At 45.8% G+C, this 115,343-nt stretch carries 114 protein-coding genes, 2 pseudogenes, 1 riboswitch and 1 other annotated feature (2 of these 118 only partly in view); of the genes and pseudogenes, 38 read left to right on the top strand and 78 right to left on the bottom strand.

Translation table 11 applies throughout. The features are described 5' to 3' along the window. From CJU60_RS01805 to spsA, 15 genes are all read right to left on the bottom strand, one after another. Positions 1-1,319: the 5' portion of a M20 family metallopeptidase gene (locus tag CJU60_RS01805; protein ID WP_095712764.1), read on the bottom strand. 382 nt of this gene lie to the left of the window's left edge; the window shows 1,319 of its 1,701 coding nt (coding positions 1-1,319); it begins with the start codon at positions 1,317-1,319; its stop codon lies off the left edge, out of view. 71 nt (positions 1,320-1,390) lie between these two features. Next, positions 1,391-2,938 (bottom strand): L-glutamate gamma-semialdehyde dehydrogenase, encoded by a 1,548-nt coding sequence (gene pruA / locus CJU60_RS01800; protein ID WP_095712763.1) that lies wholly within the window; start codon positions 2,936-2,938, stop codon positions 1,391-1,393. A 230-nt stretch (positions 2,939-3,168) separates the two neighbouring features. Continuing rightward, positions 3,169-4,443: a glutamate dehydrogenase gene (rocG, locus tag CJU60_RS01795; protein ID WP_024123255.1), complete on the bottom strand. Its 1,275-nt coding sequence runs from the start codon at positions 4,441-4,443 to the stop codon at positions 3,169-3,171. Between the two features lie 184 nt (positions 4,444-4,627). Then, entirely contained in the window at positions 4,628-5,092 is a 465-nt protein-coding gene (gene bslB / locus CJU60_RS01790; protein ID WP_095712762.1) for a biofilm surface layer hydrophobin BslB, read from the bottom strand. Positions 5,093-5,419: 327 nt separating this feature from the next. Further along, a complete protein-coding gene (locus CJU60_RS01785; RefSeq protein WP_095712761.1) occupies positions 5,420-5,875 on the bottom strand; it encodes a dTDP-4-dehydrorhamnose 3,5-epimerase family protein in 456 nt (151 codons plus the stop codon). Beyond that, entirely contained in the window at positions 5,868-6,719 is an 852-nt protein-coding gene (gene rfbD / locus CJU60_RS01780) for a dTDP-4-dehydrorhamnose reductase (protein ID WP_095712760.1), read from the bottom strand. Before rfbD ends, CJU60_RS01785 begins: the two co-directional genes overlap by 8 nt. Before the next feature lie 13 nt (positions 6,720-6,732). Continuing rightward, on the bottom strand, positions 6,733-7,680 hold the full coding sequence (rfbB, locus tag CJU60_RS01775; protein ID WP_095712759.1) for a dTDP-glucose 4,6-dehydratase: 948 nt from the start codon (positions 7,678-7,680) through the stop codon (positions 6,733-6,735). 2 nt (positions 7,681-7,682) lie between these two features. After that, positions 7,683-8,420: a sugar phosphate nucleotidyltransferase gene (locus tag CJU60_RS01770; RefSeq protein ID WP_095712758.1), complete on the bottom strand. Its 738-nt coding sequence runs from the start codon at positions 8,418-8,420 to the stop codon at positions 7,683-7,685. Between the two features lie 24 nt (positions 8,421-8,444). Beyond that, positions 8,445-9,464: a PseG/SpsG family protein gene (locus CJU60_RS01765; RefSeq protein ID WP_024123260.1), complete on the bottom strand. Its 1,020-nt coding sequence runs from the start codon at positions 9,462-9,464 to the stop codon at positions 8,445-8,447. 1 nt (position 9,465) lies between these two features. Further along, positions 9,466-10,206, bottom strand: coding sequence for a cytidylyltransferase domain-containing protein (locus tag CJU60_RS01760; RefSeq protein WP_024123261.1), 741 nt, complete (start codon positions 10,204-10,206; stop codon positions 9,466-9,468). Further along, complete coding sequence (locus CJU60_RS01755; protein ID WP_095712757.1) at positions 10,199-11,320, bottom strand: N-acetylneuraminate synthase family protein; 1,122 nt, start codon at positions 11,318-11,320, stop codon at positions 10,199-10,201. Before CJU60_RS01755 ends, CJU60_RS01760 begins: the two co-directional genes overlap by 8 nt. Further along, positions 11,320-12,189 (bottom strand): GNAT family N-acetyltransferase, encoded by an 870-nt coding sequence (locus CJU60_RS01750; RefSeq protein WP_095712756.1) that lies wholly within the window; start codon positions 12,187-12,189, stop codon positions 11,320-11,322. The genes CJU60_RS01755 and CJU60_RS01750 overlap by 1 nt, the downstream gene beginning before the upstream one ends. Continuing rightward, positions 12,190-13,359: a DegT/DnrJ/EryC1/StrS family aminotransferase gene (locus CJU60_RS01745; RefSeq protein ID WP_095712755.1), complete on the bottom strand. Its 1,170-nt coding sequence runs from the start codon at positions 13,357-13,359 to the stop codon at positions 12,190-12,192. A gap of 20 nt (positions 13,360-13,379) precedes the next feature. Then, positions 13,380-14,804, bottom strand: a complete 1,425-nt coding sequence (locus CJU60_RS01740; protein WP_095712754.1) for a CDP-glycerol glycerophosphotransferase family protein — start codon at positions 14,802-14,804, stop codon at positions 13,380-13,382. A gap of 4 nt (positions 14,805-14,808) precedes the next feature. After that, a complete protein-coding gene (gene spsA / locus CJU60_RS01735) occupies positions 14,809-15,579 on the bottom strand; it encodes a spore coat dTDP-glycosyltransferase SpsA (protein WP_095712753.1) in 771 nt (256 codons plus the stop codon). 320 nt (positions 15,580-15,899) lie between these two features. Between spsA and gerQ the strand changes: the two genes are divergently transcribed. Beyond that, positions 15,900-16,445 (top strand): spore coat protein GerQ, encoded by a 546-nt coding sequence (gene gerQ, locus CJU60_RS01730; protein WP_024123267.1) that lies wholly within the window; start codon positions 15,900-15,902, stop codon positions 16,443-16,445. Positions 16,446-16,490: 45 nt separating this feature from the next. Here gerQ and CJU60_RS01725 read toward each other — a convergent pair whose 3' ends face one another. From CJU60_RS01725 to CJU60_RS01715, 3 genes are all read right to left on the bottom strand, one after another. Next, positions 16,491-16,862, bottom strand: coding sequence for a DUF423 domain-containing protein (locus CJU60_RS01725; protein ID WP_095712752.1), 372 nt, complete (start codon positions 16,860-16,862; stop codon positions 16,491-16,493). A 62-nt stretch (positions 16,863-16,924) separates the two neighbouring features. Continuing rightward, positions 16,925-18,247 (bottom strand): purine/pyrimidine permease, encoded by a 1,323-nt coding sequence (locus CJU60_RS01720; protein ID WP_095712751.1) that lies wholly within the window; start codon positions 18,245-18,247, stop codon positions 16,925-16,927. 19 nt (positions 18,248-18,266) lie between these two features. Next, entirely contained in the window at positions 18,267-18,584 is a 318-nt protein-coding gene (locus CJU60_RS01715; protein ID WP_095712750.1) for a YwdI family protein, read from the bottom strand. Between the two features lie 166 nt (positions 18,585-18,750). Between CJU60_RS01715 and CJU60_RS01710 the strand changes: the two genes are divergently transcribed. Then, positions 18,751-20,121, top strand: coding sequence for an aldehyde dehydrogenase (locus CJU60_RS01710; RefSeq protein ID WP_095712749.1), 1,371 nt, complete (start codon positions 18,751-18,753; stop codon positions 20,119-20,121). A 24-nt stretch (positions 20,122-20,145) separates the two neighbouring features. On the opposite strand, the gene CJU60_RS01705 is transcribed toward CJU60_RS01710, so the two are convergent. The 5 genes from CJU60_RS01705 to CJU60_RS01685 form a co-directional block, all read right to left on the bottom strand. Further along, positions 20,146-20,823 (bottom strand): uracil-DNA glycosylase, encoded by a 678-nt coding sequence (locus CJU60_RS01705; RefSeq protein WP_024123272.1) that lies wholly within the window; start codon positions 20,821-20,823, stop codon positions 20,146-20,148. 13 nt (positions 20,824-20,836) lie between these two features. After that, positions 20,837-21,643: a glycosyltransferase family 2 protein gene (locus CJU60_RS01700; RefSeq protein WP_095712748.1), complete on the bottom strand. Its 807-nt coding sequence runs from the start codon at positions 21,641-21,643 to the stop codon at positions 20,837-20,839. Positions 21,644-21,738: 95 nt separating this feature from the next. Beyond that, positions 21,739-22,266 carry a hypothetical protein gene (locus CJU60_RS01695; RefSeq protein WP_095712747.1) on the bottom strand — a complete coding sequence of 176 codons (528 nt, stop codon included), beginning with the start codon at positions 22,264-22,266 and terminating at the stop codon, positions 21,739-21,741. A gap of 47 nt (positions 22,267-22,313) precedes the next feature. After that, complete coding sequence (locus tag CJU60_RS01690) at positions 22,314-22,949, bottom strand: permease prefix domain 1-containing protein (RefSeq protein WP_095712746.1); 636 nt, start codon at positions 22,947-22,949, stop codon at positions 22,314-22,316. After that, positions 22,942-23,280, bottom strand: a complete 339-nt coding sequence (locus CJU60_RS01685; protein WP_095712745.1) for a PadR family transcriptional regulator — start codon at positions 23,278-23,280, stop codon at positions 22,942-22,944. The genes CJU60_RS01690 and CJU60_RS01685 overlap by 8 nt, the downstream gene beginning before the upstream one ends. A gap of 144 nt (positions 23,281-23,424) precedes the next feature. Here CJU60_RS01685 and CJU60_RS01680 point away from each other — a divergent pair, with 144 nt between their 5' ends. Then, on the top strand, positions 23,425-24,240 hold the full coding sequence (locus CJU60_RS01680) for a bifunctional hydroxymethylpyrimidine kinase/phosphomethylpyrimidine kinase (protein ID WP_024123277.1): 816 nt from the start codon (positions 23,425-23,427) through the stop codon (positions 24,238-24,240). A 214-nt stretch (positions 24,241-24,454) separates the two neighbouring features. Here the strand turns inward: CJU60_RS01680 and CJU60_RS01675 are convergent, their stop codons facing one another. The 3 genes from CJU60_RS01675 to scrA form a co-directional block, all read right to left on the bottom strand. Beyond that, complete coding sequence (locus tag CJU60_RS01675; protein ID WP_024123279.1) at positions 24,455-24,703, bottom strand: hypothetical protein; 249 nt, start codon at positions 24,701-24,703, stop codon at positions 24,455-24,457. Between the two features lie 93 nt (positions 24,704-24,796). Next, entirely contained in the window at positions 24,797-26,236 is a 1,440-nt protein-coding gene (gene sacA, locus CJU60_RS01670) for a sucrose-6-phosphate hydrolase (protein WP_095712744.1), read from the bottom strand. Beyond that, entirely contained in the window at positions 26,233-27,618 is a 1,386-nt protein-coding gene (gene scrA, locus CJU60_RS01665; protein ID WP_024123281.1) for a PTS system sucrose transporter subunit IIBC, read from the bottom strand. The genes sacA and scrA overlap by 4 nt, the downstream gene beginning before the upstream one ends. A gap of 300 nt (positions 27,619-27,918) precedes the next feature. On the opposite strand from scrA, the gene CJU60_RS01660 reads away from it, so the two are divergent. Next, positions 27,919-28,686: a formate/nitrite transporter family protein gene (locus CJU60_RS01660; RefSeq protein ID WP_095712743.1), complete on the top strand. Its 768-nt coding sequence runs from the start codon at positions 27,919-27,921 to the stop codon at positions 28,684-28,686. Between the two features lie 38 nt (positions 28,687-28,724). Here the strand turns inward: CJU60_RS01660 and sacT are convergent, their stop codons facing one another. Together sacT and CJU60_RS01650 are read right to left on the bottom strand one after the other, a co-directional pair. Further along, positions 28,725-29,555, bottom strand: a complete 831-nt coding sequence (gene sacT, locus CJU60_RS01655) for a sac operon transcriptional antiterminator SacT (protein ID WP_024123283.1) — start codon at positions 29,553-29,555, stop codon at positions 28,725-28,727. Positions 29,556-29,596: 41 nt separating this feature from the next. Further along, positions 29,597-29,899: a hypothetical protein gene (locus tag CJU60_RS01650; RefSeq protein ID WP_010332348.1), complete on the bottom strand. Its 303-nt coding sequence runs from the start codon at positions 29,897-29,899 to the stop codon at positions 29,597-29,599. 529 nt (positions 29,900-30,428) lie between these two features. On the opposite strand from CJU60_RS01650, the gene CJU60_RS01645 reads away from it, so the two are divergent. After that, complete coding sequence (locus CJU60_RS01645; RefSeq protein ID WP_095712742.1) at positions 30,429-32,849, top strand: S8 family peptidase; 2,421 nt, start codon at positions 30,429-30,431, stop codon at positions 32,847-32,849. 57 nt (positions 32,850-32,906) lie between these two features. Here the strand turns inward: CJU60_RS01645 and CJU60_RS01640 are convergent, their stop codons facing one another. The 4 genes from CJU60_RS01640 to CJU60_RS01625 form a co-directional block, all read right to left on the bottom strand. After that, positions 32,907-33,911 (bottom strand): LLM class flavin-dependent oxidoreductase, encoded by a 1,005-nt coding sequence (locus CJU60_RS01640; RefSeq protein ID WP_095712741.1) that lies wholly within the window; start codon positions 33,909-33,911, stop codon positions 32,907-32,909. Between the two features lie 177 nt (positions 33,912-34,088). Continuing rightward, a complete protein-coding gene (gene nfsA, locus CJU60_RS01635; RefSeq protein WP_095712740.1) occupies positions 34,089-34,838 on the bottom strand; it encodes an oxygen-insensitive NADPH nitroreductase in 750 nt (249 codons plus the stop codon). Positions 34,839-34,941: 103 nt separating this feature from the next. Next, a complete protein-coding gene (locus CJU60_RS01630; RefSeq protein WP_095712739.1) occupies positions 34,942-36,126 on the bottom strand; it encodes an FtsW/RodA/SpoVE family cell cycle protein in 1,185 nt (394 codons plus the stop codon). Positions 36,127-36,337: 211 nt separating this feature from the next. Continuing rightward, positions 36,338-37,483 (bottom strand): GNAT family N-acetyltransferase, encoded by a 1,146-nt coding sequence (locus CJU60_RS01625; RefSeq protein WP_095712738.1) that lies wholly within the window; start codon positions 37,481-37,483, stop codon positions 36,338-36,340. Positions 37,484-37,712: 229 nt separating this feature from the next. Here CJU60_RS01625 and ywcE point away from each other — a divergent pair, with 229 nt between their 5' ends. Further along, entirely contained in the window at positions 37,713-37,979 is a 267-nt protein-coding gene (gene ywcE, locus CJU60_RS01620) for a spore morphogenesis/germination protein YwcE (protein WP_081638379.1), read from the top strand. 40 nt (positions 37,980-38,019) lie between these two features. Here the strand turns inward: ywcE and qoxD are convergent, their stop codons facing one another. From qoxD to qoxA, 4 genes are read right to left on the bottom strand one after another with little or no spacing between them, the layout of a single operon-like run. Next, complete coding sequence (qoxD, locus tag CJU60_RS01615) at positions 38,020-38,394, bottom strand: cytochrome aa3 quinol oxidase subunit IV (RefSeq protein ID WP_095712737.1); 375 nt, start codon at positions 38,392-38,394, stop codon at positions 38,020-38,022. Position 38,395: 1 nt separating this feature from the next. After that, positions 38,396-39,010, bottom strand: coding sequence for a cytochrome aa3 quinol oxidase subunit III (gene qoxC / locus CJU60_RS01610; protein WP_003236031.1), 615 nt, complete (start codon positions 39,008-39,010; stop codon positions 38,396-38,398). A 13-nt stretch (positions 39,011-39,023) separates the two neighbouring features. Next, positions 39,024-40,973, bottom strand: a complete 1,950-nt coding sequence (qoxB, locus tag CJU60_RS01605) for a cytochrome aa3 quinol oxidase subunit I (protein WP_010332354.1) — start codon at positions 40,971-40,973, stop codon at positions 39,024-39,026. A 27-nt stretch (positions 40,974-41,000) separates the two neighbouring features. Continuing rightward, positions 41,001-41,966, bottom strand: a complete 966-nt coding sequence (gene qoxA, locus CJU60_RS01600) for a cytochrome aa3 quinol oxidase subunit II (protein ID WP_081638380.1) — start codon at positions 41,964-41,966, stop codon at positions 41,001-41,003. A 517-nt stretch (positions 41,967-42,483) separates the two neighbouring features. On the opposite strand from qoxA, the gene CJU60_RS01595 reads away from it, so the two are divergent. Beyond that, entirely contained in the window at positions 42,484-42,729 is a 246-nt protein-coding gene (locus CJU60_RS01595; protein WP_010332356.1) for a GlsB/YeaQ/YmgE family stress response membrane protein, read from the top strand. A 62-nt stretch (positions 42,730-42,791) separates the two neighbouring features. Here CJU60_RS01595 and galT read toward each other — a convergent pair whose 3' ends face one another. The 4 genes from galT to CJU60_RS01575 form a co-directional block, all read right to left on the bottom strand. Next, positions 42,792-44,333: a UDP-glucose--hexose-1-phosphate uridylyltransferase gene (gene galT, locus CJU60_RS01590; protein WP_095712736.1), complete on the bottom strand. Its 1,542-nt coding sequence runs from the start codon at positions 44,331-44,333 to the stop codon at positions 42,792-42,794. 3 nt (positions 44,334-44,336) lie between these two features. Beyond that, on the bottom strand, positions 44,337-45,509 hold the full coding sequence (locus CJU60_RS01585) for a galactokinase (RefSeq protein ID WP_095712735.1): 1,173 nt from the start codon (positions 45,507-45,509) through the stop codon (positions 44,337-44,339). An 82-nt stretch (positions 45,510-45,591) separates the two neighbouring features. Further along, positions 45,592-45,975, bottom strand: a complete 384-nt coding sequence (locus CJU60_RS01580) for a GtrA family protein (protein WP_024123295.1) — start codon at positions 45,973-45,975, stop codon at positions 45,592-45,594. A 17-nt stretch (positions 45,976-45,992) separates the two neighbouring features. After that, entirely contained in the window at positions 45,993-46,664 is a 672-nt protein-coding gene (locus tag CJU60_RS01575) for a TetR/AcrR family transcriptional regulator (protein WP_095712734.1), read from the bottom strand. 353 nt (positions 46,665-47,017) lie between these two features. On the opposite strand from CJU60_RS01575, the gene slrA reads away from it, so the two are divergent. From slrA to CJU60_RS01560, 3 genes are all read left to right on the top strand, one after another. After that, complete coding sequence (slrA, locus tag CJU60_RS01570; RefSeq protein WP_024123297.1) at positions 47,018-47,176, top strand: transcriptional regulator SlrA; 159 nt, start codon at positions 47,018-47,020, stop codon at positions 47,174-47,176. A gap of 435 nt (positions 47,177-47,611) precedes the next feature. Then, a complete protein-coding gene (locus CJU60_RS01565; protein WP_024123298.1) occupies positions 47,612-47,926 on the top strand; it encodes a DUF485 domain-containing protein in 315 nt (104 codons plus the stop codon). Next, positions 47,923-49,464, top strand: coding sequence for a solute symporter family protein (locus CJU60_RS01560; protein ID WP_095712733.1), 1,542 nt, complete (start codon positions 47,923-47,925; stop codon positions 49,462-49,464). Before CJU60_RS01565 ends, CJU60_RS01560 begins: the two co-directional genes overlap by 4 nt. A 44-nt stretch (positions 49,465-49,508) precedes the next feature. Here the strand turns inward: CJU60_RS01560 and CJU60_RS01555 are convergent, their stop codons facing one another. The 7 genes from CJU60_RS01555 to cidR all read right to left on the bottom strand — a co-directional run bounded on the left by CJU60_RS01555 (position 49,509) and on the right by cidR (position 56,623). After that, positions 49,509-50,111 carry a DsbA family oxidoreductase gene (locus tag CJU60_RS01555; protein ID WP_095712732.1) on the bottom strand — a complete coding sequence of 201 codons (603 nt, stop codon included), beginning with the start codon at positions 50,109-50,111 and terminating at the stop codon, positions 49,509-49,511. An 89-nt stretch (positions 50,112-50,200) separates the two neighbouring features. After that, positions 50,201-51,451: an iron uptake transporter deferrochelatase/peroxidase subunit gene (gene efeB, locus CJU60_RS01550; RefSeq protein WP_095712731.1), complete on the bottom strand. Its 1,251-nt coding sequence runs from the start codon at positions 51,449-51,451 to the stop codon at positions 50,201-50,203. A gap of 18 nt (positions 51,452-51,469) precedes the next feature. After that, positions 51,470-52,627, bottom strand: a complete 1,158-nt coding sequence (gene efeO / locus CJU60_RS01545) for an iron uptake system protein EfeO (protein WP_095712730.1) — start codon at positions 52,625-52,627, stop codon at positions 51,470-51,472. Next, positions 52,624-54,069: an FTR1 family protein gene (locus tag CJU60_RS01540; RefSeq protein WP_095712729.1), complete on the bottom strand. Its 1,446-nt coding sequence runs from the start codon at positions 54,067-54,069 to the stop codon at positions 52,624-52,626. Before CJU60_RS01540 ends, efeO begins: the two co-directional genes overlap by 4 nt. A gap of 154 nt (positions 54,070-54,223) precedes the next feature. Further along, the gene (gene thiE / locus CJU60_RS01535; protein ID WP_095712728.1) at positions 54,224-54,892 is read right to left on the bottom strand and encodes a thiamine phosphate synthase; all 669 of its coding nucleotides are present in this window, start codon (positions 54,890-54,892) and stop codon (positions 54,224-54,226) included. Next, positions 54,889-55,707 (bottom strand): hydroxyethylthiazole kinase, encoded by an 819-nt coding sequence (gene thiM, locus CJU60_RS01530; RefSeq protein WP_024123305.1) that lies wholly within the window; start codon positions 55,705-55,707, stop codon positions 54,889-54,891. Before thiM ends, thiE begins: the two co-directional genes overlap by 4 nt. 7 nt (positions 55,708-55,714) lie before the next feature. Then, complete coding sequence (gene cidR, locus CJU60_RS01525; RefSeq protein WP_095712727.1) at positions 55,715-56,623, bottom strand: cidABC operon transcriptional activator CidR; 909 nt, start codon at positions 56,621-56,623, stop codon at positions 55,715-55,717. A gap of 105 nt (positions 56,624-56,728) precedes the next feature. On the opposite strand from cidR, the gene CJU60_RS01520 reads away from it, so the two are divergent. The 4 genes from CJU60_RS01520 to CJU60_RS01505 all read left to right on the top strand — a co-directional run bounded on the left by CJU60_RS01520 (position 56,729) and on the right by CJU60_RS01505 (position 59,316). Further along, positions 56,729-57,115: a CidA/LrgA family holin-like protein gene (locus tag CJU60_RS01520; protein ID WP_015714922.1), complete on the top strand. Its 387-nt coding sequence runs from the start codon at positions 56,729-56,731 to the stop codon at positions 57,113-57,115. Then, positions 57,097-57,774, top strand: coding sequence for a CidB/LrgB family autolysis modulator (locus CJU60_RS01515; protein WP_044159947.1), 678 nt, complete (start codon positions 57,097-57,099; stop codon positions 57,772-57,774). Before CJU60_RS01520 ends, CJU60_RS01515 begins: the two co-directional genes overlap by 19 nt. A gap of 107 nt (positions 57,775-57,881) precedes the next feature. Continuing rightward, on the top strand, positions 57,882-59,084 hold the full coding sequence (locus tag CJU60_RS01510; RefSeq protein WP_095712726.1) for an MFS transporter: 1,203 nt from the start codon (positions 57,882-57,884) through the stop codon (positions 59,082-59,084). 34 nt (positions 59,085-59,118) lie between these two features. Next, positions 59,119-59,316, top strand: coding sequence for a YwbE family protein (locus tag CJU60_RS01505; RefSeq protein WP_010332373.1), 198 nt, complete (start codon positions 59,119-59,121; stop codon positions 59,314-59,316). A 32-nt stretch (positions 59,317-59,348) separates the two neighbouring features. On the opposite strand, the gene CJU60_RS01500 is transcribed toward CJU60_RS01505, so the two are convergent. Then, positions 59,349-60,536 carry a class I SAM-dependent rRNA methyltransferase gene (locus CJU60_RS01500; RefSeq protein ID WP_095712725.1) on the bottom strand — a complete coding sequence of 396 codons (1,188 nt, stop codon included), beginning with the start codon at positions 60,534-60,536 and terminating at the stop codon, positions 59,349-59,351. Between the two features lie 121 nt (positions 60,537-60,657). Here CJU60_RS01500 and glxA point away from each other — a divergent pair, with 121 nt between their 5' ends. After that, the gene (gene glxA, locus CJU60_RS01495) at positions 60,658-61,038 is read left to right on the top strand and encodes a glyoxalase GlxA (protein WP_010332375.1); all 381 of its coding nucleotides are present in this window, start codon (positions 60,658-60,660) and stop codon (positions 61,036-61,038) included. A 40-nt stretch (positions 61,039-61,078) separates the two neighbouring features. On the opposite strand, the gene CJU60_RS01490 is transcribed toward glxA, so the two are convergent. Both CJU60_RS01490 and celB read right to left on the bottom strand, forming a co-directional pair. Continuing rightward, the gene (locus CJU60_RS01490) at positions 61,079-61,756 is read right to left on the bottom strand and encodes a DUF2711 family protein (protein ID WP_095712724.1); all 678 of its coding nucleotides are present in this window, start codon (positions 61,754-61,756) and stop codon (positions 61,079-61,081) included. A gap of 89 nt (positions 61,757-61,845) precedes the next feature. Next, complete coding sequence (celB, locus tag CJU60_RS01485) at positions 61,846-63,180, bottom strand: PTS cellobiose transporter subunit IIC (RefSeq protein WP_095712723.1); 1,335 nt, start codon at positions 63,178-63,180, stop codon at positions 61,846-61,848. A 226-nt stretch (positions 63,181-63,406) separates the two neighbouring features. Between celB and CJU60_RS01475 the strand changes: the two genes are divergently transcribed. The 3 genes from CJU60_RS01475 (at position 63,407) to sacY (ending at position 68,064) form a co-directional block, all read left to right on the top strand. Continuing rightward, positions 63,407-65,344 (top strand): minor protease Epr, encoded by a 1,938-nt coding sequence (locus CJU60_RS01475; RefSeq protein ID WP_095712722.1) that lies wholly within the window; start codon positions 63,407-63,409, stop codon positions 65,342-65,344. Positions 65,345-65,789: 445 nt separating this feature from the next. Further along, a complete protein-coding gene (locus CJU60_RS01470; protein ID WP_095712721.1) occupies positions 65,790-67,169 on the top strand; it encodes a sucrose-specific PTS transporter subunit IIBC in 1,380 nt (459 codons plus the stop codon). 52 nt (positions 67,170-67,221) lie between these two features. After that, positions 67,222-68,064, top strand: coding sequence for a transcription antiterminator SacY (sacY, locus tag CJU60_RS01465; RefSeq protein ID WP_044160381.1), 843 nt, complete (start codon positions 67,222-67,224; stop codon positions 68,062-68,064). 51 nt (positions 68,065-68,115) lie between these two features. Here sacY and CJU60_RS01460 read toward each other — a convergent pair whose 3' ends face one another. After that, entirely contained in the window at positions 68,116-68,976 is an 861-nt protein-coding gene (locus tag CJU60_RS01460; protein ID WP_095712720.1) for a glycosyltransferase family 8 protein, read from the bottom strand. A gap of 110 nt (positions 68,977-69,086) precedes the next feature. Then, positions 69,087-69,800: a YwaF family protein gene (locus tag CJU60_RS01455; RefSeq protein WP_095712719.1), complete on the bottom strand. Its 714-nt coding sequence runs from the start codon at positions 69,798-69,800 to the stop codon at positions 69,087-69,089. Positions 69,801-69,949: 149 nt separating this feature from the next. On the opposite strand from CJU60_RS01455, the gene CJU60_RS01450 reads away from it, so the two are divergent. The 3 genes from CJU60_RS01450 to CJU60_RS01440 all read left to right on the top strand — a co-directional run bounded on the left by CJU60_RS01450 (position 69,950) and on the right by CJU60_RS01440 (position 73,476). Beyond that, positions 69,950-70,465, top strand: coding sequence for a MarR family transcriptional regulator (locus CJU60_RS01450; RefSeq protein WP_095712718.1), 516 nt, complete (start codon positions 69,950-69,952; stop codon positions 70,463-70,465). Further along, positions 70,460-70,672 (top strand) — a binding site (T-box leader). (Overlaps the previous gene by 6 nt.) A 44-nt stretch (positions 70,673-70,716) precedes the next feature. Beyond that, positions 70,717-71,955, top strand: coding sequence for a tyrosine--tRNA ligase (tyrS, locus tag CJU60_RS01445; protein ID WP_095712717.1), 1,239 nt, complete (start codon positions 70,717-70,719; stop codon positions 71,953-71,955). 153 nt (positions 71,956-72,108) lie between these two features. Further along, entirely contained in the window at positions 72,109-73,476 is a 1,368-nt protein-coding gene (locus CJU60_RS01440) for a M28 family metallopeptidase (protein WP_095712716.1), read from the top strand. Between the two features lie 29 nt (positions 73,477-73,505). Here CJU60_RS01440 and ywaC read toward each other — a convergent pair whose 3' ends face one another. Both ywaC and CJU60_RS01430 read right to left on the bottom strand, forming a co-directional pair. Further along, a complete protein-coding gene (gene ywaC, locus CJU60_RS01435) occupies positions 73,506-74,138 on the bottom strand; it encodes a GTP pyrophosphokinase YwaC (RefSeq protein WP_010332385.1) in 633 nt (210 codons plus the stop codon). 140 nt (positions 74,139-74,278) lie between these two features. Continuing rightward, the gene (locus CJU60_RS01430) at positions 74,279-75,214 is read right to left on the bottom strand and encodes a 1,4-dihydroxy-2-naphthoate polyprenyltransferase (RefSeq protein WP_059292251.1); all 936 of its coding nucleotides are present in this window, start codon (positions 75,212-75,214) and stop codon (positions 74,279-74,281) included. 444 nt (positions 75,215-75,658) lie between these two features. On the opposite strand from CJU60_RS01430, the gene CJU60_RS01420 reads away from it, so the two are divergent. The 7 genes from CJU60_RS01420 (at position 75,659) to CJU60_RS01390 (ending at position 82,028) form a co-directional block, all read left to right on the top strand. After that, positions 75,659-75,808, top strand: a complete 150-nt coding sequence (locus CJU60_RS01420) for a teichoic acid D-Ala incorporation-associated protein DltX (protein ID WP_010332387.1) — start codon at positions 75,659-75,661, stop codon at positions 75,806-75,808. A 17-nt stretch (positions 75,809-75,825) separates the two neighbouring features. Then, the gene (gene dltA / locus CJU60_RS01415) at positions 75,826-77,334 is read left to right on the top strand and encodes a D-alanine--poly(phosphoribitol) ligase subunit DltA (RefSeq protein ID WP_095712715.1); all 1,509 of its coding nucleotides are present in this window, start codon (positions 75,826-75,828) and stop codon (positions 77,332-77,334) included. Further along, positions 77,331-78,518 (top strand): D-alanyl-lipoteichoic acid biosynthesis protein DltB, encoded by a 1,188-nt coding sequence (gene dltB, locus CJU60_RS01410; RefSeq protein WP_095712714.1) that lies wholly within the window; start codon positions 77,331-77,333, stop codon positions 78,516-78,518. The genes dltA and dltB overlap by 4 nt, the downstream gene beginning before the upstream one ends. Before the next feature lie 16 nt (positions 78,519-78,534). Further along, positions 78,535-78,771 carry a D-alanine--poly(phosphoribitol) ligase subunit DltC gene (gene dltC, locus CJU60_RS01405; RefSeq protein WP_024123329.1) on the top strand — a complete coding sequence of 79 codons (237 nt, stop codon included), beginning with the start codon at positions 78,535-78,537 and terminating at the stop codon, positions 78,769-78,771. Then, positions 78,771-79,949 (top strand): D-alanyl-lipoteichoic acid biosynthesis protein DltD, encoded by a 1,179-nt coding sequence (gene dltD / locus CJU60_RS01400; protein ID WP_095712713.1) that lies wholly within the window; start codon positions 78,771-78,773, stop codon positions 79,947-79,949. Before dltC ends, dltD begins: the two co-directional genes overlap by 1 nt. Positions 79,950-80,037: 88 nt before the next feature. After that, a complete protein-coding gene (locus CJU60_RS01395) occupies positions 80,038-80,796 on the top strand; it encodes an SDR family oxidoreductase (protein WP_095712712.1) in 759 nt (252 codons plus the stop codon). Positions 80,797-80,936: 140 nt separating this feature from the next. Then, positions 80,937-82,028, top strand: a complete 1,092-nt coding sequence (locus tag CJU60_RS01390; protein WP_095712711.1) for a branched-chain amino acid aminotransferase — start codon at positions 80,937-80,939, stop codon at positions 82,026-82,028. A gap of 32 nt (positions 82,029-82,060) precedes the next feature. Here the strand turns inward: CJU60_RS01390 and licH are convergent, their stop codons facing one another. The 7 genes from licH to CJU60_RS01355 form a co-directional block, all read right to left on the bottom strand. Further along, positions 82,061-83,389: a 6-phospho-beta-glucosidase LicH gene (gene licH, locus CJU60_RS01385; RefSeq protein WP_044159985.1), complete on the bottom strand. Its 1,329-nt coding sequence runs from the start codon at positions 83,387-83,389 to the stop codon at positions 82,061-82,063. After that, positions 83,386-83,718 (bottom strand): PTS lichenan transporter subunit IIA, encoded by a 333-nt coding sequence (gene licA, locus CJU60_RS01380; protein ID WP_024123334.1) that lies wholly within the window; start codon positions 83,716-83,718, stop codon positions 83,386-83,388. Before licA ends, licH begins: the two co-directional genes overlap by 4 nt. Positions 83,719-83,735: 17 nt before the next feature. Further along, positions 83,736-85,094 carry a PTS lichenan transporter subunit IIC gene (gene licC, locus CJU60_RS01375; RefSeq protein ID WP_095712710.1) on the bottom strand — a complete coding sequence of 453 codons (1,359 nt, stop codon included), beginning with the start codon at positions 85,092-85,094 and terminating at the stop codon, positions 83,736-83,738. A gap of 15 nt (positions 85,095-85,109) precedes the next feature. After that, on the bottom strand, positions 85,110-85,418 hold the full coding sequence (gene licB / locus CJU60_RS01370) for a PTS lichenan transporter subunit IIB (protein ID WP_024123336.1): 309 nt from the start codon (positions 85,416-85,418) through the stop codon (positions 85,110-85,112). 133 nt (positions 85,419-85,551) lie between these two features. Next, positions 85,552-87,471: a transcriptional regulator LicR gene (licR, locus tag CJU60_RS01365; RefSeq protein WP_095712709.1), complete on the bottom strand. Its 1,920-nt coding sequence runs from the start codon at positions 87,469-87,471 to the stop codon at positions 85,552-85,554. 165 nt (positions 87,472-87,636) lie between these two features. Next, positions 87,637-87,795 (bottom strand): hypothetical protein, encoded by a 159-nt coding sequence (locus tag CJU60_RS01360; RefSeq protein WP_044159993.1) that lies wholly within the window; start codon positions 87,793-87,795, stop codon positions 87,637-87,639. 28 nt (positions 87,796-87,823) lie between these two features. After that, positions 87,824-88,414: a DNA-3-methyladenine glycosylase gene (locus CJU60_RS01355; protein WP_095712708.1), complete on the bottom strand. Its 591-nt coding sequence runs from the start codon at positions 88,412-88,414 to the stop codon at positions 87,824-87,826. A 127-nt stretch (positions 88,415-88,541) separates the two neighbouring features. Here CJU60_RS01355 and katX point away from each other — a divergent pair, with 127 nt between their 5' ends. Together katX and CJU60_RS01345 are read left to right on the top strand one after the other, a co-directional pair. Then, positions 88,542-90,185, top strand: a complete 1,644-nt coding sequence (gene katX / locus CJU60_RS01350; protein ID WP_095712707.1) for a catalase KatX — start codon at positions 88,542-88,544, stop codon at positions 90,183-90,185. Positions 90,186-90,283: 98 nt separating this feature from the next. Continuing rightward, the gene (locus tag CJU60_RS01345; protein WP_095712706.1) at positions 90,284-91,486 is read left to right on the top strand and encodes an MFS transporter; all 1,203 of its coding nucleotides are present in this window, start codon (positions 90,284-90,286) and stop codon (positions 91,484-91,486) included. On the opposite strand, the gene CJU60_RS01340 is transcribed toward CJU60_RS01345, so the two are convergent. From CJU60_RS01340 to sigY, 6 genes are read right to left on the bottom strand one after another with little or no spacing between them, the layout of a single operon-like run. Beyond that, on the bottom strand, positions 91,483-92,259 hold the full coding sequence (locus CJU60_RS01340; protein WP_024123342.1) for an ABC transporter permease: 777 nt from the start codon (positions 92,257-92,259) through the stop codon (positions 91,483-91,485). The two genes, CJU60_RS01345 and CJU60_RS01340, sit on opposite strands and share 4 nt — an antisense overlap. Continuing rightward, complete coding sequence (locus CJU60_RS01335) at positions 92,256-93,143, bottom strand: ABC transporter ATP-binding protein (RefSeq protein ID WP_095712705.1); 888 nt, start codon at positions 93,141-93,143, stop codon at positions 92,256-92,258. Before CJU60_RS01335 ends, CJU60_RS01340 begins: the two co-directional genes overlap by 4 nt. A gap of 6 nt (positions 93,144-93,149) precedes the next feature. Further along, positions 93,150-93,338 (bottom strand): sigma Y negative regulator YxlE, encoded by a 189-nt coding sequence (yxlE, locus tag CJU60_RS01330; RefSeq protein ID WP_024123344.1) that lies wholly within the window; start codon positions 93,336-93,338, stop codon positions 93,150-93,152. Beyond that, positions 93,338-93,541, bottom strand: coding sequence for a transcriptional regulator (locus CJU60_RS01325; RefSeq protein WP_095712704.1), 204 nt, complete (start codon positions 93,539-93,541; stop codon positions 93,338-93,340). The genes yxlE and CJU60_RS01325 overlap by 1 nt, the downstream gene beginning before the upstream one ends. Beyond that, positions 93,541-93,858: a YxlC family protein gene (locus CJU60_RS01320; RefSeq protein WP_095712703.1), complete on the bottom strand. Its 318-nt coding sequence runs from the start codon at positions 93,856-93,858 to the stop codon at positions 93,541-93,543. Before CJU60_RS01320 ends, CJU60_RS01325 begins: the two co-directional genes overlap by 1 nt. Continuing rightward, the gene (gene sigY / locus CJU60_RS01315) at positions 93,851-94,387 is read right to left on the bottom strand and encodes an RNA polymerase sigma factor SigY (protein WP_095712702.1); all 537 of its coding nucleotides are present in this window, start codon (positions 94,385-94,387) and stop codon (positions 93,851-93,853) included. The genes CJU60_RS01320 and sigY overlap by 8 nt, the downstream gene beginning before the upstream one ends. A 213-nt stretch (positions 94,388-94,600) precedes the next feature. Here sigY and CJU60_RS01310 point away from each other — a divergent pair, with 213 nt between their 5' ends. Beyond that, on the top strand, positions 94,601-95,974 hold the full coding sequence (locus CJU60_RS01310; RefSeq protein ID WP_095712701.1) for a purine-cytosine permease family protein: 1,374 nt from the start codon (positions 94,601-94,603) through the stop codon (positions 95,972-95,974). Positions 95,975-95,986: 12 nt separating this feature from the next. On the opposite strand, the gene CJU60_RS01305 is transcribed toward CJU60_RS01310, so the two are convergent. The 5 genes from CJU60_RS01305 to cydA form a co-directional block, all read right to left on the bottom strand. Next, a complete protein-coding gene (locus CJU60_RS01305; protein ID WP_095712700.1) occupies positions 95,987-96,817 on the bottom strand; it encodes an NAD(P)H-hydrate dehydratase in 831 nt (276 codons plus the stop codon). 85 nt (positions 96,818-96,902) lie between these two features. Next, positions 96,903-98,630: a thiol reductant ABC exporter subunit CydC gene (cydC, locus tag CJU60_RS01300; protein WP_095712699.1), complete on the bottom strand. Its 1,728-nt coding sequence runs from the start codon at positions 98,628-98,630 to the stop codon at positions 96,903-96,905. Continuing rightward, entirely contained in the window at positions 98,627-100,330 is a 1,704-nt protein-coding gene (cydD, locus tag CJU60_RS01295; protein ID WP_095712698.1) for a thiol reductant ABC exporter subunit CydD, read from the bottom strand. Before cydD ends, cydC begins: the two co-directional genes overlap by 4 nt. Further along, positions 100,330-101,346 carry a cytochrome d ubiquinol oxidase subunit II gene (gene cydB, locus CJU60_RS01290; RefSeq protein WP_095712697.1) on the bottom strand — a complete coding sequence of 339 codons (1,017 nt, stop codon included), beginning with the start codon at positions 101,344-101,346 and terminating at the stop codon, positions 100,330-100,332. Before cydB ends, cydD begins: the two co-directional genes overlap by 1 nt. Further along, positions 101,330-102,736 (bottom strand): cytochrome ubiquinol oxidase subunit I, encoded by a 1,407-nt coding sequence (cydA, locus tag CJU60_RS01285; RefSeq protein WP_095712696.1) that lies wholly within the window; start codon positions 102,734-102,736, stop codon positions 101,330-101,332. Before cydA ends, cydB begins: the two co-directional genes overlap by 17 nt. Positions 102,737-103,289: 553 nt before the next feature. On the opposite strand from cydA, the gene cimH reads away from it, so the two are divergent. The 3 genes from cimH to CJU60_RS01270 all read left to right on the top strand — a co-directional run bounded on the left by cimH (position 103,290) and on the right by CJU60_RS01270 (position 106,712). Next, positions 103,290-104,639 (top strand): citrate/malate transporter CimH, encoded by a 1,350-nt coding sequence (cimH, locus tag CJU60_RS01280; protein WP_010332414.1) that lies wholly within the window; start codon positions 103,290-103,292, stop codon positions 104,637-104,639. A gap of 123 nt (positions 104,640-104,762) precedes the next feature. After that, positions 104,763-106,451: a M56 family metallopeptidase gene (locus CJU60_RS01275; protein WP_095712695.1), complete on the top strand. Its 1,689-nt coding sequence runs from the start codon at positions 104,763-104,765 to the stop codon at positions 106,449-106,451. Between the two features lie 57 nt (positions 106,452-106,508). Beyond that, positions 106,509-106,712, top strand: a complete 204-nt coding sequence (locus tag CJU60_RS01270; RefSeq protein ID WP_044160384.1) for a hypothetical protein — start codon at positions 106,509-106,511, stop codon at positions 106,710-106,712. 13 nt (positions 106,713-106,725) lie between these two features. Here CJU60_RS01270 and CJU60_RS01265 read toward each other — a convergent pair whose 3' ends face one another. The 5 genes from CJU60_RS01265 to CJU60_RS01245 all read right to left on the bottom strand — a co-directional run bounded on the left by CJU60_RS01265 (position 106,726) and on the right by CJU60_RS01245 (position 111,649). Beyond that, positions 106,726-107,565: a polysaccharide deacetylase family protein gene (locus CJU60_RS01265; protein ID WP_024123355.1), complete on the bottom strand. Its 840-nt coding sequence runs from the start codon at positions 107,563-107,565 to the stop codon at positions 106,726-106,728. Positions 107,566-107,664: 99 nt separating this feature from the next. Beyond that, positions 107,665-108,393, bottom strand: coding sequence for a ZIP family metal transporter (locus CJU60_RS01260; RefSeq protein WP_095712694.1), 729 nt, complete (start codon positions 108,391-108,393; stop codon positions 107,665-107,667). Positions 108,394-108,501: 108 nt separating this feature from the next. Beyond that, the gene (gene msmX / locus CJU60_RS01255; RefSeq protein ID WP_010332420.1) at positions 108,502-109,599 is read right to left on the bottom strand and encodes a maltodextrin ABC transporter ATP-binding protein MsmX; all 1,098 of its coding nucleotides are present in this window, start codon (positions 109,597-109,599) and stop codon (positions 108,502-108,504) included. A gap of 120 nt (positions 109,600-109,719) precedes the next feature. Further along, positions 109,720-110,613, bottom strand: coding sequence for a PucR family transcriptional regulator (locus tag CJU60_RS01250; protein WP_095712693.1), 894 nt, complete (start codon positions 110,611-110,613; stop codon positions 109,720-109,722). A 199-nt stretch (positions 110,614-110,812) separates the two neighbouring features. After that, entirely contained in the window at positions 110,813-111,649 is an 837-nt protein-coding gene (locus CJU60_RS01245; RefSeq protein ID WP_003218811.1) for a YitT family protein, read from the bottom strand. A 69-nt stretch (positions 111,650-111,718) separates the two neighbouring features. Then, positions 111,719-111,821: riboswitch (guanidine-I (ykkC/yxkD leader) on the bottom strand. Positions 111,822-112,098: 277 nt separating this feature from the next. On the opposite strand from CJU60_RS01245, the gene CJU60_RS22115 reads away from it, so the two are divergent. Beyond that, positions 112,099-113,031 (top strand): zinc ribbon domain-containing protein, encoded by a 933-nt coding sequence (locus CJU60_RS22115; protein ID WP_095712692.1) that lies wholly within the window; start codon positions 112,099-112,101, stop codon positions 113,029-113,031. A gap of 34 nt (positions 113,032-113,065) precedes the next feature. Here CJU60_RS22115 and galE read toward each other — a convergent pair whose 3' ends face one another. Then, a complete protein-coding gene (gene galE / locus CJU60_RS01235) occupies positions 113,066-114,088 on the bottom strand; it encodes a UDP-glucose 4-epimerase GalE (protein ID WP_095712691.1) in 1,023 nt (340 codons plus the stop codon). A gap of 188 nt (positions 114,089-114,276) precedes the next feature. On the opposite strand from galE, the pseudogene CJU60_RS22110 reads away from it, so the two are divergent. From CJU60_RS22110 to pepT, 3 genes and pseudogenes are all read left to right on the top strand, one after another. After that, positions 114,277-114,345 (top strand): annotated as a pseudogene (locus tag CJU60_RS22110) (DUF1453 domain-containing protein); the annotation flags it as partial. Next, positions 114,345-114,704, top strand: a pseudogene (locus tag CJU60_RS01230) (response regulator transcription factor); the annotation flags it as partial. The pseudogenes CJU60_RS22110 and CJU60_RS01230, both read left to right, overlap by 1 nt. 49 nt (positions 114,705-114,753) lie before the next feature. Next, positions 114,754-115,343, top strand: partial view of a peptidase T gene (gene pepT, locus CJU60_RS01225; RefSeq protein WP_024123364.1) — the 5' end (the start) only. It continues 643 nt past the right edge of the window; the window shows 590 of its 1,233 coding nt (coding positions 1-590); the start codon lies at positions 114,754-114,756; the stop codon falls past the right edge of the window.

Genomic DNA, 115,343 nt, shown 5'->3' with positions numbered 1-115,343 from the left:
AGCTGGTCTCTTGTGCTTTCTTCTTTTAAATAGTTATGCGGTAAATAAGGAGGAGCATAAAACAGAATGACTTTTGCGCCCTGATCGGGATCAAGCTTTTGGAGTTCTTCAATTGCATGAAAACATCTCATGCGCAGTTCAAGGTGCTCATTGGCTTTGAATGCTTGCTCTATACACTGCTCAGGATCGACGCCGCGGCTTCTTAGCTTTTCCATGTATTGATCCAAACTGAAGACTTGAATATCCCAAGACAAATGTCTCTTCGGAAGATTTGTTCGCTTCAGATATTCTTCATAATACTCTGATAATTTTCGTTCTGTGTCCCGGCACGCTTTCTCAGCGACTTGGGTAAGCTGGTCCATGACTTCCTTTGCTGTTTTTTCATAGATAAAATAATTGAAATACAAATAGCTGCTGACGGCGGTTTGGACGTTATAGGATTCTTTGTTATCACGCTGGTACAAGCAGGATGGGGGCAGAACTAATTCGCCTTCAATCTTTTCTGCTAAATGAATATTGTTGTGGATGCGTCTTGTGATTTCAGAAGAAATGAGATTTGGATCGATGCCAGCAAGCGTGTCTCCGACATGCACTTCCCGGCCGGATATATAAAAGCAAGGCAGCAGCTTTCCCGCGGCTCCGGTATAGATATATCTGGTTGAATCACCATCGTACAGCGGCGTAATAAAATCGGTATTAATGGCAGCCAGATACTGAATCTGTTTCTCCTTTTTTAATCGGTTCAGCTCAGAAATACTGGCGAGAATACCGGCATGCTGACTTTCTTCATCCGGGTTTGCCATAAATAATAGATTTCCCGGCAATGCTTTGGGGTTCTCTGAAAAGTGCAGGAGATTGGACAAATGCACCGCGATGCCGCTTTGCATGTCGACAGAGCCTCTGCCGAACATCCACTCACCCGACTTGGCGTCCCGCTGAACGTCTTCATCAAAGTCATAGTTGGAGAAATACTCAGCCAATTTTCCAGAATCAAAAGCGATATCCTTAAGCGGGCCGAAATCTTCAATTCCCACCGTATCCAAGTGGGCGTGATAAATGACAGTATTCCGGCTTTCCCCGCTGCCTTCCACAAACGCAAAAATATTTTTCCGGTTGTACGGGTCATTAGGAATAGCCTGTTCCCATACATGGCAAGGATGTTCCTGAAAGTAAGGATAGCTCATGATGACTTCTTTGATAAAATCTGCTTTCGTCCCTTCGCCGATGGTGCCGTTTACACTGCTGAGGCTGACCAAAGACTTTGTCAGTGTCTCAACCCGTTCTGCCGGCGGCATGTGACTGATTTTTGTATAGAGCATACATCATCCCCCTCATCCAAACATGTAAATAGTGCGATCTAAAAACAATCGCACTATTTCGGTTTTCTCAATTAATACGCTTCGGACGTTGTTTTCGCCTGCATATGAAGAATTAAATAATCCGGACCTCCTGCTTTTGAGTCTGTTCCGGACATATTAAACCCGCCGAATGGCTGATAGCCGACAATAGCTCCGGTACAGCCTCTGTTAAAGTATAAGTTTCCGACATGAAAATCCTCGCGAGCCCGTTCAATGTGTGCACGGTTGTTCGTCAGCAGAGCGCCTGTCAGTCCGTATTCTGTGTTATTTGCAATCTCAAGCATATGATCGAAATCACGCGCTTTGCAGATGGCAGCAACCGGACCGAAGATTTCTTCCTGCATGAGACGCGCATGTTCATCAACATCTGCAAAGATCGTCGGCTGAATAAAGTAGCCTTTTGAATCATCGCCTTCTCCGCCGGCCAAAAGCTTGCCTTCAGACTTGCCGATTTCAATATAGCTCATGACTTTATTGTAGGAAGCTTCATGAATCACAGGCCCCATATACGTATCAGGATCTTCCGGACTTCCGACTGTCAGCGTTTTGGTCAGCGCAACTGCTTTTTCTACGACTTCATCATAGACATCCTGATGAATCACTGCACGGGAACCCGCTGAACATTTTTGCCCTGAGTACCCGAATGCGGAGTAAACAATAGAAGAGGCAGCAAGATCCAAATCAGCATCTTTGTCGACAAGCACTGTGTCTTTCCCGCCCATTTCAGCAATCACGCGTTTCAGCCATTTTTGGCCCGGCTGCACTTTTGCGGCACGCTCGTAAATCCGGCAGCCGACCGCACGGGAACCTGTAAATGATACAAATCTTGTTTTAGGGTGTTCTACTAAGAAATCACCAATTTCCGCTCCGTCTCCCGGAATGTAATTGAGAACGCCGTTTGGCAAACCCGCTTCCTCCATCACCTCGACAAATTTAGCAGCCACTACTGGCGCAGCATCTGCCGGCTTCAACAGGATCGTATTCCCCGTGACAATCGCAGCCGCAGCAGTCCCTGCCATAATGGCGAGCGGGAAATTAAATGGCGAAATGACAATGCCGACGCCAAGCGCTTTATAATGATATTGATTGTACTCGCCTGCCCGGCTCTTTACCGGAGCCCCGTCCTTCAGTTTTAAGCTTTGGCGCGCGTAGTATTCTAAAAAGTCTATTGCTTCCGCTGTGTCAGCATCTGCTTCCTTCCACGGTTTTCCCGCTTCCTTTACAAGATAGCTTGAAAATTCATGCTTTCTTCTGCGCAAAATAGCCGCAGCTTTAAAAAAGATATTCGCACGGTGCTCCGGTCTTTGTTTTTTCCACGATTCAAATGCCTGTAACGCCGATTGCATCGCTTTTTCAGCAAGCTCTTGATTAGCCGCTGAGGCGTAGCCGATCACTTCTTCCTTATTGGCCGGATTAATCGAAGCAATTTTACGATCCGTTTCGATCTTTTCTCCATTAATGACAAGCGGATAATGCTTGCCGAGCTGAGTATTTACAAAGGCCAGTGATTCTTGAAAGGCTGTTTTATTCTTTGCTTCCTTAAAATCAGTGAATGGTTCGTGCGCATATGAAACGGTCATATGTAATCCCCCTCGTTATGTAATGTGTCTTCATACGAATATAAAAGCAAGATTCGTACCAATATTTCGTCTTTTCACAAAAAAACTTGTAGAATCGCAGAGAACTTTGTCAGAAATCTAAACATTTTCCCTTTTATGAGTATAAAGTGCAAAATCACTTTGCGATTTTTATGTCGTTCGCAAACAAAAATGCAAAATATTTTTGCAGGAGAAAGGGGGGATTATCCCCCCTAAACCCATCCGCGGAATTGAGACGCCTCTGCAGATTTTCTGATTCCCGTCATGTAAGCCGCCAAGCGCATATCGACTTTGTGTGCGGCCGCGGTCTGATAAATCGTTTCAAATGAATTGACCATCACGTTTCTCAGCTTTTCAGCAACCTCTTCTTCTGCCCAATAATATCCTTGGTTGTTTTGAACCCATTCAAAGTAAGAAACCGTTACGCCGCCGGCACTCGCCAGTATATCCGGCACCAGGAGTACGCCTTTTTCATTCAAAATCTTTGTCGCGTCGATTGTCGTCGGCCCGTTAGCCGCTTCGACCACAATTGAGGCCTTAATGTTATGGGCGTTTTTGGCTGTGATTTGATTTGAAATAGCCGCCGGCACTAAAATATCGCATTCTTGTTCGAGCAGCTCTTCATTTGTGATGACATCTGTAAATAAATTGGTGACCATTCCGAAACTGTCCCGCTTATCGAGCAAATAAGGAATATCGAGGCCATCCGGGTTGTACAGACCGCCGTGGGCATCCGAAATCCCGATAACCTTGGCGCCGGCATCATGCATAAATTTAGCCAGAAAACTGCCGGCGTTCCCAAAGCCCTGTATGATGATGCGCGCGTTTTGCAGCTTGATTCCTTTTTTCTTAACCGCTTCTTCTATACAAATGGTTACGCCTTGAGCGGTTGCTGTTTCCCGGCCCTGTGAGCCGCCTAAAACGAGCGGTTTTCCTGTGATAAAACCCGGGGAATCGAATTCCCGAAGCCGGCTGTATTCGTCCATCATCCACGCCATAATTTGCGAATTGGTGTATACATCGGGAGCGGGAATATCCTTTGTCGGGCCGACTAACTGGCTGATGGCGCGGACATACCCCCGGCTCAGCCGTTCCAATTCTCCAAACGACATTGTCCGCGGATCACAAATAATGCCGCCCTTTCCGCCGCCGTACGGCAAATTCGTGATCCCGCATTTGAGCGTCATCCAAATCGATAACGCCTTCACTTCCTCTTCATTCACCTCGGGATGAAAACGCACGCCCCCTTTTGTCGGGCCGACCGCGTCATTGTGCTGTGAACGATAGCCTGTAAACACTTTCACACTGCCGTTATCCATTTTCACCGGAATTCGTACAGTGAGCATTCTCATCGGTTCTTTCATTAATTCATACATTCCGCTCGGATAGCCCAATTTCCGCAGGGCTTCCTTTATGATCGCTTGCGTAGACAGAAATAAATTGAGAGCTTCTTTTTCTTCATCCTTTGTGATTTGTTTTTCTGACATGTTTTTTCACCTCATCATATTTTTATCTCCAGAAAAATGTAAGCGCTTTTAAAAAAAACTGTAATAGATCAATTCCTTTCTTGATTGGGTTCACCCTTATCTACATGCAAGATTCGTACCAGTTTTTTAACCATACAAAAAAAGAGGCTGATATCACACCAGCCCCTGATCATTTCTATTGATATTAACGAGGGTCGATAACCAGCTGTGTTTCAGCATAAAAACTGCCGATTCCCAGACCGTTTACCACATCGCCTTTAATCGTGTATGCGCCTGCACGCGGAAGCGTTTTGCGCACCATGACGAGATCGAATTCAGACGCCCCTAACAAATCAAGCGTAAGCGGCAGCCTGACCGTTTTTCCATCGTTTAAAATCTGTGTTTCTTTCAGTGTTCTCCCATTCACAGAATCTCTTGTTGTCGCGTGGAATCCGTCAGGAAATTGAAACTCGACTGCTCCCAGAGAAAGCACTGCGTTTGGTTTATAAGTCACTTCAATATCTGAAGTCGTCCATTCTTTTGTACTGTTTACGGTTTTTGCCTCAATTGATGCAGACTGTGCATGCGCTTGGCCTGAAGGAAGCAAGATTGATAGCAGGACAGCTGAACTGATGAAAAATGAAGATACGAATGAATTTCTTTTTAACATGACATTTCCTCCTCAAATCACGGTTGGAATTTGGCCAGAGCGTCCTCTGCAGAAAAAGCGTTTTACCGTAACTCGCGAATTACCATTTCTTTTTCTTAAAAGTTAATCTATCACCATTTTCCATGGAAGTAAATGTTTTTTCAGGAATATTAACACTTGGAATGATGTAATAAATTCTTCCTATTTACACAAGATTCTAATAGACTATTTCTGATCCGTATCTAGTAAAATATGAGCCTTGTATCTCTATCTTTTGTCCTGATATCAAAACAGGACAAAAAAAGTCGAAGATGCCTGATGATCTTCGATGGATAACTGCTCTATGATTTATTTAAATTCGGTATTCCAGTTAAAACCGATTGTCTCATCATTCCATGGGACTCTTTTTTCATCGGGCTGATCAGGGTTATACGAGGTTGTCGTAAAATAGATAATTGTCAGCGGCGTTTCGCCCAGCACTCTGTATCCGTGAGCGACGCCTTTTGGAATCAATAACAGCATCGGGTTGTCTTCTCCCATATAATAGACATCGGTTTCTCCCTTTGTTTCTGAATCCTCCCGCAGGTCGTAAAGGACAACCTGAGCGTGGCCTGTCGGGAAGAACCAGAGATCATCCTGCTTCTCGTGATAATGAAACGCTTTAATCACACCCGGATAGCTTTTGGACCAAGACGCCTGCCCAAAATGCTCAAGAAGGTTCTCATCATCGCGAACCAGTTCGGCAAAAAAACCTCTGTCATCACAATGCTTTGTCAGTTTCTTAACCTTGACTCCTTCAATCACGCGCACTGCTCCTTTCCTGCAAAAATTCCCGTAAAGCTTCCCGCCAATGGCGCGGGCGTATGCCGGCTTCTTCAATGGCACGGTGGCTCAGCACAGAGTAAGCCGGCCGGGGTGTCGGATTCCCGTATTCCTCTGTCGTCACGGGCGTAATCGTTGTGTTCAGCCCGCTTTCTTCCATAATGGCCTTTGCGAACTCATACCAGCTGCATATGCCTGAATTGCTGACATGGTAGATGCCCGGCGGATGACTGAACAGCTTGATAACCGCTTCCGCCAAATCCTTCGTATAGGTCGGCGAGCCGATTTGATCATTCACAACCCGCAGCTCTTGTTTTGTTTCTGCGAGCTTCAGCATCGTATGAACAAAATTGCTGCCGCTTTGTCCATACACCCACGATGTTCTGATGATCGTGCTGTCGGTTCTTGCTAACTGGATCAGCTCTTCTCCGAGTTTTTTACTTTTACCGTAGATGGTGTTCGGGTCAAGGTGGCCGTCTTCCCTGTATGGCTGGGTCCCCTTCCCGTCAAATACATAATCCGTGCTGATATGAACATATTGCGCTCCGATGCGGGATGACTCCAGCGCAGTGTAATAAGCGCCAACTCCGTTGATCAAGTAAGCTTTATCCAGCTCCGTCTCGCATTTGTCGACGGACGTAAACGCGGCGGTATTGACCACGATATCCGGCTGATAATGCCCGAACGAATGCCGTACAGAACGCTGATCGGCGATGTTCATCATCTGCTTTGTTAACGCAATGACCTCATATCCGGCTTGCTTCAGCTGGCGGCACAGCTCCAAGCCAAGCTGTCCGCCCGCACCGGTTACCAATACCTTTGTCAATCGGATCACCTTCTCATCGGTCATTGTCTGTATACCAGCGAATCGTGCGCGCAATGCCTTCTTCAAACGGCACTTCCTGCCGCCAGCCAAGCTCATTTTTCAGCTTTGACGCATTGATCGCATAGCGCCGGTCATGCCCTTTTCGGTCTTCGACGTGAGCAAACAATTCCTCACAGCCCAAATGTTTCATGATGATACTCGCCAGCTCTTTATTCGTGCGTTCATTTCCGCCGCCGATATTATACACCTCACCGTCGGTTCCTTTTTCTAAAATAAGCTTGATGGCGCGGCAATGGTCCTCTGCAAAAAGCCAGTCTCTGATCTGAAGCCCGTCACCGTAGAGCGGAACCGGCAAGCCTTGTTTTGCATGGCGGATAATCGTTGGGATCATTTTTTCACTATGCTGATATGGGCCGTAATTGTTGCTGCAGCGTGTAATAATAGCCGGCAGTTTGTGTGTTTTCACATACGATAGAACAAGAAGGTCAGAGCTCGCTTTGCTCGCGGAATAAGGGTTGTTAGGAGAAAGCGGCGTTGCTTCCGTAAATGCGGGATCATTCGCTTCTAAATCCCCGTACACCTCGTCTGTTGAAATATGAATCAGCTTTTTGGCTTTTCCTTGCAAGACTGCCTCCGCCAGACGGTATGTGCCCATGACATTCGTTGTGATAAACGGCTCCGCTTGGGAGATGCTTCTGTCTACATGCGATTCCGCGGCGAAATGAATCACGGCGTCATAGGTCTCGTCAAACGCCCGGTCGATATCCTCCTGAATGCTGATATCCCCTTTTACAAACCGAAACCGGCTGTTTCCCTTTAGTTTTTCGATTTCCTGCGGGTGGCTGGCATACGTTAATTTATCTAGAACAGTAATGCGCGCATCCGTTTCCTTGAGCATGAGCTTTGTAAACGTGAGCCCTATGAATCCGGCCCCGCCTGTAATGAAATATGATTTTGCCATAGCTATTCGTCCTGTCCTTTCTGTAAAGCCTGATGTACCAGCCGGGAGGCGAGATAAAGCGATTCGTGTGTTCCTGCATCGACCCACCAGCCCGATAACACATCATACGTAAGCTTGCTGTTTTCAATGTATAAATTATTTACATCAGTGATTTCCAGCTCGCCGCGCTTTGATGGTGATATTTGTTCAATATATGAAAACACTTCTGCATCATACATGTAAATGCCGGTTACACAAAGGTTGGTCAGCGGATTTGCAGGTTTTTCAATAATGGATCGAATGTGTTTATTTTTCTCATCAATCTCAGCAATCCCAAAACGTTCTGGATCATCCACTTCTTTCAGAAGCACTTTCGCACCTTTTCCCTGCTGTTGAAATCGCTCCGTATAAGGCTTTAATGAATCTTCGAATATATTATCACCTAATAATAAAATAAAAGGCTCCTTTCCGGTAAAGCGTTTTGCATATGATAACCCATCTGAAATTCCCGATGCGGCGGGCTGCACTTGATAAGTGACGGAGACGCCAAGCTCCTCCCCGCTTCCCAGCAGCTTATAAAACTGCGGCATGTGCTCTTTTTGGCTGATGAGTAAAATCTCTTTAATTCCGGCTTCCTCAAGCTTCATTATCGACCAGTAAATCATCGGATAAGGGCCTACAGGAAGCAAATGCTTGTTGACGGCTTTGGTTAAGGGCATAAGGCGTGAGCCGTTTCCTCCGGCTAAAATGACACCTTTCACATTAACACTTCCTTACGTGCATTTTTATATCTTATCATCAAGCAAATCATAAAGAATGGCTGATACCCGTTTCATTCCTTTTCCATCTACGAGCGGCCTTCCTCCCTCGTGCAGAGAAAGACGGAGAGGATAGCTGCTGAATATTTGTGACATATGATAAGCAAGCTTTTCGACGGATACATTCTCTCCCAGGCCAAGATCAAGAACGGCGCCATGTTCCGCAAATTTTGCAGCGGTTGTGGTTTGATGGGCAACCTGAGAAAGTACGAGGCACGGCACGCCGATACAGATCGCTTCATAAAGCGAGATGCCGCCGGCGACAATGGCTGCATCTGCTTGTTTCATAAACACAGCCATGTCATTTGTCTGCTCGATTAGTGCGTATTGGGGTTTGTTTTGAATCAATTTACGGACCGCCTCTTGATGCGGCGAAGCGCTGCCCATGATAAAAATCATTTTCTTGTCTTTCCTGTCCGGGAGCTGATCGGCCGCTGCTATCACTTTAAAAACAAGCTGCTTTGGATCGCTTCCTCCTAATGCAACAAGAATATTGCGGCAGTCTTCCTTAAGTGCGTAATCAGCTCTTGCGGCTTGAAAGGCAGGGTGGAGAATCAGATAATCCGGGCCTTCATAGACACGGGCGTTTCCCTGATCGTAAACCTTGCTTCTGACATCGCCGTAAATTCCGTTAATGACCGCATCACTTTGACCTATCGCTTTCTCATTTTTTTCTTCGAACAGAACGATTTTGGCATCTGTGCCTGCTTTTATTTTTGTTAATAAATCGACAGGTGCACCAAGGATATCGAATAAAAGCAGATCGAGCTTTTTATCGTTTATTTCCCGGAGAATACATTCATTTTGCTGAAGCCCCGGTTTTACGATGACCTGCCAGTACTCTTCTTGAAGAAATTGTTCAGACTCGTCATTTGTGTAAAACGTAATGGAACAGCGGTGTTTGAGTTCTTGCGCAAGCCTTTTCATTCGAACGACGTGCCCCATTCCTTTCTCGAACCCGCCGTCTGCGAATATCCCGATATGCATGCTACTCAACCTCTTTTTGCTTTGTCATACCGTTCATCGCCGCCAGATCAGGGTGCTGGTTCAGCAGGCTGATTAACTCTGCAGCCGAGACATCAGGGCGCTCGCCTGCTTTTTGATAGAGGGCTGAGACCAATTGATAGTCTTCCTCCGTATCGACGGTCAGCCGATATTGAGGAGCGCAGAGCTGTTCCGGAGCCTCTAAAAACTGCAAACGGTAAAGATGGGGATGTTTCCGGACATACAAGGTGACATGCTCTTGGTATTTATCCTCCAGCATTTTGATGCCGCTGATATCGAGCAAAAGCTTGGCGCTCACCGCTTCACCGCAAATGCCTAACGGCGTGTTCAGGATATACGTATAATCCGCACCTTGATCAAGATGAGCTGAAATCATCATATCGAGCAACTCTGGATCGACAAACGGATTATCCCCCGTTAAGCGGATGACGACTTCCGGTTTCGCAGCCTTTATGACTCGCGCAAATCTGTCGAGAACCCGTTCCTCACTGCCGCGGAAAACGCGAATGCCGTTCTTGATGCAGTGTGCCTCTAATACATCGTCGGCTTTTTTGTCAGATGTAGCGATGACAAGATTATCGCGCTCCTTTTGATAGAACGCGCTTTGCCGTACGCGCTGAACGAGAATATCGAGTAAATGCTCCGAACCAAGCGGACGCAGTACTTTTCCAGGAAGGCGTTCCGATCCCATTCTCGCCTGCACGATAAAAAGTATGTCATCCATGGGACGGGCTGTCCTTCGTTAAAATATCTTCCCACGTAATGCCTGTGTCTGCCGGGATGTCCCTTACCGCACGCACGCCGCCGGTCAATAGCTCAAAAAATCTCGGGTGCAGCCCCTGAGGCTTTTGTCCGGGGCGGAGCACGGCAATATTGTTTTCGCTGAAGGCATCCCCTTTTTGAATCGGAGCCGTTGTGAAAATTCCCCTATATGCAAATTTTCTGATCTCACCCTCAATGGCAGTTGTTGTTTTGTATGAACTGCCCAGCAGCTTTTCAGAAACTGGCTTCCTGATGCCTAGTTTCAGCTCGGCTTCCGTTTCCCTGATGGCCTTGACCATTTCCTTTAATTCATCCGGATTTAATGCAAATGAATGATCAGCCCCCGGCAGGTTTTTATCGATAGTAAAATGCTTTTCTATCAGTCTGGCGCCGAGCCGGACCGCGGCACATGGCGCTTCTGTCGGGTGTTCGCTATGATCCGAAAAACCGATGGGCGCATCCGGAAAAGCGGCGGCAAGCATCGGGATCACACTGAGGTTGCTGTATTCAGGCGGTGCAGGGTATTTCGCCACACAATGCATAATGGCAATTTCGTGGTTGCCCTCTGCTCTGATGGTGCGCCAAGCCTCATGAATATCAGCAATTTCCGCTCCGGCTGTCGAAAAAATCATCGGCCTGTTCATGCGGGCGACGTACTTGAGCAGCGGGAGATGGTTAATTTCATAGGATGCGATTTTAAAAGCACTTGGAGAAGTGGAAAGCAGCAGATCAGCTGATCCTTCATCACACACCGTGCTTAAAAAAATCACCTGTTTCTTGCGACAGTAGTCCAAAAGCGGATCAATCCACTCCGCGGGCAATTCCATGGACTGAACAAGAGAAAAAATTGATACATCATTGCCCGCAGCCGTTTTGTATAATCCAGGATCTTTCTGATACATCTTATCAGCCTGGAACATTTGAAATTTAACGGCATCTGCACCCGCTTCCGCCGCGGCATCAATCAGTGCAAAGGCCTGATCCAATTTTCCGTCATGATTAATTCCTGCCTCGGCAATGATAAAAACGGGAGCATCTTTGCCGACAGTTTTGTTTGCGATCTGAAAACCCGCCATTATTTCGCCTCCTTGCCCGGCCAAATGTGGTAATAGTAATATGATTGAACAGCGGTGAAGCCCATTCTTTCATATAGGCGGATCGCTCTTACATTATGAAGCTGCGTCCCCGCTGTTACCGTTTTATGCTTCAGCGTCTCCGGTTGTTCTATGAGATGCGCCAATAAATGAAACGCGATACGCTTGCCTTCATACCCCGGCTTCACAGCCATCAAATCAAGCACATACTCATCACCTTTTGATAAACCTTGCAGGTAGCCGATTATTTCCCCATTATATCTAGCGGCAATATTGATATCCGCTCTCCCCATCAGATTGTTTCGTGTCCACTCTTGAAAGATTTTGTTCGCTGCCTCACGGCTGAGATAAGGATCGTGAAAATATCTGCTTTTCGTAAATGCGTCGCTGGCTAACTGGCAAATCTCTTCGGTGTCTCCAGGCTCAGGCTGAACCAGTTCAAAAAATGGCGGCGTTTTTTCATATATAGACGGGGTCTTCGCCAGTTTAAGCAAACTGCCGACAAAATAAGATGACGGTTGCTGCTGAATGACATGTACTGCTCCGATATCCTCTGCCGGTACACGCACAAACACAAAATCCGTTTCATCCGTTTGCCGAACAGAATAAAAGGCCTGAAATAGCCGTTTCAGCTGTCCTGTGCTGTTAGCCGCGAGAAGCTTTACATTCATGGCTTTTTTCTGGAGCATTTTGCTTTCCCAAAGGGCGTCTTCATACAGCATCACGCCTTGAAGCTGGCTGTTTTCAAATAGGCCGAGCGAAAATTGATACGACCCGTCAAGTGTCATCTGTTTGCTTTGGAGAAATTCCATGATCGCCTCTTTGGAAACATTCTCTTTTATCGTATACACCTAACCAGCCCCTTTTGCGATGTCCCGCACGGCCTCTATCACGTCGTTGACATCTTCGTCAGACATTGATGGATACAGCGGGAGTGACAGGGTGCGTTTGTAATACTTCATGGCGAGCGGGTAGTCTGTTTCCTTAAATCCGAATTCCTTTTGATAATACGGATGAATATGCACTGGGATAAAATGAACACTGGTCCCGATATTGTATTCATCCTTTAGAGCCGTAATCATTTCATCCCGAGTGACGCCGGCCTGTTTTTCATCAACTTGCAGTACATATAAATGCCAGGCATGCCGTCCTTCGTTGTGAACAAACGGCGTGATCAGCCCCGGGATTTGCTGAAAAGCGGCTTGATACTGACCTGCAATCTCTTCTCTCCGTTTTTGCATGTCATCCAGCCGTTTCAGCTGATGAAGCCCGAGCGCCGCCTGCAGATCAAACATGTTCATTTTGTAGCCGGGCGACTCGACCTCATAGTACCAGCTGCCATTTGAAGAATAACGGTTCCACGCGCCTTTGCTCATGCCGTGAAGGCTCAGAACCCTGATTTTGTCGGCAAGCTTCTCATCATCCGTCGTCAGCATGCCGCCTTCCCCTGTCGCCAGGTTTTTGGTCGCGTAGAAGCTGAATGCTGTCGCATCCCCGATGGAGCCGATCATTCTCTGCTTATAAGTGGTGTATACTGCGTGCGCCGCATCCTCGAGCACAAATAGACCGTGCGTTTGGGCAATGGCTAAAATTGCGTCCATGTCACAGGACTGCCCCCCAAAGTGGACGGGTACAACGGCTTTCGTCCGCGGTGTGACCGCCGTCTCAAGCTTTTTCGGATCAATGTTAAGCGTCTTTTCATCTATATCCGCAAACACCGGCGTTGCTCCGGTATGAATAATCGTATTGGCGGTTGAGCTGAACGTCAGTGGAGAGGTTATGACTTCATCACCCAGTCCGACCCCTTTTGCTTTTAAAGCCAAAAATAAAGCAGCGGTACATGAATTCAGCGCCACGGCGTGCTTGGCTCCGACAAACGCGGCAAACTCTTTTTCAAACTGCTGAACCTTCGGGCCTTTGGAAAGCCATCCGGATTCAAGCGTTTCTGTGACCTCCTGAATTTCTTCCTTTCCGATCAGCGGCAAGGAATAAGGAAGAAAATGATTTCTCTTTTGCACCATTTCTTTGCGCTCCTATCGTTTTATTCAGAATGATCCCGCCTGTAATCAACTCCTGTTTTTGCTTTCAGTTCCGAAAACAAGGCGAGCGTCGACTCAGTAACCGGGTAATTGGAAGCCGTAAATGACAGACGCGCCGCTTCTGCCTTCTGATACATGGCGGGATTTTGAAGAACCTCAATCAGGGTGCGCGCTAATTCCTCCGGTTTTTCAAATATAAAGTCGCCAAGAGACTCGTAATACGGATACGTGCGGTTTCCGGTCGATTTCCCGATCAGTGCGGGCTTTTGAAACAGCATGGCCTCAAGGCCCACCGTTGAGGTTTGTGTCACAGCGGCGTCAGCATACGCCAGAATATCGTACAGATCCATCTCTTTTTTGATGACTCTGCATGCTTTATGTTTTTTTGCCGCCGCATGATACAGATCCAGCTTGTTTTTTCCGATTTCCCATGGGTGAGGTTTAATGATGATTTGCAGCTGTTTTTGCGTGGTAAGCTCCGCTAACACACTTGAATAAAATTCCTCGGAAAAGGGCTGTGTCGCGATCAAAACGATTTTTTTAGACGGGTGAAAGGCCAGCTTTCGATAAAATACTGACATGTCCATAGGTGTCCTGTTAAAAATTTCGTCAAAGCGGGGATGTCCCGTTATGAGAATCTGTTCTGGTTTGCAGCCTTTTTGCTGATACCAACCAGCTTCATATGCGCCAAAAACAGCCTGATAGGTTGTAAAAACGGGCAAGAAGGCTTCATCACCCATCAGCGCTCCATGCTGAAGGCAGACGCTCACGGCCCCTCTCCTTTCGCACATAAGAGCGAGCACCCTGCTGTAAATGTCTTCTGTCGTTCCTACAACAACGGCAGAAATGTTCTCTTTCTTGAATAAAGCATCTACTGTGTCAATGGCTTCCATGAACAAAGGAATATCCTTGAAAAGCCGTTCACGAAATGCTTGATCACCGAATGCCGGGTGGTCATCATAAGCCGAAAGAATCGAAAAAGCCTTTTCAAGATACGGCTTCGGATCGCCTTTTTCACATGAAGCAGCCACTTCAGGCTTGCTGATCACAGGCAAATCGCAATAATTCGGCATACTCCATCTTGCCAAAACAGCTGTTTTCTCAGGATCAAATTGGTAGTAATTAGCGTTTACAAAACGAAGGTGATCAAAATGCAAGATCACTTTTCCCTTAACAGGCGCGTCATTTGTTTTGGCAATGCTCTGTTTTTTCTCTTCAAAAAACGTCTGAATCTGGCCTTCATCGATATGCTGATCCGCAGGCCCGAATAATTCCGGTTCTTCTTCCATCATCACTCTCAGCTCAGGGCTGATGTATTGGTAAAAATTACTGATAAGCCCGAGCGGAATCCCCTTGTAGCGAAGCCTGTCAAAAAGCTCCGCATACTTCCGGTACAACACCCAATAATTGCTTAAATAGGCCGACAAACTCTCACCCCATTCCAAGCTTTTTTAATGATTCACGCAGTTCGCGGCAGTTGCGCTGCGGAGGAAGATTCCGAACGAACTCGTTTTTTTCTGACTCAAACAGCTGAAAATGAATGGATTGGTCTGTAATATAGTTCAGATCAAGCTCCTCGGCCAGCGGGTAAAACGGATAAAAATGATTGACTCTCCAAAAGAACCGGGCATCACCGATCCGATAAAACGCCGGGCTTTCATCCCAATAAGAGCCAAACGCCTCCTTCACCTTCTCAAGCACCGAATACCTGTGCATCACCGAGCAATGGTCAATTGCGCACGGAGCGTTCCACGTTACTTGACTGGCGGGCCTGACAGTTTCTTTTATAATGTCTCGATTCTGGTTTAAATGATAGGTTTTCGAGCTTGAGTAGATCACAGCCTTTTCCGGGTGATCATCGAGTTCACGCACCATCTTTAACAGCCGATCCGGCATATAGATGTTGTCATCCGTCGCATAGGTGATATATTCACCCTCTGCCATCTCAATCGCTTGATTGATCAGGGCCGCGTATCTCGTTTTTTCCGTTCTTTCCTTCACTCCAGATACATCGCTTTGATAGAAATGCACACGGTTATCATTCAAAAAGGGACGGATTTCATTCAGCGTCTCTTCATTTGAGTTGTCATCCATAATAAACAATTCAAAATCAGAAAAAGTTTGTGAGAGTATGCTTGAAATGGACTTTGCCACATAATCGCTTTTGTTATAGCTCGTCATAATCACTGAAACTTTCGGCAAATCCTACACCTCCTTCTTGAATTTTCACACCTGAAACTAACGTTATCTTATGTTGCTTAAGCGCAAGTTGCGCTAGGAATACAGACTAATATGCGAAAAGATTGTGTACGTCCATTGAAAAAACAGTGATCGGCCAGAGAAATCGGCACGCTCACTGTTCTTTTTTTCAGCATATTCCAAGCTTTGGCCTCATAAGGTGAAAGAGATAAAAATCGCAATAGCGACTAAGATCGTTTGTCATCGGAGGTGAGTCATCTCGGATCGTTTATTTATACATCCGGAACATGTTCTGAATGGTTTTCATAAAAAGGAGGAACGATATGAAACCGAAAAAAAATCAATATCAGCAAATGCAGGGATATGATATGCAGGGGTATTCGCCTCAATTCGGCCCAAATCCGTACCCGCAGCCGCAAGGGCAAGGCCCGCAAATGCAAGGCCCACAAATGCAGACTATGGGACAAATGCAGCAAATGCCCATGCAGCAGGGGCAGCAAGGCTTCGGATTCCCCACTCAGCAGCAAGGCCAGGGCGGCGGGTTTCAAATTCCATCGGGGCCGACGCCATCGGGCGGCCAAAACATTCCCGGCATGCTGCCTGTCGAGGAATCATATATCGAGAATATACTGCGCCTGAACAGGGGAAAAACGGCTACCATCTATATGACATTTGAAAACAGCAAAGAGTGGGGATCAAAGATTTTTCGCGGCGTCATCGAGGCTGCGGGCCGGGATCACATTATTATCAGCGATCCAAAGACAGGAACCCGCTATCTTCTGCTGACGATCTATCTTGATTACGTTACCTTTGATGAAGAAATTGCATATACGTACCCATACTCGATGTCATCCTATTCGCCAAGATAAAGAAAAAAAGCCAATCTCTCATATCATGAGGATTGGCTTTTTTATTTATAGATATTTGACGGCTGCGACAACGATCATGATCCAAGAAATAATGAACGCCACACCGCCAAGCGGCGTGATTGCCCCGAGAATGGAAATTTGCGTCACACTGAGGATGTATAAGCTTCCGGAAAACAGCACAATCCCCGCAAACATCAGCCAGCCGGCTATTGTGACGCTGCCGATGCCAGACAGTTTATCCGCAAGAAACGCGACAACAAAAAGCCCCAGCGCGTGATACATATGATACTGCACGCCTGTGTGCCAAACCTGAAGATATTTATCAGGAATTTTCCCTTCTAATCCGTGTGCGCCAAATGCCCCGAGGCCCACGGCAAGCATGGCATTAATAGCGCCTAATATAATAAATACTTTCATCTATTCTCTCCCGCCTTTTCGTTAAACTCATATCAATTATCATATCGCACCTGTATGAAAATTCAATGTTTGTTCTCTGATGACACGAGATTGTCGGATTTTCTCCTGCGCCAAAGCTGAAGCTGATCCATCGCTATTGCAGCAAGCGTCCCTAAGACAAGCCCGTTGCTTAACAGAGAAATAAACACCGGATGCATATCCTTTAATGCACTTTCTGGCACAAACATAATGCCGACACCTGTAAGCAGTGAAATGCCGATCACAGCCCGCACTCTTTTCAGCTCTGATTTCTCATAGGAATCAAATTCAGTAAACGCCAAACCAACCATTGCCGAGAACACAACAAAGTTTACCGCGAATCCAACGGGTGACGGCAGACTCGCAAACGCATTCATAAAAAACGGAATCACGCTGATGAAAACGACCAGCATACTGCCGAGAACAAACGGCTTTTTAGAAGGCATCTTTGTCGTTTCAATAAAACCCGCGGCTCCCGAAATCGGAACCGGTGCAATGGCTCCAGACAAACCGCTCAGCAAATGGCTGAATGCAGCCGCAAAACCGGCAGGGCGCTCATGACGCTTTCCATCTGTCTGTTTGCCGAATTTTTTCACCGCAATGTCCACAACCTTCATACTTGCCAGCATGTTAACGATCAGCAGGATCGTAATAAAAACCGAGGTGATGGCTAGGCCGCTGTTAAATAACGGAGCACCGAACGGAAACAGAGACGGCAGCTGAAACAGCCGATCCGGCATTTCGATCGGTTTCGCAACGCCCGTAGCCGCAAACAGCACCCATCCGCCGAAAAGGGCCAATAAAATAGAATATTGCTTTAAAAAAACGATATGAGAATTTGACATGATAAAAGCTGCGGCGACGACAACCAGCGCCAGGACAAATACAAGACCGTCCACGCTGTCTTTTAAATAGCCGATGCCGAGAAGCCCTTTTATTATCGGCTGGCTCAGCTGCATGACGAGCAGCAGCAAATAGACCCCTGTCACAACCGGAGTAAACAAGGCAGCAAGCCGATCAATGACCTTGAAGACACTTAACAAAAAGAAACATACAGCGCTTACAAGAAGCGCCCCCTGCAAGCCGCGCAATGTTTCGCCATATGTCGCAAACACCGTTCCGGTCAGGCCGCCGTAGATCGTGTACACTCCCCACCACAAGCCGGCAGGGCTTTCATTTATAGGCAGCCGGTGTCCTTTCAAACACTGAATAACTGCGGCAATTCCCAATACAAAAAAAGTGCTTTGAATCAGCCGTGCAGAATCTGAATGATCCAGATGAAACGACTGGGCAACCGCCACCGGAACAACAATCGCCGCGGCAATCATAAACGCTGTCCATTGCAGAGCGCCAAGAACCAATTTCACGTAAGCTCAACCTTTCTGATTAAAAATCAAATAAAGACTCTCCGTTTCCATCCTCTTCCTGCTTATCTTTTTCCTGCTTCCGATATTTGTTTAATCCCGCGCTGCCCATCATTTTTTCCATCAGCAGCTGGTCTGTCGAAGGCGGCGCCGAAGGACTTGCCGTGACACTCGGCTGAATGCGCGGCGTGCTCCCCGTCTCCGGCTGATCCAGCACGACGTCGCACAAAGAACGGACGACCGCCACGTGACGCTTCAGCTCCTCATCACCTTCAGCCGTCTTTGCTTTCTTCAATTCCTCTTCCATCTTCTGAATCAAAGCGGATATATGAATGTTCATAAAAAATCCTCCAAAAATAAAATGTAGTCTCCCTGCATTTTATCAAATTCCCGCCGCAAACGCAGAAAAGAGTTTGTTATTTTTTCTGACAAGCGCCTCGCATTTGACAAGCAGAAGACAATTTTCACATAATGAATCACCATGACCCGCAGGAAGGAGAGAGAATATGAACAGCATCCCCTCTATTGTCAGCAGCCATCAAGCATTTTTCGCGGCAGGGCATACGAAATCAATTGACTCAAGACTGGACGTCTTAAAGAAACTGAAACACACCATCAAAGCGTATGAAGCAGACATCACAGCCGCTCTCTATCAGGATCTTCACAAATCTGAACAAGAAGCATACTCAACGGAAATCGGCATCGTTCTGGAGGAAATCAGCTTTGTGATGAAACGGCTGAAAAAATGGGCCAAGCCGAAAAGAGTCAAAACGCCATTGACCCATATCGGTTCCAAAAGTGTCATTATCCCCGAGCCGTATGGCACCGTCTTGGTGATTGCGCCATGGAACTATCCCTTGCAGCTGGCGCTTTCTCCACTGATCGGAGCCATTGCGGCCGGAAACACGGTCGTTCTCAAACCCTCAGAATATACGCCAGCTGTTTCGGCTGTTCTTTCCGATCTCATCCGCGACGTTTTTCCGGACCATTATGTCGCTTTGGCGGAAGGCGGGCCGGACATCAGCACAGCTTTATTACAGCAGCCGTTCGACTACATATTTTTTACGGGAAGCGTCGCCATAGGAAAAGTTGTCATGGAAGCGGCGGCCAAACAATTAATTCCTGTCACCTTAGAGCTCGGAGGCAAAAGCCCCTGCATCGTGCATAAGGATGCTGACATCAAGCTTGCCGCCAAACGCATCGTCTTCGGGAAATTTACGAATGCGGGCCAAACCTGCATCGCACCGGATTATTTGCTCGTTCACGAAGACATCAAAACAGTGCTTGCGGAAGAAATGAAGCGTGTCATTGGCGAGTTTTACGGACCGCAGCCCGAACTGAATCCGGCTTATGGCAAAATCGTCAGTGAACGCCACTATCAGCGGCTGCTGAGCTTTCTGAAAGACGGTGTCGCGTTAAGCGGCGGCCAAGCCGATCACAGGCACCACAAAATAGCGCCGACCATTCTCGATCAAGTCACAGATGATTCCCCTGTAATGCAAGAGGAAATTTTCGGACCCATTCTTCCGCTGTTTACATATCGCGGCATCGATGAAGTCATTGAGAAAATCAAGTCGCGTCCCAAGCCGCTCGCCCTGTATGTGTTTACGACAAACCAAACAATTGAACGAGAGGTATTAGAAAACCTGTCGTTTGGCGGCGGCTGTGTCAACGATACGTTAATGCATGCCGCGACACCGTATTTGCCATTTGGCGGCGTGGGAGAAAGCGGAATCGGCAGCTATCACGGATTTGACAGTTTTAATACATTTACGCATAAAAAAAGTGTCGTCAAGCAAACGAACCGCTTCGACTTCGTTTTCCGTTATCCACCCTCCAAAAACGGCCTGCGTTTGATTCGAAAAATACTCAAATAAAAAAGCGCAGGCCATCTGCGCTTTTTATAAATCCTTTATACACCAATCAATCGGAGCCTCACCCATTTTCTCCAAGAAGGCATTTGCCCTTGAAAATGGCCTGCTGCCAAAAAATCCGTTTCTTGCTGAGAACGGGCTGGGATGCGTCGATTCAATAATAAAATGCTTGGACGTATCGATCCGTTCTTTTTTCATTTGGGCATGCCGGCCCCACAATATAAAGATGATCGGCCGCTCTCTTTCATTCAGCACGTCAATCATCCGGTCAGTCAGCCGCTCCCAGCCTTTTCCCTTATGGGAATTCGCCTGTCCGCGCCGCACCGTGAGCACGGTATTCAGCAAAAGAACCCCCTGCTTCGCCCAGCTGACGAGCGACCCGTGATTCGGTATGCTGCATCCGATATCATCCTGAAGCTCGAGAAAAATATTTTTTAATGAAGGCGGCTGCTTCACGCCCGGCTTTACGGAGAAGCTTAAGCCTTGAGCCTGTCCAGGCCCGTGATACGGATCTTGGCCGAGAATGACCACCTTGACATCATCGTACGGCGTATAGTGCAGCGCATTAAAGATATCGCGGCTGTCCGGATAGACCGTCTCCTCCATGTATTCCCGCTTCAGCATTTCTCTCAGCTCTTGATAATACGGTTTTTCAAACTCTTCCTTCAGCTGTTCCCACCAGCTGTCCTGTAAAAGCTGTTTCAAGATGCAAACCTCCTTACGAACGATGAAGTCTGGAATAGACAGGTTTGCCATCCCAAACAATCTCACTTTGTGCTTCCCGCCTCTTCATGTCAGGCTCTTCAAGCAGGACGGCAAAGTTTTTCGTCGGCAGTTCCCCTAGTCCGTGCTTCTCGCTTAAACGATCCAAATATTGCTTCCGCTTGGCGCCAAGGTCTGCGGACTGATTGTCTCCCGCGTCACTGAATGCATATATCACACTGGCACAAGGCACACGCTTGACCCGGTAATCCTTCGCTGCACGCAAGTAAAAATCCCAGTCCCAATAATTATGCACATCAGCATCGAAATACCCGATCTCATCGTGCAGGAAACGTCTGTACATGCTGCCCGACGGCACGTAGGTCGAGAACACTCTCATATCCTCATAATCAGCGGTATACGCAAATAACTTCCGCGAAATCGGATATCTTGTCCCTTCCCTCTCTTCAAACGACACAATTTCGGCATCAGAATGAACGAAATCTGCCGTTTCCATTTCCTTCGCCATTCTTTCCAGATGGCCCGGCGTGAAGAAATCATCATCATCACAAAGCATGATACAGTCGCCTGACACCTCTTTGACACCCGCATTTCTCGCGGCCACATGACCTGAGTTCTTCTCTAAATCAATCACAACAATCGGCAGATCCGGATACAGTGCTTTGGCCCGCTCAACCGATTCCCCGGCATCATTGACAATAATGACTTCATACGGCTTCATAGTCTGCTGCGAAATCGACTCCAGCAGCTCGCACAAAGCCGGAATCCGATTATAGGTCACAATTACGATAGAAATCTTCATGATGCTCTCCTTCTCATTTTCATAGTCATGTACTATTAAAACATATATTGGACGGGAGATCAGTGGGAAGATCCTACCGAACTGTGAAATGGAAACTACAGAAACAGCAATGTGACGCCTACCAGAAGCACCATAATCAGCATCAGATCTGCGCATACACGAATAACATCTTTCAGGCGGACGCCATTCGGCAGGACGAGATGCCACAGCTTCGATTGATAGACCGGCAGCAGCACCAATGCGTAAGAAAGGCACAAAAAAGTGAATGCCGGCGGAACAAAAGCACAGCCTGCATCGTCCCAATCACTCACAATTTCAAAAACACTCGTTCCATCTGACAAGAACAAACCAATCAGCAAGGCCAGCAGAACAAAGGACCCCAATTGAACATCAAACAGACGCATGCGTTGGTGGCAAGCAAGCCTGAGTGCCCAAAACCAGCCTATAGAATAGAAGAATAATAGAAAAATGATTGCACCAGCAGTAAAAACAACATCTGGCAGCCTATCGAGCAAAAAAACAAGCGGTACGGACACAGCCATAACCAAAAGCATGGAGGCACCCACAAACAAAAATACAGCCACATGAATAACAAAACCATATAAACAAGAGCCGAGTCTCATAACAATCCCCCTTATTACATAGAATTTCTATGTATATACCTAAAACATCAGGCAAGCTGGCACCTGCCAAAATAACAGCCTATTCGTCCGCACGCCGGAAATAACAGCGTAGCACAAGCACACGCCCCTATAAACCAAGGTGTCAGCAAAGATTGAAACAGCGCAGCAGGAACGAGATCAAACAGAAAAACAAACATAAAAATAACGTTCGGCATCATGGAAATAAGAATCGTATGTAAAACAAGCCGTTCACCGCGTTGCCCGAACTCCCTGACGCCTTGGTACCCAATCAGCACCCAATAGAGAATATAAGCAGCTAAAATCAGCCACACAGAAACAGAAATGCCTTTCCACACTGCATGAACAAAGGGAGATTCTAACCATGCATGCAATGCCGTAATGATAATACCTGCTGCAAATAAAGCACTATTGCAGAAAAGATGGAATAATAAAAACGTACGGGCGGATACAGGCTGTTCTTTCTGAAAGGAAGACACAATCTCATCCGGTGTGCCAAATTCCCGAAGCAAACATTCCATGGCTTCCGCCTCACTCTTTCCCTCTTGAATGGAGTGAAACAAGTGGTGTTCAATATGGTTTTCGATCTCTTCGATCATCGCTTCACAATCAGAAACCCCTTTAAGCCCGTTTTTCACTTTATATAAATAAGTCTCTTTATCCATTCTGTCCGCCCCGCTTCAGCATTCGGTCCATCATGGCTGAAAACATGCTCCATTCCTTTGTGCGCTCTGCCAGGATCTCTCTGCCGTCTTCTGTAATCCGATAATACTTACGATCCGGGCCTTTCTCCTGCTTCTCCCAATAGGAAGAAATATATCCTTGCCGTTCAAGTTTATGAAGGGAAGGATACAATGTTCCCTCTTTCATTTGCAGTTCATGATCGCTGCGGCTTCCCATCTCTTTTACAAGCTCATAGCCATACATCGGCCTCTCACTCAGGAGCGTTAATACCAATATCACAGTGCTGCCTTTAATCAGCTCACGATTTAACATGACAAAACCCCTACCTAGTTTTCTTATGTAGCATTTTACGAAATCACCCTGATATTGTCAATTGATTCCTATAAACCTTTCATATTGTGATAAGCAGAAAATCTAACTATAATGAGATATAAAACATTGATGGAGGTTCAACACATGTCTATGCATAAAGCACTCACGATTGCCGGCTCCGATTCCAGCGGCGGCGCGGGAATTCAAGCTGATTTAAAAACATTTCAAGAAAAAAACGTATACGGGATGACGGCCTTAACGGTGATCGTCGCGATGGACCCAAACAACAGCTGGGACCATCAAGTCTTTCCGATCGATCCTGACACGATTCGCGCCCAGCTCGCAACGATTGTAGACGGCATTGGTGTGGACGCCATGAAAACAGGAATGCTGCCAACCGTTGAAATTATTGAGCTTGCGGCGAAAACGATCAAGGAAAAACAACTGCAAAACGTCGTGATTGATCCGGTTATGGTTTGCAAAGGGGCAAATGAGGTCCTTTATCCAGAGCACGCGCAAGCCCTGCGTGAACAATTGGCACCGCTCGCTACCGTGATTACGCCAAATCTGTTCGAAGCCAGCCAGCTCAGCGGGATGGGCGAATTAAAAACGATTGAAGACATGAAAGAAGCGGCGAAAAAAATCCACGCCCTCGGTGCTCAATATGTTGTGATTACAGGCGGAGGCAAGCTGAAACACGAAAAAGCTGTAGACGTTCTGTATGACGGAGAAACAGCGGAAGTCCTTGAAAGCGAAATGATTGATACGCCTTATACACATGGCGCCGGCTGTACGTTCTCCGCAGCGGTGACAGCAGAACTCGCAAAAGGTGCGGAAGTCAAAGAAGCGATTTACGCGGCGAAAGAATTTATTACAGCTGCGATTAAAGAATCCTTCCCGCTGAATCAGTATGTCGGACCTACGAAGCATTCTGCTTTGCGCCTGAATAAGCAATCATAAGCGTAACAGGCTGCCTTATAAAGAGGCAGCCTGTTTTTATGTTCAATCTTACATATTGGGACGCTCTGTCGCATTCCATTTCACATCTTCGTAACCGTCCGCCTCAAAAATGTCTATATCACAAGAGTCTTTGTGCGTTTCATCTGCCGCTTCCATACTTGAAAGTAGTCCTCTTTTGCAACAGAAAAAACTGCCGATCACATCGGCAGCCTGTTTATTTGGTTTTTAAATTGTTCGCAGATGATCTCAAAAATGTTTCTATAGACTGAACAAAAAGTGCATATTCCTTCATTTGTTCATATGCCCGTGAAAGGGTTTCTGCCGCTTCACTATGCGGCGATGTTCCCCGAAGCATTTTTTTCAGCTGAAGAAGCACATCCTTATATTCTTCCCGCTTATCCTCAACATGATCCGCAGCCTTTTCTAAACATTCCGGTGTTATCTTCTGTTCATGTATATTCAAGAAAACAACTCCTTTTACAGAAAAAAATAGTAGGTTATCGTTGAAGAATAGCACAGATGGCACAGATTTCACATAAGAAAATAGGAGGATTTTCTACATAAGTGTCCAAATTACGACTTTCATTTCAGATTTTCCATTTGATCTCGCTGTCACTTCATCATTTCCCGGGAAAGGAAAATATCTCGCACTGAATACCTCTTCCCCATGATTGATAAAGACTTCCACAGATGACGCGTCGATATACATGTGCACTGTGTGCAGATTGCTGATTCGGCAATGTCTCGCTTCTGTTCTTGTACCGTCAAAGCTTGTGCGCGTTAGCGTGATAAGCCCTTCTTCCTTCTGGAAAGAGAATGTGGCAGTGGCTCGGATATCGATTTCAAAACCAGACTCCGTATTAATGTCTTCAATCAAAATCTCAGCTCTTTCAGGATTTTCGACTGGCAGCGTACCAGACGATCCATACATGTTGATTTGAACTTCCTGCCCATTTTTCCGCATCGCTTTCAGCTCGGGAAGCGGCTGCTGAATCAGCTTCTCCCCTGATAGCGTCAGCTGTCTCGGCAGCGTCATGCAGTGAATCCAGTGATAATCTTTCGTCGGATGATCCTTCTCATCCTGATCAGGTACAGCCATCCACGCAAACAGTATCCGGCGTCCCTGATCGTCTTCAAGTGTTTGCGGCGCGTAAAAATCAAAGCCTTGATCAAGCTCCGTAAACGCAGCATGCATCAGTCCCGTTTTTTCATAATTGAGCCGGCCTACAAAATATCCAGATTGATACACATTTTGATAACGATAGCCGTCAGTTTCAAGTCCTTGGGGCGAGACAATCAGCACTTCGGAGCCTTGAAGAGAAAACAGGTCAGGGCACTCCCACATATACCCGAAACCGTTCAGTCCGTTGAGGCCGGCACCTGTTATCGGGCCGAGAAACGCCCATTCTATCAGGTTATCGGAAGTAAACAAAACAGCTTGGCCTTTCATGTTCTCCGTTTGCGCACCGATCACCATATACCATTTTCCTTCATGCTCCCACACCTTCGGATCGCGAAAATGAGCTGTATAGCCTTCAGGAAGGCGGGCGACAACCCCTTTTTTCTCAAAGGTCAGCCCATCATCCGATACAGCAAGGCACTGATACGTTTCCCGATTCCCATCCTGATCCCTGACATTTCCTGTGTAAAACAGATAGAGCCGGTCATCTTTGACAACAGCGCTGCCCGAGTAGCAGCCGTTTTTATCAAACCAATCACTCGGAGCCAGCGCAATCTCTTCCCGCTTCCAATTCACAAGATCGCGTGTCGTATAATGCCCCCAAAACTTTGCGCCATGCCCCGTCTGAAACGGCTGCCACTGAAAAAACAAATGATAGACTCCTTTCCAATACACCACGCCATTTGGATCATTCAGCAAACCAACCGGAGGCATGATGTGAAAGTGCTGGCGGTGCGGATCGCTGTCAGCAATATGTTCTTTTTTCTCAATTTCTTCATAAGCCCGGCGACGCAGCTCCTGATCATGTGCTGTCATTTTTTTCTCTCCTCATCTTCGTTAATTTTCATGACAAACGCCGCAATGAATGCTGATACTGCTGCAATAACCATTCCTATCATATAGTTTACTAGATTTCCAAAGCCAAACGGTGCTGCAATGGCAATCATCGGAATGCCTGTTAACCCATAAGCGTTTGCAGCAACATGTGTAAATACGACATACGCGCCGCCCAACGCGCCCCCGATCATGGCGGCGATAAACGGCTTCCGGTATCGAAGGTTCACCCCGAAAATGACAGGCTCTGTAATGCCTAGAAAAGCGGAAAATGCCGCCGGAAGAGCGATTTCCTTCGTTTTTGCCTTTTTCGCTAAAAAGAAGACAGCAAGGCCGGCCCCGCCTTGGGCGACATTCGCCATAGACCAAATCGGCAATAAATAGTTCCTGCCAAGATCTGAAATGAGCCCCGCCTCAATCGCATGGAAGCTGTGATGAACACCTGTCAGGACGATCAGTGAATAGGTGCCTCCGAAAAGAAGGCCTGCGACAAAACCGGCATGATCATACACATATGTTAAAGCAACAGTAATACCGGAGCCAAGCGCTCTTCCTAGAGGACCGATGGCAATAAATGCGACAAACCCGGTGACAATGACAGTAACAAAAGGCGTAACAAGCAAATCGACCGCATGCGGAACCACTTTTCTTGTCCATTTCTCTACCTTGCTCATGACGTAAACTGCCAGCAGAACAGGGATGACAGTTCCCTGATATCCGAGAAGCGCGATATCAAACCCGAAAAGATGCATATAATCAGGTGATGCTTCCGCCAGACCCCATGGATTCAAAAGAGTGGGGTGTATCATGATTCCCCCGATGACCGCTCCTAAATACGGATTGCTTCCAAACTCTTTTGAAGCGCTGACCCCGATCAAAATCGGCAGGAAGATAAATGCCGCGCTTGAAAACATATCGAGGAGCTGCAGCAGCGCAGAGTCCTTACTCATCCAATGAAAGGCATTGATCATTCCCAATAACCCCATTAACAGGCCGCTGGCTACGATGGCTGGAATGATCGGAACAAAAATATTCGAAAGCGTTTTCGCAAATCTCGCCGCAGGGTTCAGTTTCTCTTTAGCAGCATCCTGGTGATTCACATGTTCTTCACGCTCTACATCGGCTTCCTTAGAAAAAGCGTCATACACTTTATTGACAAGGCCTGTTCCAAAAATAATCTGGTATTGGCCTGAACTGCTGAAAGCGCCTTTGACGCCTTCAAGCTCTTCTACTTGTGCTTGATCTATCTTTGATTCATCCTTAATCACCAAACGCAGTCTTGTCGCACAATGAGCCGCGCTGATAATGTTTTCTTGTCCCCCGAGAAGCTCAATGAGGCGTTTTGCAGTCTCTTTGTAATCCATCTTCTTCTCCCCCTTTTATAAACAAAAAAAGACCTAAAATTCGCCAACGAATAAAGGACACAACGATCCTTTTTCATTTACGCAAATTTTAGGTCTTGCCTGCTTTACCAGTCACAATCCCGCTTATTCGAATAAAGAATACGCTTTCATCATAATTGATGAGAGCGTTTTCGTCAACTGTTTTTTTAGATAAAAAGTGATGTAAAACATTTAGACAAAAAGTCGTAAATATTAATTGTGAAATACTTCACAATATCGTGCTATACTATGCTCATCTATCAAAGAAAGCAGGAAAAGACAATGGAAACTCAAGCATTGCAAAAGGTTGAACAGTATGCTTTAAGAAAACAAAACATATTCGTTTCAAGCAAAATCCGTTATTTGCTCAGATCCATTTTGGCCAGCATGTTTATCGGTTTTGGCATTACAGCCGCAAGCAAAACAGGCAGCTATTTCTCTATTGCCGACTCACCGTTTGCCTTCCCGGCTGCCGCTGTGACATTTGGAGCTGCTATCGTATTAATTGCCTACGGAGGCGGGGATTTATTCACCGGCAACACCTTTTATTTCACTTATACCGCACTCCGGAAAAGAATCCGCTGGCGCGACACCCTGTACCTGTGGGTTTTCAGCTATACCGGCAATTTGATCGGAGCCGTTTTGTTTGCGATACTTATCAGCGCAACCGGGCTCTTCGAGGGGGCATCCCATTCCTTTTTGATTCATCTGGCAGAGCACAAGATGGAGCCGCCTGCCTCAGAGCTGTTTTTCCGAGGAATGCTGTGCAATTGGCTTGTATGTCTCGCTTTTTTCATTCCGATGTCTCTCAAAGGAGAAGGGGCAAAGCTGTTTGCCATGATGCTTTTCGTTTTCTGCTTTTTTATTTCCGGTTTTGAACACAGCATTGCCAATATGTGCACATTTGCGATCTCACTTTTGATCGATCACCCTGATACAGTCACACTGGCGGGAGCAGCCAGAAACTTAATTCCTGTTACACTCGGCAATCTGGCCGCAGGAATTGTGATGATGGGCTGGATGTATCACACGCTGAATGCCGATCAATAAAAAAACTTCCAGAGATCACTCCCTGCAAGTCAAAGCGGTTATTCCGAGAGATCTTGAAGACGCTGGACATGCAGCGTGATATAGCCGGCCTCGGACTCCGGCAAATGTAATTGATATTCATTTTTCAGAAACTCCGCCAGCTCCAGCGCACATTGATAGGCAAATGAATACTTTTTTTGGATGAAATAAAGCATCTCTTCGTCCATGGCATGAAACGCTTCATTTGATTCCAACCGGCTGACCGCGTATCGCAAATGCGTGACAAGGCGTTGATAGGAAATGCTGTTTTCATCCACCTTTCGATTAAAGTAGTTTTCTATTTTCTCTATCATTTCTTTTATCATCGTCGTATGCTTCAGCGCTGAATACATACTCTCTGCATCCATCTTTGCCGTATGGATGTGAAGGGCAATATAACCCGCTTCATCTTCAGGCAGAGACACGCCCAATGTCTCTTTTACATGTCCGATCGCCCACAGGCCGATCTCGTATTCTTTTTTATAGAGCGCCTTTATCTCATGCAATAATTTATTTTGCACAAGCAGCCCATTTTGAATCCTTTCGATCGCAAAGGACAAATGGTCAGAAAGCGCGATATGAATATGGTCGCTCAGCGGCGCCGCGAGCTCCCCTTCCGCATAGCTGATGATATCCTCAGCTATGTCAATATGCTCCTCAGGCAGTGTTTGCAGGATTTGTTTAAATTTTTCATTCTCGTCGTGCACGACAAAAATCTTTTCTACTTTATTCATAGGGATGAGATCATTTTTCTTTTTTTGAAAAGCGATGCCCGGACCCATAACGATTTTTTCCTGATCATCCTCTTTGATTAAAGCCGCATTGTTGTTTAATACCTTATAGATTTTCAAGAGGCTCTCTCTCCCGCCAATTAGCTTTTATGACTGGGATTTTACCTCCTTTTGACCGCCATGTAAAGATGCGGGCCGGCCCTCTCCTGCTTTGGCGATTCCTTGAAGGCTTGCAGACATCTTCTTTTATAGAGAGCGGCGGCTTTCGCTTTCTGTTTTTCTTCGTCATTCACAGCCATCCGCCATTCATAAAACGAAACCAGTCCTGCGGCTTGCACCGCCGCTTTTCTTTGATATGTACGCTGAGCCGAATAAATAGCGGCAGCCGCATGTTTTCGGTCCGGCGCCACCCAGTTCATCAAAAAGACCATCCACACCCGTAAAGATACAAGCAAACGTTTCATAGAAAAACATCCCTCCGCTTCTTTTTGGCAGGCAGCCTTTTTAGCAGCCCGTTTTTTCAGCCGCAGCTCACAGGAAAAGACGGCCGATTTCTTTTCTCGCAAACTAGCAGCTCTAGCAAAACTCATGACTCTATGATAGACCGTGGAAAGAGAATTCTTTGTCACAATATGAGTGAAAAAACAAACTAGTTTTAAGAAGTTTTGTTGAAAGCTGAAAGAAATGAAATGAAAATTGGAGAACCGCTTTAAAAAGTTTATACACAAGTTATCCCAAAGATAAGAACAACTTAATCACAAGAAATATCCACATGTCCACAAACCCCATCTATATTTTGTATAGGAACATATATTCCCAACTATATATATACACAGCTTTATTCACTTATACACAGGGTTCTGTGTATAACTCCTTCCTTATACACAACCAAAATCCAATAAATGGTCCAAATGACACAAGGATTTTTTTGAATTTTCAAGAAATATATACTAGATATTTAACACTTTTTCTAAACACAAAGGGGGAAACACATTGAAAAACGGGATTATTCGTTTTCTGCTTCTAGGTTTGGTTTTATTCTTTACGTTATCCACAGGCATTACAGGTGTACAGGCAGCACCGGTTTCTTCAAAAGGATCGGCGGACCTGGAAAAGGCCGAGGTATTCGGTGATATTGACATGACAACAAGCAAACAAACAACGGTGATTGTGGAATTAAAAGAAAAATCCTTAGCAGAGGCGAAAGAAGCGGGAGTAAACCAAACGAAAAGCAAGCTCAAAAACGCCCGCTCAAAAGCAAAAAATAAAGCCGTGAAAGCGGTGAAAAACGGAAAAGTAAAACGAGAATATGAGCAGGTATTCTCCGGATTTTCTATGAAGCTTCCAGCTAATGAAATTCCAAAACTTCTAGCAGTAGATGACGTTAAAGCTGTGTACCCGAACGTCACTTACAAAACAGACAATATCAGGGAGAAAGACATCACCATCTCCGAGGATGCTGTCTCTCCGCAAATGGATGACAGCGCCCCATATATCGGAGCAAATGATGCATGGGATTTAGGCTACACAGGGAAAGGCGTCAAAGTGGCTGTTATTGATACAGGGGTTGAGTACAATCACCCTGATCTGAAGAAAAACTTCGGACAATATAAAGGATACGATTTTGTAGACAATGATTACGATCCGAAAGAAACACCGACAGGCGATCCAAGAGGCGGAGCCACTGACCATGGAACACACGTGGCCGGAACTGTCGCTGCAAACGGTACGATTAAAGGCGTAGCGCCTGATGCAACACTTCTCGCTTACCGCGTTCTCGGACCGGGAGGAAGCGGCACAACAGAAAACGTCATCGCCGGTGTAGAACGTGCAGTTCAGGACGGAGCAGATGTGATGAACCTGTCTCTCGGAAACTCGTTAAACAACCCGGATTGGGCGACGAGCACAGCGCTTGACTGGGCCATGTCAGAAGGCGTTGTCGCCGTTACATCAAATGGCAACAGCGGACCAAACGGCTGGACAGTGGGATCGCCAGGCACATCCAGAGAAGCGATTTCTGTCGGCGCAACGCAGCTTCCTCTCAATGAATACGCCGTCTCATTCGGCTCTTACTCTTCAGCAAAAGTCATGGGCTATGACAAAGAAGAGGACGTCAAGGCGCTTCACAATAAAGAGGTTGAGCTTGTCGACGCTGGCCTCGGCGAAGAAAAGGACTTTGAAGGAAAAGATCTGAAAGGCAAAGTGGCACTCGTCAAACGGGGCAGCATTGCTTTTGTGGATAAAGCAGATAACGCAAAAAAAGCAGGCGCCATCGGCATGGTTGTGTATAACAACCTGTCCGGAGAAGTTGAAGCCAATGTGCCAGGCATGTCAGTACCAACGATTAAGCTTTCATTAGAAGACGGCGAAAAACTCATCAGCGCCATGAAAGCAGGCGAGACAAAAGCAACATTCAAGTTGACGGTCTCAAAAGCGCTCGGTGAACAGGTTGCCGATTTCTCATCCCGCGGCCCTGTGATGGACACGTGGATGATTAAGCCGGATATTTCCGCGCCAGGCGTCAATATCGTCAGCACCATTCCGACACATGATTCTGACAATCCATATGGCTACGGGTCAAAACAAGGAACAAGCATGGCATCACCTCATATTGCCGGAGCGGTTGCCGTTATCAAACAAGCTAAACCGAAATGGAGCGTTGAACAGATCAAGGCTGCCATCATGAATACCGCCGTCACATTAAAGGATGGCGACGGAGAAGTCTATCCGCATAACGCTCAAGGCGCAGGCAGCGCAAGAATTATGAACGCGATCAAAGCCGACTCGTTCGTCACACCGGGAAGCTACTCGTACGGCACATTTTTGAAGGAAAAAGGAACCGAAACGAAAAAAGAAACCTTTACAATTGAAAATCAATCTTCCATTAGAAAATCATACACGCTAGAATACTCATTTAACGGAAGCGGCATTTCCACATCCGGCACAAGCCGTGTTGTGATTCCGGCTCATAAAACCGGAAAAGCCACTGCAAAAGTAAAGGTCGACACAAAGAAAACAAAAGCAGGCACCTATGAAGGAACAGTCATCGTTAGAGAAGGCGGAAAAACTGTCGCCAAGGTTCCTACATTGCTGATCGTAAAAGAGCCGGATTATCCGAGGGTAACGTCTGTCTCAGTTAATGAGGGCTCTGAACAAGGCACCTATGAAATTGAAACCTACCTTCCTGCGGGAGCGGAAGAGCTAGCATTTCTCGTCTATGACAGCAACCTTGACTTTGCAGGCCAAGCCGGCATTTATAAAAACCAAGATAAGGGCTATCAGTACTTTGACTGGGACGGCACGATCAATGGGGGCACAAAGCTCCCAGCCGGTGAATATTATATGCTCGCCTATGCAGCGAACAAAGGCAAATCAAGCCAGGTTCTGACTGAAGAGCCGTTTACTGTTGAATAAAAAGCAGCCCTGCCGAGAAACATCGGCGGGGCTTTTTTCATGCAGGCTTTAGCGGCTTCATGCCTCAGCAAACGCCTCCTGTAAAAGGCGATAAGAATGAAGTTTATCCTCAAATCGGTTCGTAATGGTCACCGCCATGATTTCCTCTGTACCATAAGCCTTACTCAAGGACATCAGCTGTTCCTTGACCTGTTTTTTCGTACCGACAATCATTCGGTTTCTGTTGTCAGCAATTCGTCTTTGTTCATAAGGAGAGTACGTATTTTGCCGGACAGCCTCATAATCAGGAACGCCTTCTAAAGGTATGCCCTGCTCACCCGCCAAGAGAGTAAAATCAAGCACTGCCCCCAGCTGCTCCGCTTTCTCCTCTGTATCCGCACATAGAACAAAAACAGCAACTGCCGCCCGAGGTGTTTCTCCTAACACAGACGGCTTAAATCGTCTCATATATTGTCTGACTTTATCCTCCCCGCCCTCGCCATTGATAAAATGGGCAAACATATAGCCGGCACCCGATTTAGCGGCAAGCAAGGCACTTTCTCCGGATGAACCGAGCAGCCACACATCCGGTGCGCTGGATATATGAGGCGCAGCCGTCAGATTCGGAAAACGGTGTTTGTCATCCGCCAAATCATGCAAATACATCGTCAGCTCCTTGATTTGCTGCGGATACTGATCAGCATTGCGCTTTCCGCCGTCATTGAGCGCCCAAGATGCAATCGGCATTCCTCCCGGCGCTCTGCCTAGGCCGAGATCAATTCTTCCCGGCGTCAAACCTTCCAGCACACGAAAATTCTCCGCTACTTTATAGGCACTGTAGTGCGGCAGCATAACACCGCCTGACCCCACCCTGATCCGGTTCGTTTTCGCCGCAATATGGCTGATCAGCACCTCTGGACTGGACCCTGCCAGACGCTTTGAAAAGTGATGCTCTGAAACCCCAAATCTCTTATACCCAAGATCCTCAGCCGCCTGGGCAAGCTCAACAGTTTCCCGTAATGCCGTTTCTGCAGAGCTTCCCTCGGACACCGGAGATTGATCTAATATACTTAATGATAACATCCCTACCACCTCGTCCTCATCGTATCACTGATCCATTATTTTTTCTTCTAAGCCGCTCACACTGTTCATCAGTGTCCCCCGATCAATCGTCATTTATTTGGTCATCTTGTCTCTATTTGTCGGAATATGTTACACGTGAAACATAAAAACCTCTCCGCCAGCGGAGAGGTTTCACATTTAGTTCTTATTAAAACCTTTTTCCTTCACATATTCATTTAAGTACGTACGCGGTTTCTGCTTCATAAAGTTCAGAATTTGGTCAGACCACGTTTCCACCCGCTGACCATTTGTTCTTTCTCTATAATAATCAGAAATGGTTTTGTCATATGCACTCATATGTTTACGAAAATCATCGTCATTCACGTTATAGGTATTTTCATGATATACAGCCTGCTTCGGCAATCTCGGTTTTTTGCCGGATAGGTTGGCAGGGTGTCCTACAGCCAGGCCAAAAAGCGGGAGCACATGGTCAGGCGTTTGCAGCACCTCTGTCACCTTGTCCAGTTCATTCCGAATGCCTCCGATATAACATATGCCAAGCCCCATTGATTCTGCGGCGATGCTCATATTTTGAGCCGCAAGCGCAGCATCAATTAGACTGACCATAAACATTTCCGTATTTTCCAGCAGCTCAGAAATAAGTTCGCCTTTTTCTTCAGCCAGTTTTTGATGACGGTACAAGTCCGCACAAAACACAAAAAAGTGCCCGTTATGTTCTACATAAGGCTGATTCCCCGCAAGCACAGACAGCTCACGTTTTTTCTCCGGATCGGAAACACCGATAATCGAATAAGCCTGCACATAGCTGGACGTAGGCGCAGCCTGCGCGCTTTTCACTAATGTATCAATTTCCTCAGCTGTCAGAAGCTGATCAGTAAAAGATCGGATCGACCGATGGTTTAAAATGGTTTCAATTGTGTTGTTCATCACAAGGACCTCCTTATCTGTTTATCATATCCCAAAAAAAGTGAAGTCAAAAGTGAAATGCTCTGAAACAAAAAAAGACAGCCCTTTAGAGGCTGTCTGCATTTTATGAATTAAACAAATAACTTCTGTATCTCGTCAGCTGAACACTCGCATTATACACAATACCGAAACCAATTAACGTGGCAAGCGTCGAGCTTCCCCCATAGCTGACAAACAGCAGCGGAATCCCGGTAACAGGCATAATACCGATATTCATCCCGATATTCTGGAATGTGTGGATAACAATTAATGAAGTGTATCCCACACAAAAGAAAGAAGCAAAACGGCTGTAAGGATGTATCTTATCAATGAGCACTACAAGTCTGTAGATTAAGAAAAAGAACATGATGACGACAATGGCACAGCCTAAAAATCCGAAGCTTTCACCTAAAATAGCAAAAATAAAGTCAGTCTGTCCCTCTGGTACATAAACCTTCAAATTATGAACACCATTTCCGATAATCCCGCCTGAGCCGATAGCCATGACGGCCTGATCAACCTGCCAGCCGCTATTTGCATCTTCCTGAGTTGTTCCATTTGAATCAGAAACCCAAGATGTAACCCTGTTAATTTGATACTCTTGAATCCCAACTGACTTAGCAACATCAGGAAAATTAATCATGACTAACAAGACAAGAGAAATAAGTAAGACACCTGCACCGCCAATAATCGCAATCAGCTTCCAGTTCACACCAGACATAAAGATCATTACAATCACAATAAACATACAAACCCCTGCTGTACCGGCATCCTGAAGAAGAATAAGCCCGATTGGTACTACAGAAACACCAGCTATCTTTAGTAACAAATAAACATCATCTCTAAGAGATCGCATTTTTTTAGGATTTGTCTTAGAAATTACCGAGGCCACCACCATCATGAGGCCAATCTTCATAAACTCTGAAGGCTGCAGGGTAACAGATCCAAATTTAAACCAACTTTTCGCACCATTTTTTTCAGGTGCAATCGACTCAGGACTTACTTTTAATATCAATAAGAGCAGAATTCCGAATAAAAATACATACAAACTAAGTTTTTCTAGCTGCTCAAGGTCGAAATAAAGCAAAGCAACTACTGCAATAGCACCTAATATATAATAGACAATTTGTTTCTTCCAAGCCCCGTCCCCATACTGCCCAAACTGCCCGGCAGCATAAATCGCCACAACACTTATAATAAAAAACACACCAAATATAAAAATCAAATCCCCCTGATAAAAGGGGCTTTGCTGTTTCTTATATCGACTCATTCTATCCCGCCTTACATTTTCATCGGAAAATCACTAATGTTTATTATACATGAACCACGTTCAAGATGACACGTGAAGCTCGTTTCCTTTTTTGTTTTTTGCGCACAGTTGCTGCGTTTTTTCAGCTACACGAAATATGACGTATCATAAACCGAAATGTTTCGATTGACACAAAACTTTTCAAATGAAAAAAACCCCACTATAAAAGGGGTTAAAAGAAATCCATAAGAAATGGAGGTTTTAATTGAAATTCGTCATCAAGCCGTTTGATTTCCGGTACCGGTCCTTTTATCATGCCTGTTTCAAAAAGGAAACGAGCACTCCTGGCACCTAGGAAGAAAGCGGTTAAAGAAGATATGCTGCATTCTATTAGATGGTCAGATGACTCTTCCGGAATGATCTGCACCTGCTGGGACTCGACACGGAAAGTCTGTTGATTCCACGGGGCCCATTGATCCGTTACCTTAAAGTCAAAGGGAGCTGTCAGCCGAGATTTTGGATATTCCCGTAAAAAACCTTCAACGTCAACGATGCGCGCCATACTATAAGGATATATCTCTTGTTTAACCCGGGGTTCGGCAGTTAAAAAATCAAGATCTTCCTTCATTTGTACAGTCAGTTCTACTTCATTTAGCATCGAATCATGCTGGCAAATAAAATTCCACAAGCCTCTCTGGGCCTCCCTGTTCAAATAAACAAATTCTTTAACTCGCATCGTTTTATTTTTAATGTCATACACAAGATATCCACAAGGCACTCCATCTTCAGAGATATACATAGCCTTCATACCATCGATCTTCTCTGTCCAGTGCCCCTTTGAACGTTTCATTAGCCCATTATGCTTCGTTCTATACTGATTATAAATGGCATTCACTGCATCTGTTTCATTCTCTTGAAGCCTCCTCATGTATCCAGAGGTATCACCTAGCTTTTGCAATTGTTCTTTAAGGTAAGTAAGACGTTTTTGATAGAAACAAAGTTCCCAGCCAAATTTGCGGTAAAAGGAGATTAGGAACGGATGCAAAAAGCTGATGGTTTGGTTTTCTTTCTTCATGACCGTGAGAGCGTTCCGAATAAGTTCCTTTACTGTTCCTTTTCTTCTGTATTCAGGCCAGGTTGCCACCCCAGCAATACCTCCCATCTTCATCTCCTGCTCCTCAAGCATGACAGAAAAGGGAATAATGTGAAGCTTAGAGAAGAGTTTCTCTTGTTCCTTCATTCCGATGATGTAATGGTTCTCTAAAGCTTTTACTTTCTCTTCTCGTTCCTCATCACTGAGTTCTTTCTGAAAAGCATATTCAGACATGCGGATCACTTCTCGCCAATCTTCTCTTTCAAGCTTTATTACCTGATACATCTGCATCCCCCTTCTTTTAAAAAGAAAGCTCCATACATTCTCCTAGCGGATAGGCGATAAAAAATAAGGCAATAGTGCCAGACCATTTCCACAATTACCTGTATCAATTTCTGGAAAACATGGTATAATAATTGTAACAAAATGTTCACAAAACAACCACAAAACAGACACAATTCATTTCCTCTACTTCATTTTTGTAAACGCTGTCACAAAATGAAAGGAGACGGGTATGATGGACATGTTTTTTGCTTATTTATTGGTTGCCAGCGCTACTCCCCTCTTTATTTGGCTCGATAACAAAAAAGTCGCACTCTCTGCTATTCCGCCAATTATTTTAATGTGGGTATTCTTCTTCTTTTACGCAACAGAAAGCCTTTCTCCACTCGGACACACTCTCATGATTATCCTGTTTGCCGTCAACGTCATTGTCGCTCATATCGCGGCCTTTATCATTTATGGCCTTCCTTATCTTCGCAGAAAGCGAAGCAGCAGCTGAAACAGCAAAAAAACCCTCTTCTGACGAAGAGGGTTTTTGCTTATTTGTTGTGGCCTGAGTGCTCTGAGTGTTCAGCGCCTCCAGGAGGATTTCCGTCCATATGGTCACCGTGATGATAGTGGGCCGCGAAAATCCAGATGGATCCAAGCACGATAACGATCGCGCCGAAGAATCCGAACAGCGTGTTTCCGACTTGGATACCGCCATTTTCGCTCTCTGTCATGTGCATGAACATGAGAAGCTGGAGCGCCGCCTGAATGAAGGCGAAGCCGAAAATGATCCAAAGTTTTGCTGATGAGCTCAGGTCAGTATACACTGCAACCCATAGAGCCAGCAGGGTCAAAACAATAGACAGTGCAAAACCTACAATGTGCTTCCATGGAAAGTGACTGTGTTCAGCAGATTTGTTTGCCATTTTACAGACCCCCCAATCCCATGAGATAGACACCTGTAAAGATGAAAATCCATACAACATCTAAGAAGTGCCAGTACAAGCTTGAGATAAAGATTTTAGATGAAGTTTGCGGAGTTAAGCCGCGTTTCTTCAACTGAATCAGAATTCCTGTAATCCAGAAAATACCGATTGTTACGTGAGTTCCGTGAGTTCCAAGTAAAACAAAGAATCCAGACCAGAACGCACTTGTACCGAGAGATGCTCCTTCATGTACATAGTGGACAAACTCGTTGATCTCACAACCGACGAAGCCGGCGCCGAGAAGAAGAGTAATAATTGTCCAAATGACTACGCCTTTTAAACTTCCGCGGCGCATTTCATGAACAGCGATCCCGCAGGTGAAGCTGCTGATAAGCAGCAAGAACGTCATAATCATTACCAGATTCACTTCAAACAGTTCGTCCGGTAAGACACCTCCTGCTGTTCTGTTTTGAAGAACGAAGAAGGTTGCAAATAGTGTTGAGAACAACACAATTTCTGCCCCTAAAAAGATCCAAAACCCGAGAATATTAAGTCTGCCGGTTTCAGATTGATATTCCATAGGCGCGTTAGAATTGCCGTGTTCTGCATGTTCCATAACTCACGCCTCCTTATTCGGAAATCTTTCTTTCCGTCTCTTTTATTTCATCAACACTAACGTAGTAGCCATTGTCGTATTCGAATGAACGCAGAACCATGCAGAGCAGGACTCCGATCAATCCGACTACGCCCATCCAGTACCATTCAAAGACAAGTCCAAAGCCGGCGATACCGAAGGCAACAGACATAAAGAACGGTCTGCCTGAGTTGCTTGGCATATGGATTTTCTTGAATTTGCTTTCAGGGTATAATTCAGTTTTTTCTTCTTTCATATGCAGGAATGCATCTTGAGATTTGACTTCAGGAAGCACCGCAAAGTTGTAGTGCGGCGGAATCGCAGATGAAGTCGCCCAATCAAGCGTACGTCCCACACCCCATGAATCTCCGCTGATTTCACGAGTAGAGTAACGGAAGCTGTAGTAGATGTTATAGCAAAGGATTAAGAATCCTACACCCATCATGAAAGCTCCGACTGTTGAGATAAAGTTCAATGTTGTCCAGCCGTCATTCGGTCCGTATGTGTAAATACGGCGAGGCATGCCTTGAAGCCCCAAGAAATATTGCGGGAAGAAACAAATATTGAACCCGATCATAAAGATCCAGAAGAACCATTTTCCGATTTTTTCGTTCAGTTTGTGGCCGAACATTTTTGGATACCAGAAAATAAATCCTGCGAAACAAGCAAATACAGTACCCGCGATCAGCACGTAGTGGAAGTGAGATACCAGGAAGTACGTATTATGGTATTGATAATCCGCTGCTGCCATCGCAAGCATAACCCCTGTAACCCCGCCGATAACGAAGTTAGGAATGAACGCAAGCGCCCACAGCATAGGCGTTGTAAAGCTGATTCGGCCTTTATACATTGTAAAGAGCCAGTTAAAGATTTTAACCCCGGTCGGAATCGAGATTGCCATTGTCGTAATTGAGAAGAATGAGTTAACGGACGCACTGTTCCCCATTGTGAAGAAGTGGTGAGTCCAAACTAAGAAACTCAATACGGAGATGGCGATAATAGAACCGACCATCGCTTTGTAACCAAACAATTGTTTTCTTGCAAAGCTTGAGATAATTTCTGAGAAAATACCGAACGCCGGAAGAATAACGATATATACTTCAGGATGTCCCCAAATCCAGAACAGGTTGGCCCAAAGCATCGGCATACCGCCTGCTTCCAGTGTGAAAAAGTGAGCGCCGAACAAACGATCAAATGATAATAGTGCTAAAGCTACTGTAAGCACAGGGAAAGCAAACACGATAATAACCATTGTGATCAGTGTTGTCCATGTGAACATTGGCATACGCATCAGTGTCATGCCTTTTGTTCTCATTTTTAAGATTGTGACCATAAAGTTGATCCCTGTCATCAGGGTACCGATACCGGCAATCTGAAGTCCGAGGAGGTAGTAGTTCTCACCCGGCCCAGGGCTCATGTCGTTACTTGCAAGCGGCATATAACTTGTCCAGCCTGCGTTCGGAGAACCTCCGATAACGAAAGAAATATTGAAAAGCATAGCTCCTACGAAGAACGTCCAGAAGCTCAGGTTGTTCAAGTAAGGAAATGCAACGTCGCGAGCACCGATTTGAAGAGGTACAACAACGTTAATAAGACCGATTAAAAACGGCATCGCCATGAAGATAATCATGATCGTACCGTGAGTCGTAAAAATTTCATTATAGTGGTTTGAGTCTAAAAAACTGTTATTCGGAAGCGCTAGCTGGGCACGCATCATCAAACCGTCGACACCGCCGCGGAATAACATAATTACAGCAGAGATAATATACATGATTCCGAGTTTTTTGTGGTCAACAGTTGTTATCCATTCAGACCAGAGCCATTTCCATTTCTTGAAGTAGGTAAGTACAACAATGATGGCGATGGTAGATAGTGCAATGGAAACTTGTGCGCCCAGAATTAATGGGTCACCTGTTACAAAAAATTCATCCCATTTAAATTTCATGCGGGCTTCCTCCTTTCCTGATCAATATCATTCTTCTGTATCATCAGACTTCTTAAATTCATTTTCCTTTACGTTTTCAAACGGATCTGTTTTAGAGTGCGGTGAAACGGCTTGATAGCCAAGGCGTTTGCGGGCCTCCATCGCGTATTCTGCGTCTTGTCCGTGATCAACGTATTTTAAGTGAGTAGAAGAGAACGTTAATTCGTCCACATTTTCAGGAAGCATCAATTGATCATACTTCTCTTTTGTCAGCTTAGGAGCCTCATTTTGAGTCTTTTTCACCCAGCTGTTAAAGTCTTTTTCTGTTACAGCATTCACATCAAACTCTTGGTCGGCAAAATGTTCACCTGTGAAGTTCGCGTTGCGGCCCTCATAAGTTCCCACTTCATCAGCCTGTAAGTATTGATCCATCAGCATTCCTGCCATCGCGTATTTTTGTCCTCCAAGCTGAGGAATCCATAGCGATGCCATTGAATCTGCAGATGAGATTTTAAACAAGATCGGGCGGTCGACAGGAATGTTTAAGTAGTTGACCGTTTCAATATCCTGTTCAGGGTAGCTGAATACCCATTTCCAGTCTACCGAAGTAGCGTAAACAACAAGAGGCTCTTTATCCTTTGTTGCTTCAGGAGCTTTTTCTAACGAATATATCGTCTGTACGGTTGGCACAGAAAGTGCGATGACGATTAAAATTGGGATCACTGTCCAGACTACTTCTAAGAACGTGTTACCGTGAATTTCTGGGTTATAAGATCCATTATCTTTGCCTTTACGGTCGCGGTATTTTACTAAAATAATGGTAAATAGAACAAAGACGACCCCGACAATAAACAGCATAAATCCGATAGATAACAGGATTAAATCACTTTGCTGATCAGCCACAGGCCCTTTCGGATCTAGTACTGAGGCATTGCTGCATCCCCCAAGGACGAAAACCACAGTTAACAGCGCTAATACAAGTAACGGTTTTATTGCTCTGAACAAGAAGATCACCATCCTTCCTATTGATGTAATAAATCTGAAGTGCATACTTCCTCAAAATCTTTTCTCTACTTTGTTATGCTATCAAAAACTTCACTTATTAGCTTTATTTTTTTATAAACTTCAGCCCATTTTCGCTTAAATGTCATAAAATCGACAAAAATTGCTCCAACTTTATTCATATCTATCGCTTAAGATGAAAAGTTTCTAGTTATTTCCGCATATAAGTAAAGAAAGATGATGAAGAACTAATTCTACTGACAAATAAAGGTTTACCACATTAAAAAACCAAGGTCAATCAAAAATTTCATTTTGTTAAACATTCTACAAGGGAATTAATTTTTCCTTGCCTAGCACCTTTTCACACGATTACCATTTTAACGCAACCAATATTGAAAGAAAAGGCTGAATAGAGCGGCGATATGCTCTGAACTGATCCCGCTTTTTTATTAGCACATTCAATTGTTTATCTTATACAAAAAGGAGGAATGATATAAGCAAATAAATTTAAAATAGGATGTGTTGCATGATGAGTTTCATAATTTCACTTATCGTCGCTATTATTATCGGATGGGTTGGCAGCCTGTTTGTAAAAGGAGATATGCCCGGAGGAATTATCGGGTCGATGATCGCAGGTCTTATCGGTGCCTGGATCGGCCACGGGCTGCTTGGAACATGGGGACCGCACCTTGCCGGATTTGCCATTATCCCGGCGATTATCGGTTCAGCCATTGTTGTATTTCTAGTAAGCCTCTTAGCAAGAAAAAGAGGATAAGAGCAAAAGAGCCCAAAGCGTCACGTTTTGGGCTCTTTTTTCAATAGTAAAAAGCCTCTCCCTTAACGGTTGAGGCTTTTTACTTGTTTGACGCCTAAACAATGGATAAACCTTTTGAAGGCCTGTTTTCCTTCGGGTGTCTGTTTAAATACGCCGGCATGTTCAAGAATGCGTGCGAATACATGGCCAAGCTCTTCTTTTATAACCTGTTCCGCATTCCCTTTTGTTATGGTTCTTCTTTCCATCAGACGAAGAGCCCAATCCTTATGTTTAGCCGTCAGCTCATTTTCTTCTAATGCTGTTTTCGGATCAGCAGAGCACAGGGACGCTGCCGTTGCTTTCATTTCTTCCTGTAAACGGCCCGGCAAAATCGCTAAGCCCATAACCTCAATCAGGCCGATATTTTCTTTTTTAATATGATGAACCTCCTGATGAGGATGGAAGATTCCTAATGGATGCTCCTCATCCGTCCGATTGTTTCTCAGCACGATGTCGAGTTCATATGAGCCTCCCCTGCGTCTTGCAATCGGTGTGACCGTATTATGTGGCGTATCACCTGTGAAGGCGGCTATGCCGGCTTTTTCATCTGAATATTGCTGCCATGCACGGAATATATGGTCCGCTGCGTCAGCGACAATATGCGGATCGTCTCCCTGAAGCCTGAGCACAGACATCGGCCATTTCACTAAGCCCAGTGACAAGCCGGGATAACTGGTCAATTCATATCTGTCCGTCATTTCGGCACGCGCCATTGGAAAATCGTGCGCCCCGCCTTGAAAATGGTCGTGGCTTAGAATGCTGCCTCCGACAATCGGCAGGTCTGCGTTTGATCCGATAAAATAATGCGGATATTGCCCGAGGAATGAGAGCAGTCTTTCAAACGTCTTTTTGCTGATCTCCATCGGTTCATGCTCACCCTTTAAAACGATGCAATGCTCCGGATAATACACGTATGGCGAGAACTGCAAATACCATTGCTCGTCTCTGAGAATAACAGGAATAATTCTGTGATTCTGCCGGGCTGGATGGTTCACACTTCCCTCAAAGCCGACATTTTCCTTACAAAGCACACACGGCGGATAATCCGTCTGCGTCTGTTCTTTGGCAGCCGCAATCGCCTTCGGGTCCTTTTCAGGCTTTGACAGGTTAATTGTCATTTCCAGCTCGCCATATTCGGTCGGCACCGTCCAATGAACGTTTTTGGCGATTCTGTCAGACCTGATATAATAGACATCCTCTGCATACTGATAAAACTCTTTTGTCGCCTGTTTCGGTCCGTATAACGCCTTTGTCTCTTCAAACTTGCGGATGACCTCAGACGGAGGCGGGACAAAACAGCCCATCAGCTTTGCACTGAGCAAATCTCGATAGGTGTCTGTATTTGCTTCTATACGGCCGGTTTCTGCCGCCCACTTGTAAATGGGAGAAAGCAAGTCAGGAAGACGCTTGCTCTGCTTAATGAGTGTGCTTGAGACCGGCTGGGGATGTTTGATGTCCAGCGCTTCATAAAGTCGGTTTCTCGTGTATTCCTGATCCCAAATCGATATCAGTTTTCGTTCCAGCCCATACTCGATCAGCTGTTCCAGATGTTCAAAAATGCTCATGTGTCACTCCCCCTTTAGTTCTCTCGCTCCTTCACCAATATCAGCGACATAAAAATCCGCTTTGAGTCCTGTTTTTTCTTGATATTTGTCTCCAACCTTTTGGATAAAGTCATCAACAAAATCATCCTTTACAATACTGATCGTGCAGCCGCCGAAACCCGCTCCCGTCATTCTTGAGCCGATCACTCCTTCTTGCTCCCACGCTGCAAATACGAGCTCATCGAGTTCCGGGCATGTCACCTCGTAATCATCCTTCAATGAAAGGTGGGATTCCTTCATTAACCGCCCGATTTCCTGAATATTGTTTTCTTTAAACATGTCGGCGGTCTTGATGGCGCGGTGGTTTTCATATACGGCGTGCTTTGCGCGGCGTCTGTTCGTTTCATTTTGGATCAGGCCAGAGTGGGCGTCGAAGTCAGAAGGCTTGATGTCGCCAAGTGATGTAATGTCGAGCTCCTTTTGCAGATCCAGCAACGCGTCACTGCACTCTTGGCGTCTCGCATTATAGCTTGAGTCCGCCAATGTCCTTTTTTTGTTCGTGTTCGCAATAACCAGCGCAAGCCCGGAGACATCGAGTTTGCTATATTCATAGTCCAGCGTATCGCAGTTCAGAAGCATCGCATGATGTTCTTTCCCCATTCCGATTGCGAATTGATCCATAATTCCGCAATTGACACCGATAAATGTGTTTTCCGCATGCTGCGCCATTTTGACAAGCTCCAGCGCATCGAGTTGAGGATGAAAATAGCTTTGGAGCACGACCGCCATCAGCAGCTCAATGGAAGCGGAAGATGAAAGCCCTGCCCCGTTTGGAATATTCCCTGAAAACACGATGTCAAAGCCATGCGGAATCGAATAACCCCTTTGCTGAAATTCATATATGACGCCTTTCGGATAATTGGCCCAGTCATCTTCTTTTTGATAACGGATGCCGTCAAGATTGCATTCCTTTATGCCGGCTTCCTGAAAGTTGTCCGAATACAATCTGACCAGCCCGTCTTTTCTTTCTGCAACAGCAGCATATGTACCCATGGTCAGCGCGCACGGAAACACGTGCCCGCCGTTATAATCCGTATGTTCTCCAATCAGATTCACTCTTCCCGGTGCGAAAAAAAACCGTAATCCCTCTTTCTCTCCGAATACACTTGCAAATATCCCCTTCAATTCTTCCCGCATGTGCATCACCTTTCATGGTTTTTATTTTTTGTTTCCCGGTCTTTCTGTAACGAAAACGGAAGATCATATGCTGCCGCCCTTGTCATACCCCTTCTTCTTTTGTCTTTTTAAAGACGAGCCATTTGCTTGCGACATAGTTGACGACAACAATCACCGCATTGTCGAGTATTTTGGCCAGCGTTTCATTTGTATGGAACTGTCCGACAAGGATGATCATCATGCCAAGGTCTATGCCGAGAGACAGCACCCGAACGCTGAAAAAGGCAGTGAGCTCTTTCAGCAGGCTTTGCAGGTCATCTGTCTTCTGCTGAAACACATATACTTTATTTGTGATGTAAGCAAACAGAACAGACAAAATCCAAGCGGCTACTGTAGCAGCTTTATAATCCACATTCATGATCTCTACCAATATATAAAAGCTGGCGATATTCACGATTGTCGTGAAAACCCCCATAATGATATACATAATCATTTCTCTATACTTCACTGATGTTCCTCGCTTTCTGAAAAACTTTTCAAATTTCTTAGCTTTGCGTATTCGCGGTTAAAAGTAACAAAAACGGAAAGCGCGTCAAAAAAGCTGCGGAATGTGGCCGGATGGCCCAATACACGCGATTGTTTGATGATTCCGTCAAGCACCGCACATATTATTTTAGCCGTATATACAGGATCAATACTGTCGTCAACCAGCTTTCTCTCCTTCAGCCAATGAATATATGACGTATTTTCTTCCACCCACAATTCGTATAGCCCTACATAAGCCTTGCATTTTTGGACAGCTTTAAAGGTCGGCATATTCATTGCAAACGAGGTGATGTCCCATGATGGTTTATTTTTGTAGTAAGAAAACAGCAGCTCTGCGGCATGTTTTGCAGCCTCATGCAGCGTCAGCGGTTTCGCAGATGTCCGCTCGATTTCATCCAGGTAGCCGATGATAATCTGTTTTTTCATTTGATGATTTTCGAAGATATGCTGCAGGAAGTCTTCCATGTTGTCAAAATGAACATAAAATGCGCCTTTACTGTACCCGGCAGCTCTGCTGATTTCTTCTACAGACACAGGGTCATACGCTCGGTCAATCAATAGATTCAAGCCAGCCTCTATAAATTTTTCAAATGTTTGCTCTCTTTTAATTTGAAATTTGTTTTTTTTCATATTTTTCTCCAGCCGGTATGATTACCCTTATCTTACACCGGATCAATCTTTTGCGGTATTTATTTCTTTCCAGAGGTATGCTATTCGGTTGTTAAGGGGTCATATTTAATAGGCAATAGGATTTATTTTCATTTACATACTATCCAGTCAGTATTTAATTGTTTATTATTATAAATAAGGTCCATTGGTTATATTAGTCATTTTTTTAGGGAATAGGTAGGTGATTTTTCCTTCAGTTTGTGAACACCGAGCAACTATGTGTGAAATTTGTTGTACTCGCCTCATCATCGCACCGGCTTGCCTTTTATTGCCAGGATGTTGCAGGAAAACATTTTATACAATTGGAGGTTACTATGAAAACTCAAGTTAAAAAAGATTTGGACAAAGATTGGCATTTGTTGATTCAAGAAGCTAGATCCATTGGGTTAGGCATTCATGATGTGAGGCAGTTTTTAGAATCTGAAACAGCGATGAGGAAAACCAATCACAAAAAAACCGTCCGCCAAGACTAATCCGGACAGGCGGATCTTTTACCTCTGGCTTTTCTATCATCTGATCTGAGTTTTCACCATTTCCTCTATTCGATAGCTTATATACTGCGCCGATTTTGAGGACAAACGGTGTTTCAGCCTAAAATATGACAGACAGCTGGTGATGCGGTCACCTCTTGGCACATGCATTGTCATAAAGAGGTGATGCGAACATGAAACCGGACTTTAGAAAAAGAGCAGCTTTGCAAGGCTGCATTTGGTGAGGTTTTGAAAGCAAACTTGTTAATATACAGCAGCTGGAAAACCTTCGCCCGTTTTATACCCCCGCGTTCTTATCTTCACGTTTCCTGCTTTTTTCGTCCACTTTATGATCCTGAAGAATAAATCAGACTTTCTGTACATACCTATTGGTGTACCTTTATGCTTATTTTTCAGCAGAATAAAAGGAGGAAAGCCATGTACAGATCGCAAGCTGATTACCAAAAGATTGCTGGGTCTCCATCTTTTCAAGCCTTTTTGAAGCAGAAACGGGCCTTTATTGTTCCAACTGCGATTTTCTTTTTTGTCTTTTATTTTTCACTCCCTGTTTTAACGTCTTATTTCACCTTTTTGAATACTCCGGCAGTTGGTGCTGTTTCATGGGCTTGGCTGTTTGCTATCGCTCAATTCGCTATGACGTGGACACTCTGTACGGTGTATTCCCGAAAGGCAGCTCGTTACGACCAATTTGTAAACGCTTTAAAAGAAGAGCTGAAGGGTGAACAGACATGAACCTGACAGCGTTTCTGTTATTTGTAGCGATTGTCGGACTGACGCTTGTGATTACGTATTTTGCAGCGAAACAAACGAAAACGACGAGTGAGTTTTATACGGCCGGCGGCGGGCTCACCGGTGTTCAGAATGGACTGGCAATTGCCGGCGACTACATGTCTGCCGCGTCGTTCCTCGGCATTGCCGGAATGATTGCGTTATATGGGTTCGACGGATTTTTTTACAGCATCGGTTTTCTTGTCGCTTATCTCGTTGTCCTCTATATCGTGGCGGAGCCGCTTCGGAATCTCGGAAAGTATACGATGGCGGACATGATTGCGGCGCGTTTTAAAGAAAAGAAGATCCGCGGTGTCGCCGCTCTCAATACCATCGCCATCTCTACCTTTTATATGATCGCTCAGCTCGTGGGGGCAGGGGCGCTGATTAAACTGCTGCTTGGGCTCGATTATACCGCGGCCGTTCTGATTGTCGGAGTGCTCATGACCATTTATGTCGTGTTCGGCGGAATGATCGCGACGAGCTGGGTTCAGATTATCAAAGCCGTTTTGCTGATGGCCGGCACCCTCGTCATCTCCATCATCGTTTTTTCTAAATTTGGTTTTAACCTTAATACAATGTTTGAGCAAATGAAAACCGCTACCCCGCTTGGCGCTGATTTTTTAAATCCAGGGAACAAATACAAGGTCCCGCTTGAAACCCTGTCGCTGAATTTGGCACTTGTGCTGGGGACCGCCGGCCTTCCGCATATCTTAATTCGCTTTTATACAGTTAAGGATGCCAAAACTGCCCGGGCATCAGTCGTTTCAGCAACATGGATCATCGGTGTGTTTTACATTATGACGGTATTTCTCGGATTTGGCGCGGCCGCGTTTGTCGGTTTTGACGCGATTACAGCGGCCGATCCAGCAGGAAACATGGCGGCGCCCCTTCTGGCAAAAGCACTCGGGGGAGATTTCCTGTTCGCGTTTGTATCAGCCATCGCCTTTGCCACGATTTTGGCAGTGGTGACAGGCTTGGTGCTGTCTGCCGCTTCTGCGTTTGCCCATGATATCTACAGCCAGATTATCAGAAAAGGAGAAGCAACTGAGAAAGAACAGATGAAAGCGGCTAGATGGGCATCTGTCGCCGTGTCAGTGCTGTCTATCATTCTTGCGATTTTTGCTCAATCCTTAAATGTCGCCTTTCTTGTCGCATTGGCATTTGCCGTTGCCGCCAGCGCAAACCTTCCGCTGATTGTGTTTACTGTGTTTTGGAAAAGATTCAATGCCTCAGGCGCATTATGGGGCAGCCTGACTGGGCTGATCAGTGCTCTTGTCCTCGTGTCGATGAGCCCGAGTGTGTGGGACCCGGCCGGAGGTGCTATTTTTGTAGGCGAGCCGCTCATCCCGCTGTCTAATCCGGGCATCATTTCGATTCCGCTCGGTTTCCTCGGTGCGTGGCTTGGAACGCTTCTGTCTTCTGATAAAACGGCTAGTGAAGATACATTTGCGGAAATTCAGGTGAAGGCGCATACGGGAATTCATATGGATCAGGATTAAAAAAAGCTCTCTAAACAGATTTTTGTTTAGAGAGCTTTCTTAGGTTACGTTTTCTGTTGTTCCTGAGAAATCGCGTTTTCAAATACTTCCTTGCCGGCTGCTCCCGGAATCACGGTGTCGCCGATGACAAAGGTTGGTACGGCTGTAATGTCAGCTTCTTCATAGGCGTGCTTCAGAGCTTGCCGCTGCACGTCCTGATATGTTCTTGCTTCCAGCGCAGCTTTGAATAATGCTCCGTCTAAGCCAACTTCCTCCGCCAGCTTCGTCAAGATATCAATCTCCCCGATGTTTTGGCCCTCTTGGAAAAATGCTGCAAATACACGGGTATTGTACTCATGTCCTTTGTTGTATTCTTTGGCAAAGTGAAAGCCTTCAAAAGCCAAGTCTGTATATGGGTGAGGCGAGACGTTTGGAAATTTGATATCGACTCCCAATTTCTCCGCCATCGGTCTGATCGAGGTTTGCCACATATACTTCTTGGAAGGGTCGTTTACAGGATCAAGCTGCGGTGAAGGACTTGGACGCAATTCAAACGGCATCCACTCGACTTCAACATCCTTTCCTTTTATCGCCTCTTCAAAAGCGGCTTTTCCAATGAAACAAAATGGGCACACGTAATCTGAATAAACTTTAATCTGTACGGTCATGATTGTCTCCTTTCGTATAGGTTGATTTTAAACTGTAACAATAAAAGTTACAACTGTTTTTTTTAAAAAGAAGCCTGCATGGCTTCTCTTTACGATTCAAGCAACCGCTGAGCAATATATTCTCCTTTTTTGCACCCGCCGGGGATTGCATATAAAGCAGAACCAATCGTTTGCGTATATTCATTTAACGCATCCTTTGCCGAAAGTGCCTTCAGCATGGGGATGAACTGATTGTCGGGATTTTTTTGAAAGCTGATAAACAGGAGACCTGCATCCATATAGCCGGTTTTTGAGTCAATGCCTTCTGTATAAGAAAAGGCTCTTCGCAAAATCTGTTTCCCCGTAGATTTCGCAAGACTGACGTGCGAATTTGACGGGATTTGATTCAGCTTGACAGGGTCTGTTTCTTTTTTTTGGCCAAAAGGTGCCCCTGAGCTTTTTCTGCGGCCGAAAGTATCCTCTTGATCTTTCAGGGAAGAGCGGTCCCAAATTTCAAGGAACATTTTGATTTTCCGAAAAGCCATATAAGTTCCGCCGGTCATCCAGTCAGGCTCGCCGGACTGAATCCACACGATCGAATTCATCAAGGTGTCATCCTTGGTGCTTTGGTTTCCTGTTCCATCTTTAAACCCAAATAGATTGCGCGGCGTTTCTCCTTTTTTGCCTCCGCTTAAAAAGCCTTTGTTTATCAGGCGGACTTCACAGGTGCCCACCGCTTGATTCAATAGGTTTCGCAGCGCGTGAAACGCCACCTGTTCATCATCTGCGCATACTTGGATGCAGATGTCTCCGCCTCCCTGCTTCGCATCGAGATTGTCATTCGGCATAGCCGGAAGGGCAGCAAGGTGTTTCGGTTTCTTGCTTTTCAGTCCGAAACGATCCTTCCCATCTTTTTCGAAAAAGTCAGGCCCGAAGCCAAATGTAACCGTTAAGTTGGAAGGCGGTAAATCAGCCGATTCACCTGTATCCTGCGGCGGCAGGTATTGATTTTTCTGTTCGCTCGACATTTTTTTGCCTGACGTCAGCATGTGTGTCAGGCTGGTCCAGTTTCTGAATAACGTGATGATATCGCTTTTCTCCTTCGCCGTCACATCAAGCGCGGCAAAATACACGTACGTCTGATGGGCAGTGGTGATTCCGGCCTGATGCTTTCCGTAAAATGGAACAACCTGGTCATCCTCTTTTTCGTCCTTCTTCGATGACTTAGCCGCGGTCTGAACAAGCGGAGCGAGACCGCCGAGGCCGCTGGCGCCAATCGCCACGGCCGCCCCAGCCATCGCTCCCCATTTTAAAATGTCCCGTCTGTGAATTTGTTCTGGCTTTTTTTGTTCATCGCTCATGCTGTTACAAAACTCCTTTTATAGCACATTCGCAATCTTCGACATGGTTTCAGAAAGAGTCGTCAGCTTTGTGCTCAGCTCTCTGATTTGATCTTCACTTAATTTATCATAAGACGTATAGGCTTGATCATTCGTTTTGTATTTTGCCATTAAAACTTCAAATTCGCTGAATTCGGTATCCAGCTTTTCCGTCAGATCAGAGTGGTCTTTTACGAGCGCGCTTTTCACAGTTTGATACACAGCCTCGGAGCCTTCAACATTTGCCATAAGATCGACTAAATCGATTCGTGAGTAGCGCTCCTCTTCACCCGTAATTTTAGAAATACCTGCTTCGTTCAGAAGCTCCATCGCGCCAGCCACAATTTGTTCAGGCGTTAATGTCAATGATTCAATCGAACCGTCAAGCTCTTTCACATCCTTGACAAGCTGGTCAGCCGTTGCCTTTTCCCCGGAAATATGTTTATCCTTCCAAATGGCTTTCTCAAGCTTGTGGAACCCTGTCCATTTGTCCCCTTCTTCTACATCGTTTTCACGGGCATCAATTTTCGGATCAAGATCTCCAAGGCTTTCCGCAATCGGTTCAATTCTCTCGTAATAGACGCGCGCTTTCGCATATAACGTCTTTGATTTTTCAATATCGCCGGCCTTCACGGCAGCTGTAAATGCTTCAGTCGCCTTCACAAGCTGATCGCTCTGCTCTTTGACGTAATCTTTATATTCATCTGCCGCTTTTGCCAGCTGATCGCTTGCCTTTTTGCTGCTCTTCTTCGCTTCTGTCAGCTCTTCTAAGGACGCTTTCAGTGACTCGGATTCTGTCTTAATTTTGTCTGTATCCGGTTTGGCTTTTTGCGCCTCTGTATAGATAGGCTGAAGGTGCTTTTCGATTTCTGTGTATTCGAACGGATAGTCGCTGCGAATATCATTTTCAAAAGAAAGCCAGTAGCTGTTTAATTCTTTCCCCTTCTTTTGAATCTCTTTTTGATCGGCTTTTTCTGCTGATTCATTCAGCTCGGAAATCATGTTCTCCATTTTATCAACGGAAGCTGCGATCTCTTTGCTTACTCCGCTTTTATCAGATGACGCTTTTTCTTTAGTTGACGAAGTGTCATTGGCTCCGCATCCCGCACACAGTGCAAGGATGCATCCGGCTGTTACAGCAATCTTTGTGATATTCATTTTGTCAGTTCCTTTCCGTTTGTATAATGTTTTGCCGCTTCTGAGATAAGCGCAATCAGTAAAAATAGCAAAATCAGCAATTGCGGAATCGTACTGTACACGGACGGATAAATTCCGAGAACGGACACAGACGGCAGCCAGCTTTCTGCGTCAGACGGAAGAATCCCCGCGAGCTGCAGGCTGTGGACGCCTGTTCCGAGAAATTTCACGCACATATACAGGACAACCGCCATTGACAGCAGAAAAAACGGCTTCAATGGAATGCGCATTCCGAGCTTCATCATAAGAACACCGACGATGACGAGAACGACAAGCCCCGCGGCTGTCCCGCCGATCAGCTCAGTGAGAGAGAGCTTTCCAACAAGGCCGATGAAAAAGATGACTGTTTCGAGCCCTTCCCTCACGACTGCCAGAAATGCAATGAGCGCAAAGGACAGCAGGCTTCGTTTTTTCAGTGCCTGTGATTTCTGGATATTGATTTTTTCTCTCCACTTGTCCATCGAGGCGTTTCTATGCAGCCACACCCCGACATACAAAAGCATGACAGCGGACAGCAAGCCGGTGATTCCGCCTAGCAAGAAATTGTTTTCTCCGAATACATTCGAGGAGAACAGGAGGGTGACGCCGATTCCGGCTGCTAAGGAAACGAACATGCCGGCTGACGCGCCTCCCCAGATCCATGCAGAAGAACGGGTGACACGGGCTTTTTTTGTCATGGTCAAAAGCGCCCCGATGACAAGCAGCGCCTCCATCCCTTCTCGAATTGGGATCAATGCCGCGTCCCACCAGCTGTAGCTGCTCGAAGCAATCGGCTCAAGCAATTGAATCATTTCGTCAATTTGCTTTATTACCTGATCGGGATGGCTGTCGATTTCAGCCTTCATGAGTGCCAGATTTTCCTCCGATGTGGTATACGCTTCTTTGGATTGGGATACGACGTCTCCTTCTACGGCCAGCCAAGATGTGATTAAGTTGTCGATAGCGGCTGACGCTTCACCCATCTGTTTTTTTTCTATCAATTGTTTTGTGTCTTTTAAGCTTTGAATATAGGCTGTTAAGGACGCCCTTGATTGACCAGAGAATGCCTTCTTCAGTACGACAGCCTGCTGGTAGGTTTCTAAGTGAGAAGAAAGCTCTTCAAGCTGTGTTTCGAGTTTGTTCGCGTCTTGATTAATGAAAGAAAGAGAAATCATAGCGATATTCGAGTCCATTTTGCTGTGGGATGAAAGGTTTTCCTTCTTAATAGATGGTTCTTCCTTTTTCCACGCCGATTTGAAGGTCTCAAATGTTTGCTGTGCGGAATCTATATCTCCGTCTTGTACAGATTTGATCATTTGCTTGTTTAATTCAAGCAGGGAAGCAATCGGATCATTTTCCGCATGCACCGCCGAACCGAAAAACATCAACAAGCTGAGTAATATAAGTGTCAGCCCCCGAGCCATCATGTTCCTCCTGTAATTGAAAATGATTATCATTGTATATCATAATCATAGCCAGTTCCCGATCTTTGTCAATGAAAATTTGAAGGTCTGAAAACCTTGGCGGAACAGCAAAAAGGCTGCCCTTTACAGGACAGCCTTTTGAAGGCAAGTCGGGTTATCTGCCGGTCTTATATGTGTGAATAACATCGTAAAATTTGCGTGCGGCTTCTTCCGGATCTTCCGTCAGACTGATAGCGCTGATCATACTGACACCATCAGCCCCCGCTTCGATGACGGGAGCGGCATTTTCTATTGTGATGCCGCCGATGCCGACAATTGGGATGCTGATGCCTTGACGTCTCACCGCTTCAATCAGAGACACACCCTGCACAGCTCTTGTATCCTTTTTTGTTTCCGTCGGATAGATCGGACCAAGACCGACATAATCTGCTCCATCCTCCTCGGCTTGCTTCACCTCAGACATCGTATGGGCGGACACGCCAAGGATCATATCGCCAATGGCGTCACGTACTTCTTTTGCTTTCGCATCCTCTTGGCCGATGTGCACACCGTCTGCCTTCAGCTTCAGTGCCAGCTCCACATCATCATTGACAATAAAAGGGACTCCGGCTTCACGGCATGCCGCCTGAACCTTTGCGCCGAAGGCAATCCGCTCCTCTCCTGTCAATGCGCCTTCGCCCTTTTCACGAAACTGGTACAGAGTGGTACCGCCTTTTAATGCGTTTTGCACGACTGTCACAGGATCAGCTTTCGTATTGTTTGAACCCATAATGAAGTAAACAGATAATAGCTTTTTCATCCTTTCCCGAGAAATACGTGTCATGAGACTGTCACCCTTTCTATTGTCGCTAACTCTAATACATCCTGTTCAGAGACAGAAGACAGCTTGTTCAGCAATTCAATCTGAAAACTCCCCGGACCTTTGTCAGCTGTCTGCTGCGCGGCAAGCTGTGCCGCAACACCATATGAGGAAATCGCAGCGATGGCAGCGTATAACGGATTTTTTTCCACTGCACAAAACGCACCGACAACTGAAGTCAGAAGACATCCGGCGCCTGTCACCTTCGTCAGCAGTTTGTGGCCGTTATGAAGAGTGTATACGTTAGATGCGTCGGCAATTACGTCGACTTCCCCAGTAATCGCAATGACCGTGTTCAGTTTTTGCGCCGCCTGTTGAGCCAGACGGATGATGTCGCCTCCGCCTTCACCGGCATCGACTCCTTTGATCATCCAATCCGAAACACCGACGGTATGTGCAATTTCCGCGGCATTTCCCCTGATTGCAGAGAGGCGCACCTCACGAATCATCTCACGTGCCGATTCAGTGCGGAACGGTGTCGCTCCAGCCCCCACGGGATCAAGAATGACGGGTACGCCATGTTCATTCGCTGATTTACCCGCAATGATCATAGCTTCGACGGTTTCCTTGCTTAGCGTTCCGATATTTAAAACGAGCGCACCCGCGATTTTCGCCATGTCGGCGACCTCTTCCTTCGCATAAGCCATTACGGGTGATGCACCGAGGGCGAGCAGGCCGTTCGCTGTAAAATTTGTCACAACATTGTTTGTTATACTGTGCACCAGAGGGCTATGCTTCCGGACGGCTGTTAGACGTTTTGCTGCTGATTGTGCATCCATATTAGCATCATCCTTTACTCTCTCTTTTTTTCGAATCCCATAAATACGATTTCGTATGTTCAAGCCAAGCTCTTGCCGCAAAGGACAAATAGCGGTCCTTTCTCCATATAATCGCAAGATGCCAAGGGATGACCGGATCGACAAGCGGGATGACTTTGACCTTTTCCGGGTCAAGGCCGCGGCATATGCGTTCCGGCAAAAGTCCGATCCCCAGGTTGGCTGACACCATCTCACTGATAAAATCCCATTGTGAGGTTTCGTAAATGATATGGGGTCGGAATCCGGCCTTGATACATTCCATCATAATTCGATTGTGGAGAACAAAATCCTCCCTGAAGAAAATAAAAGGCTCTTCCTTCAAATCCTGTAATCGGCTCTCTTTCTCACCCGCCAGCCGGTGGGAAGGGTGTACGACAAGCATTAATGTTTCTTTTACGATCGTAAATGAATGAAAAATGTCTTCGTTTGCGGGGAGAACAACAACACCGATGTCAAGAGAACCGTCCCCAACGCCTTCTTGGACTTTGATAGAGCCGTCCTCAACAAGCTGAAAGGTCACATTCGGATAATTTTCCCGAAAATCGCCGAGCACTCTCGGGAAAAAACCTGAGCCGATCATCGGCGGCAGTCCGATTCGCACATGCCCCTTCTTGACCTCCATAATATCATTTAACTCGGATGTCAGGTTTTGAAATGATTTAATGATTTCCTGCGCCTGCACATACATGCTATGGCCGGCGTCCGTCAGCTCCACCTGTCTGCCGTTTCGGTAAAAAAGCTCGATCCCAAGCTCTGCTTCTAAATTTTTGATCATTTTCGATATCGTCGGCTGGGAAACATAAAGTGATTGGGACGCCTTCGTAAAACTTTTCAGACGGGCGACCTCCAGAAAGTATGTTAAATGGCGGATATCCATGTACTTCACCTCTTCTATAGACAAAAGGAATACTTATTATGCTTAATATATATTTTACCTATAGCGTAACCTCATGTACAATATGAATATAAGGGAGGCATCAAAATGAAAAAACTGTTGCTTACCGTTATTCAAATCGCTCTGTTATTTATATTCGCTCGGCTGATCAATTGGGTGACAGCCCTTCTTCATATAAATATTCCCGGCAGTATAATTGGGATTGTGATTCTTTTCACATTATTACACTTTAACATCATCAAGCTTGAATGGATAGAGCTTGGCGCGGCGTGGCTTCTTGGGGAGCTGCTTTTATTTTTTATCCCGTCTGCCGTCGGAGTGATTGAATACGGAGACATTATGTCAAAATTCGGTGTCAGCATTTTGCTTGTTGTCATCATCAGCACGTTTGTCGTGATGGTGTCCACAGGAACGCTTACACAAATCATTGCAAAAAGAAAGGAGAAAAAACATACGTGTTCATCGGAATTGTAAGTTTGTTATTAACGGTTTTGGTGTATTTAGGAGCAAAAAAAGTATATTCTCGTTTTCCGCGAGTCTATACGTCGCCGCTATTGGTGACGCCCGCTGTGTTAGTCGGTCTGCTGCTGCTGGTGAATGTCCCGTACGAGACATATAATCTCGGCGGTGAAGTGCTGACCGATATGCTTCAGCCGGCTACCGTGGCATTTGCGATCCCGCTTTATAAATATTTCCCTGTTTTAAAGAAATACGCAGTGGAAATTATTTTAAACGTCGCCCTCGGCTCATGCATCGCGATTATTTCTACAGCTCTTATTGCGAAATGGCTTCACCTCGGAACTGGCTTGATTGACAGCCTCGTTCCAAGATCAGTGACAACGCCGATCGCCATGAACGTATCTGAAATGATCGGCGGAATGCCTGCGGTCACAGCCATATTTGTCATTTTGACTGCATTGTTCGGCACCGTCATCGGCCCGATGGTCATCCGCTATTTCCGCATTGATAACGAAATTGCGCGGGGCGTGCTGCTCGGCACAAGCGCACATGGAGCGGGCACATCTAAAGCATTTGAGCTTAGCTCAGTGTCCGGCACGATTTCCAGCGTGTCAATGATCCTTGCGGCGATTATGACGCTTTGCGCGGCGCCGTTTTTACTTTCATTTATGTAGGAAGAAAAAACTGTCCTGGCAAGGGCAGTTTTTTTGTGTCTCCTTCCATTGAAAAGCTGCAAAATTACAATATAATGTAATTTGTGGATACCAAAGGAGGCACCCCCATGCATAACTTGCAGGTGAAACGGCACTACGCAGCATTAAAAGGATTTTATTTGTTTGCTTTCCTGGGCACAGGCAGTATCATTCCGCTGCTCAGCATGTATTTAACAAAGGAACAGCATTTAAGCGGCTCACAAGTCGGCTTGATTATGTCACTCGGCCCGATTGTGATGATCTTTTTCCAGCCGTTTTGGGGTATGCTGAGTGATTATACGCAAAAAACAAAAAGCCTGCTTGCGGTTTGTACATCAGTAACAGGTGTCATCGGGCTCGGCTACATCGCATTTGACGGCTTTCCCCTATTTATTCTGATTGCGGCCTGTTTTGCAGCCTTTCAGAGCACAATCATTCCATTGTCAGACAGCATTTCTTTACGCTACACACAACAAACAAACGGAAACTACGGCGGAATCCGCCTATTTGGTTCTCTCGGCTTCGGCATTGCGGTGTTTGTCATGGGACAGGTGACGAATCAGCTGTACCCCATTCACGTCATCTTTATCTTTGGCTGTGCCTTTCTGTGCATGGCAGCCATATTGGCCTCACAGATGCCGGGCCAGCAGAAAACAAAAACAAAGATCAATATCCGCAAAGGGTTCCGGGAGCTGGTCAGCAACAAACCTTTCCTCATCTTTATGATCATCACCTTTACGACATTTGCACCAAATTTAGCGAACAATACATACTTCAGTCTGTTTCTCGACAAAAGCGGCGCGTCTCTTTCCGCCATTGGCCTTTTATTTTTTATCGGAGTGATCTCAGAAATTCCGTTTATGAGGTTTGCGCAGAAATTCATAGATAAAATGGGATTGCTCAATGTCATCATACTGTCCGGCGGGGTTTCATTATTCAGATGGACGCTTTACTTCACAGAGCCTTCGTTATGGATCATTTATGCGACGGTATGTCTCCAAGGCGTTTCTATTGGTTTATTTATTCCGGCGGCGCTGCAATACGTCAAAAAGATTACCCCGAGCCACGTGGAGGCGACAGCGCTAACCATGTACGCCGCCATCGGCAACGGATTCGGCAACTGGTTCTGTACGTTTGTTGGCGGATACATTTTTGACTACGTTTCCATTTTCGCAGTCTATCTGCTCTTCGCCATTCTTAGCATAGCAGGCGCAGGGCTGACATTATATTTAATAAAAGCAGAAAAAAATAAGCATTCGCTTCATCAGCCGGCTGTTACTTTTAAACCATAACGACTATAATGAATAAAAAGAAAGGAAGTGTGCTATGAACGGGCAAGAGCGGAGCAGCATTTCTAAAGGATTACAGGTTGATATTGTCTTGAAAGCGGATCAAAAAACAGGAAAACTGACGCGAGGCACAGTGAAGGATATTTTGACGAAATCAAGCTATCACCCGCACGGCATTAAAGTCCGTCTGGAAGATGGCCGTATCGGACGCGTCCAGCAAATCATTTCTACATAAAAAGCTGCCCTGAACCGGGCAGCTTTTTTCTTTTATTTTTTCTGCAGAAAGACAACTTTTAAGTAATTGCCTTCCGGATATGCTGACATCGTTTTAAAGTCCTCCGGCAATGTAAATTCCTCTATAATCGTATAGCGTTCATTTGTTTCTTTGAACGCGGTATCGATAAAGCCTTTGAATTTCTTCATTCCGAAGGCGCTGCTGTTTGTAGAGGCGACAATGATGCCCTTGTCGGCTGTAATGGCGATCGTTTCCTTCAGCAGATTTTTATAATCCTTGGCCGCGCTGAAGGTGCGTTTTTTTGTGCGGGCAAAGGATGGCGGGTCGAGAACAATCAGATCAAAGCGCAGATCCTTTTTCGCCGCATATGAGAAGTATTTAAAAACATCCATCACTTTAATATCGTGCGCCTCGTAATCCAGCTTGTTCACGCTGAATTGCTCGATCGTTTTGGCCAGACTTCGATTTGCCACGTCCACGCTTGTTGTTTTCTCCGCTCCGCCAAGCGCTGCCGCCACTGAGAACGCACCTGTATAAGAAAACGTGTTTAAGACGTTTTTTCCATTGGCATAGCGGTCTCTGATCGCTTTGCGCACATGTCTTTGATCTAAAAAGATGCCTGTCATGGCGCCTTCGTTTAAATCAACCGCGTATTGTATCCCGTTTTCTTGAATGATGATCGGGAACTCGCCTCTTTCTCCCTTCACGAAGTCATCATCCTCGACATACTGTCCAGCCGTATCGAAGCGTTTCTTTTCGTAAATCGCTTTATATTCAATATCCAGTTCATCCAGAGCGGCAATGAGCGTTTCTTTAAAGGTGTAAATGCCTTTGCTGTACCATTGGAGCAGCAGGTATCCGTCATAATAATCAACAGTGACGCCGCCGATGCCGTCGCCCTCACCATTGAAGAGACGGAAAGCCGTTGTATCAGGCGCCGCGAAAAGACTTGCACGCGCTTGTACCGCTTTTGTTAATTTGCTGAGGAAGAATGTTTGGTCGATATGTTCATTTTTATTGCGTGTGAGCGTCCAGCCGACCCCTTTGTTTTGCAGGCCGTAATAGCCCCTTGCGAGAAACTCGCCGCTTTCAGACATGACATCAACGAGGTCGCCTTCTTTGACGTGCCCCGCACTGCCGGTGAGAGCTTCCTTTTCGATGAGCGGATAGCCTTTTTTGATTTTTGCAGCATGTGCTTGCTTTAGGGTGAGTAGCTTCATATATGTTCGTCCTCTTTCTGTTTGCTTTTTCTTATCGTACCACAAAACGCCAAGATGTCTTCATTGACAGAAAGGAAAGGTTTTTCTACGATAGACAAAAAGAGTTTCTAGGAGGAACAGCATGGCAAAACGAATTGACCATACAGGCATTATGGTAAGGGATATTAACGCGTCCATTTCATTTTATGAAGAGGTTCTCGGCATGAAATTGAAGGACCGCATCACTCATACGAACGGTATTATCGAGCTTGCTTTTCTTGGCTTTGAAGATGGTCCGGAAACAGAAATCGAACTGATTCAAGGCTACAGCAGCGAGCTTCCCGCCGAAGGTAAAGTGCATCACATTGCCCTGCTGACTGATGACATCGCGGCCGAATATACAAAAGCGGAAAGAATGAATGCGAAATTTATCGACGAAGAGATCACAACACTTCCAAACGGGTATCGGTATTTTTATATCGAAGGTCCTGACGGCGAGTGGATAGAGTTCTTTCAGCGGTAAGAAAAAAGAACGCACCTCTGTTTAGAGGTACGTTCTTTTCTTATCTATACCAATTCATATACGTGGTTTCATCGCAAAACATGGCCTCCCAGCCCATACGCTGAACCATGTCATGAATCTTTTCATCTTTCGCAAGAAAAACATTCATGAATGAGTCGTATACACTCATAAACACAAAATCCATTTTCTCATCAGTCAAAATGAGCTCTGCGGCGGCTTCATCAAGAACCGTCCGCAAGTTAGCCTCAGTTGTGTCGAGAAAGCCGCTGTTTTCCACAATTGGTTCTGAGTAATAAAACCGATTGGACCCGTTGTAACGAAGCACTTTTACCAAACCGGGAATATGAAAATTTGAAATATGGTCCTCACTGGGATAAAAGAGATTTCCTTTTAAGTTCGCGTGTAAAAGTTCAGCCAAATCCTCTCTCGCGTACTCATCCCTTAAAGCAAATATCGATGTCTTCAAAGCCAGCGCCAGCTCTGCATGTGTTTGGAATCCGCATGAAGACATGATCTCTTTCCATGTAACTGCTTTTCCTTTTTCCCTTACTTCTTGATCATTTGGATAAATATGCTCATACTCATTTTTTCTCTTAGCTTTTTCCCACCCTTCAGGCATTTGAATAAAAGGAGAAAATAAAATAGCAGCTGATGTATATTCAACTGGTATTTGTTTCAAGATTGGTGATTCGTCATCTAACCATATGTATTCTAGCATGGGCACCCCCTTTACATATTCTAACATTTACTTATAGTTGATATAAGATCATCAGCCCTTTAACAGCTGATGATCTATTACAGCTTACATCACGTCACATTTTTATCTCCGGATTCAACCGCACTCTCTTCCTTCCATTTTTGATGATCCCATATTCTGAAAAACGGATAGTAGATAGCACATGTAATGAGCAGGTTCACCAGCTGCATGACCGCTCCAGATACTTTTCCACCTGTCGCCAGGTACCCTGATATGAGCGGCGGCATGGTCCATGGCACGGCGATTCCGGCGGGCCTTGCCACCAGTCCTGTACTCATGCCGATATAAGTGGCGGTAATTGTGAGGAGCGGGGCTATGATGAACGGAACGATAAGGAGCGGGTTCATCACAATCGGCATGCCGAAAATGATCGGCTCGTTGATGTTAAATAGCGCAGGACCAATCCCTAATCGGCCGAGCTGCTTCATCTGTTTGCTCCGGGACCGCACAAGCATTGTGAGTACAAGCGCCAGCGTTGCTCCGCTTCCGCCGACATTGATCCAAATTTGAAAAAACTGAGTCGTAAAAATACTCGGCAGCGCCTCGCCCGCTTGAAACGCGAGACGGTTTGCATCCATGGCGCCATACCAAATCGGCGCCATAATACCGCCGATGATCGAAGCGCCGTGAATGCCGCACGCCCAAAGCAGCATTTGCACGAATTCAGCGATCAGACTCCCGCCGAGGCTGCCTCCAAGGATGGAAAGCGGCGTGCCGAGCAGGTCTCCGACGACATTGTGCAGGCTTTGAAAAGGCGTCATTTCAATCAGAAGACGCGCCAGCCATATAAGAAATACGATAATAAAGCCGGGAATCAGCGCGACAAATGATTTGCTTACCGCCGGCGGCACGCCGTCAGGCATGTTAAACACAATATTTTTTTGAATGATGTACCGATAGACTTCAGTCGAAAACAAGGCGATGATCATGGCGACAAACAGTCCCTTGCTGCCGAGCAATGTAATGGGAATGCCGCCTCCGATCATGATTGATTCTGTTGAGCCATCCGGCGTAAAAGGCACCTCGAACGGCGTTGCCAATAAGAAGGCTGCAATTGAAATCGCTCCGGCCGACAGGGCATCAACACCGTAGCTTTCCGCCAGCCGATAGGCGATCCCGAAAGCCGCAATCATTGCCATAATATCGAATGAAGCATTGACAGGATAGCCGAGCTTATCCGCCCACTGTTCCCCAAACACGCTCGTCATAAAATCAGCATAACCGGGAATCGGCAGACTGGTTAAAATCAAAAAGACAGAACCGATAATAATCAGCGGCATGGTCAAAACAATTCCGTCACGCAAAGCGCTGAGATGCCGCTGCCCGGCAATTTTCCCAGCGACAGGCATGATTTTTTCTTCCATCACCCGAGTGAACGCGCTCATCTGAAAAGCCCCCTTTTTTCACTGCTTTGTAAACAACCTTTGCAATGTTTTCTTTATCTTATTTTGAAAACGCTTACAAATTCATGTGGAAAATTTCCTCTTTCTGCGGAAAAAATCTGCATTCTTCTGAACAACCCTCTCAATGAAAAAATCTTTCCTTCTTATTATCAAAATCACATTTTCCTCCGATATATATATCAAACATCATAGAAAAAGGAGAAGAACCATGAAAAACATGTTTTGCAAACTTGTTGTATCAGTCACTCTGTTTTTCAGTTTTCTCGCCCTAGAGCCTCTTGCACATGCAGAAACCAGCAGCGAGAAAGAGGTCATTGTGGTCTATAAAAACAAAGACGGCAAGGAAACCGTCCTGGACAGTGATGCTGAGGTTGAGCAGCAGTATCAGCATCTTCCGGCGGTAGCTGTTACAGCAGATCCAGAGACAGTAAAAGAATTCAACCAGGATCCTGATATTTTGTATGTCGAAAACAATGTCACGTTCACTGCAGCGGACAATACAGACCTCAAAGTACTGTCAGAGAACGCCGACACCACTGACAACTTCGAACAATGGAATCTTGAACCGATTCAGGTCAAACAGGCTTGGAAGGAGGGGCTGACAGGCAAAAACGTCAAAATCGCTGTCATTGACAGCGGGATCTCCCCCCACGACGACCTGTCGATTTCCGGCGGGTACTCAGCTGTCAGTTACACCTCTTCTTACAAAGACGATAACGGCCACGGAACACATGTCGCCGGGATTATCGGCGCTAAGCATAACGGCTACGGAATTGACGGCATCGCACCGGAAGCACAAATATATGCGGTTAAAGCGCTGGATCAGAACGGCTCGGGAGATCTTCAAGGTCTTCTCAAAGGGATCGACTGGTCGATAGCGAATGGAATGGATATCGTCAATATGAGCCTTGGCACGTCTTCAGACAGCCAGATTCTTCATGACGCCATGGACAAAGCATATGAAAAAGGCGTACTGCTCGTTGCCGCAAGCGGAAATGAAGGAAACGGCAAGCCAGTAAATTACCCGGCGGCATACAGCAGTGTCGTTGCAGTGTCAGCGACAAATCAACACAATCAGCTCGCAGCCTTTTCAACAACAGGAAATCAAGTTGAATTTTCAGCACCGGGAACAGACATCACGAGCACGTATTTACATCAATATTACGCGACGGGAAGCGGCACATCCCAAGCGACACCGCACGCCGCTGCCATGTTTGCGTTATTAAAACAGCGTGATCCTGGTAACACGAACGTGCAGCTTCGCGCCCTCATGCAGAAAAACATCGTTGATCTCGGAATTACGGGCCGCGATCAGCAATTCGGCTATGGACTGATCCGGTATAAAGCCCAGCAGGCAGATAAAGCGTACGCGGCGGCTGAGCAAGCGGTCAAAAAAGCCGAACAGACAAAAACACAAGCCGATATCGACAAAGCGAAAAAGCTCGTCAGCAAGCTGCCTAATTCCAGCGCCAAAAAAGCTTTGCAAAAAAGACTGGATAACGTTCAGGCATACAGAAATGTAAAAGACGCGAAGGACAAAGTGGCAAAGGCAGAAAAGTATAAAACCCAGCAAACCGTTGATACAGCACAAGCCGCGATCAACAAACTGCCGAACGGCACGGATAAAAAGAACCTGCAAAAACGGTTAGATCAGGTCAAGCGCTATATCGTATCAAAGCAAGCAAAGGACAAAGTCGCCAAAGCGGAAAAAAGCAAAAAGAAAACAGATGTCAGCAGCGCTCAATCGGCAGTCAGCAAGCTTCCGGTAGGCTCAGAAAAAACGTCCCTGCAGAAGCGTCTCAACAAAGTGAAAAGCAGCAATGTAAAAAAGGCGCAGCAATCAGTCGCCGCAGCGGAAAAGAAATCAACTGACGCAAACGCGGCGAAAGCCCAAAAGGCCGTCAATGAACTTCAGTCCGGAAAAGAAAAAACGTCATTGCAAAAACGGTTAGATAAAGTGAAGAAAAAAGTGGCGGCAGCTGAAGCCAAAAAAGTCGAAACGGCCAAAGCCAAAGTGAAAAAAGCGGAAAAAGACAAGACAAAAAAATCAAAAACAGCCGCTCAGTCCGCAGTAAATCAATTAAAAGCATCCCATGAAAAAACAAAGCTGCAAAAACGGCTGAACGCCGTTAAGCCGAAGAAATAATTGAAAAAACCTTTAAGACGAGTGTTACGTCTTAAAGGTTTTTTCGTCTGTTAAACTGTGTACGCAACCTTTTTCCCATTTGCTTCACAGGCTTTTCATACTATTGCTATCCTGCTGTGAACAGCATAAAATGAACGTTATTACAGATATCAACTGCATATTGCGGGATTGTGACTGGCAAGCAGGCAAGACCCAACGATGCAAAGGGAGTATTAGTGCCTAGAAAAAGAAAGGCATTTTAACTCTTCTTTTCGTGTTGGGCTTGTAACGGCGCCAATGACATTTCTGCTTTATATGTTACGTAATGCCCCGTCACCCGACGAGGGCATTTTTTGATGGCTCTGCACGCTTTACATTTTTCTCACTTTTTTCATTTTGATTGTCAACTTTTCATTTGATACGATGAACAAGCCGACTTTTCTTCAGCAGAGGAGGTTTTTATTGTTTGCAAAAAGAAATTGCGAAAGAATTATTGCTCCTCGCAGGAGGAAAAAGCAACATTATCAGCATCAGCCACTGTACAACTCGTCTTCGTTTTGAAGTAAAGGATGAAACGAAAATCGACATACGTGCTATTGAGAATCTGCAAGGTGTGCAGGGCACCTTTTTCAGATATGGCCTGTTCCAGATTATTTTTGGGGCAGGTATCGTCAACAAAATTTATAAAGAAGTCGTTTGTGTGTGGGAGGCATCGCCTTCTGAAGAGGCTGTTCAAGAGAAACATGCCAGACGCAAACTGAACCCCGTCACAACATTTGCTAAAACGCTGTCCGATATTTTCATGCCGATTATCCCGGCGATAACAGCAAACGGTTTGCTCATGGGGCTGATCGGCATGATTCAGGTCTTTCACTGGTTCTCTGCCGACAGCCCGTGGATCAAAATGCTGGATCTCGTGTCCAGCACCGCCTTTATTCTGCTGCCGATTTTGGTTGGCTTCAGTGCCGCCAGACAATTTGGCAGCAACCCATTTTTAGGGGCATTGATAGGAGGGCTTCTGACTCATCCTGATTTGCTTGATCCATCCATGCTCGGCAGCAAAACCCCCGCTTCCTTGGACATATGGGGGCTGCACATTCCATTGATGGGCTATCAGGGCGCCATTATACCGATTCTTCTCTCCATTTATATCATGAGCAAAATTGAGAAGCTTTTAAAAACGATTGTGCCCAAGTCACTTGATGTCGTGATCATTCCCTTTATCACTGTGATGGTGACAGGGTGTCTCGCGCTGATTGTGATGAACCCCGCCGCAGCTATCATCGGCCAGGTCATATCACAATCGATTGAATACATTTATCACCACGCGGGCATTGCTGCCGGAGCTCTTTTCGGGGGCATCTATTCCACTATCGTTCTATCAGGCTTGCATCATAGCTTTTATGCAATTGAAGCGACTTTGCTTGCTGACCCTCATGTGGGTGTGAACTTTTTGGTGCCGATATGGTCAATGGCGAATGTGGCGCAAGGCGGAGCGGGACTGGCGGTTTTCTTCAAAACGAAGCAGTCAAGCCTGAAGAAAATCGCGCTCCCCGCTTCCCTTACCGCGTTTTTAGGCATAGTGGAGCCAATTGTTTTCGGAGTAAATGTGAAGCTGATCCGCCCCTTTATCGGAGCCGCTATTGGAGGCGCTCTCGGCGGGGCGTATGTAGTTGGGGCACACGTCGTTTCGAATTCCTACGGACTGACCGGCATCCCGATGATTTCAATCGTGCTGCCGTTTGGCATTGCGAATTTTGTTCATTATATGATCGGTTTTTTGATCGCGGCCGTCTCTGCTTTTATAGCTACATTGTTTCTCGGGTTTAAAGAAGAGACAGAATAACTGGATTTATTCGATTTCATTCATAAAACGGGGGATGAAAGGACAAAAAGCTATGAAAATTAAAAGAATATTAAATCATAATGCAATCGTCGTAAAGGATCAAAATGAAGAGAAGATTCTCTTGGGTGCAGGAATTGCGTTCGACAAAAGAAAAAATGATATTGTCGATCCGTCTAAAATCGAAAAAACATTCGTCAGAAAAGATACACCTGACTATAAACAATTCGAAGAGATTTTAGAAACATTGCCGGAAGACCATATTCAAATCTCCGAGCAAATTATTTCCCATGCTGAACAAGAACTGAACATCAAAATCAACGAACGGATTCACGTTGCGTTTTCAGACCACCTCTCATTTGCGATCGAACGCCTGAGCAACGGAATGGTCATCAAAAATCCGCTGCTGAATGAGATCAAAGTTCTTTATCCGAAGGAATTCCAAATCGGCATGTGGGCTAGAGCGCTGATTAAAGAGAAACTGGGCATTGAGATTCCTGAGGATGAAATCGGCAATATCGCCATGCACATTCACACAGCGAGAAACAACGCCGGCGACATGACACAGACACTTGATATTACAACGATGATCCGTGATATTATCGGCATTATTGAAACCCAGCTGTCGATCAACATTGTGGAGGATACCATTTCTTACGAAAGACTCGTGACCCATTTGCGCTTTGCCATTCAGCATATCAAAGCAGGCGAAACCATTTACGAGCTGGATTCAGAAATGATCGCCATCATTAAAGAAAGATTCAAGGATGCTTTCCTATGCGCCAAAAGCATCGGCACATTTGTGAAAAAAGAATACGGCTTTGAATTTCCTGAAAAAGAACTGTGCTATATCGCCATGCATATTCAGCGCTTTTATCATCGGTCAGTGGCCCGCTGATAAACAAAAAACGCTTTTGATCATCTCAAAAGCGTTTTTTTCATATATAGATTATTGATTGATAGCCGGGTTTCCGATCGTATTCCACTTTGTATAGGACATGTAATGGAAATACTCATCGCGATACGGATGTTTTGTATTGGAGTTCCAAGGCTTTTCTCCGCCGCAGAAGTGGACGATTGCCGGTTTTTCTCTCGTTTCATTATATTGCTTCCGTCCTAACAGTGTCGAAGGTGTTTTCAGTTTTAACATGATGTATGTTTGAGCGTTCCAGCGCGGATGAAGCTCATACCACTTATCATATAAGATCGCGTTCAGCGCATCTTGGTCATGTAACACAAGAAAATCTTCAGAACCGTTTTCATTGATAAAGTTGAGAACTTTTTCTGTGATGTTTTGCTTTCTCCAAGGTTCCATATCAATAACCATAATACCCGAGTTAAAATATTTTCCCGTGTCAGTGATATTCATTTCTTTCAAACGTTCATGCTGCCCCGCATCTTCCACAGCAGCAACGGTGTATGGAGCGATGTCCAAGTCCCATAGTTTCGAAATATCCTCAAGGACAAGTGCATCACAATCGACATAAATCATCCGCTTAATGCTCTCATCCTTAATTAAGTCCGGAATCGAAATGCGGTAATACGCCGCTTTTGTAATGTGGCTGCTTTCCACAGCATGTTCATACTGGTTGGCATCCACTTCTAAAAACTCAATCGGCACGCCGAACTTCAATGTGGTTTCTTCCAGCCTTTTTTTGTTATCAGGCTCAATTCCCCCATCAATCACATATAGCTTTACTTTTCTGTTCTGGTCCATGTTTGTCAATAAAGAAACGAACATCCCACCTAAATGACGAGCATAATTATCATCTGCGCATGATACGATATGCATAATTTCATCTTTCTTCAATGGTATTCATCTCCCTTTGTGTTGTACAAGTTACATTCCCTTTTTCAGAAAATTAAACACTAATCTCCAATATTTTTTTGAATAGAATGTGCTTTACAACAAAAAAGGTGTTATTTTTTGAACATCCGATAAAGCCAATAAAGGATGAAAAAGCTCGCGATCGTAATGGCTTCAGCTGAGGCGATATACCATGGCCAAGGCCCGAGAACATCCAATAGTGAAGAACCGCCCGGCTTTTTCGTTAAATACATATAATTCGCTTTCAGCCAGCGGTCAACCAGATAAATGATTCCTCCGTACAGATTGACAATCAATACAGTCACCCATAAAGAGCGCTGTCTGAGTCTGTACGTGCCAATCACCGCCATAAGCAAACAGGACAGAAACACGGATCCGTGCGAAATAAAAAAGAGAATATACCGCACATGCGGAAATGAGAACATACCAAGGTCTGGGGTCAGAAGCGCCTGAAGGGAGCTTCCGATGCCGACAAAATACAAAAACACAAACAGCTTTCTGCTTTTTGTCACCAGCATAATAGCTGATAAATACACAGACAAGTCACTCAGCTGAAGGGGCAGAGAAGTCCGCACCGACCACCTGCCCGCGGCGATCATCCATATTTGGTAACCAATTTGTGAAGCAAGCAAAAGAAACACAAACAAATAGCGCAGAAATGTACTGAATGCTGGCCGGCTGACTGGCCGGCGGAACAAAAACAAAAGAATGGCAAGCATGCCGATCAAGCTTAATGTCACTGCATGCTCTGTCGAAAACAGATGAAACGGATCGTGTTTATACACGCCTTGAACATATTTTTGCACAACTGCACCCCCGTCTGCGGGTTTTTCTTTATTGTGGTGTTCTTTTGGCTTTTTTTATGCAACCGAAAAATATAGGCTTGAAGTTCACCATCGTCTCTGCTACAATTCATTTCATAGCTAATGATTCTGATAATTTAAGGCGGCGACAAATGGAACGTTTAGATAAACAGCAGCAGCTTCGCAAAGAAGAGCATGACACACTCAGCAAGCTTAAACAAATGCCCGTTGAGTCACTCAACCTGGAAGCCATTTCGATCGCGACGAATCTGTATCGGTCTGCGCAAAGGCTCCGTGTCAAAATGGAGACTGAGGTTCTTTCTTCTTACAAATTATCTTGGACCGCTTTCTCCATTCTTTACGATCTATGGGTATGGGGCAAACTCGAAACGAGAAAAATCGCTGAGCTGTCAGGCATTTCAACTGCAACAGCAAGCAATGTGATCAAAACGCTCGAAAAAAAGGGCTTTTGCTCCAAAAGCATCGATACCAGAGATCGGCGACTTGTTTTTGTCACAATCACTGAATCCGGCAAACAAGCGATCGAAGACCTCTACCCCGAGTTTCACAAAGGGGAAACGGAATTGATTACGGGCATGACAAAAGAGGAGCAAAAAACCCTGACAGGACTGCTTAGAAAAGTAGCGGACAATCTTCATACATCATAAGCTTTGACGGGAATCCAGTAGCGGTTTGTCTCCCTGTGTCAGAGAGCCGGCGGAAGGTGCGAGCCGGCACACAGGCAAACGCGAATTACCTCCCCGAGCTTTCTTTGTGAACGTTAGTAGCAAAGGACGGGAAACCGTTATTCGAATGAGCGGAAGACAATGTCTTCAACCAGGGTGGTACCGCGTGCATTGAGCCACGTCCCTTATCGGGATGCGGCTCTTTTTGTGTTTCTAAAAAAGGAGGAAGAACAATGAAAACATTTGATCAGCTCACAGCAGCACAGCAAAAAGAAGTCGAAAGACAGCTTGATCTATATATGACAGGCGCCCAAGAAGTCATACCGCCGGAGGAATTAAAGGCCAAGCTTGTCAAATCGATTGCGGCAGGCACACCGCTTAAAATTAAGCTCGGATTAGATCCTTCTGCACCGGATGTTCATCTGGGACATACGGTCGTTTTAAACAAGCTTCGCCAATTTCAAGAAAACGGCCACATTGTGCAGCTCTTGATTGGCGATTTCACAGGAAAAATCGGTGATCCGACAGGCAAGTCCGCGGCCAGAAAACAGCTGACTGATGAAGAAGTCCAGCACAACGCCAAAACATACTTCCAGCAATTCGGGAAAGTGCTTGATCCAGAAAAAGTCGAGCTGCACTACAACTCGAAATGGCTGAAAACATTGTATCTGGAGGACGTTATTGACTTGGCAGGCAAAATAACAGTAGCCCGCCTGATGGAACGCGATGACTTTGAAGAACGCATCGCCATGCAAAAGCCGATCTCCCTGCATGAATTCTTTTACCCGTTGATGCAGGGATACGATTCCGTCGTTCTGGAAAGCGATATTGAATTAGGAGGAACAGACCAGCATTTCAATGTGCTGATGGGGCGGCATTTTCAAGAACGATACAACAAAGAAAAACAAGTCGTCATCCTGATGCCGCTTTTGGAAGGCTTGGACGGTGTTGAGAAAATGTCGAAATCGAAACACAACTACATCGGCATTGACGAACATCCGAACGACATGTACGGGAAAACAATGTCACTGCCCGACAGCCTGATGAAAAAATACATTCATTTGGCAACGGACTTGGAGCTTGAAGAGAAAAAACGGCTCGTGAAGGACTTAGAAACCGGCGCCGTTCACCCAAGGGATGCCAAAATGCTTTTAGCCAAAACGATTGTCCGAATGTACCACGGATTAGAAGCCGCTGAAGCAGCCGAACAATCTTTCAAAACAGTCTTTCAGGAAAACAGCCTGCCTGAGGATATTCCGGCTGTGAACTGGAAAGGTGAGAAAACGATCGCGATGATCGATCTGCTCGTCACTCTTGACCTTCTCTCTTCGAAAAGCGAGGCGCGCCGCATGATTCAAAACGGCGGTGTCCGGATTAACGGAGAGAAAATAACAGACATTCACGCCGATGCAAAGATAGAGGAGAATATGATCATCCAGGTCGGCAAACGCAAGTTTTTAAAACTCCGATAATTTGATGTCCTGACGCTTATGAAATCGGCTTTCATAAGCGTTTTTTTTGCAGGTATAAAGAACTGTCTTTTCAAAAATGCGCTTCAGTTTGCAGGAAAATCCTTTAGCATCCCGAAATATTCCCCATCCAAACATTAGGGGAGGTTCATGTTTATGAAAAAGCTTTTGACTGTAATGACGATGGCCGTTTTAACGGCCGGCACGGTTCTCTTGCCGGCACAGAGTGTCACCCCTGCTGCGCATGCTGTTCAAATATCAGATAGCCAGCGGGAGCTCCCATTCAAAGCAAAGCGTGCATACTCAACCATTTCTCAGCTTAGTGAAACAATCGGCCCCAGAATAGCCGGGACATCTGCCGAAAAAAAGAGTGCCTTATGGATCGCTTCATCCTTCAAAAAATTAAAACTGGATGTGAAGGTTCAAACGTTTGGCATTCCTGACCGACTTGAAGGAACGCTATCCTCAGAAGGCCGTGAGATTCTCATTCGGGCGGCATCCGGCTCTACACCAACTGAAGAAAAGGGCCTCAACGCTCCGCTGTATCACGCCGGTTTAGGATATCCTGATGATTTCTCCGCTGACGCCAAGGGGAAAATCGCTTTGATTTCAAGAGGAGACCTGACATATTATGAGAAAGCCAGGAATGCCGAGGCGGCCGGCGCAACGGCTATGATCATTTACAATAATAAGGAAAGCCTTGTGCCTGTCACCCCAAATCTATCAGGAAATACAGTCAGCATTCCTGTCGTCGGAATTAAGAAAGAAGACGGTGAAACTCTTATCCAGAAAAAAGAAGCAACCTTACAACTAAAAGCATTCTCAAACCAAACCTCCCAGAACATCATCGGTATCAAAAAACCAAAGAACATCACAAATCCTGATATTGTGTACGTTACAGCCCATTATGACAGTGTTCCTTTCTCGCCCGGCGCAAATGACAACGGATCAGGCACTTCTGTTATGCTGGAAATGGCACGCGTCTTGAAAAGCATCCCTTCTGACAAGGAAATCCGCTTTATCGCCTTTGGCGCTGAAGAGCTCGGCCTGCTCGGCTCCTCCCATTATGTAGATCATCTATCAGAAAAAGAGTTGAAAAGAAGCGAAGTGAACTTCAACTTAGACATGGTGGGTACAAGCTGGGAGAATGCGTCTGAGCTGTATGTCAACACATTGGACGGGCAATCTAACGATGTTTGGGAATCCAGCCATACGGCCGCTGAAAAAATTGGATTCGACCGCCTGTCTCTGACACAGGGAGGCTCATCCGATCACGTGCCGTTCCATGAAGCCGGCATAGATTCCGCTAACTTTATTTGGGGAGATCCGGAAACAGAAGAAGTAGAGCCATGGTACCATACCCCTGAAGACTCTATCGAACATATCAGCAAAGAACGCCTTCAGCAGGCTGGCGACCTTGTGACAGCCTCTGTCTATGAAGCTGTGAAAAAAGAGAAAAAACCAACCGGCAAGAAGGCACATATCAAGGCAAAAGTCTCTGATATTTATGAAGATATCAAATAAAAAAAGACGGCACATTGCTGCCGTCTTTTCTAATCCACTTCTTTCTTAATCCCCAGCATTTTTTCATCTAAATAGTGGGCGATCTCCGCCGCTTCCTTCAGTTCATCGGTTAAATGTTTAGGGACGTCGTTGTTCAGTTTATAGTAGATTTTATGCTCCAAGCTCGCCCAGAAATCCATGGCGATGGTGCGGATTTGAATTTCTGCTTTGACGTATTCCACTCTGTTCGTTAAGTTCACAGGCATTTCAATAATCAAATGCAGGCTTCGGTAGCCGTTCGGTTTCGGATTCTGAATATAATCCTTTACCTTTACGATCCGCAAATCCTCATGCTGCTTCAGGACGTTCACGACATTATAAATATCAGAAATAAAGGAACAAATGATACGCACACCGGCAATATCGTTGATATGTTCCTTCATTTCCTGTGTCGTAATCTCGCAGCCCTTTCTCATGAGTTTATTTACGATGCTTTCAAAGCTTTTCACACGCGATTTTGTATGCTCAATCGGATTGTGGCCGTGAATTAAATTATATTCCTGACTGATAATCGAAAACTTTGTATCAAGTGCATCTAGCGCAAATTTATAAACTAACAGTTCGTTTTTCCAGTCTTCCATGACGGTTTTTAAATCGTCCATATGTGTTACAGATAAATCCATTTTCGTCATCTCCTTTAACGGATCTTTATCCGCTGTCCATGTACTAGACGTGCCTGCCTGCTGCTAGGTTCTATGAATTTTTTTACAAAATCCTGTCGAATGTAACAAAAAAAGACCGCACGAAAAAGCGGTCTTCTTTCTTACCGGAAATAGCTGATCAATAATCCAATTGACAGCAGGAATCCGAAAAATGTATTGGTTTGCGCTGTAGATTTCATCGCTACAATCATATTCATCGGCAATTCTTTTTTGACGAAGCCTTTCACCGCCTGAACCGGCTTAGGCACGCTCAAAAAGACGACAAACAGCCATGGGCTTGCAGCTCCTGTAATGACCAAGCCGACAACCCAAATATAAGCGACAGCAAACGACGCAGCCAGCAGAGTGACGGCTCCTTTATGTCCCATCAGGATCGCCAATGTTTTGCGTCCGCCTTTTTTATCCTCTTCGATATCACGAATATTGTTCGACAGGTTGATCGCGCCGACAAGAATCGCAATCGGAATCGAAATGAAAATGCTCTGCTTATTGATCATGTCCGTCTGAATAAAAAACGAAATCAGCACAAACACCGAACCCATGCAAATGCCTGAGAATAACTCACCGAACGGTGTATATGCAATCGGCAGAGGCCCGCCTGTATACAGGTAGCCGATCGCCATTCCGACGAGACCGATGACAGCCAGCCACCAGCTGCTGCTCATGCAAATATACACACCGAGCAAAATGGCAATGCCGTATGAAGCGAGAGCTAATTGCAGAATTGTTTTGGGCTTCATACCATGTCTGACAATTGCGCCGCCGATTCCGACAGATTCAGCTGTATCTAACCCGCGTTTAAAATCGTAGTATTCATTGAATAAGTTCGTCGCGATCTGGATCCATAAGCAAGAAAACAGCATAGCCAGAAACAGCAGCAAATCAACCTTCACATAAAACATCGCCAAAACTGTTCCGAGAAGCACAGGAACAAACGACGCCGTTAATGTATGCGGGCGCGTTAATTGCCACAGGATCTGCCCCATACTTTCTTTTTCCGGCGCTGTCTGACCCTCACCCTTATTTGTTTGGTTCATCTTCCTCTTCCTTTCTATTAAAAGGCTTACTTTTTTCAGCCGGCCACTTGATGAAACTTGCGTTTTGCTTCCTTATCTATCATAATGACTTCTCCACCATTTCACAAGATACCTTAAGCGGGCGTTTTCCTTCTTATTATACGCTTTCTGCCCTGATTTCATTAGAGTTCTGCCTGCGCCTTTACAAACAGGAGCGGAAAAATTTTTTTAAATCATTTACGCTTTTTAAAAGTTAAAAAGTTCTCTTCATAACATTTATTCTTTCCTTTATAATGAATCAGTCAGAGAAACTTCATTCATACTCTTTCAAAGATAAAAATTCACTTCTGAAGGCAGAAGCCGATATATAAATTTGAGGGATATTAGGGAAAATATGAAACTTTTTGCGCATCCGCTCGTCATATACTCATGTAATTGTCGAAAAAACGGGAAGGGAATTTGAATATGCTGCAATTGATGAAACAGCTGTATGAAAAACCCGCTGTCAAGTGGACATGTCATACAGGCTTTTATTTGTTGATACTGCTTGTTTTGTTTTTTATGTATGGTTTTCACACCGCGAATACCGGTTCTTATATTTATAACGATTTCTAATTGGAGAGAGAATAACAATGAAACTTTTAGATGCTATTCAAACACATGCGGAAACTTATCCGCAAACCGAAGCCTTCCGCTCTCAAGGCCAGTCGCTCACATATCAGGAACTTTGGGCGCTGTCTGACCGTGCGGCTGCCGCGATCAAAAAACGCGTTTCTGGAGAAAAGGGTTCTCCTGTTCTGGTGTACGGACATATGGAACCGCACATGATTGTCTCCTTTTTAGGAAGCGTAAAGGCGGGACATCCTTATATCCCGGTTGACTTGTCCATTCCGTCCGAGCGGATTGCGAAAATCATTGAAAGCTCGGGCGCCGAATTGCTGATTCACGTATCTGGTCTTCCTGTTGATATTGACAGCGGGCTGATTCAGACAGTATCAGCGGAAGAACTGCTGGAAAACGAAGGCACTGTCAGCCGTGATCAATGGGTGACGGGACACGAAACGTTTTATATCATTTACACTTCCGGAAGCACGGGCAATCCGAAAGGCGTGCAGATTTCTGCCGCAAACCTTCAAAGCTTCACAGACTGGATTTGCGCGGACTTCCCGATCAACGGAGGCAAAACGTTTTTAAACCAAGCACCGTTTTCATTCGATTTATCCGTCATGGATCTTTATCCGTGCCTTCAGTCAGGCGGTACTTTACACTGCGTGACAAAGGACGCCGTGAATAAGCCGAAGATCTTATTCGAAGAGCTCAAAAAGTCCGGGCTGAATATATGGACATCGACGCCATCCTTTGTGCAAATGTGCCTGATGGATCCTGGATTTTCACAAGATCTGCTTCCTGAGGCGGACACATTTATGTTTTGCGGAGAGGTTCTCCCGGTTTCTGTAGCCGAAGCGCTGCTTGAGCGTTTCCCGAAAGCGAGAATCTTTAATACGTACGGTCCGACTGAGGCGACAGTCGCTGTTACGTCTGTTGAAATTACAAGTGACATCATCAGCCGGCACGAATCTCTGCCAGTCGGCTTCGCCAAACCGGATATGAACATTTTGATTATGGATGAACAGGGGAATCAGCTCCCGGATGGAGAAAAAGGCGAAATCGTCATTGCAGGCCCGAGTGTAAGCCGCGGCTATCTCGGTGAGCCTGAGCTGACAGATAAAGCATTCTTCTCTTATGAAGGCCAATGGGCATACCGAACTGGTGATGCTGGTTATACACAAGATGGTCAGATTTTCTGCCAAGGCCGCTTGGATTTCCAGATTAAACTTCACGGGTACCGGATGGAGCTGGAGGAAATTGAGTTTCATGTGAGACAGTCTCAGTACGTGCGCTCAGCTGTTGTGATTCCGTATCAGCCAAACGGAACTGTCGAATATCTGATAGCTGCAATTGTGCCTGAGGAGCACGAATTCCAGAAGGAGTTCCAGCTGACGAGTGCGATTAAAAAAGAGCTTGCCGCTTTCCTGCCGGCTTATATGATTCCGAGAAAGTTCATTTATCAGGATCACATTCAAATGACGGCTAACGGCAAAATTGACCGGAAACGCATCCGCGAAGAGGTTCTTGTATGACGCCTTACAGCTCGTTTTTATTCTTTATATTGCTTGGCATTCTTCTTCTGCCGACCATCATTCTCGGGTTGAACGGGAAAAGATTCCAGGCATACAACATGTTTATATCCATTCTTATATTGGCTCTGATTTTCTCGCATGACTTACACGGCGTCATCGCCCTGTGTCTGTTTACCATATGGCAGGTGCTCCTGATCAGCGGCTACCTGGCGTACCGGCAGAAAGCGAACAGCGGCTTTGTCTTTTGCTCGGCTGTTATCGCGTCTATTCTGCCTTTATTCTTGTCAAAAATATGGCCGTTTCTTTCTCATCCGCAGCCGCATCATCCGGCGCATAACCTGATCAGCTTTTTAGGGATTTCGTATTTAACCTTTAAAGGCGTTCAGCTGATTATGGAAGCGAGAGACGGGCTGCTGAAGGAACAGCTGCCGCTTCACCGCCTGCTGTATTTCATCCTGTTTTTCCCGACGATTTCTTCCGGTCCGATTGACAGGTACCGCAGATTCGTCAAGGATGAGCAGAAGGCATGGACAAAAGAGGAATATGCCGATCTGCTGTATACGGGGATTCACAAGATTTTCATTGGATTCCTTTACAAGTTTATTATCGGCTATGCGATCAACACATATTTCATCATGAACCTTCCCGCGATCACGCACAATAAGATCCTCGGGAATCTGCTTTACATGTACGGCTACAGCATGTATTTATTCTTTGATTTTGCCGGCTACACGATGTTTGCCGTCGGGGTCAGCTATATTATGGGGATTAAATCGCCGGAAAACTTTAATAAACCGTTTATCAGCAAAAATATTAAAGATTTCTGGAACCGCTGGCATATGTCTCTGTCATTTTGGTTCAGAGACTATGTATTTATGAGATTTGTATTTTGGATGACAAAGAAAAAGTGGATCAAAAACCGTATGGCCGTCTCAAACATCGGGTATTTCCTGCTGTTTATGCTGATGGGGGTTTGGCACGGCCTTGCGCCGCAATATATCATCTACGGCCTCTATCACGCCGTCCTGATGACGTGTTACAACTTTTTCGAGAAGTGGAATAAGAAATATAAATGGCTCCCGTCCAACCGCTGGACAACGATTCTCGCTATTGTGATCACGTTCCATTTTGTGTGCTTTGGGTTTTATATTTTCTCAGGAAAACTATTTCATCACCATCATTAAAGGAGATTAGAAAACTATGGATTTTAAACAAGAGGTATTAGACGTTTTAGCAGAGGTTTGCCAGGATGACATCGTAAAGGAAAACCCTGATATTGAAATTTTTGAAGAAGGTTTGCTTGATTCTTTTGGAACAGTAGAATTGCTGCTTGCGATTGAAAACCGTTTTGATATTCTGGTGCCTATCACTGAATTCGACCGGGATGTATGGAATACGCCTAATCACATTGTAAACCAGCTGTCTGAGTTGAAATAATGAAAAAGCGTTTTTTCGGTCCAATTATTTTGGCGTTTATTCTATTCGCAGGCGCCATCGCAGTTCCATCTTCATGGCTGACTCGTTTTATTACCGATAAACGGGTTGAAGAGTCAGCAACAACCTTAAACCCGAGTATGTTTCAGGGGCTTTATTTACAAAATCAGATGCTCAATGATCCGAAGTATCTTCCGATTTACGGGTCTTCTGAGCTTTCCCGGCTGGACGAGTTCCACCCATCTAATTATTTTCAAGTAAACAATGAGGGATTTACGCCTTACCTTGTCGGCAAAGGCGGGTCCCAGTCATTGATACATTCTTTAAACTTCGCTGCCCATATGGATCAGCTGAAGGGCAAAAAAATTGTTTTCATCGTTTCTCCGCAGTGGTTTATTAAGCGCGGGTCTGATGAACAGCATTTTGCGCCGAACTATTCCGCGCTTCAAGGGCTGGATCTGGCATTTAACGATCAGATCGACCCTGACGTGAAAAAGAAAATGATGAAGCGTATGCTGCGCTTCAAAGCTGTTCAAAACGATGCTGTACTTTCCGAGCTTTATAAGGCGATGGTGAACGGCCAGACATGGAAAGTGAACGCGCTGAAGCCGGCGGCAAAAGTATATTACAAGATGCTCGAAAAGAAAGACCTTTATTATTCAGCGACGGAAACCACAGGACCAAAGCGCTATATCTCACAATCCGTCAAGGATAAGTCATGGTCTGAATTAAATAAACTGGCCGATGAATCAGGCAAACGCCACTCCGGGTCTAACGATTTTCACATCGACAATCCTGTTTATAAAAAGCTGAAGCCGAAAGTGCCTAAGCTGAAAGGGAAAAACAAAGGCAGATCGTATGCGAAGTCACCGGAATACGGCGATTTTGAGCTGATGCTTCATATCCTGAAAGACGCGGGCGCAGAGCCTATGTTTGTCACCATCCCTGTTAACGGAAAATGGTATGACTACACAGGCTTCCCGAAAAAAGGGCGCACTGACTATTATGAAAAGGTCAATAAACAGATTAAAGCGAAGGGCTTCCAAGTCGCTGATTTTTCAGGTCATGAATATGACCCTTATTTTATGAAAGATACCATCCACATCGGCTGGAAAGGTTGGGTGTATGTGGATAAGGCAATTGATGAATTCTATAAAACCGGAAAGGTTACTTCATCGTGAGCATCTATTAGGACGCGGCTGCATATTTCCTGCTAAGATTTGAAATAGTAAAGGAATCACAGCCAGCTTGATAAGAGGTGTTACATCAATGAAGATGACAGGCAATACGGTTTTGATCACAGGCGGTTCAGCAGGCATCGGGCTTGAACTGGCCAAACGGCTGCTTGAGCTCGGGAATGAAGTGATCATTTGCGGACGCAGCGAAACACGTCTTGCAGAAGCAAAAAAACAGCTCCCAGCCCTCCATACAAAACAATGCGATGTCGCAGACCGCACGGAGCGTGAGGCATTGTTTGAATGGGCCCAGAAGGAATTTCCAAAGCTGAACGTTCTCGTTAACAATGCGGGCATTCAAAAGGAAATTGACTTTAAAAAAGGAACTGAGGAACTCTTTGTGGACGGGGATGAAATAGAGCTGAATATCCAAGCGCCTGTCCATTTATCAGCTCTTTTTACGCCTCACTTGATGAATCAGCCGGAAGCGGCAATTGTTCAGGTAACGTCCGGGCTCGCGTTTAACCCGTTAGCTGTTTATCCGGTGTACTGTGCAACAAAAGCGGCGCTCCACTCCTTCTCACTCACGCTCAGGCACCAGCTTCGTGATACAAGCGTTGAAGTGATCGAGATGGCGCCGCCTATGGTTGACACGGGATTAAATCAAAAATCACGCGATAAGCAAGGTCTGACGTACCGCGGCATTACACCTGAAGAATATGTTCAATATTTCTTAGACGGCTTAAAAGAAGGCAAACAAGAGATTACAAATGAACGTGTCGAAGGTCTGCGGAATGCGGTCCGTGCCGATTACGACAGAGTATTTGAACAAATGAATGCGCAGGAGAATTAATTTCTCCTGCTTTTTCTTATAAATTTTTTACAAATTTGAGCAAACCTATTGCGATTATTTGGTGAAGGTATACAATAGAATATAAAATATTTTCAAATAAGTTTGATAATATAAACAATTTAACAACAGGGAGATTGACCATGACTAAACAAACGATTCGAGTTGAATTAACATCAGCCAAAAAACCGAAACCAGATCCACATCAGCTTTCTTTCGGAAGAGTGTTTACAGACCACATGTTTGTAATGGACTACGCATCTGATAAAGGCTGGTACGATCCGAGAATCATTCCTTATCAAGCCGTTTCAATGGACCCGGCCGCAATGGTATATCACTATGGCCAAACGGTGTTTGAAGGCTTAAAGGCTTACGTCACAGAGGATGACCATGTTCTGCTTTTCAGACCGGAAAAAAATATGGAGCGCCTGAATAAATCAAATGACCGCATCTGTATTCCGCAAATTGATGAAGAACAGGTTCTTGAGGGTTTAAAACAGCTGATCGCTATTGATAAAGACTGGATTCCGAATGCGGAGGGCACGTCCCTTTACATCCGTCCATTCATTATCGCAACCGAACCTTTCCTTGGTGTCGCGGCATCTCATACGTATAAGCTCTTTATCATCCTTTCTCCGGTCGGCTCATATTACAAAGAAGGCATTAAGCCTGTCAAAATTGCTGTGGAAAGTGAATTTGTCCGTGCGGTAAAAGGCGGAACGGGAGATGCGAAAACCGCAGGAAACTACGCTTCAAGCTTAAAAGCGCAGCAGGTAGCAGAAGAGAAAGGATTTTCTCAGGTTCTCTGGCTGGACGGCATTGAGAAAAAATACATCGAAGAAGTCGGCAGCATGAACATCTTCTTTAAAATCAACGGTGAAATTGTGACACCGATGCTGAACGGCAGCATTCTGGAGGGCATCACGCGCAATTCCGTCATTACTTTGCTTAAGCATTGGGGGCTTCCGGTATCAGAACGAAGAATCGCCGTTGATGAAGTCATCCAAGCCCATAAAGACGGCGTTCTTGAAGAAGCCTTCGGAACGGGTACGGCGGCTGTTATTTCTCCAGTCGGCGAACTGATCTGGAATGACGAAACACTGATGATCAACAACGGTGAAACGGGAGAAATCTCTAAAAAGCTGTATGACACGATCACAGGCATTCAAAAGGGTACAGTTCCTGATGAATTTGGATGGACGACTGAAGTCGCAACGCTCACTGAAAGCAAATAAACAAAAAACCGGCCCCAAACGGGCCGGTTTTTTTATGCTTCAATTTTGTTAAAGAACTGCGGCAGATGTGCTTTGTGCGCCTCCAGCATTTCGTCTAAGATCTGTTTGGCCACTGTGTCGGATGGTACGAGAGGATTAATCGTCATGGCAAGCAGCGCTGTTTGGTAGTCGCCTGTGACAGCCGCTTCCGCCGCGACACGCTCAAATGATTTGATTTGCTGGACGAGACCGCGGACAGATACTGGCAGATCGCCTACGGCGATTGGCTTAGGGCCGTTTTTCGTCATCACGCAGTTTACTTCAACAGCGGAATCATCTGGAATGCTTGCAATCGCACCGTTATTGACCGTGTTCACCGGCTGAATGTCGTGTTTATCATTGTAAATGGAGCTGATGAGGTTGCACGCTGCATCGCTGTAGTAAGCACCTCCGCGTTTTTCAAGCTGCGGCGGCTTGATCGCCAAATTTGGATCTTTATAAAGCTCGAACAGCTCTTGCTCTACCTTTTGCACCACTTCAGCACGGGTGCCTTCCGTTTGTGATGCTTCAAGCTCGTGCTCGAACATTTCTTTTGTTTTGAAATAGTAGCGGTGGTAGCCGCAAGGGATCATGTCGAGTGCTTTTAAGAATTCTGGCTCCCACTCAGCGCCGGAGATGTTTTTCATTGTCATCGCGTTTTTCGGATCACCCATCGCTTCAATAACTTTATCCTTCACGCTGACACCGTCTAAGAAGACGTCCATTCCGAACACCATATGATTCAATCCGGCAAATTGAACCTCTACCCGGTCAACATCTACATCGAGCGCTTTCGCTACGCCCATTTTGATGCCGATCGGGACATTGCAGAGACCGACGACTTTCTTCAGGTTGGAGTAGCGAAGCAAGGCCTCCGTCACCATACCTGCCGGATTTGTGAAATTGACAAGCCATGCGTTCGGACAAAGCTCCTCGATGTCCTTCGCAATCTCTAGGATGACCGGAATGGTGCGCAATCCTTTAAAGAGTCCTCCCGGGCCGTTTGTTTCCTGGCCGATGACGCCATATTTTAATGGAATGCGCTCATCCTTGGCTCTCGCCTGCAGCAGTCCGACCCGGAATTGAGTCGTCACAAAGTCTGCATCTTTCAGCGCTTCCCTCCTGTCCAAAGTGAGGTGAATGTCGATCGGGACACCGGCTTTTTCAACCATCCGCTTGGCGAGCGTGCCGACAATGTTCAATTTTTCCTCGCCTTCAGGAATATCAACGAGCCATAATTCACGTACAGGCAGCTCCTTGTACCGTTTGATTAAACCTTCCACAAGCTCCGGTGTATAGCTTGAGCCTCCGCCAATCGTTACAATTTTCAATCCTTTTGTCATATGCTTGCTCCCCCTTGCACGGTGATTTTTTCATATAGCTCAATGAATTCAGCCGCCAAATCCTTGACTGTCATGGCATTCATTAAATGATCCTGAGCGTGGACCATCAGCAGTGTCATTTCTGTTTTTTCTCCGCCTGCTTCACTTTGGATCAGTTCTGTCTGATAATGATGGGCTTTTGATAATTCATCCGCAGCTTCTTGAAGCTTACTCCGCGCCTCTTCGCTGTCGCCGTTTTTCGCGGCGGCGATCGCTTCCATTGCGGAGCTCCTTCCGTTTCCTCCGTGAAGAATGATTTGAAAAATAATTTGCTCCATTTTCTCATTCACGCGACTCACTCCTTTCTTTACAAAGCCGCCTCTTTGTCGTCTGAAACAGCAGGCGTTTGAACGAGCTCTAATTCGTTTTCTTCTTTCAGCTTCTGTTTATCCCACATTCTGAAGAACGGGTAGTAGACAACAAAGGAAACGGCAATGTTAATGGCTTGCATGACCGCGCCTGATATTTTGCCTCCTGTCGCCAAGTAGCCTGAAAAGATCGGCGGCATGGTCCACGGGACTGCGATACCCGCAGGTTTGGCGACAAGTCCGGTGCTCATTCCGATGTATGTGAGTGTCAGTGTGATAAGCGGCGTGACGATAAACGGAATCAAGAGCATCGGGTTCATGACGATCGGCATTCCGAAAATGATCGGTTCGTTAATATTGAAGACCGCCGGGCCGATCGCAAGCTTTCCGAGCTGCTTCATTTGTTTGCTTCGGGCGCGAAGGAACATCGTGACAACCAGTGCAAGAGTGGCACCGCTTCCGCCGATATTGATCCAGATATCGAAAAATTGCTGGGTGAAAATCTTAGGCAGCTCCTCACCGGCTTGGAACGCGATCCGGTTGGCATCCATGGCGCCGTACCAAATCGGTGCCATAACGCCGCCGACAATGTTGGCGCCGTGAAGACCGCAGGCCCATAAAAGCATTTTGACGGCTTCTGCGATAAGGCTGCCCCCGAGGCTTCCGCCAAGAATGGAGAGCGGCGTCCCCAGTAAAACGCTTACAATATTATGAAGGCTTTCAAATGGCGTCGCTTCAACAATCAGTCGGGCTGCCCAAATCAGGAAGATGACGGCAAAGCCGGGGATTAAAGCGACAAATGACTTGCTGACCGCCGGCGGAACACCATCCGGCATTTTAAAAACCATATTGCGCTGGATAATGAGACGGTAAATCTCTGTTGACACCATCGCGATAATCATGGCGACAAACAGGCCTTTACTTCCCATCAGCGAAAGCGGAATACCGCCGCTGACCATCATCTCTTTCGTCGAGCCATCCGGCGTAAACGGCACTTGATACGGTGTCGCTAAGAGGAAAGCCGCAAGGGAGATGGCACCGGCCGACAAGGCATCGACCCCATATTTCTCCGCCAGCCTGTAGGCGATGCCGAATGCGGCGACAAGCCCCATAATTTCAAAGGTGGCGTCAACCGGGTAAGCGAGCTTCTCAGACCAGGCGCTGCCGAACGTTTTTGCCATAAAATCGGCATATCCGGGAATCGGGAGGTTGCCGATGATGAGGAAAAAGGAGCCGATGATAATAAGCGGCATTGTTAAAATGATACCGTCACGGAGCGCCTGCAAATGACGCTGCCCCGCAATTCTTCCCGCTATAGGCATGACCTTCTCTTCTAACAACTGATTGACTTTATTCACATAGCCCGCCCCTCTCTATGACGCGTTTCCAAGCTGTTCAGCCGATTTCAGCACTTCCGCTCCGTTGCACGTCCCATAATGGACTGTGTTAATGACGTCTACCGGAACACCCTTTGATTCTCCTAGTTTTTTCAGCTGAGGAAGCATGTAACGGACTTGCGGGCCGAGGAGCAATACATCCGCTTTATCGATATGATTTTGTACAGAATCACCTGATACTGCCCAAATGGTATAGTCTTTTCCTTGTTCCTGCGCGCTTTTTTCCATCTTGCTGACGAGTAAGCTTGTTGACATGCCTGCTGCACAAACGAGTAATATATTCATGTAAAAGACCCCCTAAGAGTTTGATAGAATTTGTATGTCCTGCTGTTGATAACATCATATTATGAAATCGCTTTCATAAACACTCAAGGTTTTTCCGCAGGAAACGGAAAAAAGGTATATCCAGGCTGTCAGTTTATCGTTTTTTGTCAAACACATCGGAGAGCTCTTGGTACGTGCGGCTTTTTAACAGCTGGCTTACCGCTGCCGGATCATCCAAAATGCTGCCGAGCAGTTTATACATGCTTTGCAAATCCGCTTTGTTTTCCTTTTCGACACAAAGCAGGCAAACAAATTGAACCCGTTTATTCTCCCAGTCTATCGGCTTTTTGAGCGTACAGACGGCCCAAAATGTCGTTTGCGTCTGCGGGACGAGCGGGTGCGGAATGGCCACGAGGTTGCCGAAGCACGTTGGCGACATCTCTTCTCTATCAAATATAGAATCTATGATTTCCTTATTCGCATAGCCGCCGTCCACTGCTTTCTGACCTAAAAATTGAATCACCTCTTCTTTCGAACGCAGATCCTTCTGGAAAAAAACGAGATCCTTTTTGAGATAGCTGACAGCTTTTTCTTTCTCATCATTCAGGATGGATTCTATTTTTGTAAAATCGGTTCCGCCTAAGATGGTGTTTACCTTTAGTACAGGCACAGGGAGTTCTTTTTTGATCGGAATGGTGCTGACCACAAAATCAATCGATTCATAAGACAACTGGTCAAGACTGTAATATTCAGCCGTGCCGAGAATATCGATCCGTTTGCCGAAGTGGGAGCGAAGTTTTTCCCTCAGAAGCTGGGCGCTTCCCGCACCTGACGCACAAACGATGATGCAGCGCTTAGGCGGGCTTTCTGTTTTCTTCCGTTCAATTGCGGCGCCGAAGTGCAGCGCTAAATAACCGACTTCATTTTCATGAATATCGATGCCCGTTTTTTCTTTTATGACGATTCCGGCGATGATTCCGGCCTCAAAGGCGAGAGGATAATTTTCTTTGATCGCTGCCAGCATCGGATTTCTCAGATTCATGCCATACCGGTTGCGGGTGATCGCGGGTTTTACATGCAGTGCCAAGCCAATTTTCAGCTCTTGATCATGCAGGATGCCGAGCTTTAATTCTCGGTCGACCGCTTCGATCATGGCGGCAGTCAGCCGATCTGTTTCTTCATCGATTGAAAATTCGCCTTCTCCGCACTGCGGCTGTGTCATTCGTTTCGTGCCGAGAAGATGCATGGCGATATAAGCCGTTTCATTTTCCGGAAACGTGACGCTAAGGGCTGATTCCAGTTCTTTCACAATGGCTTCAGCAGCCTGGTATTCTTTTTGATGCAGAATGTGATCCATATCTTCCGGGAAAAGAGAAACATAGTGTTCCGTTCTGATCCGCTTACAGGCGATGGCGATATGAATGATGAGGTTATTCAATCCAAGGTTAGACAGAGGAATCCGGTCGTTTTTAATCTTTCTCATAATCACAGAATGGATGATCTCAATTTCTTCCTTTGGCAAAATATCAGCCTTTTCATTCAGAAAATCAATTTCTGTTTCTCTTTCATCAACAATGTACTCCGCCATACAGTACCTCATCTGCACCTCGTCTCCGCGCAGCTTGAAGCCGTAATTCGGGCGTGTTTCCATGACAATGCGGTAAGGAAGCAGCCGTTTCTTCACTTCCTTTAAATCGGTTTGGAGTGTAGATTTTGAGATAAAAAGTTCTTCGGCCAGCTCATCCAGCTTGAGATAATGATCCGCCAGCAGCAGCCGTTTCATGAGATATGTAATCCTCTCCTCGGGAAATACCGGCAGCCCCTTTTTCTGCTGAAACACGTCTTGCAGCAGCGTTCTAAAGGTCTGCTCGTCATGAATGCGCAGCTTGTATCCCGAGCCTCTTACCGATTGAACCGAGGCACCATGGCCGCTTATCACATCTTGGAGTTCCTTTATATCATTGCGGACCGTCCGCGTCGTCACATGTAAATGTGCGGCAAATACCGAGCTTGTCACCGGAACTTCAGCCGCCATCAATAAACGCAGAATTTCACGAAGTCGCCCATGCAGCATGAGAAAAACCTCCTATCAAGATAGATGCAGGAATTACATAAGTAGGCAGAAAGGATGTGGTGAAGGGAAAGCGAAATGTATATAAATTCTATAATGGCGAGAAATGCAAGTCAATGAACATCCGGAGGACAAGAGGGAAAACAGACCCATAAAAAACAGCCGGGATCAGCCGGCTGTTCGGGATGCGGACATGTTCTTTTGTTTAGACGCCTTGCGGTCCTTCATGATTTTTCGAACAACCGGGTAAATGACCGGCGCCCATTTGATAACGGTTTTGATCATTTTTTTCAAAGCTCCGATTCTCCCTTCTTTTTTCTCAACCATTCCCCTGATTCCCCTTTGTTTAAACATGCTAACGCGACACGTACCTGTTTCCCGTCACCCAGAAACGCCACGGATAATCGCGCGCCTCTCCGCTGTTGTCGATGCCGATGCGCGGGCCGGTTGACATGTCTTCCGGTGTGTACCCGCTTTCAATGTAAAGCGGCTGTTCCGTGATCCAGCGTCCGTAGTCATTCATCGTGACGCCAAGCGCTTTCGTTAACTTTCCGGGACCATTTGTCCATTCTCTCGGACGCCGGCCCGGCCTTCTTTCCTCCATTAACAGCTGGCCTTCATGAGGCTCAATCGCCCTGATCAATACCGCTTGCGGAACATCCTCTTCTGCGGCAACGACGTTCAGCAATGTATGAGTGTGCATCACATACGTATACACACGGCCAGCTTCAGCAAACATAATCTCAGTCCGCTTCGTCCGGCGGTTGTTAAAGCTGTGGGCTGCTCTGTCCCCGGCTCCCATATAGGCCTCTGTTTCCACAATAAAACCTGAAGCTGTCCCTTCATCCGTTTCCTTTACCAAAAGACAGCCGAGAAGAGAAGGAGCCAGTTCTAGGGCCGTTTTTTGATAAAACGTGATGGGCAGCGTATTTCTTTTTCTGGTCACGAATGTCGTACTCTCCTTTTTTCGTTTTGGTAATTGTACCATTCCCGAAGCAGCTAAAAAAAAACTTCAGTTTTAAAATTCTTCCATTAAGGGAATATTGTTACCGTTCAAAAAGGAGGCTCAACCAATGAAAGATGATCATCAAAAAGAGTATCACGGCACAAATGTCGAAGGCAGTGAGGATGCACTTTCTCATAAGACATCCGGAAAAAACGAGTCAGAGGATACCTTGACGAACAGACAGGGGCATCCTGTCACCGACAACCAGAATGTGAGGACGGTCGGGAACAGAGGGCCGACAACGCTGGAAAATTACGATTTTCTCGAAAAAATCAGCCACTTTGACAGGGAACGCATTCCCGAACGTGTTGTGCATGCCAGGGGTGCAGGCGCACACGGATATTTCGAAGCCTATGGCAGTTTTGGAGACGAGCCGATTTCAAAGTACACACGAGCGAAGCTTTTTCAGGAAAAAGGCAAGAAAACGCCGGCATTTGTCCGTTTTTCCACGGTGAATCACGGAAAACATTCACCTGAAACATTACGGGACCCGCGCGGTTTTGCCGTTAAGCTTTATACTGAAGACGGAAACTGGGATTTGGTCGGGAACAACCTGAAAATCTTTTTTATTCGCGATCCGCTGAAATTCCCGGATCTTGTACACGCGTTTCAGCCTGATCCGGTGACCAATATCCAAGATGGTGAACGTATTTTCGACTTCATTTCTCAATCTCCTGAAGCGACACATATGATCACGTTCTTGTTTTCGCCTTGGGGCATTCCGGCCAACTACCGGCAGATGCAGGGTTCAGGCGTTCATGCCTACAAATGGGTGAATGAGGAAGGCAAGGCCGTTCTTGTGAAATACCATTTTGAACCGAAACAGGGCATCCGCAACCTGACACAGAAGGAAGCAGAAAAGATTCAGGGGAAAAACTTCAACCACGCGACACAGGATTTGTATGAAGCTATTGAAAACGGCGATTATCCGGAGTGGGAGGTGTATGCCCAAATCATGAGTGATGACGAGCATCCGGAGCTCGACTTTGATCCGCTTGATCCGACTAAGCTGTGGTATAAAGAGGACTTTCCGTGGAAGCCGATCGGCAAATTAGTGTTAAACAAAAACCCTGAGAATTACCATTCTGAAGTAGAACAGGCTTCATTCGGCACAGGGGTCCTTGTCGACGGACTTGATTTTTCTGATGACAAATTGCTTCAAGGACGGACGTTTGCCTATTCCGATACGCAGCGGTACAGAGTTGGCGCAAACTACCTGCAGCTGCCAATCAACTCACCGAAAAAACACGTCGCGACCAACCAGCAAGGGGGGCAAATGCAATACCGCGTGGATATCGGCGAAGGTCAAAATCCGCATGTCAACTATGAACCGTCGATTATGGGCGGGCTGAAGGAAGCGAAGCAAGATGGTAAAGACCACACCCCGCATGTCGAAGGTAACCTGAAGCGGGAAACGATCGACAGAACGAACAATTTCGGACAAGCCGGTGAAACGTACCGGAGATTTACTGAGTTTGAGCGTACTGAACTCATCACAAATCTGGTCAATACGCTTTCAACCTGCAGAAAAGAAATTCAGGAGCAAATGATTGAGAATTTCACAAAAGCCGATCCGGACTACGGAAAACGCGTGGCGGAAGGGCTGAAAAAGGCTTCAGAAAATAACAGCAACGGACCGGTTGGCACGACAGAAACGGCTCAAGCCGCCGAGCAGGCTGAACAGGAAAGCCATCCGTCTGATCCGTATTAACACCAAGAACAGGACTTTTTGAAGTCCTGTTTTTTCATTTCTCTATTGAAACGTTTCCACAAATTGTGTTGTACTGGAAGGAAAGAGGTGGTGAGAGCATGGAAATTCAGCAGCCGCTGATTCCTCAGCAAAAAACAATCGGCACTTTAGATCACGCCGTTTTCTTATGCATGGTATTTTGTTTTTGGTTTTCGGGCTATATTTACGTTCCTGTTTTCAGCCTGTATTTGGAGGATCTGCACTTTTCATACGGAGCGATCGGCATGATTCTCGGAAGCTACGGGGTGACCCAAATCCTGCTGCGGTTCCCGCTTGGGCTTCTGTCAGAAATTCTATTTTCTCTGCGCAAGCCATTGTTAATCGCCGGCTTTGGATGTTCCATTCTCAGCAGCGTGCTTTTTCTTGCGTTTGATTCTTTTTTCTTCGTCCTGACCGCCCGGCTTCTCGCGGGGATTACAGCATCCATGTGGGTGATGGCGACGATTCTATACGCTCATTATTTCAAAGATGGCAGTGCCTCAAAAGCAATGGGCATCATGCAGTTTTTTACCGTCATGCCTCAGTTTGTCAGCATTGTGTTCTGCGGGCTTGCAGCAGCGCATTTAGGCAGGCAGGTTCCGTTTTGGATGGCACTGGCTGCCTCGTGCATCGGCCTTGTGATATGCTGCTTTATTAAAGATCCGTCCGTTTCTTCTGGGCAACGTAAGTCTCTCCGTATAACGCAACACATCAAAGACACATTGCGGCTGCCGAAGCTGAAGATTTTCACGATTCTATCTATGACTGCACATGCCGTGCTATTTATGACGGTGTTTGGTTTTACGCCGCTTTACACGAACCAGCTCGGAATGGGAGACATCGAACTGCTTTGGGTGATGACCGCCTTTTTTCTCCCTCATGCAGCGGCTACCCTGAGCTTTTTGTTTTTGCGTTTTACCGAAAGAATCGCCTATGGCACCATGCTGATCTGTTTTGCTGTCATTGGAGTCTGTTTGATGTTCGTTCCTTTTTCAGCTTCATTGCTCACAGTTTGCATGACCCATGCTTTCATCGGTCTGGCGCTTGGCTTTGTGTTTCCCCTATTGTTAAGCCGGGTCGTCGATATCAGTTCAGCGCGTTTAAAAATGTCAGCCATGGGATTTTATCAATCGTTTTATGCGCTGGGCATCTTTACCGGCCCCCTTCTCGCCGGAAAAATCGCACAGATTTTCGGTTTGGCCGAGGTATTTTATGGAGCCGGATTGATGGCATTGGCCGCTTTGATGATGATGCTGGCCACAAAGCGAAAACTGATCAGTTAATAGCTTTCATACCGGCGGAAGCGCCACACAGAAAAAACGGCCAGAAGCATGATGCACAGAATGGAGAATGTGAGCGACCATCCGAAAAAGTCCGCCCGCTCTCCATGAAGCAGAATATGCTCTGCCTGCTTGCAAAGCTCAGCCGGCAGCCATTTCGCACCATCAGGAAAAAGCGAGACAGCAAAGGAAACGGCAGCCGTCAGCCCAATTCCGGCTGCCGCGGCTGCTCCGAGAGACCGAAACATCGTGCTTCCGGCAAGCCCTGCAGTAACAATAAACATCATCCAAAGAGAGTAGAGCCCGAGGCTTGCTGCAAAGCGGCTGAACGATGCGTGCTCAAACAATATCCGGACGTAATAATAAGCAAGTCCGTACCCAGCTGCAAACGACGCGATCCCGATCATGCTTTGGGTGATCCATTTGTTCAATATATACTGGGCTGCCGTCACTGGCCGCGACATAATCAGAGCCGTTACACCTTGATTTCTTTCATTCGCCACACTGCCCATGACACTGAAGATGATCAGCGCCATGCCAAGCGTGTTGAATTGGGAAAGCGTGCTCACCATCACCTCAGATCCGGAAGGCATGGTAAAACTGATTTTCATACCGTCTGGAAGGTTCCCCCCATGCGCAATGATTTCCGGCATATAATAAATGGTCAGCGGCTGTGTCAGCCCCACGATCATCATCGCAATGGGCAGCCAGATCAGCTTTCCGCTTCTCCAGCCTTCCAGCCATTCCTTTTGTAATAGCGTCATCATGACATTCATGCGTGCACCACCTTAAGATAGACGTCTTCGAGAGACTCTGTTTTCTGTTCAAAACGGGTGACTGTCAATCCCATTTGGATACAATCACTCAGCAATATCCTGCCAGAGCCTGTATCGCTTAGCTTAAATACAGCTTGGGACGGATTCATATAGACAACATCGGATATATAAGGCTTCTCTTCAAGCCAGCCCTTCAGTTTCTCTTTCACAGTAAGAGTGAAAACATTCGTTTGATGCTGTTCTTTGAGCTGCTGTAAAGCGCCTTTCCATGAAATCTCGCCGTTTTTCATGATCACGACTTGATCACACACCTGCTCCGCATCGTGCAAAACGTGAGTAGAAAACAAAACAGCCATATGTTTTTTCAGCTCCCGCATCATATCCAGCACCTCGATACGCCCTGAAGGGTCCAGGGCAGAAACCGGTTCATCCAAAATCAAAAGCTTCGGTTTATGAAGCAGAGCCTGAGCCAGACCGAGCCTTTGTTTCATGCCGCCAGAATAACCGCCGATTCTTTTGTTTGCCGCGTCCTGCAAACCGACAAACTCCAGCATTTCGCCTATTTTCTCTTGGCATTTTTTCTTTGAAAGGCCAGACAGTCTCCCGGCAAAGGTTAAAAATTCATTTGCCGTCATCCATGAATAAAAAGCCGGGTACTGCGGAAGGTAGCCGATCATACTGCGATCTGCTTTTTGCTCCCCGTACAGCTTGACCGTCCCGGAGGTGGGTGACAGCAGTCCGGACAGCATTTGAAGCGTTGTGGTTTTACCAGCCCCATTCGGTCCTAATAGAGCGACACACTCGTTCTCCTTGACTTGAAAGCTGACATTCCGTACAGCTTGATGATGCCGGTATGATTTGCATAATGACTCAATAGATAGCATGCTCGCTCACCTTTGCTTTCTGCCGACGGTAAAAAATAAAATCGGCCCAATAATATTGATGCATATAATCACTGCTGCCCACATCCATTTCGGCCCGTTTGTCCGCTCTTCTTTCACACAGCTGATCAGGGCAAACACTGCCAGCACGGCCTGTAACACAATCAGCGGTACAATCATTTCCCAAGAAATATTCATTAGCTGATCCTCCTATTTTTTCGGTCAGGCCTTATCACAAAAAAGTAATAGCAAATCAGAGGCATCGGCGCTTGAATCAGTCCGATAATTCCCCACACCCATGCCAGACGATCCCGTTTTTTCGCATCAATGAATAAAAAGATTCCCTGTGCCAATACAATCAGATAAGCAAACACAAAAATCGTCAAATCTATTTGGGACATCAGTGTTTCACCTCACGTTCGCCAAGGTATCGTTTTTTCTCAGCTGCAATCAAAATCGGCAGGACAGCCAGCGCACAGACCTGAAGCACGACAAAAGCAGCGGGAACTTGAGTAAATGCCAGAGTCGCCGCGCTTACCACCATCAGTGCAGAGAACACAAATAAGATAACTTCTTTCAGCACGCTTTTTCTTCGTGCGGCTTTCATTTGTGACAGCTGATCAAGCAATTCTTTTTGACTCGGTATATTCGGATTGGCGCATTGGTCAATTTTCTGCAATTCCGATTTTAAATGAACAGATTGCTTTTCTTTATTCATCAGTCCACTCCTTTCTGATTTGCTGGAGCCCTTTATGGACTCTGGACTTTACCGTGCCTTCTTTGATATGCAGCATCATTCCGATATCAGCATAGGTATAGCCGTAATAGTGCCTTAATAAAACGGGCGTGCGCAGCTTCGGGTCAAGCTGAGAAAAGAGATCAAGCGTCTCGCTCCACTCAGAGCCTTTCGTTGACACGTCCCACTTGATCTTGCGTATCGTTTCCTCTGTAACAGCCTGATTTCGTTTCCATTCTCTCTTTCTCTTTTTCTGGTGATCAAGGTAGAGTCTTGACGCGATAGAGATCAGCCAAGTGGAGAATTTGGATCGGCCTTGAAAACTCCCCAGATGGACGTATCCTTTCAGAAAGGTTTCCTGAACCAGATCCTCGCTGACGTCAGGGTGAAGGGAAAGCTTTAACAAGTATTTATATAGAAAAGAATAATAATGCTGAAAAAGGGCTGTAAACGCCTCGTCGCTTCCCTCTTTCGCCTGCTGAATCAATTGCTGTTCTTCATTTGTATCCAACGGCCGCGATCCCCCCTTTTTTTGTTATCTTGCCTTATGAGACGACACCGGATTCCAGAGCGTTCAACTTTTTTTATAATTCTTTTGATCTATTGACTTCACTGGCCTCTCATCAGTTTTCGTGAACTTCTAAATTTGTAAAGCGAAGTACAGTCTGTTAAGCTATGTTTTTATGTCTATTTCAAAATTTCATTATATATGGAGGACGATGCATTGAAAGTAGAAAGGCGAACGATTGAATATATTCCGAATGAAGAAAGACATGGTAAAGCAAAAGATTTATTTCCCGTATGGTTCGGGGCCAATATGCATATCACCACGTTAGTGACCGGTACTCTTCCCGTTGCAATGGGACTTAATCTGTTTTGGAGTGTTGCCGCTATTATTTGCGGAACCTTAATCGGTGCCATATTTATGGCTTCTCATTCCGCGCAAGGACCCCAGCTCGGCATCCCGCAAATGATTCAAAGCCGTGCCCAATTCGGCGTAATCGGAGCGATTCTTCCCCTCTTCTTAGTCATGTTTATCTACCTTGGTTTCTTCGCAAGCAGTACAATTCTGGCGGCCGGGACCTTAAGCAGCTTTGTTCCCATACCGGGATCATGGAGCATTATAGGCTTAAGCGCCGCATGTTTTTTACTCACCATTTTCGGTCATGATTTGATTCACAAAATGCAAAAAATCCTTTCTTGGACCTCTTTTGCCGTATTTTTTGCTGCAACGATACTCATTTTCCAATTACCGATTCCGGCAGGCAGCTGGATGCCCGGGACGGTCGACTTGCCCGTTTTCTTGGTGGCAGTCAGCGCCGTAGCAACTTGGCAGCTTGCCTATGCGCCTTATGTCGCCGATTATTCCAGATATCTGCCAATTAAAACACCGGCGTCCCAAACGTTTTGGTACAGCTATGCAGGAACATCTGTCAGCTCCATCTGGATGATGCTGCTCGGCGCGCTGCTGACCACGGCACTTCCTGATTTTACGACAAACTCAGGGACCCAGATTGTGCAATTGTTCGGTCCCTTCTCGTTCATTATGCTGATCATTGTTTTATTTGGCCAGATGGCGATTAATGTCTTTAACTTGTATGGAGCTTTTATGTCCACGACGACTACGCTTGAGCCGTTTCTGAAATTAAAAGTCACACCGAAAATCAGAATCATCATGATCCTTGGCGTCACCGTCGTCGGAACAGTCCTAAGCCTTCTCGGGCAAAGTAATTTTATGGAGCTGTTTTTGAATTTTATCTTTTTTATCAGTTATTTCTTAATTCCATGGACGGCGATCAATTTAGTGGATTACTACTTCGTCCGCCACGGGAACTATGAGGTCAAAGCGATGTTTGATGTCAACGGGCCATATGGAAGAGTCAATTGGATCACAACGATTGCTTTCATTCTGTCCATCTTGTTAGAAATTCCGTTTATCAATACATCCTTTTACATCGGGCCATTGGCAAAAATGTTTGGCGGCGGGGATATTGCATGGATTATCGGCTTAGCCGTGCCTTCTGTTCTATATTATGTACTCATGAAACCGCGCCTGAAAAAACGAGCGGCTTATCAAGAAAAGCTGTCTTCCCTATGAAGACAGCTTTTTTCATTCAAATCGTTTCCACACACGAGGCAACATGTCAGAGAGCTCGTGGGCGAGCAGCGTATGAGCTGAGTGTTCGTCAGTCCAAAGCTCGGCGCATGCACCGTGCAAGTATACGGCATTTAATACGGCATGTTTCGGGTCTTTGTGGCAGCAAAGCATGCCCAATATCATTCCCGTCAGTGTGTCGCCGGTTCCGCCTTTGGCGAGTGCCCCGTTTCCGGTCGGATTGCTCCAGCAGTCGCCATCGGGAAACGCGATGATGGTTTGATTTCCTTTTAACACGATCACCGTTTGCAGCTGAACCGCCCACTCCTTGGCATATTCTGCTCTTTTATTTTGTAAGTCTTTCACCGGAACCCCTGTCATTCGGGAAAATTCACCTGGATGCGGCGTAAGGATGACGGGCGCCTTCCGTTTCGGATACGTGCGCTTTGTCAGCGCCCCGGCATCCAAAATAACGGGGCAATCCTTCTCAAGGACATGATCAACGGCCTGCTGCACCCTCTCTGTTTGCGGAAGCCCCGAACCGATCGCAATTGCCCGGTACGTCTCTTCAAGGCCAGAGCCCGCCGCTTTTTCCCAGCCGTCACGCCAATACGTGGCCTCCGGCAGAACCGGAACGATCAGCGGGATCACGCTTTCAGACGTGCCGATGACAAGCTTGCCGAGACCGCTCCGCATGGCACCAAGCCCGGCTAAAAGCGCAGCGCCCGGCATGTCGTCGCTTCCCGCCAGCAGCAAAGCCGTACCGTACGTACCTTTATGGCTCGCTGCATCTCTTTCAGGGAGCGCAGCCCTTACATGCTCTTCCGTCCAAATCGGAACATTCATATCCATACCTCCTCTTATTATCTCTTCTTATTTTTCCTGCACTACTTCCTTTTCAAACAAAAAAGACAGCCCCAGAGGCTGTCTTTTATTTTACAGGAACGTCGAGGTGATAAAGACGGCGATACCGTTCGTTCGTCGCCAGCAGTTCCTCGTGTGTTCCTTCCATTTCTGTTTTTCCATTTTCAAGAAAGACGATTTTATCGGCTGCTTCCACTCCCGCCAAGTGATGCGTAATCCAAAGAATCGTTTTACCTTTCAGCACCTCAAACACGGTTTCCATCAGTTCGCGTTCCGTGATAGGGTCCAAGCCTACTGTAGGCTCATCAAGTATAATGATCGGCGTATCCTGCAGCAAAATCCGGGCGAGCGCGATCCGCTGCCGCTCTCCTCCTGAAAAACGGATTCCGGTTTCCTGAACTGAAGTATGATACCCGTCAGGCAGCGACTCAATGTAATCATGCAGCTTCACCTGCTTTGCGGCGCGGCGCACGTCCTCGTCGCTCGCCTTTCCGTTTCCCAGCCTGATGTTATTCAGAATACTTGTATCAAACAAGTGAGGCTTTTGATTTAACACAGCCACCGCATCAGCAATCTGGTCCTTTAAAAACGCCGTTTCCACTCCGTTTAACGTTACCGAGCCTGAGTCAGGATTCAATGCGCCCTCAATTAATGCGAGTGATGTTGATTTTCCTGAGCCGCTCCGGCCAAGCAGCGCCATTTTTTCTCCTTGGCGCAGCGTAAAGGAAAAATGGTTCAGTACTTGGCTGCTGTTGTCATAAGAAAACGTCACATCTCGAAACGCCAAGGTGACATCTTTGAGATCAAGCCTGTCAGCCGCAGACTCTGTTTGTGAAGCTTCAGGCTGAGGAGCCACCTTGTTCATTCTTCTGATAGAATCCTGATAACCCGGCACTTCGCCCAACGCATCAGAAAGCGGCAGAAAAGCTTCTGTCAGCGGGAACACAACAAGCACAAAGGCAGCAATCATCGTTTTGGCGAGTTCGCCATTTGCATGCTGCCCCGCCGTCCAAAACAGCATCAGCAAAATGAGGCCGGCGACAAGGCATTGCGCGGCGAAATCCCGCCATCTTGTAAAACGATGTTTTTTGCGTTCCAGCTCAAACCAAGCGTTTTCTTCTCTTTCATAGGAATCAATAAAAGCATGCCGGCGTCCGCTGAACATCCAGTCGCTGACCCCCATCACGGCATCTGTGAGACGGCTGTACAGCACATTTCGCCCGCTTTTCAGCTTGGCATTCTTCGCCCGCGTCACAAGCAAAGACACGACCGGAAACAGCACAACCAGAACAAACAAATAAAGCGCCAGCAAAATGGCAAACGGCCAAGAGAAAAAGCCAAGCGCAATCACTGAAACAGCATACAAAAGCAAGGCTGAGATGGCAGGGAAAATGGTTTTTAAGAAGGCATCCTGCAAATGCTCAATATCCTCAGACAAAATGCCGAGCATATCTCCCGTGCGAAAACGGGACCGCAGCATCAAAGCGCCAGGCTCAAGCATGTTGTAAAGGCGGACGCGCATGTCGGACACGATTTTCAAAATGATATGATGTCCGATCAGGCGCTCCACATAGCGTGACACAGACCGGGCGATCCCAAAGGTTCGAACGGCGACAATCGGCACATAAATGAGCAGGATGTTCTCCGGCCTTGTCGCCGCCTTTGAAATTAAAAACCCAGAAGTAAACATGAGAAAAGCAGCGGAAAAAATCGTTACCGCGCCCAAAAAGACAACAAGAACAAACAGACGGGCATTTTGCTTGATATACGGCAGAATCCATTCTTCTTTCTTCATGCTCTTTCCCCCAGTTGTGCCTTCACGAGTTTGGTGTACACACCGTTTTTCGACAGCAATTCATCGTGAGTCCCGATTTCTGCTACCCTGCCTCCGTCCAGCACGATAATTTCATCCATATCGAGCATCCAATGGAGGCGGTGTGTCGCGAGAAAGACGAGCTTGTCATCAAATAAATCCAGCATCGTTTCTTTTATTTCATATTCTGTTTCGATATCCAGATGGGCGGTCGGCTCATCCAGCAGCAGAATCGGGCGGTTACCCAAAAAAGCGCGGGCAAGCGCGACACGCTGAGCCTGACCGCCGCTGAGCGCCCGGCCGCCTTCTCCGATCCGTCCCTCTAATCCTTCAGGAAGGGTGTTTACAAACTCCGTCAATCCCGCTGAGGAAGCAGCGCGGGCTGTATCTTCAGCAGAAGCGCTTGGGTGATAAAACCGGATATTGTTCGCCAGCGTATCATCAAAAATATAAGGATGCTGCGGAATATAGAGCAGGTTTTTCTGCCAGTTCCCGTCCTGCAGATGCGAACGGCTTGAATTGTTCACACTGATAACACCGTCATCCGGCTCCAAAAATCCTCCGAGAATATCGATTAAAGTTGATTTTCCGGCACCGCTTGCTCCAATGATGCCGATTTTTTTCTTCCCTTTAAATGAAAGAGTAATATCAGACATCGCTCGGCCGGCTGAGACACCTGACAGCTTCAGTTCATCCTCATCGGACCATGTTTCAAGCTGAAGCGGTGCCTCTTCTTTGAATCCCGGCTGAGATAATATGTTTTGAATCGTCTTGCCCGCTTCCTGTCCATTAAGCGTCGCATGATAATCATTTCCCACTTCCCGCACCGGCAGAAAATATTCAGGTGCCAGAATAAGCGCTGTTAAAGCGGGGCCAAGCAAAATATCGCCGTCAATCAAACGCAAGCCTAAAAACACAGCAACTGTCGCCACCGACAGCATCGTGAAAAAATCGAGAGCAAATGAAGATAAAAACGCCACCCGCAGTGTGCTCATTGTCGCTTTGCGATACCGCTCACTGACGTGGAAAATGTTTTTGCTATGCGATTTGCTCAATCCTAAAAAACGCAAAGTCTCCAATCCGCGAAGAGAATCAACGAAATGGTTGGACAATGTCTGGTATGATTTCCACTGGCGATCCGCTTTTCGCTGTGCGACAAGGCCAAGAAGAATCATAAAAATAATCAGAATCGGCAGGGCCGCAACTAAAATAATCGCAGAAGTCCGATCCTGAAAAAACACGTAGATGACAACCGCAGCCGGCACAATCGCCATGCTGACCATTTTCGGCAAAAACAGCTCTAGATAGCGGCGGAATTGGCTGATGCCTTCCATCGCCAGCGTCACCATTTGCCCCGTCCCCTCTTTCTTTGCAAAGCGGGGGCCTAAGCGGAACAGCTGATCGAGAAATCTTTTCCTCAAATCAGCTCCCGTCCGGGCGGCATAATGATAGACGATTTTCTGACGCGCCACTGTCACCCCGTGCCGCGCGACAAAAGCGATGAGGAAAAAGCCGATCACCGGAAACAGGGAGGCAATGCTCTTCCCGTTGAAAAGCCCGGTTACAGCTTCACTCAGCCACTCTGCCTGCATGATAATAGCGGCTGTCTGAATCAGCGTTAAGCAAGTAATCACGGTGAGAATCCGCTTCATTCCTTTATATCGAAACAGGTCTTTTCCCATTAATAAGTCATAGGCTCCTTATGACTGACGCGCTTCCGGAAGACATAATAGCTCCAGATCTGGCTGCCGATTACAAACGGCAATAGCGTTAATGCTGCAATTGACATGACTTTTAGCGAATAATCACCGGAAGAAGCGTTAGCTACTGTTAAATCGAACGCGCTTTGAATCGAGCTGACCATCACCCGAGGGAATAATGAAATGAAAATCATTCCTACGGTCAGAGCAAGCCCCGCGCCTGTCATCGCAAATGTCCAGCCGTCTTTTTTCTTGCGGATGAATAAAGCTGCAAGCATAAAGCAGATGACAGTTAAAACAACAAGCGGTATTGTAATCTCGCCGCGGCGTGTAAACATGTCTGTCTCATAAGCAGAAAGGGCCGCGAAAGCAAGCACCGCCACAAAAACAACACCCATTATCTTTTGCGCCATTTGTCGGGCGCGCTGCTGCAAATCACCAATCGTACGCAGCGTGATGAACATTAATCCATGCTGGAAGCAAAGAAGTGTTACGGTCACGCCGCCTAGTACAGAATATACATTTATATAATCAGATAAGTGCGCGTGAATGTTCATATCGGCATCAATCGGCATACCGCGGAATAATGTCGTAAATAACACACCGAGCACAAACGGAGGAATCAGACTGCCGAAGAAAACCACCCAGTCCCAAACCTTTACCCATTTCAAATGATCAACCTTGCCGCGGAATTCAAACGCGACCCCGCGGCCCATTAACGCAAGCAGCACAATGACAAACGGAATGTAATAACCGCTCAGCATCGTTGCATACCAGTTTGGAAACGCCGCGAAGATAGCACCCGCACCAGTCAAAAGCCATACTTCATTCGCGTCCCAGAACGGTCCGATCGTGTTGATCAGCACTCTGCGCTCTAATTCATTATGGCCAAGAAAACGGGTCGCCATGCCGACCCCAAAATCAAAGCCTTCCAAAAAGAAGAAACCTACAAACAATACAGCAACGAGTATAAACCAAAGATCATGAAGAGATGCCATGGTATACCTCCTGACTAAATGGATCTGTTGATACAGGAACATCATGATGATCATCATGCTCCGCGCCTTTTTTAATTTCACGGATGAACAAGAAGACGAGCAATGCGCCCAAAATCATATACATCACACCGAACGCGATGATTGAGAATAACAGGGAGCCCGCCGTTACGTTAGGCGACACGGATTGAGCCGTTGTCATTAAACCCATGACCGTCCAAGGCTGACGCCCGATTTCTGTCATAATCCAGCCCGCAGAGTTTGCAATAAACGGGAAGGAAATCAATGCGATCATGATGCGCAAATACCATTTGCTGTTTTCCAGCTTTTTGCGGCGGTTTAGCCAAAGGCCGCCTAACGCAGCAAGAATCATGACAACACCTGCTCCAACCATAATGCGGAAACTCCAGAACGTCGTTTTGACAGGCGGAATATAGTCGCCTTTTCCGTACACTTTTTCGTACTCTGCCTGAAGTGTTTGCATTCCTTTGACACTGCCGCTGAATTTTTGATAAGCCAGATAGCTCAATGCGTAAGGAACTTTGATTTCATTAGAGCTCTTTTCATTTTTCGTATCAATTGTGGCAAAGGCCGTCCAAGCGGCAGGGTCGCCGCTGTCTTCCCAAAGCCCTTCACTGGCAGCCATTTTCATTGGCTGTGACTCCATCAAGTGTTCAGCCTGCATGTGTCCGCTAAGACCGACGCCAAGGCCTGCACAAAGCCCGACAATCATTGCGAGTTTGAAAGATTGTTTAAAGAATGGCACTTCTTTTTTCTTTAATAGTTTAAAAGCACTGACACCGGCGATAAAGAAAGCCCCGGTGGCAAGCGCACCGAAAATGACGTGCGGGAATTCAACCCAAAGCTGCGGATTTGTAATCAGCGCGCCAAAGTCATTCATTTCCGCGCGGCCGTTTTTGATCGTAAAGCCGACCGGCTCCTGCATAAAGGAGTTCGCTGTTAAGATCCAGAAAGACGACATAATCGTTCCGAATGACACGAGCCAAATGCAGAGCGCATGAATTTTTTTAGGCAGGCGGTCCCACCCGAAAATCCATAATCCGATAAAAATAGATTCCATGAAAAACGCCAATAATGCTTCAATCGCAAGCGGCGCGCCAAATACATCTCCGACAAAACGGGAATAATCAGACCAGTTCAGTCCAAACTGGAATTCTTGTAAAATCCCCGTAACAACACCGACTGCGAAATTTATTAAGAATAAGTGTCCCCAAAACTTCGCCATTTTGAGGTACAGCTCATTTTTCTTCACAAGATAAAGAGTCTCCATCAATGCAACCATAAACACAAGCCCGATAGACATTGGCACAAACAAGAAATGAAACAACGTTGTTGATGCAAATTGAATGCGGGCTAATACTAATTCACTCATGCTTTATCCTCCATTTCCGGTTGAGAATGTTATATTGTTCACTACTTCACAAGCAGAACCGAAACTTTGATCAGTATTTCACAAAATAAACGAAAAAAATATTGTTCAATATTTCACAAATACGTCAAAAAATCGTCCAATATGATTCAAGATTGCCAGACTGACGAATGGCACGATCTCTATATGGTTCATATTAAGTACTTTACAACGATCTGCTTCAAAAATAAAGCCCGAAATACCTAAAAAGACCCACACGATGTGACGGATTATTGTCTATTTTGTTGCTGATTTATGACGGCTGCTAGGATAAATGACCCTTTATTATCGTACATCAATGCCTCGCTCCTTGCGAATAAAATGCTTGACCGGCATCAGCACTCGTTTCTCGGCACTCCGGCACATCCGGAATTTAGTCAGAACGTCTCTTTTCATCTGAATCATAAAGATGAAAAAGTTTGAATAGTAAATTTTTAATATATTAATAATTTCAATTTTTTAGTATACTTAACATAGTGAACAATTTCACTGCAACAAGAATAGGGGAGGTTTTTCAATGGGAGAGCTTCAAACTCAATTGCAAATGCAAACGGATACAATTCACGAAGGGGTTCGAAAAGAGAATTGGTTTGCGAAAGCTATGAATATAAAAGTAGGCATCATACCGCTTCCTGTATATGCCCTGCTGTTTATATTAATTACTATTTTTGTATTGCATCACGATGTGAAAAGCGACATCTTGACATCCATTGCCGTCATGGCGTTTTTCGGATTTACCTTTGCCCAAATCGGAAAATCGATACCGATTGTGCGCTCTATCGGCGGCCCGGCCATCCTTGCTACTTTTATTCCATCTGCTGTCGTCTACTATCACCTGCTGCCAAATGATATTGTCAAATCCACCACAGAATTTACAGAAAACTCAAACTTTCTTTATTTGTTTATTGCCGGAATTGTTGTCGGAAGCATCCTCGGCATGAAAAGAGAAACACTTGTAAAAGCATTTATGAAAATTTTTATACCGCTTATCGCCGGTTCTGTCGCGGCCGCCATTGTGGGACTGGCTGTCGGTACATTGCTCGGCCTCGGATTTCAGCACACCCTTCTGTACGTCGTGATTCCTATAATGGCTGGCGGCGTTGGAGAAGGCGCCATCCCTCTGTCCATCGGTTATTCCGATATCATGCCGATGTCTCAAGGGGAAGCGTTTGCACTTGTTCTTCCATCGATCATGCTCGGCAGCCTGTGTGCGATCATCTTAGCGGGCCTGCTCAACAGAATCGGCAAGAAAAAACCGGAATGGACCGGCAACGGTAAAGTTGACCGTTCAGAAGATTCACCTGCGCTGGAGGAATCGCAAAACGGCCAGCACATGTTCAACCTTTCTCTGTTTGCGTCCGGCGGAATCCTTGCCGTTTCCTTGTATTTGGTCGGTATGCTCGCCCACGATTTTTTCGGTTTTCCAGCCCCTGTTGCCATGCTGCTGTTAGCTGTTTTGATCAAGCTGTTCAGACTGGTCCCTGCCTCAATTGAAAACGGCGCGTTTGGCGTGTCCCGCTTCTTTTCAACGGCAGTCACCTATCCGCTGCTCTTTGCAATCGGCGTGTCTATGACGCCGTGGGACAAGCTTGTTGCCGCCTTTAATCTCAGCAATATCATTACGATTCTGTCTGTCGTAGTCACAATGATGACGGTCGGCTTTTTCACAGGAAAATGGCTGAACATGTATCCGATCGAAACAGCCATTATTAATGCGTGCCATTCAGGACAAGGAGGCACCGGTGACGTTGCGATATTAAGTGCCGCTGAAAGGCTTGAGCTGATGCCTTTTGCCCAGGTGTCTACTAGAATCGGCGGGGCCATCACAGTGTCCTTGACCTTATTGCTGTTACACCAGTTTTATTGATACGCTGCAAGCAAGTTCTTCGTATAACGAAAGAGCTTGCTTTTTTGCATTTCCGTGTTTTTACAAGTTCCTGCCGCATGCTATAGTAATAGTTGGAAAGATTACGATAGAAAGGACTCTAGCATGCCTATGGGAACCAGTCTTTTTCTCTTTATCATTCTCGGGCTGGGCATTCAGCTGATATCAGCCCTTGCAGCAAAGCTTCTTCCGGCATTAGAACTCTGGATTGATATTGTTCTTTGGATCGGTGCTGCTAGCTTTATCTTCTCTCAACAGCCTTTCTTAGATGGCATCGTCTCTCTGGCATTGATGTTCATCAGCTACTGGACCGCATTGGATCTGACTGTGCCCAGCCGTGTTGAAAAACCATCAGGCGATTGGCAGGAAATTGAGCTTGCAAGAGACCACACACGCCTCCTCTCAGACATTGCTCTGACTGTCATTGTGTTTGCGGGCGCTATTGTTTTCTTCATTTACGGGCCTGACACCAGTGTTCTAAAATATGTAATTCTGTTCGGTTTCATCTCGGGCGGCGCGGCACTGGTAAAACGCATATTAAATTTTCTAAGTGTAAAAGTCTTTTATTCATCGTCTTTAGAAACATGGCATATCAGTTCACGATATGAAAGCCGCACTTACCCGCTTTCAGACCTAAAAGACATCCGGCTTGAATCGACGGCAGATCTATTAAAGCTTCATCCGCTTTTGACCATGTATTCATCCCGGCTCGATATGACAACAAGCTTTCAGCAAGTCATAAGGCTCTCTCTTCCCGGAGAAACGCTGTTTCTGACCGTGAAAGATCCTGAAAAGTGGAAAGCGATTCTCGGGGAATTTCTAGATTCCGAAACCAAAGAGGAAACGGTTATTGCTGTCCTGCCGATTTATCATCGAAAAAATGTGAAACGGCTTTTAGGTAAATTTTATTTTGCCGTAAGCGTAAAAGGGATATCTGCTTACGCCATATTGGTGCTCGGTTTATATGCCTTACACGCCTCCCCTTGGGTTATGGCTGGTGCCGTGATGTTGTACTGGGTTTTGAATATGTATCTATCTGACCGGGTGCTGCGGACGGCAATGGATGCCAGGCCTTGTCTGAATTCAGACGTTCAGGCAGCGGCAGATAAGATTTTTAGAAAAGCAGGCATTTCGCATGTGGAGATATACGAAACGGATAGCGATGAATACAACGGCATGGCAGTCGGAATGAATGTAGGAAGATCAATGGTGATTCTGACAAGCGCTACATTAACCCTTCCGCCGCATGTCATTGAGGGTATTCTTGCTCATGAAGCTGTTCATATTAAAAAACGTGATGTGCTGTCCATGCAGCTGTTGCGCTTTTTATACCTTGGGGCAGTCATCGGGATCATTCTTTTACTTGAGCATTACATCGCTCATCCCGGCGCTTACAAAATCGCACTTTGGGCGCTGATCATGGGAATCATCATTCTATTTCAGCTTTATCAGTCATTTTGTTCCCAATGGATGGAGGTGCGCGCCGATCACATTGGCGCTTCATTGCTGGAGGGCGGATACAGGCAGATGGCCGAATCCTTAAAGATCCTGGCGGTTCGCCAGGATGAAGATCTGCAAAAACAAAACACCTACTGCTCTGATATAGATGAAGACGAAGTTAAGGTGAACTCTCTCATCCGGGATAACAGCTGGCTTTTCAGAATCATAGATTTTCAGTTTTCTCCTCATCCGCCTATGTATTGGCGTGTCAGCGCATTGCTTTCAAACAAAGGACACGGCATGGTCAAGCGCTGGCTGAGAGATCGGCTGAAAGAATCCATCTCCCTTAAATGAAACTTTTCAGGCTTCAAAACGTATGAAAAATAACTGTTTAAAGGGGGACGCCATATGATTGTGATTCTTATTGCTTTGATCTTCGGTATGATCGTCATTTATCAATCGGCTCGATCAACCGCTTCAGAAAACAAAGGACGCCAGCGGGCGGACAGCGGTTTTTTCGGATTTTCCGATGGCGATTCCCGCCATGATGGATGCGGCAGTGACGGAGGCTTCGGGGATTCCGGCTGTGACGGCGGAGGGGGCGGCGGCGATTAATCGCCGCCATTTTTTATTTCATCGACTCGATGTACGCGCCAAATGACGCCCCTGACATTCCCGGGGATACACGTACGCGATGGAGGGCGTACATCCCCTGATCTCTGGAGGCTGCTCCCGGTTCAGTCGTCACTCCCATTTGATAACCGGTTTTTTCAGCGGCCTTCAGGGTATCTTCGTTGTAGCGCCCAACCGGATAGCTGATGATGGCGGTTTGCTGATCGAACATCCTGTCAAACAGCTTTTTTGAATCTGCCATTTCGCTATGCTGCTGCTCTGGCGTTAAACCGTTCAGCTCAAGGTGGTCAATCGTATGGCTTTCAATCGATATGCCATGCTGTGACATTTCCTTCATTTGATCCTCTGTCAGATGATGTTTATGTCCAATCGATTTGCCGATCATAAAAATCGTCGCCTTCATGCCATACTTCTTTAATACCGGATACGCGTCTTTGTAATTATCGGTGTATCCGTCATCAAACGTGATTAGCACACATTTCTCACTCGGCTTCTTATCCTGAGTCAGCATGAGATACGCCTCTTTTGGGGTTAATGTCTGGTAGCCGTTATCGTGCAGCCATTTCATATGTGCCTCAAATTCTTTCTTTGGCACACGGAGACTGTTGCCTGAAGAGATGCTGTGGTACATCAAAATCGGCAGCTTTGCCGGTTTCTCTGTTTTGATCCATGCGGATGTATCATCTTCTTTTTTCTGCACATGTATTGTCTTTTCTTCCGGTTTCTTTTGTTCCGCTTTTGGCATCTGCTGCTCTGCGATTGCTTCTTTTTCAGCGCAAGCGGCAAGAGTCAAACAACTAGCCAAAAGAAAACTGCTTAAGATAAAACGTTTCATCGGTTTCCTGCTTTCTGTCTATTTCTTCCTCCTTTTCATCGGTTGATTTGCGGGATTTTCAAGTGAAAAAACCAGACATGTAGCCATGTCCGGTGCAGATTAGGAAAACTGATTCAAAATCAAAGACGTTAAAAGACCAAGAGCAGCAATTAACCCTGTCATCGGACCGCTGTCTTCATATGCCTCGGGCATCATCGTGGATGCAATCATTGCAATGATTCCTCCGCCCGCAAAAGCGGCGATTGCCGACATCATCTCCTCAGGAGCGCCATCGAGGAAGTAATATCCTGACCATGAGGCAAAAATAGAAATCATCAGTACCGCCGCCCAAAGCAGCAAGATTTTCGCCTTTGAATATCCGCTGTTCTTCATGCCGGCCGTGCTGGACAGCCCTTCAGGTATATTGCTGATAAAAATCGCAATCACCAAAAGGAAGCTGACAGATTGTTTTTCAAGAAGGCTGGCTCCAATCATAATAGATTCGGGGACAGCATCCATGATGGTGCCGATAAAAATCGCGATCCCCCCGCCGCCTGCAGCTGCTTGCCCCGATCTTTTTCTTTGTGACGCGCCTCTTTTCGAAACCCCGTAATCAAAAAGGGTAAACACGACAGCGCCTGCTATAAATCCGGCTCCTGTCGAGACAATTCCGCCATTCTTCACCGCGTCCTCAAGAAGTTCATAGGCGGCAGCGCCGATTAATACCCCTGTGCCAAAAGCCATGATATAACCGATGATACGCTTGCGAATCGGGAGAAACATAGACGCCAGCGCACCCAGCAAAACAGCAGAGCCGGAAATCCCGCCCCACATCGCCGCATTCCACATTTCTATCTCTCCTTTCTACAAACCACTACCCGCCGTGGTTTTTGCTGTAAACCTTGAGATGAGAGGGAATGCAAAAACCGGACATCGCTCCATGTCCGGTTCTCCAGCTTAACGGATTCTGATTTCAGTTTCACTGTCAAAGAAATGCCCTTTATTCATATCAAACGCAACTGTCAGCTCATCCCCTGACTGAATATCGAGACGGGCGTCGATCCTCGCAATGAAATCCTGGTTATCGATTTGCGAATAAATCATGATCTCAGACCCCAGCAGCTCCGCAACATTGATTTTCGCTTTAATTGAAGAGCTCTTATACGATTCCACGACAATCAATTCATCATGAATATCCTCAGGGCGGATGCCGAAAATGACTTCTTTGCCAATGTAGCCTTTTTCACGAAGCACCTTCATTTTCCCCTCCGGCACGCTCAACACCGAAGAACCGATTTTGATTGTGCCGTCAGACAGCTTCCCTTTGAAAAAGTTCATCGCTGGTGACCCGATAAAACCGCCAACGAATACATTTTCAGGGAATTCGTATACATCCTTCGGCGTCCCGATCTGCTGGATTTTGCCGTCCTTCATGACCACAATCCGAGTCGCCATCGTCAATGCTTCTGTCTGATCATGCGTGACATAAATCGTGGTGGTTTGCAGCCTCTGGTGGAGTTTAATAATTTCCGCTCTCATTTGCACCCGAAGCTTTGCATCCAGGTTCGACAAAGGCTCATCCATCAAGAATACCTTTGCATCCCGAACGATCGCTCTTCCCAGCGCAACCCGCTGTCTCTGCCCGCCTGAGAGCGCTTTAGGTTTGCGGTGCAAATATTCTTCCAATCCGAGAATTTTAGCGGCTTCCTCCACTCTTTTTTTGATTTCAGGCTTCGGCATTTTGCGAAGCTTCAGCCCGAATGCGATATTATCGTATACCGTCATATGCGGATAGAGCGCGTAGTTTTGGAACACCATCGCGATATCCCTGTCCTTTGGCGCCACATCATTTACCCGTTTTCCTTCAATATAAAAATCGCCTTTCGAAATTTCCTCAAGTCCTGCGACCATCCGCAGTGTCGTTGATTTTCCGCAGCCGGACGGGCCGACAAATACGATAAATTCCTTATCCGCAATGTGAAGATTAAAGTCGTCTACCGCCGCTTCCTTCTGATCATAATATTTATAAATGTGCTCCATCCGCAATTCAGCCATCTAACATCCCCCTTTGTTATTGTAAACGCTTTCTTAAATCAAGTGTATCAGCATTTATCCGACACTGAAAATGGGCAGCATTCATAAAATCACACGGCCGTTTTCGTGCATATTTCCAGTTTATTCTGAACCTTCGCTTTGCAGGCAGATAAAATACGCAAGCAGAGCGCCTGTATATGTTTTAATGTCTATTCCTGACCGCTCGATAAATTTATCAATCCGGTACTGCAGGCTGTTGCGGTGCAGATGCAGTTTTTTCGCTGTTAATGTCACGTTTGAGTTGTTTTCAATAAACAGCTTGATTGTTTTTCTCAGCTCAGGTTCATTTTCAAATAATAGCTCGGCTTCTTCACTAAGCAGTGATTTCAGCTGTTCCTTTTCTTCCTCCAATAATAAAAAAGGGAACATGATATCAAACGTCACACGCTGAACCTGCGGCAGCCGCTTTTCAGCAAATAGAAAATACGTTTGTTCACGGGCATAATGTTTCCGTAAGCGCTCATCCGTTTCATAAAACCTTCCGGCGTAAAAACGGACACTGAAGTAGAAATCACTTTCAAGAACCCTTGCGAGCGACTCCAGTTCGTCTTTCCCCGCTGCCGCTTCACTTTCCTGCTCGACAATCACGCCTCTGTCCTCATGCATCCAAACGATCACAAAAGACACCGGCCAAAAATGGCGCATCGCTTCCGCAAATGATGCCCGTTCAGTTTTGCCGATCAAATGAAAATGAATGAACCTTGTCCTCTTCTTGATATTCGGCGGGACTTCTCCTTTCGAGAATAGAAACGCAAACCACCTGTTTTCTTCCGGCGATTTGAGAGACATGTGATCCGCCTCTTCCGCTAACGTTAAAAATGACTGGAGCAGCAATTTCTCCTTTTGGCTGATCTCCGTTTTTGGGATCGAGATATATTTCTGACTGTTTTCATCAAAAAAACACAAGCAGTCTTCCTTTGGACAAAGCTTGTCAGACACAATCGAACCGGGATAAATAGCCAGCAGCGACTTCATATGGTCTCCTCTCCTATGTAAGGATATGTATTTTCAGTATAAGGCGAAATGCACATGTTCTCCAGCTTCTTTTCGTATTAGATGGCCCTCTTTCGTTTACAGCAACGGCAATCAAGAGGATATGCATGAACTGAGACGCGATACAGAAGCAATGGTTCTAAACAAATAGATCCCTCTGCATCTGCGCAGAGGGACCTCCTTATTTTGAAATATCCACAAACCCTTCACCAAACACATCACGCACATCATGAACGATTACAAACGCTTTTTTGTCACAGCTTCTGATGATTTTCTTCAGCATAGAAAGCTCCTGTTTGTTAATGACAATATACAAAATCTCTTTTGACTCGCCCGTATAATTTCCCTTTCCTGATAAAATGGTGACGCCCCGGTCCATCAGCGTATTAACCTGCTCGGCAATTTCACCTTTATTTTCCGATATGACAGTAATCGCTTTTTTCGTATTCAATCCTTCAATAATGAAGTCCATCACTTTTGTTCCGATATACAGCATCACAATCGTAAACATCATTTTTTCCGCACCAATAATAAAATAAGAGCTGAAGACAACAATTAAATCAAAAAAGAGCAGGGCGTAACTGATATTCCAATCTAAATATTTATTGGCAATTCTAGCCAGAATGGCGGAACCGGCTGTTGTGCCGCCGACCCGAATGATCATGCCGATCCCGACACCCGCAAACACCCCTGCGAAAATCGTGTTAATGATCAGCTCATCAGACGGTGTGCTCCACCCGTGTGTCAAATGCAGAAAAAGCGAGTTTGCTGCCACGGCGATAATCGTATAAACCGTGGTTTTCCCGTCGAGAAATTTATATCCGATCAATAGCAGAAAAGCGTTTAATATAAAGTTTGTCACCCCGGGAGACCATTGAAACACATAATACAAAATCAGCGTAATCCCCGTAACGCCGCCTTCCCCAAGATCATTGGGAATCGCGAATAAATTCACAGCAAGCGCGAAGAAAAAAGCGCCAATCACAAGCATCAGCACATCAAGCATTTTCTTTTTCATCACAGAACACTCCTTCTTCAGATAGTATCAACAAAAAAGCCCAGGAGTACGCTCTCGCAAAAGAGCAGAAACTCCTGGGCTTTTATCCCACCGTGTCATAACAGCCAGACTGTTATGTGTTTTCTCTCGGTCACAGGCCAATATGCATTGCGGAACCCTAGAAAACCAATGTTTTAGCATATCCTTTTCACTTTCCAATATTAGCATTATAAGGGACTGAGCAAATAGGTTCAAGGGGTATTTGCGGAGATTTAATTAAGTAAATTGAGAGGAATAAAAAAATATAATCAGCTGTTAATAAATGAAAGATTTAACCGATATGATACAAAGTACCTTTTTAAGAAAATATAAATTAAAACCTTATTTCTAATTTATCATTGACTACATGAAAATATATAGGCAAAATAGAACATATATTTTAAACATTTAATTACATAGGAGGAAATATAATGTCAGATAAGCTACTACACTGTAAAACTTGCGGTCAAGAGATTGCAAAAGGTGTTAAAAAATGTCCGAATTGCGGTAAAGACCAGCGTAACTTTTTTATGCGACATAAAATCATTACGTTTATTCTAGCGATAGTCGTCATTATTATTATTATTGCGAACATCGGAAACAGCGGAGACTCTCAAGCTTCTACTACAACAACCGGCACCGCCTCTGAAAAGTCGACAAAAACAGTACAAAAGGCTGATATGGAAAAGCTATATACCAATGCTGATCAATTTAAAAACTATAAAGTTGATCTGTATGTAAAAGTTTTTGGCGTTGAACAAGACGATGATGGTACATATCTTCAAGGCTATAATAACCCTGAAAAGTTAAGCAAAAATACAATTATTATAAGCGACGATTCTGATTTAGATATTAAAGATGACGACGTTATTCATGTAGTCGGTACGGTGAAAGACAAATATGATGGTGAAAACGCATTGGGCGGTTCCGTTTCAGCGCCGAGAATCATTGCCGATTCCATTGAAAAAAGCGACTATGCAACAGCTTTTGCCCCGGCTCAAAAAACAATTAACGTGGATAAAACACAGAACCAGCACGGATTTGCACTCACACTTCAAAAAGTTGAACTTGCTGAAAAAGAAACTCGCCTGTATGTAAAGATAGAAAACAAATCACAAGATGAAATCAGCTTTTATGACTTCAATGCCAAAATTACAGCTGATAATAAACAGATTGAGCCTAAATCTGACTTCTCAGAATATCCTGAAATTCAAAGTGAAATTTTACCGGGAGTTAAAACTGAAGGAGTTATTGTTTTCCCTAAAATCGAAAGCAAAACAGCAAATGTTATTTTAGAAGGTTCTTCCGAAAACTACGATATTACAATCAATCCATTTACATTTGAAGTAAGCTTGGATCAATAAAAAGAAGGGCTGGGGTTTTCCCCAGACCTTCTTTTTATGATTTTACACTCTTATACCCATTCACATTCGAAGACTGCCATCTCCAAGAATCGGCACACATTTCTTCAAGACCTCTTTTTGCTTCCCAGCCCAGTTCCCTCTTGGCTTTTGCAGGATCTGCGAAGCAGGTTGCAATATCTCCGGGACGGCGGTCCGCAAATTGATAAGGAACCTCTTTCCCTGATACTTTTTCAAAGGCTTTGACCATTTCAAGCACACTGTAGCCCGTGCCTGTTCCGAGGTTGTATGCATCAGCTCCGGTGGAGTTCAATACTTTTTCCAGCGCCTTGACGTGGCCTTCTGCGAGATCGACGACATGAATATAATCGCGTACGCCTGTCCCGTCTTTGGTCGGATAATCATTTCCGAATACGCTTAACTGCTCCAGCTTGCCGACGGCTACCTGCGCCACATATGGCATCAGGTTATTTGGAATGCCGTTCGGATCTTCACCGATTCGTCCGCTCGGATGCGCGCCGAATGGATTAAAGTAGCGCAGCAGGGCAATGCTCCACTGATTGTCAGCCGTATGCACATCACGCAAAATTTGTTCAAGCATTAGCTTCGTCTGTCCATAAGGGTTTGTTGCACCTAATGGAAAGTCCTCCGTAATCGGTGATGTTTCCGGTACGCCGTATACCGTCGCGGAAGAACTGAATACGATTTTCTTAACGCCGTATTTCTCCATGATTTCACATAAAATAAAGGTTCCCGTGAGATTGTTATGATAATATTTGAGCGGAATCGCAACAGACTCTCCGACTGCTTTTAACCCTGCAAAATGAATCACAGCCTCAATCTCGTTTTCTGCAAAAACCGAATCTACCGCTTCCCGATCCAATAGATCCGCTTCATAGAACGTTAACTCTTTTCCTGTAATCTCTTTGACACGATTCAGCGCCTCAGCTGAACTGTTGGACAAATTATCAAGAACGACAATCTCATAGCCGCTGTTCAATAACTCCACACATGTGTGGCTTCCGATGTATCCGGCGCCGCCTGTAACAAGTATTGCCATGATGTAAACCCTCCTAAAGAATGTATTGCTTATTATTATAAAGTTTTCAGAAGCTCTCTACATCCATTTTCAAGAAGTTTAATCGTTTATTAATGATTTCTTCATATTTCATCTTAAACCCTTGCGATTAATTCGGTAGATTTTTCAGCGAGAATATGCCCTTTTATTTTTTATAGAACTGCCCATATATTTTTATTGTATTTATTCTTATTATTATATCGATGTACCGGGAAAGAACTGTAAAGCCCGGGAAACTGCAGGCGCAGTCGGTTACCTGCTGAAGGACACGCTTCCTGAAGAACTGATAGACGCCATTCGGGCTGCCTTCAGAGGCAAAGCGATTTTCCGCACAGTCACAGCCGCTAAAATCATCACTGAGACATTCCGCGCAAAGCAACAGCCTCATGCTGAAGAGCTGGCAGAGCCATTTACCAAAAGAGAGCTTGAGGTTCTTCAGCAAATGGCCTATGGCTTGAGAAATGAGGATATTGCCGACAAGCTTTTTGTCAGTGAAAGCACCGTCAAAACCCACGTGCATCGAATTCTGCAAAAATGCAATGCCCAAGACCGGACTCAGGCAGTCGTTTTTGCCATTCGAAACGGCATTGTGAAATAGATATCTCTCATCCCGGCATGGTAGAATAAAACAAAGGAGATGATTGGAAATGAAACAAGACATCATTGAACGGTTTACTACATACGTAAAAGTCGACACGCAGTCCGATGAATCAGTCGACACCTGCCCTTCCACACCCGGCCAATTGACGTTAGGAAACATGCTTGTTGAGGAATTAAAGTCAATCGGCATGGAAGACGCAGCCATTGATGAAAACGGCTATGTCATGGCAACCCTTCCTTCCAATACTGACAAAGACGTGCCGACGATCGGCTTTCTCGCCCACGTCGACACCGCCACAGACTTTACCGGCAAAAATGTGAATCCGCAAATCGTTGAAAGCTACGATGGAAAAGACATCACGCTCAACGAAAAGCTGCAGGTCATCCTATCGCCTGATCAATTCCCTGAACTGTCGGGCTACAAAGGCCACACCCTGATCACCACAGACGGTACAACCCTTCTCGGCGCTGACAATAAGGCTGGCATCGCCGAAATCATGACAGCCATGGATTATCTCATCAAACATCCTGAAATCAAGCACGGCACCATCAGAGTTGCATTTACACCTGATGAAGAAATCGGCAGAGGCCCGCACAAATTTGATGTTGGGCGATTCAATGCCTCCTTTGCCTATAC

This window comes from Bacillus sp. 7705b (assembly GCF_002289525.1).
GTDB lineage: Bacteria > Bacillota > Bacilli > Bacillales > Bacillaceae > Bacillus > Bacillus halotolerans.
The sequence above is the reverse complement of the archived record's forward strand: the minus strand, read 5'-3'. Positions and strand labels throughout refer to the sequence as shown.

Excerpts from the sequence above, each read along its gene's own strand:
- CJU60_RS01500 (WP_095712725.1), bottom strand. The coding sequence starts at position 60,536 with ATGAAGCTACTCACCCTAAAGCAAGCACATGCTGCAAAAATCAAAAAA.
- CJU60_RS01430 (WP_059292251.1), bottom strand. The coding sequence starts at position 75,214 with ATGAACCAAACAAATAAGGGTGAGGGTCAGACAGCGCCGGAAAAAGAA.
- CJU60_RS01275 (WP_095712695.1), top strand. The coding sequence starts at position 104,763 with ATGCCTATGGGAACCAGTCTTTTTCTCTTTATCATTCTCGGGCTGGGC.
- CJU60_RS01360 (WP_044159993.1), bottom strand. The coding sequence starts at position 87,795 with ATGGTTGAGAAAAAAGAAGGGAGAATCGGAGCTTTGAAAAAAATGATC.
- efeB (WP_095712731.1), bottom strand. The coding sequence starts at position 51,451 with ATGAGCGATGAACAAAAAAAGCCAGAACAAATTCACAGACGGGACATT.
- qoxC (WP_003236031.1), bottom strand. The coding sequence starts at position 39,010 with ATGGAACATGCAGAACACGGCAATTCTAACGCGCCTATGGAATATCAA.
- tyrS (WP_095712717.1), top strand. The coding sequence starts at position 70,717 with ATGAAAACATTTGATCAGCTCACAGCAGCACAGCAAAAAGAAGTCGAA.
- CJU60_RS01585 (WP_095712735.1), bottom strand. The coding sequence starts at position 45,509 with ATGCGGGAAGAATTGAAGGGGATATTTGCAAGTGTATTCGGAGAGAAA.
- galT (WP_095712736.1), bottom strand. The coding sequence starts at position 44,333 with ATGAGCATTTTTGAACATCTGGAACAGCTGATCGAGTATGGGCTGGAA.
- sacY (WP_044160381.1), top strand. The coding sequence starts at position 67,222 with ATGAAAATTAAAAGAATATTAAATCATAATGCAATCGTCGTAAAGGAT.
- thiM (WP_024123305.1), bottom strand. The coding sequence starts at position 55,707 with ATGGATGCACAATCAGCAGCAAAACGTCTAACAGCCGTCCGGAAGCAT.
- CJU60_RS01260 (WP_095712694.1), bottom strand. The coding sequence starts at position 108,393 with ATGTGGAATGCGGCGATGTGGGGCGGGATTTCCGGCTCTGCTGTTTTG.
- thiE (WP_095712728.1), bottom strand. The coding sequence starts at position 54,892 with ATGACACGTATTTCTCGGGAAAGGATGAAAAAGCTATTATCTGTTTAC.
- sacA (WP_095712744.1), bottom strand. The coding sequence starts at position 26,236 with ATGACAGCACATGATCAGGAGCTGCGTCGCCGGGCTTATGAAGAAATT.
- cidR (WP_095712727.1), bottom strand. The coding sequence starts at position 56,623 with ATGGATATCCGCCATTTAACATACTTTCTGGAGGTCGCCCGTCTGAAA.
- licB (WP_024123336.1), bottom strand. The coding sequence starts at position 85,418 with ATGAATATATTACTCGTTTGTGCAGCAGGCATGTCAACAAGCTTACTC.
- qoxD (WP_095712737.1), bottom strand. The coding sequence starts at position 38,394 with ATGGCAAACAAATCTGCTGAACACAGTCACTTTCCATGGAAGCACATT.
- CJU60_RS01555 (WP_095712732.1), bottom strand. The coding sequence starts at position 50,111 with ATGACCGTACAGATTAAAGTTTATTCAGATTACGTGTGCCCATTTTGT.
- licH (WP_044159985.1), bottom strand. The coding sequence starts at position 83,389 with ATGACAAAAGGATTGAAAATTGTAACGATTGGCGGAGGCTCAAGCTAT.
- CJU60_RS01335 (WP_095712705.1), bottom strand. The coding sequence starts at position 93,143 with ATGCTATCTATTGAGTCATTATGCAAATCATACCGGCATCATCAAGCT.
- dltC (WP_024123329.1), top strand. The coding sequence starts at position 78,535 with ATGGATTTTAAACAAGAGGTATTAGACGTTTTAGCAGAGGTTTGCCAG.
- CJU60_RS01765 (WP_024123260.1), bottom strand. The coding sequence starts at position 9,464 with ATGCATATCGGGATATTCGCAGACGGCGGGTTCGAGAAAGGAATGGGG.
- CJU60_RS01305 (WP_095712700.1), bottom strand. The coding sequence starts at position 96,817 with ATGAATGTTCCGATTTGGACGGAAGAGCATGTAAGGGCTGCGCTCCCT.
- CJU60_RS01345 (WP_095712706.1), top strand. The coding sequence starts at position 90,284 with ATGGAAATTCAGCAGCCGCTGATTCCTCAGCAAAAAACAATCGGCACT.
- CJU60_RS01420 (WP_010332387.1), top strand. The coding sequence starts at position 75,659 with ATGCTGCAATTGATGAAACAGCTGTATGAAAAACCCGCTGTCAAGTGG.
- CJU60_RS01560 (WP_095712733.1), top strand. The coding sequence starts at position 47,923 with ATGAACCTGACAGCGTTTCTGTTATTTGTAGCGATTGTCGGACTGACG.
- CJU60_RS01755 (WP_095712757.1), bottom strand. The coding sequence starts at position 11,320 with ATGGCGGGTTTTCAGATCGCAAACAAAACTGTCGGCAAAGATGCTCCC.
- CJU60_RS01510 (WP_095712726.1), top strand. The coding sequence starts at position 57,882 with ATGCATAACTTGCAGGTGAAACGGCACTACGCAGCATTAAAAGGATTT.
- qoxB (WP_010332354.1), bottom strand. The coding sequence starts at position 40,973 with ATGAAATTTAAATGGGATGAATTTTTTGTAACAGGTGACCCATTAATT.
- slrA (WP_024123297.1), top strand. The coding sequence starts at position 47,018 with ATGAAAACTCAAGTTAAAAAAGATTTGGACAAAGATTGGCATTTGTTG.
- CJU60_RS01595 (WP_010332356.1), top strand. The coding sequence starts at position 42,484 with ATGAGTTTCATAATTTCACTTATCGTCGCTATTATTATCGGATGGGTT.
- CJU60_RS01390 (WP_095712711.1), top strand. The coding sequence starts at position 80,937 with ATGACTAAACAAACGATTCGAGTTGAATTAACATCAGCCAAAAAACCG.
- CJU60_RS01580 (WP_024123295.1), bottom strand. The coding sequence starts at position 45,975 with ATGTATATCATTATGGGGGTTTTCACGACAATCGTGAATATCGCCAGC.
- CJU60_RS01520 (WP_015714922.1), top strand. The coding sequence starts at position 56,729 with ATGAAAAAACTGTTGCTTACCGTTATTCAAATCGCTCTGTTATTTATA.
- CJU60_RS01680 (WP_024123277.1), top strand. The coding sequence starts at position 23,425 with ATGTCTATGCATAAAGCACTCACGATTGCCGGCTCCGATTCCAGCGGC.
- CJU60_RS01450 (WP_095712718.1), top strand. The coding sequence starts at position 69,950 with ATGGAACGTTTAGATAAACAGCAGCAGCTTCGCAAAGAAGAGCATGAC.
- nfsA (WP_095712740.1), bottom strand. The coding sequence starts at position 34,838 with ATGAACAACACAATTGAAACCATTTTAAACCATCGGTCGATCCGATCT.
- efeO (WP_095712730.1), bottom strand. The coding sequence starts at position 52,627 with ATGAATATCACAAAGATTGCTGTAACAGCCGGATGCATCCTTGCACTG.
- dltB (WP_095712714.1), top strand. The coding sequence starts at position 77,331 with ATGACGCCTTACAGCTCGTTTTTATTCTTTATATTGCTTGGCATTCTT.
- licR (WP_095712709.1), bottom strand. The coding sequence starts at position 87,471 with ATGCTGCATGGGCGACTTCGTGAAATTCTGCGTTTATTGATGGCGGCT.
- CJU60_RS01395 (WP_095712712.1), top strand. The coding sequence starts at position 80,038 with ATGAAGATGACAGGCAATACGGTTTTGATCACAGGCGGTTCAGCAGGC.
- cydA (WP_095712696.1), bottom strand. The coding sequence starts at position 102,736 with ATGAGTGAATTAGTATTAGCCCGCATTCAATTTGCATCAACAACGTTG.
- ywcE (WP_081638379.1), top strand. The coding sequence starts at position 37,713 with ATGATGGACATGTTTTTTGCTTATTTATTGGTTGCCAGCGCTACTCCC.
- gerQ (WP_024123267.1), top strand. The coding sequence starts at position 15,900 with ATGAAACCGAAAAAAAATCAATATCAGCAAATGCAGGGATATGATATG.
- CJU60_RS01575 (WP_095712734.1), bottom strand. The coding sequence starts at position 46,664 with ATGAAAAAAAACAAATTTCAAATTAAAAGAGAGCAAACATTTGAAAAA.
- CJU60_RS01650 (WP_010332348.1), bottom strand. The coding sequence starts at position 29,899 with ATGAAACGTTTGCTTGTATCTTTACGGGTGTGGATGGTCTTTTTGATG.
- dltD (WP_095712713.1), top strand. The coding sequence starts at position 78,771 with ATGAAAAAGCGTTTTTTCGGTCCAATTATTTTGGCGTTTATTCTATTC.
- celB (WP_095712723.1), bottom strand. The coding sequence starts at position 63,180 with ATGAGCGCGTTCACTCGGGTGATGGAAGAAAAAATCATGCCTGTCGCT.
- msmX (WP_010332420.1), bottom strand. The coding sequence starts at position 109,599 with ATGGCTGAATTGCGGATGGAGCACATTTATAAATATTATGATCAGAAG.
- cydB (WP_095712697.1), bottom strand. The coding sequence starts at position 101,346 with ATGGCATCTCTTCATGATCTTTGGTTTATACTCGTTGCTGTATTGTTT.
- galE (WP_095712691.1), bottom strand. The coding sequence starts at position 114,088 with ATGGCAATACTTGTTACAGGCGGCGCCGGATACATCGGAAGCCACACA.
- CJU60_RS01690 (WP_095712746.1), bottom strand. The coding sequence starts at position 22,949 with ATGGATAAAGAGACTTATTTATATAAAGTGAAAAACGGGCTTAAAGGG.
- CJU60_RS22115 (WP_095712692.1), top strand. The coding sequence starts at position 112,099 with ATGTCAGATAAGCTACTACACTGTAAAACTTGCGGTCAAGAGATTGCA.
- CJU60_RS01685 (WP_095712745.1), bottom strand. The coding sequence starts at position 23,280 with ATGTTAAATCGTGAGCTGATTAAAGGCAGCACTGTGATATTGGTATTA.
- CJU60_RS01325 (WP_095712704.1), bottom strand. The coding sequence starts at position 93,541 with ATGTCCCAAATAGATTTGACGATTTTTGTGTTTGCTTATCTGATTGTA.
- cimH (WP_010332414.1), top strand. The coding sequence starts at position 103,290 with ATGGGAGAGCTTCAAACTCAATTGCAAATGCAAACGGATACAATTCAC.
- CJU60_RS01710 (WP_095712749.1), top strand. The coding sequence starts at position 18,751 with ATGAACAGCATCCCCTCTATTGTCAGCAGCCATCAAGCATTTTTCGCG.
- CJU60_RS01340 (WP_024123342.1), bottom strand. The coding sequence starts at position 92,259 with ATGAATGTCATGATGACGCTATTACAAAAGGAATGGCTGGAAGGCTGG.
- CJU60_RS01630 (WP_095712739.1), bottom strand. The coding sequence starts at position 36,126 with ATGAGTCGATATAAGAAACAGCAAAGCCCCTTTTATCAGGGGGATTTG.
- CJU60_RS01695 (WP_095712747.1), bottom strand. The coding sequence starts at position 22,266 with ATGAGACTCGGCTCTTGTTTATATGGTTTTGTTATTCATGTGGCTGTA.
- dltA (WP_095712715.1), top strand. The coding sequence starts at position 75,826 with ATGAAACTTTTAGATGCTATTCAAACACATGCGGAAACTTATCCGCAA.
- cydD (WP_095712698.1), bottom strand. The coding sequence starts at position 100,330 with ATGGGAAAAGACCTGTTTCGATATAAAGGAATGAAGCGGATTCTCACC.
- cydC (WP_095712699.1), bottom strand. The coding sequence starts at position 98,630 with ATGAAGAAAGAAGAATGGATTCTGCCGTATATCAAGCAAAATGCCCGT.
- scrA (WP_024123281.1), bottom strand. The coding sequence starts at position 27,618 with ATGGATTACAAAGAGACTGCAAAACGCCTCATTGAGCTTCTCGGGGGA.
- CJU60_RS01490 (WP_095712724.1), bottom strand. The coding sequence starts at position 61,756 with ATGCTAGAATACATATGGTTAGATGACGAATCACCAATCTTGAAACAA.
- CJU60_RS01265 (WP_024123355.1), bottom strand. The coding sequence starts at position 107,565 with ATGAAACGTTTTATCTTAAGCAGTTTTCTTTTGGCTAGTTGTTTGACT.
- rocG (WP_024123255.1), bottom strand. The coding sequence starts at position 4,443 with ATGTCAGAAAAACAAATCACAAAGGATGAAGAAAAAGAAGCTCTCAAT.
- CJU60_RS01640 (WP_095712741.1), bottom strand. The coding sequence starts at position 33,911 with ATGTTATCATTAAGTATATTAGATCAATCTCCGGTGTCCGAGGGAAGC.
- rfbB (WP_095712759.1), bottom strand. The coding sequence starts at position 7,680 with ATGGCAAAATCATATTTCATTACAGGCGGGGCCGGATTCATAGGGCTC.
- ywaC (WP_010332385.1), bottom strand. The coding sequence starts at position 74,138 with ATGGATTTATCTGTAACACATATGGACGATTTAAAAACCGTCATGGAA.
- CJU60_RS01625 (WP_095712738.1), bottom strand. The coding sequence starts at position 37,483 with ATGTATCAGGTAATAAAGCTTGAAAGAGAAGATTGGCGAGAAGTGATC.
- glxA (WP_010332375.1), top strand. The coding sequence starts at position 60,658 with ATGGCAAAACGAATTGACCATACAGGCATTATGGTAAGGGATATTAAC.
- CJU60_RS01505 (WP_010332373.1), top strand. The coding sequence starts at position 59,119 with ATGAACGGGCAAGAGCGGAGCAGCATTTCTAAAGGATTACAGGTTGAT.
- CJU60_RS01440 (WP_095712716.1), top strand. The coding sequence starts at position 72,109 with ATGAAAAAGCTTTTGACTGTAATGACGATGGCCGTTTTAACGGCCGGC.
- CJU60_RS01475 (WP_095712722.1), top strand. The coding sequence starts at position 63,407 with ATGAAAAACATGTTTTGCAAACTTGTTGTATCAGTCACTCTGTTTTTC.
- CJU60_RS01715 (WP_095712750.1), bottom strand. The coding sequence starts at position 18,584 with ATGAACATTCATATATCCGCTTTGATTCAGAAGATGGAAGAGGAATTG.
- pruA (WP_095712763.1), bottom strand. The coding sequence starts at position 2,938 with ATGACCGTTTCATATGCGCACGAACCATTCACTGATTTTAAGGAAGCA.
- CJU60_RS01700 (WP_095712748.1), bottom strand. The coding sequence starts at position 21,643 with ATGAAGATTTCTATCGTAATTGTGACCTATAATCGGATTCCGGCTTTG.
- CJU60_RS01250 (WP_095712693.1), bottom strand. The coding sequence starts at position 110,613 with ATGAAGTCGCTGCTGGCTATTTATCCCGGTTCGATTGTGTCTGACAAG.
- CJU60_RS01320 (WP_095712703.1), bottom strand. The coding sequence starts at position 93,858 with ATGAATAAAGAAAAGCAATCTGTTCATTTAAAATCGGAATTGCAGAAA.
- CJU60_RS01660 (WP_095712743.1), top strand. The coding sequence starts at position 27,919 with ATGGAAACTCAAGCATTGCAAAAGGTTGAACAGTATGCTTTAAGAAAA.
- CJU60_RS01725 (WP_095712752.1), bottom strand. The coding sequence starts at position 16,862 with ATGAAAGTATTTATTATATTAGGCGCTATTAATGCCATGCTTGCCGTG.
- CJU60_RS01565 (WP_024123298.1), top strand. The coding sequence starts at position 47,612 with ATGTACAGATCGCAAGCTGATTACCAAAAGATTGCTGGGTCTCCATCT.
- CJU60_RS01540 (WP_095712729.1), bottom strand. The coding sequence starts at position 54,069 with ATGGCTCGGGGGCTGACACTTATATTACTCAGCTTGTTGATGTTTTTC.
- katX (WP_095712707.1), top strand. The coding sequence starts at position 88,542 with ATGAAAGATGATCATCAAAAAGAGTATCACGGCACAAATGTCGAAGGC.
- CJU60_RS01245 (WP_003218811.1), bottom strand. The coding sequence starts at position 111,649 with ATGAAAAAGAAAATGCTTGATGTGCTGATGCTTGTGATTGGCGCTTTT.
- yxlE (WP_024123344.1), bottom strand. The coding sequence starts at position 93,338 with ATGAATATTTCTTGGGAAATGATTGTACCGCTGATTGTGTTACAGGCC.
- CJU60_RS01760 (WP_024123261.1), bottom strand. The coding sequence starts at position 10,206 with ATGGATGACATACTTTTTATCGTGCAGGCGAGAATGGGATCGGAACGC.
- CJU60_RS01745 (WP_095712755.1), bottom strand. The coding sequence starts at position 13,359 with ATGGTGCAAAAGAGAAATCATTTTCTTCCTTATTCCTTGCCGCTGATC.
- bslB (WP_095712762.1), bottom strand. The coding sequence starts at position 5,092 with ATGTTAAAAAGAAATTCATTCGTATCTTCATTTTTCATCAGTTCAGCT.